This is a genomic window from Gilliamella sp. W8123 (assembly GCF_016101085.1).
In the GTDB taxonomy this organism is placed as follows: domain Bacteria; phylum Pseudomonadota; class Gammaproteobacteria; order Enterobacterales; family Orbaceae; genus Gilliamella; species Gilliamella apis.
Genome location: NZ_JACFRE010000007.1, coordinates 1 through 115,343 on the forward strand (window position 1 = coordinate 1; position 115,343 = coordinate 115,343).

Sequence of the window (115,343 nt, forward strand, 5' to 3'; positions counted from 1 at the left end):
GGAACATTAAGAACGCGTTATGGAATACCTAATAGTAGTGATTTTAACTCTAGTAATGTGACTTATTACATTAATCCGAAGGCCGCGCCTTCAGTTTTGTTTGCCACACCAAACCTTATTTTTAGTTCAAGCTTCGCAGGTCCTGAACCAATATGGGATATTAAGAAAGGATTTATTACTCAAACTGCTACCCCATCATCTTATCATCGCAACTTTCCTACTACAGGCGCTGATAATTTATATTTTGATTTAGACATCATTGGTAGTAATGAGGCTTTATTATGGAAGGAAGTTACTCATGATGGTATCACAGCTACAATGACAGATGTAACAAGTACCAGTGTTCGTGTTACCTTAACTGGTCCAGTCGCTACAGAAATGCAAAAAGGTTCAAATTACCCAAATAGTATAGGATATATACATAAACCGGTATTGCCTATTACATTTGAGTTAGTTGGTGTAGACCCTCAAAGTAATAAAGAAGTCGTCAAATATGGTTTCCAGTTAAAACAGTGGTTTGTTAATCGTGGGATAATCACTCAACTTGAAGATAAGAATATATCTTGGTGTGAGAAAATAGGTTACCGTGTTCCTAATTATCAAGAGCTAACTAATGCACCGGTTTCTGACATCGCCAGCTCTACATCGCCTTCACAAGATAATCATCTTACGCGTGCAATTGATAACGGCTTTTTTGCTGAGTGGGGTTTTATGTATGCTTACAAAAATGCTCAATTTACGCGTGTGTTACCTTATTTGGCTACCGATATCAAAATCAATAGTGGTACGAATAACGGTACTGATAGTGATAGCAATAATGGTACGGATACCAATAACCCTAAAATTGCTGTACTTACCAATAACGGTACTGATAGTGATACCAATAATGATGCTGATAACAGTACCGAAAATGATGCCAATAACTATCAAATTGCTGTATTACCTTATAATGGTTCCGTAATAGCACTTTATTCAAGTAACCAATCTTATCATGTAGCTTGTGTTACACCTTAGTGAGTAGTTTTTACTTGTTATCCTTTAGATTGAAGCTTCAATGTTGGAATATTAAATTCAATCTATTAAAGTGGTTGATTTGTCGCTTCAATCAAGCTGACAAAGTGGGTGATAAAAAGAGATTTGTGGTGAGTACTATCCGCCCCAATTGGGGCGGAGTTATTGTTGAGGAATAGAGACTTTCAGTAAATATTTTAATCAATAAATATCGGTTAATGGTATAGATAATAGCGATGGACTCTTATCAAAATGAGGGGGGTATGTACAATTAGATTAATGCTGACTTTAACAGTGTTTACTATTATTGGGCTTCCGTTTGTTCCAAAAACGAAAAGCTCTTTATAAACCTGTTTTATGGCGCTATCAATTGACATACTCAATAGACGTTTGGATTTATGTACCACTTCCTAGTGTCTAATTTTCATTTTCGGAATCGAAAAATAAAGTTAGGCTACTGGTGAATAGAATATTTGCCTCATTGAGGCAATCGATCTCACAAAGATTGTGAGATAAAGTAGTATGGTTGTTTTATCAACCAAATACGTTACACCCCTCTCCAAAAGGTACGGATCTAATTTTGGGGAAAATAGTATGTTACTCAAAAAATTGAGGGAAGTTATTTAAACTTTGAAACCTCATTTTAACACCCAATTCAGTAAAAGTTCTTATAGAAGTTAACAAGTTAAATTAAAAAGACTATTTCAGTTGCTACATTTTTAGTACGTTTTTTAGTTAAAACAATCGAATAAAGTTTAGTTAGTTAGATTTAAAAATACTGTAAATCATTAAATTAAATTAAAGGATTGATAAAATGTATTGTAATTATCACAAAAATACATGCTTTATACTTGTTCTAAGTTCGCTTAATAGGAGTAGTAAGAATTTAGTTTTTCACTACCGTTTTATTTATCTTAAAATCGTAAGTTCTTTACTCAAAGTGTTAAGTCTATTTTATTCATTTTGGCGGATTATTTTAACGATTTTGCTTATTCTTTTATTGATAACGCCTTTTTTTAGCCACGCATTAACATCTCAAACATCAAATACTATTCAGGGTCATGAACCTTACTTAACCTTTGACGGCGATCTTACTCGTGTTACAAATATCGACGATTTACTGTGGATTTCACTATCTGATGGGACAAAATTTACACCAATAACATATAACTCAAATGACCCTATTGAATTACCTAAAATTGGTGAAAGTTTTGCTGATATCGATATGGCCATACCAATTGATACTGATTTAATTGGATTAAATGCACTTATTGGTTCACCTTATAATTATTGGGGGGATGATGATGGGGATGATGATGTTACAGTAACTGGTGATCTAAGGTTATCTATCGTAGATAAAAATAATGAAAGTGTTGCGCGTAATGAAGTATTAATGGGAACTAAAGCGCCATATAAGTTAACATTAACTAGTACTAACGGAACATTAAGAACGCGTTATGGAATACCTAATAGTAGTGATTTTAACTCTAGTAATGTGACTTATTACATTAATCCGAAGGCCGGGCCTTCAGTTTTGTTTGCCACACCAAACCTTGTTTTTAGTTCAGGCGACTATGCAGGTCCTAAACCAATATGGGATATTAAGAAAGGATTTATTACTCAAACTGCTACCCCATCATCTTATCATCGCAACTTTCCTACTACAGGCGCTAATAATTTATATTTTGATTTAGACATCATTGGTAGTAACAAGGCTTTATTATGGGAGGATGTTACTCATGATGGTATCACAGCTACAATGACAGATGTAACAAGTACCAGTGTTCGTGTTACCTTAACTGGTCCAGTTGCTACAGAAAAACAACAGGACTCAGATGAACCAAGTAGTTTAAGATCTATACATAAACCGGTATTGCCTATTACATTTGAGTTAGTTGGTGTAGACCCTCAAAGTAATAAAGAAGTCGTCAAATATGGTTTCCAGTTAAAACAGTGGTTTGTTAATCGAGGAGGAACCTCTCAACCTAAATATAAGAATATATCTTGGTGTGAGAATATAGGTTACCGTGTTCCTAATTATCAAGAGCTAACTAACGCACCGGTTTCTGACATCGCCAGCACTACATCGCCTTCACAAGATAATCATCATACGCGTGCAATTGATAACGGCTTTTTTGCTGAGTGGGGTTATATGCATGGTTACAGAGGTGCTGAATTTGGGCGTGTGATACCTTATTTGGCTACCGACATCAAAATCAATAGTGGTACGAATAACGGTACTGATAGTGATAGCAATAATGGTGCTGATAACAGTACCGAAAATGATGCCAATAACTATCAAATTGCTGTATTATCTTATAATGGTTCCGTAATAGCACTTTATTCAAGTAACCAATCTTATCATGTAGCTTGTGTTACACCTTAGTGCGTAGTTTTTACTTGTTATCCTTTAGATTGAAGCATTAAATTCAATCTATTAAAGTGGTTGATTTGTAGCTTCAATCAAGCTGACAAAGTGGGTGATAAAAAGAGATTTTGTGGTGAGTACTATCCGCCCCAATTGGGACGGAGTTATTGTTGAGGAATAGAGACTTTCAGTAAATATTTTAATCAATAAATATCGGTTAATGGTATAGATAAGTATGCTGGTTCAGCTTGAATATGGAATTCTGGGAATTGATATTATTCAATCTTCAATTTAATCATCTTACGGCTAAAACTTTTCTACTATGAGGGATTTGGTATATTTTGATTTAAAGATAGTTAGTACTGTTTTTTTGAAATGACATCCTTCCGTTTCCCAAGCAGGTATTACTGTTACTATATTGGAAGTAACAAGTACAAGCTTTCAAGTCACTCTAACTGGTCCAGTCGCTCAAGTATCGTAACGGAGTTCAGACGATCCAAGTAATGTATCTAAATCCTCTTAGCTGCAAGTATTTGAGTTAGTTGGAAGTGATGAGAACGGTAATGCAATTGTTAAATATTATTTTGAATTATAATAATTTATGTACTATACCTTTACCTTAACTTTTTATTTTTACTAAATTGGTGAAGTAATGAAATCTGCATGGTTTTATCGTTTAGCTATGTGTAATGTAGAGATGGACGGATTAAATTAAGGAAAGCTATTTTTAAGCTTTAAAAAATTGAGGCAGTTTTTTAATAACCCATATCTTAACTATAACACTTAACATAGTATTTTTGTTAAAAAACAGATTAAAATCATTATTATTAATTACTAAATTATATGCTATTTATTAGGCAAAAGTGCCCCTAATTTATTTTAGGGGCAGTTTAATTATTCATTGGTTAAGAATAATTTAAGTGATGGATTTTCAGTTTCATTATTAAAACCATAATCCAACTCGGTTAAATGTTTTGTAAAGGTTATATGGCTAGCTTTATCTATTTCAAAAGCCGCTAATACTCGGCCATAATCGGTACCGTGACTACGATAATGGAACATTGATATATTCCAGTTAGTACCTAGCGTTTGTAAAAACTTAAGCAATGCGCCTTGTGATTCAGGAAACTCAAAACTATAAACTTGTTCGTTAAGAGGTTGACATGGTTTGCCACCAATCATATAACGAACATGTAGTTTTGCCATTTCGTCATCAGTGAGATCGACAACTTGATAACCAGCTGCGCTGAGTTCTTGCATGATTTCGTCTTTTTCATTGCTTTTGGCAATTTTAACGCCAACAAATATGCGAGCTGATTTGTCGTCATGATAGCGGTAGTTGAATTCTGTGACTGCTCGTCCACCTAATAATTGGCAAAATTTTAAAAAGCTTCCCTTTTGTTCAGGTATAGTTACCGCTAAGAGTACTTCACGTTTTTCACCCAATTCACAACGTTCAGATACATAACGTAGATTATGGAAGTTTAAGTTAGCTCCAGATAAAATGTGGGCTAAATTTTCACCACAAATGTTATTTTGTTCGACATACTTTTTAAGACCAGCTAATGCTACTGCACCCGATGGTTCTGCAATGGCACGTACATTATCAAATAGATCTTTAACTGCCGCACAGATTTCATCGCTATCAACAGTAATGATATCGTCAATATATTGCTGACAGAGTCTAAATGTTTCATCACCAATTCGTTTAACTGCAACACCTTCAGCAAATAAACCAACCCGATCAAGATCGACTGGATGTCCTGCAACTAAAGCCGCTTTCAAGCAGGCCGCATCTTCAGGTTCAACCGCAATCACTTTTATTGATGGCATGATTTGCTTAATTAATACGGCAATACCAGCAGCGAGTCCGCCACCACCGACAGGCACAAAAATGCGGTCAAGCTTGGCATTTTGTTGCAGCAGTTCCATAGCAATACTGCCTTGACCGGCGATAACTAGTGGATGATCAAAAGGTGGAATAAAAATCCGATTTTGTTGCTTGGCCAGCTCCATTGCTTTGGCTTTAGCTTCGTCAAAATTGGCTCCATAAAGTAATACTTCACCACCAAAGTCTTTTACGGCTTCGACTTTGATATCTGCCGTATTTAATGGCATGACAATTAGCGATTTAATCCCTAATTTAGTTGCTGAAAATGCAACACCTTGGGCATGATTACCGGCTGATGCGGCAACTACACCACATTTACGTTCTTCAGGGCTTAAGCTGGCTATCATGGCTTGGGCGCCACGAATTTTGAAACTATGGACTAATTGACGATCCTCTCGTTTAACAAAAATTTGATTTTTTAAACGAGAGGAGATTTTTTCCATATGTTCCAGTGGCGTCACTTGGGCAACATCATACACTGCACTGCATAGTGTAGCTTTTAAATAATCAGCGCCGGTTAGTTTGTTAGCTTGTTGATTCACATTAACCACCTAATTTGCTTTTATCACGTACCGCACCTTTGTCTGCACTAGTTGCTAAGCTAGCATAAGCTTTTAGTGCATATGAGACATAACGGTCACGATTATGAGGAGTAAAGGCTTTATCACCACGAGCAAGTTCTGCGACACGGCGACGTTCTAATTCATCTTCTGGTACGATGAGCTCTAATTTACGATTTGGGATGTCGATATCGATAATATCGCCATCACGAACAAGACCAATCACCCCACCATTAGCAGCTTCTGGTGAAATGTGACCAATAGATAACCCCGATGAACCACCAGAAAAACGACCATCAGTGATTAATGCACAGGCTTTACCAAGCCCCATTGATTTTAAGTAACTTGTCGGATAGAGCATCTCTTGCATACCTGGTCCACCTTTTGGTCCTTCGTAGACAATCACTACCACATCGCCTGCCACTACTTTGCCACCTAAAATTGCATCAACAGCATCTTCTTGGCTTTCATAAACTTTGGCCGGACCACGGAAGACTAGGTTTTCGGCAGCAACACTGGCGGTTTTTACAATAGCGCCATCTTGGGCGACATTACCGTAAAGGGTTGCTAATCCACCATCTTGGCTATAAGCATGTGCTTTATCACGAATACAGCCATTTTCACGATCATCATCTAAGCTATCCCAATAACAATCTTGAGAGAAGGCCTTGGTGGTGCGAATGCCTGCCGGACCACTGCGATACATTTTTTTGACGGCTTCGTCAGTTGTTTGCGTAATATCATATTTGGCAAAGGTTTCTTGTAAACTTAAACCAAGTACGTTATGTACGTTACGGTTTAGTAATCCGGCTTTGTCCAGTTCAGACATGATGGAGACCACACCACCAGCACGGTGGACATCTTCCATATGATAAATTGCGGTACTTGGCGCAACTTTACATAGATGAGGAACTTTGCGTGATAACCTGTCGATGTCAGACATGGTAAAGTCTATTTCACCTTCTTGTGCTGTGGCAAGTAAATGTAATACGGTATTTGTTGAGCCACCCATGGCGATATCAAGAGACATAGCATTTTCATAAGCAGCTTTAGTTGCAATTGATCGAGGTAAATAAGCTACATCATCATGTTCGTAATACTGTTTGGTTATTTCAACAATGCGCTTAGCTGCATTTAAGAAAAGTTGTTCACGTTGTTTGTGAGTGGCAACCAGTGAGCCATTCCCCGGTAAAGAGAGACCTAACGCTTCAGTTAAACAGTTCATTGAGTTAGCAGTAAACATCCCCGAGCATGATCCACAAGTCGGGCAGGCTGATTGTTCAATAGCCTCGCTGTCAGCATCGCTAACAGTAGGATTAGCACTTTGGATCATAGCATCAACTAAGTCGAGTTTGATGATTTGATCTGACAGTTTAGTTTTACCGGCTTCCATTGGACCACCCGAAACAAATACGGTTGGAATGTTTAAGCGCAGTGACGCCATTAACATCCCTGGGGTAATTTTGTCACAGTTTGAGATACAGATCATAGCATCAGCACAGTGTGCATTAACCATATATTCAACTGAATCGGCAATGAGTTCTCGAGATGGTAATGAATAAAGCATACCACCATGGCCCATAGCGATACCATCATCAACAGCAATAGTATTAAACTCTTTGGCAATACCACCACAAGCTTCAATTTCTTTTGCCACTAGTTGACCAATATCTTTTAAGTGGACATGGCCCGGTACGAATTGTGTGAATGAATTAACCACTGCAATGATGGGTTTACCAAAGTCTTCATTTTTTACGCCTGTTGCACGCCATAAGGCGCGGGCGCCTGCCATATTGCGACCTTCAACTGAGGTTGCCGAACGATATTTAGGCATTTGTTGCTCCCAATTTTTCCTAATGCAAGCGACCGATTTCTATCGGTACATTTTTGAGTTCTTAATAAATAGTAAAATGATGACACCGCCGAATTAATCTTAATCGGCGGTACTTATCAATGCTTATTTAATTAGATCTAACCAACCATATTTATCTTCAGTTTTTCCATCGAACAATCCGAAGAATGTTTGTTGGATTTGTTTAGTGATTGGGCCACAGCGACCAATACCCACTTGAATACGATCAACACTTCGTACAGGCGTGATTTCGGCCGCAGTACCGGTCATAAACACTTCGTCAGCAAGATATAGTGATTCACGAGATAGAGTCTGTTCACGTACTTCAATGCCTAAATCACGAGCAAGGGTAATGATGGCATCACGAGTGATCCCTGGAAGTGCAGATGATGATAGTAATGGGGTAAATAAGATACCGTCTTTAACGATAAATAGGTTTTCACCTGAACCTTCAGAAAGCTGACCGTTAACGTCTAATGCAATCCCTTCTTGGAAGCCATTAGCACGAGCTTCAGATCCGATAAGTAGTGATGATAAGTAGTTACCACCAGCTTTTGCTGCTGCTGGAATGGTATTTGGAGCAAAACGATTCCATGATGATACCATTGCATCAATACCTTGTTCTAAGGCGTCTTCACCAAGGTAGGCACCCCATGGGAATGCGGCAATCATAACATCTGTTTGATAACCTGCCGGTGGAATAACCCCCATACCAACATCGCCAATAAATGCTAATGGACGAATGTATGCGCTTTTTAAGTTGTTTTTCTTAATTACTTGGCGGGTTGCTTCCATGATCTCTTCAAGTGAATAAGGAACAGGAAAACGATAAATTTTAGCTGAATTCAATAGGCGCTGCGCATGTTCTTTATGACGAAAAATTGCTGGCCCTTTGTTTGTTTCATAACAACGGACACCTTCGAATACTGAAGTACCATAATGCAGGGCATGTGACATTACGTGAATTTTAGCATCTGCCCATGGAATCATTTCGCCATTTAACCAAATATAATCAGATTTTGCTGTAGTACCCATTTTTGTTTTCCTCTTAAATTTACTTTTGTTAAGCATGCATACTGCTTTTGTTCATTTAATGGTAAGCATTATACATCACTTTTTTGTTTGTTTAACTTCTATAAAAAATACTCTTTTTTATTTAACCTATTGTTTGAATAAGGTTTATTGTAAGCTTTATTCAATTGCTATAACATCTTCCAATTTGCCAATTTGGCTTTGTAATGATGATAGCGATCGTTCCGTAGTTAATGTTAGATTTAAGATAAATAAATGATTATCAATTGATTGCATTTGCATCTGTTGTATATGTCCGCCACGGTGGCGAACAACGCGTAAAATGCGTTCAAGAGAACCCAATTTATCATTGGCTTTTATAGTAAATTGATGTGTCGCTAATTGATTCATCACTTACTCCTTATTACTTTTATCTAACATATTTTCATTTGCTGCCCCTGGTGGTACTAGTGGCCATACGTTTTCTAGTTCATCAATACATACATGCAGTAAGTAAGCACTGGATGAATTAAATAGCTTGTCAAGTGCTGGTTCGATTTCCGCTTTTTTGCTGATCATTTGTCCCGGAATATCAAATGCTTTAGCTAACATTAGAAAGTCTGGGTTATCCGATAAATTGGTTTCGCTATATCTTTCATTAAAAAACAGTTCTTGCCATTGTCTGACCATACCTAAGCGTTGATTATCAATTAACACAATTTTTACTGGCAATTTTTTACGTTTTATTGTGGTTAATTCTTGTACATTCATCATAAAAGAACCATCACCAGATACACAAATTACCATATCTTCAGGTCTGGACATTTGTGCTCCTATAGCAGCGGGTAGACCGAAGCCCATTGTTCCTAATCCACTGGAAGTAATAAAGTTTTGTGGATGATTAAAGCTCATATGTTGTGCTGTCCACATTTGGTGTTGACCTACATCAGTAGTAATTATGCTGTTGGTAGGCCTTCTTTCTGAAATACGTTTTAGTAATGCCGGTGCATAGATGGCTTCCCCTGGATGATCGTAGCGGGTAGGGTGTTGCGCCTTTAATTGTTTAATTCTCTCGTGCCAATCTTTAATAGAGACAGTTTGATGAAGCATTGGTAAAACATGTTTGATATCACCTTGCAATCCTAAATGGCTTTGGCGTAATTTATTGATTTCAGACTGATCAATATCGATATGAATGACTTTAGCATGTTTAGCAAATTCATTGAGTTTGCCTGTTACTCGATCGTCAAATCTAACGCCTAAAGCAATCAATAAATCACATTCTTGCACTGCTAAATTAGCTGCTTTGGCGCCATGCATACCTATTAATCCTAAGTAATAAGGATTGTTAAGATCAGCAACGCCGAGTCCTTTTAATGTCGATACACTAGGTATTTGCGTTGAGTTCATAAACTCGCGCATTTCTGCAATTGCATTCGATAGTCCAACGCCACCACCAATATAAAGCATTGGTTTTTCGGCTTGGCAAATCATTTGTTTAGCAAGGGTAATCTCGTTAGATGAAATTGGATATAATTGACTATTATCAGAAGGAGTTTTTATGGTTGTCGGTGTTAAATAGGTTTGGTAATCATGTTCGGCAAGCTGGATATCTTTTGGGATGTCAATTAATATTGGTCCCGGCCTGCCCGAATTGGCTAAATTGAAAGCCTCTTGTAAGGTATTCGGCAACTGGGTGGCATCATCAATTAAATAGCTATGTTTGGTGCAAGCTAAGGATAAGCCTAAAACATCAACTTCTTGAAAGGCATCAGTGCCAATTAATGTAGTTGGAACTTGTCCGGTAATGGCTATAACGGGTACTGAATCAATTAATGCATCAGCAAGGCCTGTAATAATATTGGTTGCACCAGGGCCTGATGTTGCAATACAAACTCCAATTTTGCCGGTAGCGCGAGCATAACCAATGGCTGCCATTGCGGCACCTTGTTCATGACGGCATAGTACGTGTTCAATTCCACCATCATAAAGTGCATCGTATAGAGGCATAATTTGACCACCAGGATATCCAAAAACGGTGGTAATGCCTTTTTCTTTTAAGGTTTTTACTATCCACTGTGTTCCTAACATTTATTCCTCACTTGTTACTTTTGCTCATTTATTTTTAATGTCAAAATTGTTCATAAAAAAACCCCCGCTTTTTGGGGCGGGGGTTTTTGAAATATGGTAACCATATATTTAACTCAAAAGACGCCCCCGCGTTGGAATAATGACCACGCTGACAATAATGTTAATGAGGACGACGATGAGTGAAAAATTCATAATGTTTCTGTAATTCTTTTGTCATTTTTGAAAAAATATTTAATCAAAATACTCGTTTTAAAAAAAAGTGCAACTCTTTTTTATGCTTTTTTTAAAAGCAGTTTTAATTAGTATGTTTATTGTTTGAAAAAATTTTTGAGGAAAGGGGTTTTTTAATTCTTAAAAAAGATTAATTTTGGTTTTAGTTTGGCATTTTATGGCTGGTTAGTGTATAAATATCAATCATTGAGACTAAAAGTAAACTAACTTTTTAACCTTGTATTGCTAATCATTATTTATTACTTATTAAGAGATACCTATATGAAAATACTTAAATTGGTTACATTTTTGCTGGTAAGTGTTTTAATGTTTGGCTGTGAGAAAGCGAAAGAAAATACCGTAGATAATGTTAATGATGAATCACTTGTTGCGGTACAAAATGCAATGATTGAACCTATCAAGAAATCTTTACCCATTGCGATTGATGAGTTAACGACTTTAATTGGTATCGATAAAGATAAAGATCGTAATATCGTCAATTATCAATATGAGGTTAAAAATACCTCTGAACATACGTTATTATTGCCAAGTACGCTTGATACTATCCGTCAAGCCTTGTTTAAGGCTTATTGTGAAAATAATGAAGAAATGCAGCAGTTAAAAACAGCATTTCCTGATGGTGCAAACTATCATTATTTTATTGATAATAAAGAGATTATCGTGGTTGAATTAAGCCCTGCAGATTGTCATGGGAGTTAAGTAAAAGTAATTAGAAATAATCTTATATATAGATGGGTAAAGAGTGCTAACAGTAGTTGTGACTAATTGCCCAACTAATAAATAATTATTATTAAACTTGCATTGCTAGCTTAATGTTAATTTATTTGTTACACTATTTTTGTTGTTCAATTTATCATCAGTCATGGTTTTAGCATAAGTTTCTTCTGTCCTCGCTAGGTCATTCAAGGAAGTCACTGTTACTTTATTCTCAAATTTTTTTGGTTATCAATGGTTATTATTTTTTTCAGTGTGTTATCGGTTAATATAATTAATTGAATTAATTAAGTATTTTAAAGATATAAAATATGTCTGGCAATAGGATTTTGTGATTATTAATTGATTTTATTTAAGTTATATTGAATTTGTCTACAAATACATGTCTAACTTAGGAGAAAATTATGAGTAAGCAAACCTATAATCCCACAACCAAATATCATCATGACAAGTTTCCTAAACAAAAACAAACTCCTCCTGGCTTACAATATGAAATGGATCCAGTGCCTGATTGTGGCGAAAAAAGTTATCAAGGTCATCAACGGTTAGAAGGTCGAAAAATGTTGGTTACTGGTGGTGATTCAGGGATTGGTCGTGCAGCAGCTATTGCTTATGCAAAAGAAGGTGCTGATGTAGCAATTAACTATTTGCCGGCGGAACAAAAAGATGCTGAAGATGTAGCGAAAGTTATCGAATCTGTAGGGCGTAAAGCAGTGTTGATTCCAGGCGATTTAAGTGATGAGGTATTTTGCAAAAAATTAGTTGATGAAGCGCATAAAAAATTAGGTGGGCTTGATAATCTAACCTTAGTGGCTGGTAAACAAACAGCTGTAGAAGATATTATGCAATTGACTACGGAACAAATCATTAAAACCTTTGAAATCAATGTGTTTTCACTATTTTGGGTAACCAAAGCCGCATTGGGTTATTTAAAACCAGGTTCGACGATTATTACCACTTCTTCGGTGCAAGCTTACCAACCAAGTGGTAACTTATTGGATTATGCTTCAACCAAAACGGCGATTATCGCGTTCACTCGTGGCTTAGCTGCGCAATTAGGTAGTAAAGGTATTCGTGTTAATTGTGTAGCACCAGGTCCAGTATGGACACCATTACAAATTTGTGGTGGTCAACCAAGTGAAGTGATTCCAGAGTTTGGTAAACAAACACCATTAAAACGTGCGGGGCAACCGGTAGAACTAGCTGGCGTGTATGTGCATTTAGCATCAGAAGAATCAAGCTATACCACCGCCGAAGTATATGGTGTAACTGGTGGTATGCATATTAATTAATTTATAATAATTACAATATGTTAAAGGGCTATTGTAGCCCTTTTTATATATTGTATAAAAATGATTTTTTCTTTCTTCTTTACTATTAAAGTTGTGTATTTTTTTATAGTTATAATTTACAATTTAATAGTCTTCTTCATCTAATTAAGTGATTAATTAATTTTATAATAAGGAATTTATATGAAAGGTTTAAAATATTCAGCATTGATCTTTATAGCTGCTGCTCTATTTGGTTGTGATGATTCAAAATCTAAACCAGCTGATAATAGTACTAATAGTGAGCCAGCAAAAACTGCACCGGTTTCAAATGATACGCAGGCAACTAAGCCAGATCTAAGTAAAGCTCAGGATAAATATATTAGTGAAGCTAAACGTTTACTACCAGTAAAAGTGAATGAATATTCTAACCTAGTTGATCTTTATAAAGAGAATAATTCAATTAACTATAAATATGTAATGGATGTATCTAAAGATGATTTGGATATTGACCAAAGTAAAAAAGTTACTGCTGATGCATTAAAAACTCTTTATTGTTCAGATAATAGCGAAATGAAAGACTTTAAAAATGCTTTTCCCGATGGTGCGATTCACAATTATTATATTAAAGATGAAATGGTATTTAGTATACACTTAAAACCAGCTGATTGTGATGCAAAATAGTTAAAAATAATTAATATTTTTATTAGCAAAACAGGGCTTTAAGCCCTGTTTTTTTATGTAATTACTCTAATGCTTTGCCTTTGGTTTCTGGAATTAAGAAGATAAAGGCTATTGCTGATAACAAGTAAGCTCCAGAAAGTAGTGCTAATGCATAACTGATGGAGTAAACAGTCGCTAGATAGGCAATGAGTACTTGCGATACACCCGCAATACCACGACCAACGTTAAATATAATGTTTTCAGCACTTGAACGGGCATCCGTTGTATAATGTTCAGCCAACAAAGCCCCATATCCACCCATCATACCATTAACAAAAAAGCCGATAACTGAACCAAATAGTATTAAAACTAACATATCAGTTTGGTGAAAATAGAACCATATTGAAATAGCTGATATAAGTAAAAATATTATATAAGATGGGCGACGACCAAATTTATCACATAACCAACCGAAAATTAAGATTCCTAATGACATACCAATCGTGGTTGATATGGTCCAAAACATCGTATTTTTGAATGGTAGTTTTAATTCAGTCGCAATCATATTAGGCATCCAAACCATTAATCCATAAAACCCAAAGTTTTGTACTGCACAAGCAATAGTTAAACCAATAGTGGTAGCTGTGATTCTAGGGGTTTTAAATAGTTTTCCGATGGCTATTTTATTTTTATTTTGATCTTTTAAGTTTTGCCAAATTTCAGGCTCTTTTAAACCTTTACGCGTCCATGCAACAAATAGTGCAGGTAATACACCCATGGCAAATGCCCAGCGCCAACCATGCACTTCACCAATAAAATTAACGGTTAGGGCGGCAAGAATTATTCCCACTTGAAAGCCTAATGCCACAATTGAAGTTGCTCTGGAACGTTTGTGTTTAGGCCAACTTTCTGATACTAATGTCATGCCTATACCAAATTCACCTCCCAAACCAAGGCCACTAAGAAAGCGAAAAATTAAAAAGCTTTCATAATTTGGTGAAATAGCACAAAGGCCTGTAAATAATGAGAAGATTAAAATTGTCCATGAAAATACTCTAACACGGCCAAATTTATCAGCAAGTACGCCGAAAAGAATTCCACCTAATACAGCCCCTAATAATGTCGCCGAAGTTAATGTACCTAGATCGGATTTGGTTAGGTTAAAAGTAGTTGCAATTAGGCTAAAACAAACACCTAAAATCATCATATCTAAACCGTCTAATGCATATCCTACTGTTGATGCAAATAAAGTACGTTTTTGATAAGGAGTTGTTTGTGCGCTTTCACTCTCAGCTTGGTTGGTCATGCTTGCATTAATATTCATGTTTACCTCAAGTCAATAAAAAGATAGTGGTTCAATCTAAGCGTTATTTTGTTTAACTCATCATTAAACGATGGGGCTCAAAAAGCGGGGGCAAGTATATACTTAAAAATGGTAAAAAGCTAAATGAAAATCCAAAAATATCAGCTTTTATTTTATTTATTGTTGTTTTGGCAAAATTATCTGTTTAATATTGAAAAATATCTAATTTTTTAGACAAATTAGTCGATAATTTTGCCATTTTACGGATGTTAGCCGATAGCTTAGTAACCGATTTTGTTAAGATGAAAATTTTATTCTTCGGCAAAATACCAATAACCAAGATTAACAAATTTTAACATGACATCTAAGGTTACATCGTCTTGTATTTGCTCATAGCAAAGTACTTCAGTTTCACATAACAAATTAATTGTTGTCATTGGTAAAGGTATTTTTTTTCCGTTGATATAAGCGCTATCACCGATTTTTAAGATACGGATACTAGGAACTCGGTAGAGTTCAGCTCCAGCTTTGAGAATTGCTTCGAATTCATCTAAATCATAAGCTGGTTCAACAGGAATGATATTTAGTTCATGCATAGGCATTGTGATATGTTTACCAAACCAATCATTAAATAAAGCTGGATTATTTATTAAATCAATCATTTGACTTTTAAGCTTTTCAATTTCATATGGTTGAATTAAATAAGGATCTTTTGGTAATTTTAACCCTGGATCTTGATAAAAAATCCCATTAGGTAAATTATCGATAATATAATCGGCAAATCCACTTAATAAGTCTTGTGATGTTTGGGTTCTAAATCCTACCGAATAACTAAGTGATTCGCCAATCGATATCCCATTATGTGGAAAACCAATTGGAATATATAAGATATCTCCAGCAGTAATTTCCTCATCAATAATAGGTTGATAATCTTCAACATGTAATAAAGCTTTATGAACACTAAATTGTTTATAATTAGGATTACGATCACCAACTTGCCAACGACGGCGGCCTTTACCTTGAATGATAAATACATCATAATTATCAATATGAGGGCCAACGCCAGCACCTTGGGTTGCATAAGATATCATTAGGTCTTCAAATTGCCATTGTGGAATGCATTTAAACGGTTCAACTAAAGTAGCTGCTTGCTCATGCCAATGATCGACAGCTTGGACAAGTAGGCTCCAATGATCTTCACCTAAGTCACTAAAGTCAATAAATGGCCCATATTTTGCGTCCCATTTTCCATTTTTGTTAGTAACAATTCGACTTTCAATTTCTTCTTCCATGGCAAGACCAGCTAGTTCTTCAGGGGAGATAGGATCGATAAAATTACTAAAAGCATTACGTAAAATAACTGGTTTTTTTTGCCAATAATTAGTTAAAAAGTCATCCCAATTGATTGTTAATTTGTTACTCATTAATTACTCCTTTTAAATTGAATAATTGACAAAAGTTTGTTGTAGTTTGTTGTGCAATAGTATCAAGAGTTACACCTTTTAGTGCAGCTAAATAATTAGCTACCTCTTTAACATAAGCGGGCTGATTTTCTTTTCCTCGATAGGGAACAGGCGCTAAATAGGGTGAATCAGTCTCAATCAAAATGCGATCTAAAGGCACAAATTTTGCTACTTCTCGCAGAGATTCGGCATTTTTAAAGGTGATAATCCCTGAAAATGAAATATAAAAACCAATGTCTAATAATGCTTTGGCCGTATCAATGTCTTCGGTAAAGCAATGTAAGACACCGGAGTGAGCTTGCTCTTCTTTTAATATTTTTAGGGTATCTTGTTTAGCGTTACGGGTGTGGACAATTATTGGTTTTTTTAATTGTTTAGCTAAGTGAATGTGTTGTATAAAATTGTATTGCTGTAATTCAAGATTATCTTGTTGATAGTAATAATCAAGACCTGTTTCGCCAAGAGCGATAACATTATCTTCTTGTGCAAGACGAGCAAAACGCTCGGTGTCGTAAGGTTCATCATCTAAATTAAGTGGGTGAATACCACATGAAAACGAGCATTGTTTTTTATATGGCATTAGCATTGCTTTCATCGCTTCATAACCCGACAATGTTGTTGCAACACTTAGACAATGTTTGACATCATTATTTAATGCCTCTTGCAAAACGCTATCAAGCGTTTTATTTGTATAGTCCAAACTGTCTAAATGACAGTGCGAATCAATTAGAAACATATTAAACTCTTTTAATTATTTGAATGATGTTCGAAATCTCGAACTGGCTTTATGGTTGACCATGAACGGCAGCTTGGGCACAACCAGTAGAGGGTATTAACGGTAAATCCACATTTTTTGCACCGGTAATTGGGAACTGTTTTTATCTGTTCACCTACCATATTTCGAAGAAGTAATAGACTTTGTTTGGCTTTTCCTTGTTCAGCATCAGCCACATGATAATCCATTAATCGGTAAAAACCTTTAAGATTTGGGTGTTTTAATAATTCACGATATAGGTAATATTGGGCCGCATCTAATCCGTTATTCTTTTCAACAATATCGGCAAGCATCAGTTCGGCTACATTACCAGTGTCTTGTTTGACACAAATTTCTAAAAACTGTTTGAATAGTTGTGGCTGATTTATTTGTGTATAACATTCTTTTAATAGTGGTAAGGCTTCGCCAATAAAAGCTTTGTCTTGGTTTATTATTTGTTGAAAAGATTCAATTGCTTGTTCGATTTTGTCTTGAACCACTAATACTCGTCCAAGCATTAATGAAGTACGAGCACAATTAGCATCGGCAGTAGCCGACTTTTTTAATAGGTTGTATGCTTGTTCTAAATCATCATCAGCGATAGCGAGTGCAGCTAGTTCACAGTAAAATTGGGCGATTTCGATCTTATATTTTTCATTGCCAAGTTTTACCAGTCTGGTTGCGATATTAATCGCATTGTTCCATTCGCTTGTAGATTGATAAATGATAAGTAACTGTTGTAGAGCATGTTGCTGGAAGTCTTCTTCATCAATCAATTGTAAAAACATCTCTTCGGCACGGTCATAAAGCCCCGCAACCATATAGTCTCGTCCAAGTTGCTGAATTGCTAATAATCGTTGATCAAATGTTAATGATGAACTTTCCATTAATGCTTGGTGAATACGTATTGCGCGATCAACTTCGCCACGTGAACGGAATAGGTTTCCTAGTGTTAGATGCGCTTCGAGGGTACCATCATCTTCTTTAAGTAGATCAAGGAAAATATCAACAGCTTTATCTTTTTGATTAGACAAAAGAAAATTTAGACCATCTACGTATTCTCTAGATAATCGATTCGATTGATTTAAATATTTTTGTTTGGCATTTCTGTCACCCATATACCAGCCATAGGCAGCGGCTATTGGCAGTAACAGAAATAACAATTCAAACATAATTACCTATTTTAATTGGTATTGGTTAAATTCATTTTCTGATGATTAGATATGTCTTCATCATATCTTTTTTGCAATTTATTCAATTTACGTTTCGTCGATGAATGTTGGAATTTAGATTTTAAGAAATATATTCCAGTTAATATCCATCCAACTAAAAAACCTGAACCAAATAATATTGCCAGTAATACAGATAATCTGACTTCAGTTTTAGCAATTAAATAGTTAAAAGTTACTATTTGATTATTAGCTGAACCTATAGTTATCGAAATGGCGAAAATAAGAATTATCAATAAAATTGATATTACTAATTTCATAATGCTAACCTTATTATTTTTATTAAAAAATTGATATTACCTAATTCTTTTCTTTAAAACTATTCTTTTCTTTTGCTTTATTCCATTACTATATGCCATTTTTTAACATAAAAACAGCAGATAAGTGAAATTAACCAAGCTAGCAATATCCCCAATATTAAATCATAAGCTGAATGCATACCTAATAATAGTCGACTCGTTTCAATGAGCAATGACCAAATAGTAATGATTGATACAATAAAAAAATGTCGTTTAAAACTTAGTAGCGTTATGGCTAATAAAGCCCAAGTGGCTGCAAATAAAGTGTGCCCAGAAGGAAAAGCATAACCTGTTTCACTTTGCCAATGATTAGATAACCATGTAGGAATAATGGTTGAATTGGCTAATAATTTTTCAATATTAGCTTTACGTTCTGCTCTTGTTTGTGAATAAAATTGCTTTTCATCAAGATTAAACTCTTTATCTAACCATATAACATAAGGTCTGGATTCAGCAGTTTGTTGTTTGATGATACTCTTAACAACTTGACCACCTAACATTGCACTGACTAAAACTAACCATAATAGTAATAATGTTTTTTTATTTTTATTAACAAGTTTTAGGTAAAAGAGTAAAAAAAACAGCCCAGATGTTATTATTGCCCACGGAAAACTAGCTGTTTCAGTTACCCAAAATAAATATTTAGATATATTATTTATTGACGTTGGTTGCCACTGCCAATTTACGGTTATAACAGATAACGGTATAATCAGAAATAAGATCAATGGCACTATTGTTTTTTTTATTACTAACCCCATTTAAAACTCAATTAAGCATAAAATTTTATTTATTTTAACATGGAAACACGATTTTCTTTTAAAAAATCTTAATCATGTTGTGATGAAACTTGGAGATAATAATGCAATTAAAACATGTTGCACAAGCTAAACTACCAACCCCGTGGGGATGTTTTACTATTGTTGGTTTTGAAGAAATTGCAACAGGTAAGGATCATGTCGCATTAGTGTTTGGTGACATTAATGATCATTCATCCATATTAACACGTGTTCATTCTGAATGTTTGACGGGCGATGCATTATTTAGTTTACGATGTGATTGTGGTTTTCAATTAGAAGCTGCATTGAAGCAGATAGCTAAAGAGGGTAAAGGTGTCTTGATTTATCATCGTCAAGAAGGGCGTAATATTGGTTTGCTAAATAAAATTAGGGCTTATGCCCTACAAGATCAGGGCTTAGATACGGTTGAGGCCAATGAACAATTAGGCTTTGCTGCTGATGAACGTGATTTCACCTTATGTGCAGATATGCTTAGGTTACTAAATGTGTCTCAAGTTCGATTATTAACTAACAATCCGGAAAAGATAAAAGTTCTTGAACAAGCGGGAATTAACGTTACTGAACGAGTGCCTTTAGAAGTGGGAGAAAATCCAAGCAATGAACATTATTTAGCGACTAAAGCTAATAAATTAGGACATATACTACATTTACACCACTGTAATCATTAACTCTTTAAAAAGAGAATTTTACGGAGTTGCTATATTTTTAATTTAGTTGTTGTAATTATTTAATCGTTTAACCTCAAAATCTATTATCGATTTTGAGGTTAATTTTTATTTACAAATAAATTAATTTATTAATCTTTGTCGCATCTTAGTACGCCACCATTAGCAATTTGGTCTTTTGATACTTCATGCATAATAATTTGTACCGCCTCTGGTTTACAGTTAAGCGTTTCAACAATTGCATCAGTTACTCGTTTAGCCATTTCACGTTTTTGTTCAATGGTACGTCCTTCTAAAAAATCAATAACTACATTTGGCATAAATATTTCCTAATTATTAATGGTGGCAAGTTGCGCATCAGTTAATGCAATGTCTTGATTATGACATATTTCAATTCCAGTTTGGATAATTTTTTCAGCAATCACTTTGGCTTCATCTAAAGAGTGCATGGTATAAGTCCCGCATTGATATTTATTCAGCTCCGGGATTTGCGATTGAGATTTTACATTCATAACATCATGCATAGCCTTTAACCATGCATTAACAACTAAAGATTCTTCTGGTTTACCAATTAAACTCATATAAAAACCGGTTCGGCAGCCCATTGGTGAGATGTCAATAATTTCAACTTTATCACTATTTAAATGATCACGCATAAAGCCTGCAAATAAGTGCTCTAAAGTATGAATACCTTTTTCAGGTAGTAGTGCTTTATTAGGTATAGTAAAGCGAAGATCAAATACTGTAATATCGTCACCTTTTGGGGTTGCCATGGTTTTAGCGATTCGCACAAAAGGCGCTTTCATTTTAGTATGATCAACTTTAAAACTGTCTAATAAAGGCATAATTTTCTCCTTGAGTTTGGGATTAAGCCATTTTGCTTGATTAGCTTAATATATTCCACTATTTTATATTCATTGATTTAATAAATTTATCAATTCTTGTTCATCAATCACTTTTATTCCAAGTTCTTGAGCTTTGGCTAATTTTGAACCGGCTGACTCTCCAGCAATTACTAAGTCGGTTTTTTTTGAAACACTACCCGTTACTTTAGCGCCAAGTTGTTTTAATTTGGCTTTTGCTTCATCGCGCGTTAATAATGATAAAGTTCCTGTTAACACAATGGTTTTGTTAGAAAACGGAGAATCTGTTGTTAAAAGTTCTACTTCTACATCTGGCCAGTGTATACCAATTTCCTCACTAATTAATTGATCAATTACCGTGCGGTTATGAGGTTCTTGAAAGAAGTCGATAATACTTTCTGCAATTACAGCGCCAATATCATTTACCGATTGTAATTGTTCCAAAGATGCGTTTTCAATTGCTGTTAAATTTCCTAATTGATTAACTAAATTTTCTGCAGTTACTTCACCAACATTAGGAATACCAAGTGCAAAAATAAATCGATTTAAACTCGTATTTTTTGATTTATCTAATGCGTTCATTAAATTATTAGCTAATTTTTCACCAACTTTGTCTAATGAACATAAAATTGGTACTGTGAGTTTATAAAGATCTGCTGGTGTTTTGACATATTCTTTATCAACCAATTGTTCAATTATTTTATCGCCAAAACCTTCGACATTCATTGCTCGGCGAGAAACAAAATGTTTTAAGGCCTCTTTACGTTGTGCCTGACAAATTAATCCTCCGGCGCAACGAGATATCGCTTCTCCTTCATCACGGACAATGATTGAACCACAAATCGGGCAGTGAGTTGGAAAAATAATTTCTTTAGTATCAACAGGTCTTCGATCTTTAATTACTGCGACAATTTGAGGAATAACATCGCCAGCTCGACGAACGGTGACATAATCACCCTCACGAATACCTAAGCGGATGATTTCATCGCTGTTATGCAGTGTGGCATTACTTACAATTACACCTGCAACTGAAACTGGCTCTAATCTGGCCACAGGCGTTATCGCACCAGTACGCCCAACTTGAAAGTCGACTTTATTTAGCTTTGTTACTTCTTCTTGTGCTGGAAATTTGAATGCGGTAGCCCAACGAGGTGCACGAGCAACGAAACCAAGTTGTTCTTGTTCAGCAATGCTATTTACTTTAATTACAACACCATCAATATCAAAATCTAATGACATTCTTTGCTCACCAATTTGCTTAAAATAATCTAGTGCTTCTTCTGCACCATGGCGAATTTGAATTTTGTCACTTACTGGTAGACCCCAAGCTTTAAATTGCATTAGTCTTGCATAATGAGTATTCGGTAAGTCAGCTCCTTCATAAATACCAACGCCATAACAGAAAAAAGTAAGCGGTCTTTTGGCTGTGATTTTTGGATCTAACTGTCTTAATGAACCTGCCGCAGCATTCCTTGGATTCGCAAATATTTTTTCGTTGCGTTTTTCCGCCTCTGCATTCAATTTAGTAAAGCCTTTATGTGTCATAAACACTTCACCACGAACTTCTAGACGAGGTGGTATATTTTCACCTTGCAATACGAGAGGAATAGTTTTTATGGTTCGTACATTGGCGGTAATATCTTCGCCAGTTGTGCCATCACCTCGTGTAGCAGCTTGAATAAATTGGCCATTTTCATATATCAGACTTACAGCTAATCCATCAAGTTTTAGCTCGCAACAGTATTCAACGGCTTGATCTTCATCTAGCTCTAAGCGATCTTTTATTCTTTTATTAAAAGCGATAAAACTTGATTCATCAAAAACATTATCCAGAGATAACATAGGCAGTTGATGTTTGATCGAAGAAAATTGTGATAATGGGGCTCCCCCAACACGTTGAGTTGGTGAGTCAGGGGTAATGAGTTCGGGATGAGTGAGCTCTAGATTTTGTAGCTGTTTGATTAATTTATCATATTCCACATCTGGTATTTCAGGTGTATCCAGCACATAATAACAGTATTCATGATGTCTTATCAGGTTACGTAAAGTCGAGATCTGTTTTATTACATTTTGGTGAGATCCAGATTGCGATACTGAATGTTCAGTTATATTTGATTGTGGCATGATTTTAAACTCTTAAATTAACATGAAGGTTTTTAAATTTATTAATAAAATAGTATTTATAGGTATTTTAGAACAATAGATTTTAATAAAAATTGTCAATTAACTAATATAAGCCAGACTATTCCGCTAATTTTTTAGCGGAATAGTAGCAAAAATGAGGAATTTTAAACTGCTAGCTTAAATTTCATTACAAGCTTTTTTTATGCGTTCTTTATAACTATCGATTTTTTGTGGTGTCATCATGTGATGTTCATCATCTAAAACTACACCATTAACATCATCAGCGATACGTTGCGCAGTTTGTAGCATTAATTTGAAATTTTGTTGATTGTTTCCATGAGTTGGCGCAACCATAAAAATCGATACGCCAGGTGTTGTAAATTCGTGCATAGTTTCAGGATCTAGATGTCCTGGACTGATCATATTCGCCAAACTAAATAATATTGGTCCATTACCGGCAGGGTCAACATGGCGATGAAAAATACGCATATCACCAAATTGGAATCCTGATTGCATGATGCTAGCTAATAGCATATCACCTTGTAGTTCCTTGCCATTTAAGCCAGTAACATTTAATACAATAATTTCAGTTTTAGCTTCTTCACTATCGTCTATCGTAATTTTTTCTTGTTTTTCAAGTTTTTCATCCGATTGAGAATGCTCGGTTATGATATCCTCACCAACTTTTTTAGTTGGTTTTTCATTTTCAGTATTTTCTTTAACTGGTTGAGCAGTAAAGCTATTCGATTGAAAATCGCTAGTCGATTCATTAGAAACCTTAATATCGATTTTCGGTTGTTGGTCGTCATCATCTGAAAACAGGTCGACTTGACGAGGCAGTTGTTCTTCTTCTTTTACTAATCCTTCATTAACATGGACATTAGTATCATCCTGTTTTGTTTTGCTTTTTGGCGTTAGTAAAATCACATCATCTTCATCATCATTATAGATGTCTTCATATTGCTGAGTATGTGTTGTGAATTTATCTTTTTTGCCTAACTTAAATAAAGAAGAACGTTCTTTTTTATTGATCCAAAGCCCATGAATTAATAATGCAATAATGACCAAGGATGCAACCACAATTAGAACAGTACGTAAATTATCCATAATACCCACTCAGAATTAAATTAAATATAGATTCAAATTATTCAATAATATAATTGAAAAAAAAGGATTAAAAAATACCATAATGAAATTTTTTTACTTTTAAGTTAAATCCATACTTACTTATTACAGCGCGAAAAACTATTTGTATATATTACTTTATTTCTACAAATAATCATAATTATCAATAGAAATTTTTTATAAATTCGCTTTTAAATCCAATAAGTCAGTTAATTTTTAGAACTCTGTGCTATTAAGGCGTTAAGACTCTTACAATCTATGCATATTTTTTGTAAAATCTCCGATCACTTTTGAATAATATTCATTGTTTTTATTTAAAAAATAATTATTAAGTTACCGAGGTCTTTTTTATATGAGATTTAATAAGCTATTACTTACTCTGCCAGTGGCATTAACTAGTCTATTATTATTAGCCAGTTGTGATAATAATCAATCACAAGATGGTGCTGGCCAATTACCAAAGGTAACTGTTTTTAAAGTTGAACCTTTAAACTATACCCTAAAAATAAACTTACCTGGACGGGTTGTTGCTTCCCAGATCGCTGAAATCCGACCTCAGGTTAGTGGGATTGTATTAAATCGAGAATTTGAAGAAAGTTCAAACGTTAAAGCTGGTCAATCACTTTATCAAATTGATCCTGCTATTTATCAAGCTAATTATGATAGTGCAGTGGCCAGTGTAGCTAGCGCTAAAGCTAACGCTAATATAGCTCAACTAACCTTAAAACGTTATGCAGGACTTTTGAATACCAAATCAATCAGTCAACAAGAATATGATAAAGCTGCTGCTGATGCCAAACAAGCTGAGGCAAGTGTTTTAGTTGCTCAAGCTGCAGAGCACGCTGCCAAAGTTAATTTAGATTACACTAAAGTATACTCACCAATTGATGGTTATATTGGTAAATCAAGTGTGACAGAAGGGGCATTAGTATCAGCAGGACAACCTGCTCCATTAGCTTTGGTACAACAACTTGATCCTATCTATGTTGATATGACTGAAGCTGCAACTCGTTATAATAAATATCTTCAAGATGAAAATATTATTTATGAGCCAGCTCAAGGTGATAATGTTGAGTTATTTTTTAATGATGGTTCAAAATACGCTTTACCAGGAAATATTAAATTTTCAGATATGACGGTTAATGAAACGACAGGAACTGTTACCCTACGATCGCAATTTTCTAATGCTGAAGGAAAAATCTTACCGGGGATGTTTGTAAAACCACAATTGACATTAGGTACAATTAAAAATGCGGTGTTGGTTCCGCAACAAGGCATTACTAGTAACCAAAAAGGTCAGTATACTGCTAAGATTTTAAAACCAGATAATACTGTTGAATATCGTCAAGACATTAAAATTTATACAGGTATAAGTGGTTATTGGGTTGTTACCAGTGGTATTGATGTTGGTGAACAAGTGATTACTACAGGTTTACTTAATTTAACCGCAGTAGAAAGGGGGCAACCAATGAAGGCTCAAGCGGTAGATAAACCAGCTACGCTTTCTCAAGAGCAATTAGACAATATCATCAAAAGCAGCGTGAAATAAAACAGGGGTAGAGTTAATTATGGCTAAGTTTTTTATTGATAGACCTGTTTTTGCATGGGTAATTGCTATCATGATGATGCTGGGCGGTGCTTTATGTATTAAGCTACTCGCTGTTGAACAGTATCCTGATATCGCACCACCAGCTGTTACGGTTTCTGCTGTTTATCCAGGGGCTGATGCTCAAACTATTGAGAATACAGTTACCCAATTGATTGAGCAAAACTTGACTGGTTTGGATAATTTGATCTATATGAAATCAACCAGTAGTGCCCAGGGGGTTGTACAAACAACTTTGACCTTTGCACCGGGTACTAGCCCTGATTTTGCGCAAGTTCAAGTTTTGAATAAAGTAGAGAGTATAAAATCACGCCTGCCAGAAAGTGTGCAAAAAAATGGGGTGTCGGTTGCTAAAAATAATACCAACTTCCTAAAAGTTATTGGTTTCTATTCTACCAATCCTCAAAAAACACAAGCAGATATTGCTGACTTTATTTATTCAACGGTACAAGATCAGATACGCCGTGTACAAGGGGTAGGTGATACTCAGTTATTTGGTTCTGAATATGCAATGCGTATTTGGTTAGATCCAAACAAACTTAATTATTTTAATCTATCTATTGAGGAAATTATTGCTGCCATTCAGGCACAGAATGCACAGGTTACTGCTGGGCAACTTGGTGCTTTACCAGCTACTGAAGGACAAGAGCTTAATGCAACCATTACAGCTCAATCACGGTTAAAAACACCTGAGCAATTTCAAAATATTTTAGTTCGAGTTAACACAGATGGTTCAAACATCTTATTAAAAGATGTCGCCAAAGTTGAAATTGGTGCAGCTGATTATAACTTTCTTTCACGTTATGACGGTAAACCATCAGCTGGTTTAGGTATTTATTTGGCGACAGGTGCAAACCAACTCGATACATCAGCAAAAGTTGACCAAAAAATTCAAGAGTTATCACAGATTTTTCCTGAGGATATCAAATTTGCCTATCCTTATGATACAACTCCGTTCGTTAAGTTATCGATTAATAACGTAGTTCATACATTAATTGAAGCAATCATATTGGTTGTTATCGTTATGTATGTCTTTTTACAAAATCTGCGTTCTACACTTATTCCAACTATCACCGTACCAGTTGTGTTGTTAGGTACGTTTGCAGTTTTATATATATGTGGATTTACTATTAATACGTTATCCATGTTTGCTATGGTGCTTGCCATCGGTCTTCTGGTCGATGATGCCATCGTGGTAATTGAGAACGTTGAACGTATTATGCATGACGAAGGACTTTCGCCTTATGATGCTACTGTCAAATCGATGGAACAAATTACTTCGGCACTAGTAGGTATCGCCGTGGTACTATCAGCGGTATTTGTACCAATGGCATTTTATGGTGGTGCAGCAGGGGGGATCTATCGTCAATTTTCAATCACAATTGTAACATCGATGGCTTTATCAGTATTGATGGCAATTGTATTAACACCAGCTCTTTGTGCGCAAATTTTAAAAGCGCCATCGAAAAATAAAGTTAAGATAACTACGCTAGGCGAAAAATTAGAAAGCATACCTCCGTTTAGCTGGCTTTCAATCGGAACTAAATGGTTTTTTAATAAGTTTAATAATTTATATAACAAGAGTTTACATGCCTATGAAAAAGGTGTGATTAAATTTATTCGTTATCCGCTAATTTCATTTGTTTGCTATGTCTTGATAGTTGTTGGCTTAGTGTTTGGCTTTAACCGTTTACCAACTGGTTTCTTACCAAATGAAGATCAGGGGGTGTTGATTGTAATGGTTGAGTTACCACCTGGTGCGACACTAGAACAAACCATGGGTGTATTGAACAAAACCTCTCAATTTTATATGAATGAAAAAGCCGATTCAGTTAAGGAAATCTTTACCGTTGCTGGTTTTAGTATGGTTGGTCGTGGACAAAACATGGGACTAGGTTTTATTCGCTTAAAAGATTGGGATGAACGGAAACGCCCGGATCAAAAAGTGGATGCATTAGTTGGTAGTGGTTGGGGATTTGCTTCTACTATTACTGAAGGTCGTGTCATTATTACTAATGTACCGGCTGTACCATCACTTGGTATGGCAAATGGTTTTTCTTACATGTTAAAAGATACCGCTGGACTTGGCCATGAGGCACTGATGGGGGCATTTTTCCAATTATTGGGTCAAGCTGCACAGAATCCTAATCTACAACAAGTTCGTCCAGGTAGTATGCTAGATGTTCCACAATATAAGATTAATGTTGATTTTGAAACTGCTCAAGCACTTGGTGTTGCAGTAAGTAGCGTAAATACCGTACTTTCAACAGCATTGGGTTCTGCTTATATTGATGATTTTGTTTATAACAATCGGGTTAAAAAAGTCTATTTACAATCTGATTCAGCTTATCGAATGTTACCTGATGATTTCAGCTTTTGGCATGTTAAAAATCAAAAAGGTGAAATGGTTCCTTATGATGCATTTGCTACTACAACTAAGAGTTATGGTTCGCCATCTTTAGTTCGTTATGATGGAGTTGCAGCGATGGGCATCAGTGGATCAGCTGCACCAGGTATGAGTTCTGGACAAGCTATGGCAATAATGGAAAAATTATCTAAAAACTTACCGAAAGGTTTCTCGTATGATTGGACAGATATTTCTTACCAAGAACGTCAAACAGGTTCACAAACGACAACGCTTTATTTTATCTCAATTATTGTAGTGTTCTTATCATTAGCTGCATTATATGAAAGTTGGACTGTACCTATTTCTATCTTATTCGTTATCCCATTAGGTATTATTGGTACTGTATATGCAACTATGTTTAGAGGCCTTGATAATGATATCTACTTTATCGTTGGTCTATTAACAACAATGGGTCTATCAGCTAAGAATGCTATTTTGATCGTAGAATTTGCTAAAGATGCACTAGAAAAAGAAGGTAAGTCATTAATTGATGCAACATTAGAAGCTTGTCGCTTACGCTTACGCCCAATTTTAATGACTTCATTTGCCTTTATCCTCGGTGTTTATCCACTGGCTACCAGTAGCGGTGCCGGTTCTGTAAGTCAGAAGGCGGTAGGTACAGGGGTTATTGGTGGTATGTTAACGGCAACGTTCTTAGCGATATTCTATGTTCCGTTATTCTTCTTATTTATAACGAAATTATTCACTAAACATAAGAATAAAGTGGTGTTGCCAGCTAACTATACTGGTAAAACAGAGAAATAGTTAATGAATAATTAATATGAACTTAAAGCACCAATAATATTGGTGCTTTTTTTTATCTAACTTTTAATTGATTGTTTATTTGATATTTTAATTTAACGTTTTTATTCGGTTGAAATAAAAGTTGAGGAAAGGGGTTTTTAGGCTATAAAAGCAGGACATTAATAAATAATAGTTTCAGGTTATCTATGTGATTTGATTAATTGTTGACTCATATGGGCATGGGTAATTGCTATGGCTAGTGCATCTGCCGCATCCGCCTGAGGACTTGCTGGTAATTTCAATAGTAGTTTAACCATATGTTGAACTTGTTTTTTGTCGGCAGCCCCAGTGCCAACCACACTTTGCTTAACCAAGCGAGCAGCATATTCAAAAACAGGTAAATCATGATTGACTGCAGCAACAATTGCAGATCCTCGTGCTTGGCCTAATTTTAAAGCAGAATCGGCATTACGTGCCATAAAGACTTGTTCTATAGCAAACATGTCCGGTTGAAATTGAAGAATAATTTCACTTACACCTGCATAGACACGTTTTAATCGTGTGGGTAAATCATCGACAGCAGTGCGAATACAGCCACTGCCAAGATAGGTAAGTTGTCGTCCCGTCTGACGAATTACGCCATAACCCGTCAAACGAGAGCCTGGGTCAATACCCAGAATGATAGTCATTAGAGTGTTGCAGCAACTTCGTCTGACACTTCTCCGTTATGATAAACCTCTTGAACATCATCACAATCTTCAAGCATGTCGATAAGACGTAGTAGTTTTGGTGCAGACTCAATATCAAGATCAACTTTGGTTGCTGGAATCATTGAAACTTCAGCAGATTCAGCTACTAAACCGGCTGCATCAAGTGCATCTTTAACTTCACCGAATGATTCTGGTGTAGTAAATACATCAATTGCACCATCATCATAAGTAACCACATCATCCGCACCAGCTTCAAGCGCAGCATCCATTACTTGATCTTCATCAGTTCCAGCAGGATAAGAGATTACACCTTTTTTAGTAAATAAATAAGACACTGAACCATCAGTACCTAAGTTACCACCAGTTTTAGTAAAAGCGTGACGAACTTCAGATACAGTTCGGTTTCGGTTGTCACTTAAGCATTCAACCATTACTGCAGTACCTGCAGGTCCATAACCTTCATAGATGATAGTTTCCATATTTGTATCATCTTCACCACCGACACCACGAGCAATTGCTCTGTTCATGGTATCTCGAGTCATGTTGTTAGATAATGCTTTGTCCATAGCAGCACGTAGACGAGGGTTAGACGCTGGATCGCCACCACCAAGTTTTGCTGCGGTTACAAGTTCGCGAATAATTTTGGTAAAGATTTTACCGCGCTTAGCATCTTGAGCTGCTTTGCGATGTTTGGTATTGGCCCATTTACTATGACCTGCCATAAAATTCTCCAGATTAAATAATTTAAAAATCGTGCTATTTTAACAAACTTTTAACTAAAGTTCATTATCAATCTATTTATTGATTTTATACTTGAATATAATCAGAATTTTTCTTATTTACACTTAAAGTATGAAAATGAAATGAACTGATTTTCATCAAAAGGTAAATTTAATTTTTATTTCTTATCAACAAAGAGAAATATAGCATAGGAAAAAAATTAACAAACAAAAAGCGCCTTATTGATTAGGCGCTTTTAAATTATCTAACAATATATGTTTAAGTATCGACTAACTCATTCCATATTGTTTTAATTTTTTGCGTAAAGTACCACGGTTGATACCAAGCATATTTGCTGCTCGAGTTTGATTGCCACGAGTATATTGCATAACCATATCAAGGAATGGGTGTTCAACTTCAGCTAACACTAATTCGTATAGATCAGTAGGATCTTCACCATTTAATTGTGATAAATAGTTTTTTAAAGCTTGTTTTACCGAATCCCGCAAAGGTTTTTGTGTTATTTGGTCTTGTGAGTTTACAGTTGTAAATTTAAGTGCTGCAGCTGTAACGCGTTGTTCTGACATAGTATATTTAACTCTTTTATTTGTTTCTAATTTGACTAAAAAATGCTTTTAGTGTTTTTACTTGCTCACTTGTATTGCTAAGTACACTAAATAAGCGCCTGAATTGATCACTGCCAGCATAGTTCTTGGTATACCAATTTACATGCTTTCTGGCAATCCGTAATCCTTTGTATTCTCCATAGAATTGATAAAGTTCTTCAAGGTGTGTTAACACTATTTGCTCAACTTCATCAATTGACTTATTTTTCTTTAACTGTCCGTGTGCTAAATAGAATGCAATTTCTTCAAATATCCAAGGTCGCCCTTGTGCCGCTCGGCCGATCATTATACCATCAGCTTGCGTATATTTAAAAACATCTTTTGCTTGTTCTGGGGTACAAATATCACCATTGGCAATTACCGGAATAGTTACCTTTTCTTTAACTGCTTTAATGGATTCATATTCGGCCTTTCCATTGAATAAGCATGCACGACTTCGCCCATGAATAGTAATGGCCTTTATGCCACAATCTTGCGCAATTTGTGCGATTTCAATGCAATTTCTATTATTTTTATCCCATCCAGTCCGAGTTTTTAATGTTACTGGTACATCAACAGCACCAACAACTTTCTGCAAAATAGTTTTTATCAGTTCTGGATACTGCATTAAAGCAGAACCAGCTAATTTTTTATTCACTTTTTTAGCCGGACATCCCATATTGATGTCAATTAACTGAGCGCCATGCTTGACGTTAAATTCAGCAGCTCTTGCCATTTCATCCGGCTCTGAGCCAACGATTTGAACTGCACGTATACCGACATCATCACTTGAAATCATTCTTAATGCTGATTTATCAGTATGCCAAACGTCAGAATTTGCTAAAAACATTTCAGAGACAGTCATCCCTGCACCAAATTTGTGACATAAGTTGCGAAACGGTTTGTCACTTATTCCTGCCATGGGGGCTGCAATCAGATTGTTTTTTAAGTTGACCTTGCCGATACTAAGCGAATTAAGGCCGGCTATATTACGCATTTTTTCTCGAAGTTAAAAGGGGTAATGTTAATTTTTTATAATTTTTTACCAGTTATACGGCACCATTCATCTTGTTCAATAACAGGATCAAGTACAAACTCAGTTTGATATGCATCACATACGCTTTGTGATTGATTAGCTAAGATACCAGATAGTCCAAGTTCTCCTGATGGTTTTACTAATTTACTAATCTGTGGTTTAAGTTCTTTCAATGGTCCAGCCAATATGTTAGCTACTACCACATCCGCTTGTAAATTATCAGGAATATCTTTTGCTAAATAAAGCTCAATCTTTTCACTTACTTTGTTACGTTCAGCATTGTCACAACTTGCTTGGATTGCTTGAGGATCAATATCAATGCCTATAACTCTTGCTGCCCCTAATTTTAACGCCGCAATGGCTAAAATACCTGAACCACATCCATAATCGATCACAATTTTGTTATTAAGATCGAGACTGTCTAGCCAAGTTAAGCATAAAGCTGTCGTAGGGTGAGTCCCTGTACCAAAAGCTAAACCAGGATCTAACATTACATTAACCGCATTGGGATCGGGTATTTCATGCCAGCTAGGGCAGATCCATAATCGTTTACCAAATTGCATTGGATGGAAATTATCCATCCATTCTCGTTCCCAGTCTTTATCTTCCAATTGTTCGATTTTATAAGAGTATTGCTCAAGATTTAAGATTGCTTTTAACTCATCAATATCTGTTTCAGCATCATATAATCCGACAACATCGGTATTCCCCCAAAGTTTTGTTTCACCAGGTAAAGGTTCAAAAACAGGGTTATCAAAAGTATCTTGAAAAGTGACTGACACTGCCCCTGATTCTTCTAATTGTTCGCTAATACTTTCAGCTAAATCACTAGTTGTGTTAATTCTGAGTTGAATCCAAGGCATAATATTTTCCCGTCTGGCCAAAATGATTGGCAATAATAAATATAACTAATCCAATAAGTAATGATGGCACTATTGGATGGAAAGCATAAATTTTAATGTTATAAACAGCAAGTAGTGTGTAGCTTATAGCACCAGCAATCATCGAGCAAAATGCCCCTGTTGAATTAGCTTTTTTCCAATATAGTCCGAGTACTAGAGGCCATAAAAATACTGCTTCAACTCCACCAAAGGCTAACAAATTAAGCCATATAATCATTTCTGGTGGGTTCCATGCTGCGACAATTAATAAACCACCAAAAATAAAGGTTATGATAATTGATATGCGAGTAAGTATTTTATCACTAAATTTAGTATTTGGTCTCATCGTTAAGAATAGGTCTTTAATAATTACTGATGAAATTTGTAATAATTGAGCATTAATGGTGGACATAATCGCTGATAATGGTGCTGCTAAAAAGATTCCTGCGGCTAAAGGTGGTAAAACCTTTATAATTAATGTTGGCACAATTTGGTCTGGAATAGTTAAATCACTTATTATTGCTCTTCCAAGGGCGCCAGATAGATGCATAGTTAACATGATGATTGTCACAACTGCAGTACCAATGATAATGCCTTGATGAACAGCTTTACTATCTTTATAAGCCATGCAACGAACAGCGGTATGTGGTAAACCAACAACCCCAAAGCAGACTAGAACCCAGAACGAAGCCATAAAAGGGAAGTCCATAAAATTGTCAGGGCCTTGAGGTGTTAATAAAGCAGGATTGATCTGATTTAAACGATCCATAATATTTGTAATGCCACCACCAGCATAAATAATGGCAACTAATAGCAAAATAGCGCCAATTATCATTACCAACCCTTGAAATGCATCATTTAATATGCTGGCTCTAAACCCGCCAAAGGCAGTATAAATTACTGTACCGATACCAAAAATAAGTAATCCTATATCATAGGGAATACCTACAGATGATTGTAACAATCGGGCCCCACCGACAAATTGTACGGTCATTGCACCAATAAAAGCCGCAATAAGAGCTATACTGGCAAACCATACAATTAGCTTGCTTTTATAATGAGAATAGAGCATATCACTTAGCGTTATTGCATTATATTTACGCGCTAGAATTGCAAATTTTTTGCCAAGAATACCAAGTGATAATAATACGGTTGGAACTTGAATCATCGACAACAGAACCCAACCGAGACCATATTTATAAGCAGCCCCTGGTCCACCGATAAAAGAACTGGCACTGATATAAGTTGCAGCTAAAGTCATTGCCAGTAAAAAACCGCCCATAGTCCGATTACCAATAAAATAATCAGTAAATTGGTTCATTTTTTTTCGTTTTGCATATGCATAAATTGATAACGCAAATACAAATATAAGATAAATAACAAGAGGGAGAATAATATCTAGTTGCACGGTTTACTGGCCTATTCTAGTGGAATATTTTTAAATTGTTTTTTTACTATAGCAAAACACAGCAAGATAAAACCCAATGGTACAAATATACAGGATAGTTCAAACCATAATGGTAAACCCAAAAATCCGGTTTGATTTTTGACAGTATATGCAGTAATTACCCATGCAGCGAAGTAAATGATAGTCAGTAGCAATGAAAGTTTTGCTTCTTTATTAGCTTGCTTGTAACGAGTATCCATATTAAATAAATGGTTAAGTGATTTGGGGTGGCTTAGAGTAAAAGAAAGTAGTTAACTTAGCAAGTATGTTGCAATTTATGCAACATAATATTTTAAATATATCAATTTCCGCAATTATACTTTTACGGTATAGTTCTTACAACTTGATTATAAGTAACTCAACTCATGGAGAGAATAATGTCAAATTATTTTAATACACTAAATTTACGCGAAAAATTAGAACAATTAGGTCAATGTCGTTTTATGGCGCGTGATGAATTTGCATCAGAAGCTAATTTTTTAAAAGGCAAAAAAATTGTCATCGTAGGTTGTGGTGCACAAGGTCTTAACCAAGGACTAAATATGCGTGATTCTGGTTTAGATATCGCTTATGCATTACGTAAAGAAGCCATTGATGAAAAAAGAGCATCATGGAAAAAAGCTACTGAAAATGGTTTTAAAGTAGGAACTTATGAAGAATTAATTCCAACAGCTGATTTGGTTATCAACCTTACTCCTGATAAACAACATTCTGCTGTAGTACAAGCTGTACAACCATTAATGAAAAAAGATGCGGCATTAGGTTATTCACATGGTTTTAATATCGTTGAAGTTGGTGAAAAAATCCGTCCAGATATTACTGTTGTTATGGTTGCGCCAAAATGCCCAGGAACAGAAGTTCGTGAAGAATATAAACGTGGATTTGGCGTCCCAACCTTGATTGCTGTGCATCCAGAAAATGATCCGAAAGGCGAAGGTCTAGCAATTGCTAAAGCATGGGCGGCTGCAACAGGTGGTCATCGTGCCGGTGTTTTACAATCCTCTTTTGTTGCTGAAGTTAAATCAGATCTAATGGGTGAACAAACTATTTTATGTGGAATGTTACAAACTGGATCATTACTTTGTTTCGATAAATTGGTCGCTGATGGAGTAGATCCTGCATATGCGTGTAAATTATTGCAATTTGGTTGGGAAACGATCACTGAAGCATTAAAACAAGGTGGTATTACCTTAATGATGGATCGTTTATCAAATCCAGCTAAATTACGTGCTAATGCATTAGCTAAAGAATTAAAAGTGATCATGACTGATCTTTATCGTAAACATATGGATGACATCATTTCTGGTGAGTTTTCATCTACTATGATGAGAGATTGGGCTAATGATGATGTTAATTTATTGAAATGGCGTAAAGAAACTGGTGAAACTGCATTTGAAAAAGCGGCAGAATATCAAGGTAAGATTGATGAACAAGCTTATTTCGATCAAGGTGTTGTAATGGTTGCTATGGTTAAAGCTGGTGTTGAACTTGCCTTTGAAACAATGCTTGAATCTGGCATTTTACCTGAATCAGCTTATTATGAATCATTACATGAGTTACCACTTATTGCAAATACTATTGCCCGTAAACGACTATATGAAATGAATGTTGTTATTTCAGACACCGCTGAATATGGTAACTATTTATTTGCCAATGCTGCTGTACCATTATTAAAAGAGAAATTTATGCCAATGTTACAAGCAGGTGATTTAGGAAAAGCAATTCCTGAAGGCAGTGTTGATAATGCGCAATTACGTGATGTTAACGAGGCTATTCGTCATCATCCAATCGAAGTTATTGGACGTAAACTTCGTAGCTATATGACTGATATGAAACGTATTAATGTTGCAAGTTAATTTTATCAATCGATTATTAAAAGGTGCTAAATAGCACCTTTTTTTATGCTAAAAATTTGTTAATTACAATTATATGAACTTACTATTTCTGTGCAAATTAAATTTGATCCGAAAGGATCATTAAGATCTAAATTTGGATCCAACTTAGATCATTTGGATCTTTAGTGAATAGTAATAAAACTTTTAAAAATTAAATAATTAAAAATTTCTTATTTTAAATTTTTATTTATTTTTTATATAAATTATGGTATATTTTGTTCAAATTTAGTTCAATTTGAAAGGATGAAATATCAATGAAAATGGCTTTTCGACCAACAGATAGCTGGCGTTGGTATTTTGATAATGAATATGACAGTTTAATGCTCGAAATTTCATCAGAAATGCTATTTCGTTGTAATTATGCTAGCAAAATATTAATCCCAGATGTATTTAATGAGTTTTCTTTTTCAGTTGATGATGCAACGGCTTACTACCAGTTTTATGATAGCTGTCAATCATTGGCGTTAACTGACTCACAAAAAATTGAATTATCCATTAATGCAATTGTTGCCGCAAACTTTTTAAAGCCACAAATGCCTAAAAGCTGGTATTTTTCTCAACAGCCAATGCTTTACCAGCCTAAAGTGGCAGATGTTGTTACTGTAAATATGCAAGAAACTGGCCAACAAATATGTTTATTGGTGGTTGAAGCGGGTGAGAACGCCTCACTTTGTATTATTGCTCAACCAACGTTTATAGCGATGAACAAAACCTTTTACTTTTCAGAAGCAATCAAAGTGATGAATGACAGATTAGCTTTAGTTAACACACTAGTAGAAACAGAAAATTCAATAGGTTCTGAGCATGAACAATTAGAATTAAAAGCTATTTCTTAATTAACATAATTTTATTTTAAATGAGTAGCTACCTCTACTCATTTATTCATTTGTAACATGGTGTAGTCTTCGTATCAATTTAATATTATTGAAAAAAGCTTAAATCGCATTTTATAATGATTCAAACAAAGTACAGTTGTAGAGTGCGAACACAGAAATATAAATAAAAATAACTTTCTAAACATCCATAATAACCTTTTATCTATATTATAATTTTAATAAATTTCTCGTTCTGCAAGAAAAGTTATTCTCATTTTGCCAGTTCTATAGTGATATCACCTTTTGGTATACAACTACAAGCAAGAATACGTTTATTTTGTTTTACTGCTGATTGAGTTAATGATTCTACATTGCCTTTTTTTAATAATACTGAGCAGCGGCCACAAACTCCGGCTCGACAAGAATTAGGTAGTGAAATATGATGTTGTTCGAGTTGTTCTAAAATTGTTTGCTGATTATTACCAACAATTTTTTTATCTTCGAATGTAATTGTACACGGTTGAGAATCTTTTGTTGCTTGTTTAGGGAAGTTTTTTATGTAATTTTTAGCTGGTTGCCGCTCAAGTATCTCAATTTTATCACCAATAGATACAGTGCCATGATTGCGAGCAATCATATTCATGCCGAAATCGATTTTACCTTCTCGATCCGCTCTAAAGTAACTTAAAGTTCTCAATGGTTCATTATTAGGTAATGCTTTGGCTGAATTGATATTGAATGTGGTTAATACACAACGAGTACAAGGTTTAACGATATCAAAAATTACTTCGCCTATTTTAATCGTTTTCCAGCCATCTTCAGCAAACGGAATAGCTCCATCAATAATAATATTGCCACGAAATTGGCGAATATCTAATTTTTCGGAGCACTGTTGTTCCAGATAATTGAATGAAGCTTGATTTAATAATAAATAAGGATAACCATCAGCAAAGCTTACCGGTACATCAGGATAGCGTTTAGTTTTTCTGGTTAGATGTTTACCTATCCAGCGTATTTGTACATCTTTTTCGAGAATATGACTAAAAAATTGATTAACTTTTATTGGTGCAATATGGGAAGTGAAGTGATTTCCCCAGACCTCTGTGGCTTCATTGCTTAATGAAAACTCATCAAAATCAATAATTATTGATTCGTTAGTTGGCAGCGAAACCGCTATCTGATTATTGTGTAATGTGGTTTTTAGTTTCAACAGTTCTGGATATTGTCTAGCCGTAATAAAAGTGCCATCAGGTTCACTTAACATCAAAACGCGGTCATGTTCAAAACCACCATCAATACTATTGGCTACTGTTAATGCAATACCTTGCATTGATTTAATCGGATAGATAAATAGTTGGTTAACTTTGATCATTATGTTTAAAAATTTAAATTTATTATTAAATAAAATTATATAGCCAATTTCTCATAGTAGCAGAATAAATACGGTAAATTATTTTAATTTACTTAATCATCTAATTTTTGATAACTGATATCAACAATAACGTAATACGTTTTACCATTAGGTGTTACAACTGATATTTCATCATCAATTTTATGACCTATTAACGCTCTAGCAACAGGACTATTGATGGATATCCAATTTCTCTTCGGATCGAATTCATCGGTCCCCACGATTCGATAAATATGTAATTTTCCTGAATCATCTTCTAATTTTACCCATGCGCCAAAAAAAACCTTACCCTCTTGACGAGGATCTGGATCAACGATAGTTAGGATCTCTAAACGTTTAGTCAGAAAGCGAACTCGTCTATCAATCTCGCGTAACCTTCTTTTTCCATAAATATATTCGGCATTCTCACTACGATCACCGAGTGCTGCTGCATCAGATACTGCTTGGGTTACTCTAGGTCTTTCTTCTTTCCATAAATATTTCAGTTCACGATCGAGTGCCAAGTAGCCTTCTCTTGTTATATAATTAGCTTTTTGCATGATGAATTTAAATTCCGTTAATCGACAAGATATACAGAGATACCATGATAAATAATCAAATAAGCCATATTATAGCGGGTGAATTAACCGTAAAACCAGAACAAGTTTTAGCAGCCATTCAATTATTAGACGATGGAAGCACCGTGCCATTTATTGCTCGCTATCGTAAAGAGGTAACGGGAGGATTAGATGATACCCAGTTACGTACTTTGGATAGTCGTTTAAGTTATTTGCGAGAACTTGAAGATCGTAAACTAACGATTTTAAAATCAATTGAGGAACAAGGTAAATTAACCTCTGAATTAAGCCAAAAAATTACCAATACCCTTAGTAAGACCGAATTAGAAGATCTCTATCTCCCTTATAAGCCAAAACGTCGTACTCGTGGGCAAATTGCAATCGAAGCAGGTCTTGAACCACTTGCTGATGATTTATGGCAACGCCCAGATCTCAATCCAGAAGCAGAAGCTGAAAAATATATTGATCCAGAAAAAGGCGTAGCTGATACTAAATCAGCATTAGATGGTGCGCGTTATATCTTAATGGAGCGTTTTGCTGAAGATGCGACTTTACTCGCTAAAGTTCGTCATTATCTTTGGAATAATGCCCACCTTGTTTCTCAAGTTATTACCGGTAAAGAGGAAGAAGGCGCTAAATTTAGAGATTATTTTGCTCAAAGTGAACTTATTTCAAAAGTGCCTTCACATCGGGCCTTAGCCATGTTTCGTGGTCGAAATGAAGGATTTTTACAACTTTCTTTAAATGCAGATCCTCAATATGAAGAAGCACCTAAAGAAAGCTATTGTGAGCAGATTATCACCGAACATTTAGGCATTAGATTTAATGATCAATTAGCCGACAAATGGCGAAAAGCTGTGATCAATTGGACATGGCGCATTAAAATCTTAATGCACATGGAAACTGAACTTATGACTACGCTGCGAGAACGAGCCGAAGAAGAAGCTATTAATGTTTTCGCCGCTAATCTACACGATATGTTAATGGCGGCACCGGCGGGCATGAAAGTCACCATGGGGATGGATCCAGGTTTGCGAACTGGTGTTAAAATTGCCGTTGTTGATGCCACCGGAAAATTAGTCGCAACAGAAACTATCTATCCTCATACCGGTCAGGCGGATAAAGCGGCAATGGTTGTTGCTGCGTTATGTATAAAATATCAAGTTGAACTTGTCGCAATCGGTAATGGTACTGCTTCACGAGAGACTGAACGTTTTTATCTTGATGTTCAGAAAAAATATCCAGAAGTCAAAGGTCAAAAAGTAGTTGTAAGTGAAGCTGGTGCATCTGTTTATTCGGCTTCAGAACTTGCGGCACAAGAGTTTCCTGATTTAGATGTATCAATTCGGGGAGCAGTTTCAATTGCTCGACGCTTACAAGATCCATTAGCTGAATTAGTGAAAATTGATCCAAAATCGATAGGTGTTGGTCAATATCAACATGATGTAAGCCAAACTCAACTTGCGAAAAAACTTGATGCGGTGGTTGAAGATGGGGTTAATGCGGTAGGGGTTAACTTAAATACCGCTTCAATGATGCTACTTGCACGTATTGCCGGCCTTAATAAAGTAATTGCTCAAAATATTGTCGATTGGCGTAACGAAAACGGTAAATTTGCCGATAGAAAACAATTATTAAAAGTGCCACGATTAGGTCCCAAAGCTTTTGAACAATGTGCTGGCTTTTTAAGAATTATGGAAGGTGCAAATCCGCTTGATGCATCAGCCGTTCATCCGGAAGCCTATCCTGTTGTTGAAAGGATTTTAGAAAAAAATCATAAAGCCTTAAAAGACATTTTAGGTGATTCGAATTATCTTAAATCACTAAAAGCTATCGATTATGTGGATGACCATTTTGGTGTACCGACAGTAACGGATATTATTAAAGAATTAGATAAACCAGGGCGCGATCCTCGGCCAGAATTTAAAACCGCACAATTTGCCGATAATATTGAAACAATGGAAGATTTAAAAATTGGCATGATTATGGAAGGAGCGGTAACTAATGTAACTAATTTTGGCGCTTTTGTGGATATCGGTGTGCATCAAGATGGTCTAGTTCATATTTCAGCATTATCAGATCGATTTGTTGATGATCCGCGAAGCATAGTAAAAGCAGGCGATATTGTTAAAGTGAAAGTAATAGAAGTTGATATTGCCCGAAAACGTATTGCTTTATCAATGCGTTTAGATGATACAGCTACGCCGAAACTTGATAGTAGCAGATCGGCTAACAATAAGGTATCTAATAAAAATCAATCTGCTGCCACGCTGACTAACAGTGCTATGGGGAATGCATTTGCTGCGGCATTTAAAAAAGGCAAGTAATTATATATCAAAATAAAAAGAGGGGATTTATCCCCTTTTTGATTATTGAGATATAACTTAATTAGTATCTTTAATTTTAAATTCTTCAATGAATTAGTATTAATAAACGGAAAATAATTTTTTTTACTATTCCCTTATCAAAGTATAATCATATATAATAATGCTACTACTGAATTTGAATTAATTATTAACTGTTTTCAAATTCAGTTTCTTTATTGAGTCTTACCTTTTTAGCTTTTCCAAATTTTGTCTGATGTTCTTATTTTACAAGTTTTAAAATTTAGGATGTTACGATTTAAGTCTTAAACAACAATCAAATTGTTGTAGTCAAATTATTTTGTTCGAGCCGTGTATTAGATATGGATGAATTTCTGTTAGAAAAATAACGATTTTAATTGTCTTAGCTCTGATATTAACGGGTAACAATTTTTGAACAACTTATAAAAATTGTTAATTCACTAATGCTTCAAATCAATAATCTTATTCGGATAGGCGGAGAAGTTTATGAGTAGAGGAGTAGCGATGAATAATTGTACTGTTGTTTTAAAAAAAATTTCTTTGAAATTATTTTTCAAAAAGAGATTATTTCTATTAATGTTATTGATTTTTTCCAATAATCTATTTGCAATTTTATCATTCTCCGTGACTACGCAAATGTATATTCATGGTAATGCTCCTGAGATTCAAGTGTCAGGTGGTACAAAAGCGCTTAATGGTATTCAACTAAAATTGCAGGTACCAAACAGTGATCCTCTAGTTATTACTCCTGGTTCATCTAATCAAATATCAGTTGCCTTTGATACTTCACCAAGTATGTATTCGTTTGATGTTGATTTTTCGACTATGACTAATGATGATATTATTGATATTGACGGTGATTATTTGGGAAGTAGCAATAATTTTAAAGTGGATAGTGTAACAGCTGAATGGCGTGATAGTAATAATAATATAATTCCTTCTGATTCAACAGCTCCATTAGGTAGTAATATTTGTAATTCAGCTACTTATAAAGGTGATTCAACACTAAAACTTACTTTTAGTATTTCAGCTAAAACTCAGTATGGTAATCCCGCCGAATCTCAGCCTAAAGAAATTTCAAAAACATTTACCGTAAAAGCTAACGATGGTATTTGTTATATTAGACCAGGGGTATTAGCCATAATTGCAAAAGGTGGTTGGAGCGAAACGGATAATTGGTTGTCGTACGGTGCAGATACTATCAATCGTACAGATGCTTACAATCCAGATCAATTTGTTTTACATTCAGGATTTAAAGCTTCAGCTACTGATTCAACAGGTCATCATTTCCCTACTACTGCATTTCCTGAAGCAAGATTTAGAATTGTACCCGTAAATGCAATATCTAATTATACTTATACATTAGTTAAAAATCCTAATGGTGCTTTAATAAGTACTGCAAGGAGTTCAAATCCAAATTCAAAAAGTGAATTTAAATTTACTGACAATGCTCCCGCAAAAGATGATCAATTTATAATATTGGTAAAGAATAATCAGACTAAAGCTCAGTTTTATTATCGTTTTTCATTAAATCATTGGATGTATATATACCAACAACAGTTAAATTGGGTAGATTATAATACCGCTGAAAGGTTGTGCACTGCTAATAACGACCGATTACCATCTAGAGCCGAATTAACCAATTCATTTTTAGCTACTGGTGTAACAAATAATGAAAATTGGTATATACCTCAAAACGGTTATAAAAGAGCTATCGGTGAAGGATTAATATCCGAGTGGGGAAAACTGTATCCATATGCGCCTAATGGTATTGATAATTCAGGAAGAGATATGATGGCAGATATAACGGATTCTTTAAAACACTTTGTTGCTTATGACTTTTATTTCACTTACGAATTGTCGCAATTAAAAGATAACAATGGTTGGACAAGGCGTTATAGTATTGGCTCTGTTGAAGGTAATGTTATTGTAGAGCCAGATTCCGCTTTTACTATGTGTGTTAAGTACTGATAATTTTGCGATATTTTATGTTTCATTACAAAATTGCTAATATTTTGTAATGAAACTTCTTTTGATGCGTTTTAGTTAAATAAATTTATTACTCTAATATATTCTTAATATTATAGCCAAACGAAAAACTTCAATTTTTTGAGCTTGTAGACCTTTTAAGGTAGATAGCTATTGCCACTAGTCGCTTCGTTTATGATCTTGTTTTCAAAATATTACAAATATACACTCGGCAAAATAATATTCTGTAATCCATAATGTTTTAATTTAGCAGCAAAAGATTCGATTTGCTGTTGTGTTGCCGCTGGCCATGTTTTGGCTACGCCATGTACGCCGTGATTGTGGAATGCATTTATTCTGACTTTAATTTGTGGATTGAGTGTTATTAGAAAATTAGCAAGTTGTTTCGCGCTGGTTTGCAAATCAGTATGCTCAGGAATCACTAAAAATCGGACTTCATGCAGTTTTTCTATTTGGGCAAGATATTCAATAGTCTGTTTGACGCGATCATTATCCCGACCAGTAAGTTTTTTATGCACTTGAGTATCCCAAGCTTTCAGATCGATCATCGCACCGTCCATAACCTTTTCAACTTTTTGCCAACCAGTTTTAACTAAGTAACCATTGCTATCAATAAAACAGGTTAGGTGCTTTAAATCTTTTGCTTGTTTTATTGCTTGAAATAATTTTTCAATAAAAGGTAATTGTAATGTTGCTTCGCCACCGCTAATTGTAATGCCATTTAGAAAAGGTAAATACTTGCGAATTTCAAGCAAAATATCTTCAACATTGTAGTTATAGGTCATTGGTGTGGATTGATAACTACAAGTATTAATACAGGTATCACATTGCTGACAATTTGAAGATTGCCAAATCACTTTGTTATTGATAAATGTTAACGCTTGATGTGGACAGGTCGTAACGCAATCACCACAATCCTTACACCGTGAAATGGTATAAGGATTGTGGCAATTTAAACATTTGAAATTACAGCCTTGTAAAAAGATGACTAACCGGTTTCCCGGTCCATCAACACAAGAAAAGGGTAACAGTTTATTAACGATTGCCCATGACTTGTTCATGACTGATTACCCGAGGTGTTCGGCATAGGTAGCTGTTATTTTCAGTATCTTCGGCCGCTTCACTACCTAAAAAGGTGGTATTAATTCGCGATCCCTCTTGTTTGTATTTTTTGATATCTGATAATCTCACCATATAGCCAGTTACACGTACCAGATCATTACCACTGATATTAGCGGTAAATTCACGGAAACCAAATTTAAACGCGGCTTTACAAATTTGTACTAAGGCTAGAGGATTGTTTTTTATTGTTTCATCAACCGTTAAAATATCACTAATGCCAGAAGTATAATATTTATGGTGTTTGAATAATGCCATAATATGGGTTACTGGATCGGGTTCATGACCATAAGGAATACGTAAACCTGGCGTAGCGCCTCTATCTGAGCTGATACCTGATTGTGCATGTAACATTGCTTTACCTTGCCATGCATGCTTAATTGTATGGCTGTCAATAAAGTCGGCTAATTGTTGAGAAATAGTGGTGGCCAGTTGATTAGCATCTTCGTCGACACCATAACGGCCGGTTAAGTTGGATTTTTCTTGTAGAATATTGACTGCCTCAGCCATGGCATAAATACCGAACATTGGCGCGAATCGGTTTGCGTCAATTAATCCCTCTTTAACTAAAAAGCTATTTGCGAAGAAATTCGATTTCTCATAAAGAAATTCTGATCTTGCTTTGATTAAATTCAATTGCAATTGGCAATAATAAGGCAAGGTGTTTTGTAAAAAATCGGTAATGTTGTTACTTTTTAATGCGACTTCTTTCAAGTTGATTCTAGATAAAGTGCTACCACCACCGGCAAAAGGTAGTGAGTTATAACAGCTCACCACACCATAACCTTTGTCATCAAAATCTTTTTTAATCATCATATTATTAGCAATATGTGGTTTGGCTGTGTGGCAAATGTTCTCAATTGCGGTGTTAAGTAAAGATTCTGGTGTGATATTTTCGTCATAAATAAAGGTTAAATTAGGTGCAACTTGTTTAAGTTCACGATCGACACGTAATATCACTCGGCAGATCACATTATCGGTTGGCCCAATGTTGGCATGCATAAAGGCATCAGGAAGATTGCGATCTAACATAATCCAAAAACGTTTTAATCGTGGATAAAGTTCTTCTTCTGTCAAATTGCCAACATAAGGAAGTAACACTTGATCTAAACAGCCTAAATAAACCGGCATACCAGTGACCGAAGGTACGTGATGATAAGCAATGGTGAGCATATTTAGTGCATCATCAAAGTTTTTTGCTGGTTCAAGTTCTAAATATTCCGATCCTTGCTTAAGAAATTTTGCATAATCCGGTAATACATAACGAGGTTTATACGGTGCATGTCCTTCGTACATATCACAAATTATCCGTTCATTGAGCGCATTTTGCGTTTCACTATCTAAATCAACATAAGGTAAATTATTTTCTGCGGCTAATGCGAGAAGGTTCGCTTTTTGTTTAGGTGACAAATTGGCATCGGTCACTATATCGTAACAATTCTTTTGAAATTCTGTCATGTTCATAAATACCTCTATATTACCTATATGCTGAGAGCAAAAATTAAATCTTTATGACTAATCATTTAATTATTAGCACTGAGAATTATGATTATCAGTGCTATTAGTTTTTATATTTCTGTTTTAAACCGTAAAATTATTTTTCTAAAATAAAGTTAGACGGTTGATAATCGGCTGCATTAATTGGTGAATGTGCTTCAAAATATTGTTTTACTGCATCGGCATCTCGATAACCTGTATCTACATAAGTTGGCGAGTTGTTGACGATAGGGTAACCATCTCCACCAGCGGCTAAAAAGTCTAATGTTGCAATTCGATATGATTTTTGCAAATCAATTGGTTCATTATTAATTTTGATGTCGCTGATGGTATCGTCAGTTTTAGTTAGGCTAATATTTTTTAAATGAGTATAACCACCTGAACCCTGTTTTTTGCCTAATGCAACTTTAAGATAATCGATTAATTCACTGCCGGTTAATTCAAAGTAAACAACACTATTACCAAAAGGCTCAACTTTCAAAATATCACGATAAGTAATATCGCCTTCTATAAGTGAGTCACGAATCATACCACCAGACATAATACCAATATCGGCATTCGTCTTTTCAATAAAGGCACTAAGTAATAATTGCCCCATATTACTTTGTTGATATCTAACTACGTTACGGTCGCCCTCTAAACGGCCGGTTAACTCACCACTTTTAATGAGTAATTGTTGTTTACCTTGTTCTTGATAAGGTTTTAGTGTTTCCAACAGTTTTTTATCCTGTTCGATTTCACTGGTGTAATATTCAAGACGCTTGGTATCGTTACCGTTATCAACTTCTTTTTTCAAATTAATTGGAATTAACTGATAATTTTTGAGGGTAATTTTACCGTTTAAGAATACGAAGTCAGCACGACCAACATATTTTCCCCATTCATGAGCTTGAACAATCCAGGTACCATTTTGTTGATCTGGAGCGCAAGGTGTTCCTGGGACATATTCGGTAATACGTTTGTTAGGGCTAGCCATACATACTGGGTTTTGCGAGTGGCCACCGACAATCATATCTAGTTCACCAGCTTTTAATCCTCGGGCTAGTTCAACATCACCTGGAGCCATTGAACCATGCTCACCATTTTCATAATGCCCCATATGAGTAACCGCAATAATCATATCTGGACGTTCATTGCTTTTAATTTGGCTAATAACTTTTTCCGCTTCTGGTAGCGTTTTACGAAATTCAACACCATCGGTATTTTTAGGCGAAGCAAGGAAAATAGTGTCATCAGTAGTTAAACCAAATACTGCAACTTTAATACCATTTAAATCAAATATTTTATAGGCATCAAAAACACGATTATCGGTATTTTTGAAGTAAGTATTTGCTGATAAAAATGGGAAATGAGCCCATTTTTGTTGTTCACGAATAATCGCTAGTGGATGATCAAATTCGTGATTACCTACTGCCATTGCATCATAGCCAACCTCATTCATACCGACAAAATCTGGTTTTGCTTGTAATACATCAGATTCAGGAACACCAGTATTAATGTCACCGCCAGAAAGTAGCAGTAATTTTCCGCCTTTTTCTGCTACTTCTTTTCTTATTTGGTCAACAACAGTTTTTTGTGCTGCTAAACCATATTCACCAATATCATTTTGCCAAAAACGGCCATGATGATCGTTAGTATGTAAAATAGTAAAAGAGTAGGACTTGTCTTTTTCCCAAGCAGGTGCCGTAGACTGTTTGGTAGCAACAGCTGCGAATGAATTGACTGAAAACAGACTTAAAATAACCAGTAGTGACAGTTTTTTGTTTAATTTTAAACGATGCATGATGCCTCCTGAATCCGTATTTATTAAAGCTATTCCGTAATTACTTTAAAAATTAATTGTGGCTGTTCAGCGCTATCACTAATAGTAATATTGTCATACAGTTTTTGTTTTATTGTATCAATACGATCACTACTTGCGTGAATAGTTAACAGTGCTTCACCTATTTCAACTTTATCGCCGACTTTTTTATGTAGTACAATACCAACCGCAGGATCGATAACATCTTCTTTAGTTGCTCGACCTGCCCCCAGTTGCATCGCAGCAATACCAATTTGGTCTGCAATAATCCGTGATACATAACCTGCTTTTTGCGCTGGTAAATCAATTTGGTAAGGAGCATTAGCTAATTTTTCTGGATGATCAACCACCGAACTATCACCACCTTGAGCTTCAATTAGCGTTTTAAATTTTTCAATAGCCTTACCATTTTTAATCACTTCTTGTAGTTTTTCTCTTGCTTCATTTAATGTTTTAGCTTTATTGGCTAATACCACCATTTGACTGCCAAGCGTTAAAACGAGTTCAGTTAAATCAGCAGGGCCATGACCATTTAAAGTATCTATGGCTTCTTTAACTTCTAATGCATTACCAATAGCATAGCCTAACGGTTGAGACATATCAGAGATAATCGCCATAGTCCTACGACCAATTTGATTACCAATATTGACCATTTCATGAGCTAATTTTTCTGAGTCTTCCATGCTTTTCATTAAAGCACCGTCACCAGTTTTAACATCTAAAACAATAGCATCTGCACCAGCTGCAAGTTTTTTACTCATAATTGAGCTAGCAATAAGAGGAATAGAGTTAACCGTACCTGTTACGTCACGTAATGAATAAAGTTTTTTATCAGCAGGGGTTAAGTTGCCAGATTGACCAATGACAGCGACACCTTTTTGATTAACTTGATCGATAAATTCTTGTTTATCTAATTCAATTTTAAAACCAGGTACGCTTTCAAATTTATCTGTCGTTCCGCCTGTATGGCCTAATCCACGACCGGACATTTTAGCTACTGGAATATCTAATGCTGCAACTAATGGTGCTAATACTAAGGTAGTTGTATCGCCCACACCACCCGTTGAATGCTTATCGACTTTAATACCTTTAATTGAGGATAGGTCAACGGTATCACCTGAATACATCATCGCACTAGTTAAGTCAGCACACTCTTTTGAAGTCATACCTTGATAATAAATCGCCATCAGTAGGGCACTGACTTGATAATCAGGAATAGAACCATTGGTATAGTTGGTTATAAAAAATTGAATCTCTTCGGTTGTTAGAGCATTGCCATCACGTTTTTTTTCAATAATATCTACAAATCTCATTACACATCTCTCTTAATATCTATAAAGCAAATTAGGATTGTATTCTTCTCATCCAAAATTTGGATTGATGATTGTGCTAATCTTGGTTAATTATCATCAATCGCTTTTTTTATTTTTCAATATTGCTAAATTACATAGTTCAATAATAAATCTAATCTAATCTAAATCACTCGGTGAAAATGACCAAGGTAGCAATTCTCCAACAGTGGTTTCTTGGATTTTACCGTGCATATTGGTCAAAATAACTGGCATATCTTTAGCACAAAACTCACTGATTACTTGACGACAAGCACCACAAGGTGAAATAGGCCCCTCGGTATCACCAATAACCACTAATTTTTTGAATTTTGTTTTCCCTTCTGATACGGCTTTAAAAATCGCCGTTCGTTCAGCACAGTTAGCAAGTCCATAAGAGGCATTTTCAATATTGCATCCTAAAATAACTTCATCATCTTCGGTAATCAATACCGCACCGACTTGAAATTTAGAATAGGGCACATAAGCCTTTGAGCGAGCTGTTTTAGCGAGTTCGATTAGTTTATCAATTTTCATAATTATAATCCTTGTAGTCTTCAATCTCTTACTGGTTTTTAGGTTGTGATTTGCTTGCAGTTTGTAAATCAAGTTGATAGACACCAAAACCTAACTTATCTTTCTCAACAAACTTAGTTGGATATAATGAATGTGTTTCAATATAAGTTTTAGCTTCATCAGTTGGTGAAGATTCAAAACGAATATCCAAATTAGTTTGGCTGGTAATTGGTGCAATTCGCCAGTTATTATCAACAGTTACATTAACTTGTCCATGCTTTTTAGTGTGATTAGTTATGTAAGCTGAAAGAATAACTCTTAAATCATCAGGTGAATTAAATTTAACATTTTTTCCACCGGTACCAGGAAATGCGCCGGTATAAGCACGATAGTTATTGGTAGCAATTAAAAATGCTTGATTTGGATCAATTGGTTTTTGTTGATAGGTTAAATTTACAATACGTTCTGATTCAGGGTTAATTAATTGACAACTACCGTCGTAACGGGCTGGTTTAGTGATATCAATTTCATAACTTACGCCATCAATAGTATCAAAATTATAAGTTCTAAACTTATCCCAATTGATTAAATATTGTGGTGTTGATGAATTAATGTCAATTTGATTATAAACACCTGCTGAACATTCCAACCACTCTTTAACCTCTTTTCCAGTAATTTTTACGGCAGATAAAATATTTGGATAAAGATAGATATCGGCTGCATTCCTAAATGTCAAATCTCCTTTTTTTACCTCAACATAAGCTGTCGGATCATTTTTGCGACCGCCAGCTTTAAATGGTGCAATAGCCGATAAAATTGGTAATCCATCTAGATCAGGATCACCTTGCACAAATTGTTTTACATAATCAATTTGCGCATCGCTAATAATCTGTAAAGCTGAGGTATCTTCGACTAAGGCTAAATAACTATTGATATCGGTTGATACCTTACCAATTGGCTTACCGACAAACTCCCGCGTACCTTCATGATCATCTTTTAACACTTTAACAATGTTTTGATCGGCATCAACCAACGCTTTTTTGTTTTTCACATCAAAGATTGGGCGGGCTTGTGATTTACCAGAAACGACTTTCCAATTAGCCTTATCACCTTCAATAACTAAATCGACCACGCCTAAATGGCTACCCCATTGTCCTGGCATAACAGCAGGAATATGGTTAATATTTCCGGTATTAATATCGGTATTAGGTAGTGATTTAAAATCATCACTTGGGAATACGCCATGAGAATGGCCAAACATAATGGCATTAATACCTTCAACTTGACTTAAATAATAAACTGAGTTTTCAGCTAATGCCTTATAAGGTTCCGCAGAAACACCTGAATGAGGAATAGCAACAATGATATCCGCACCTTGCTTTTTCATTTCTGGTACTAATTTTTTGGCTGTTTCAGTGATATCTTTAACAATCACTTTACCTTCCAAATTAAGCTTATCCCATTGCATAATTTGTGGTGGTACAAAACCAATATAACCGATTTTAATAATGTGTTGTTTACCGTCTCTATCAACAACCGGTTTATCTAGAATAATATATTGTCTGAAGAAAGGTTTATTCGTTTTGGCATCATATACGTTGGCATTAACATAAGGAAAATTTGCCCCAGCCTGACTTTTTTGTAAAAAATCCAAACCAAAATTAAATTCATGATTACCAATATTACCAACAACATAATCAAGGGTATTCAGAGCTTTATAAACCGGATGGATATCACCTTTGTTTAGTCCCTTATTCAAGGCATAATCAGCCATAGGACTGCCTTGAATCAGATCACCATTATCAACTAATACGCTATTTTTTACCTCTTCCCTCGCTTGATGAATTAAATTGGCTGTTTTAGCTAAACCAAAGGTATCAATATACTGATCTTTAAAATAATCGTAATTCATCATATTACCGTGCAGATCAGTCGTTTCAATAATTCTTAAATCAATTGTTGCTGCTTGCAGTGTTCCAGAAATTAATAGGGTAAGTAGGCTTAGGGTTAGTCGAGTTTTATTCATATTCATTTCCTATTTTTCTGATACGGTTATCCATTAACATGTTGTAATAATAAATCTTGGTATTTTTTAAATCTGGTAATAATAGCCGGATGATACTGGTTAGTATTAATTGCTTGTTGTAAAGATCGTTTATCATTGTTGTTAAAACAAGATAAAACTTCGTTTAATAAACGTGTTTTTTCATTAGACTCAACGAATGCGGCATCAATTCCACAAAGGGTAATATCAAATAATTCCAAACGTGAAAAATGAAACGCTTGCTCGGCTAGCTGATACTCTTTTTCGATATCGGTACCAAAAATACCAGCATCGTCGGTATTAAGGGTAATTCTTACCCCTTTATCATAAAGTTGTCGAATTGGGTGATTATGAATATCACCATGTAAATTATTGACTAAAATACGATTACTGGTGAGAGCTATTTCTAAAGTGATTTCGTTATCAACTAATTGTTTAATCAAGCTATCATCTTCAATTGCTGCGATACCGTGCCCGATACGATTTGCACCATGTTTTAAAGCTTGAATAATACTTTCAGCCGAATCAATTTCACCTGCATGGTAGGATTTTTTTAAATTTAATTTTTCAGCAAGTTGATGAGCTTTTTCAAAATCATCAAAATGCCCAGCTTTTTCATTGCCGGCAATATTAAATCCAGTAATAAATGGATGCGGATTATTTTCGATAAAATGCAATGTATCGTATACTACTTCGGCGCCAAGATGGCGTACGCCAATAACATGATATCGTACCGTTATATTATGCTCTTTTTGGACATCGATAATCGCTTTATCCATTTGATTTAGTGTTTGTTGAAATCTTGCTTGATCCCAAACAACTTTACCTTGGTTTTCTGTTGCACAAATATGATAAGGTGACAGAAATAATTCGCAATAAATTAACCCTTGTTTAGCATTTCTACTTAAAAAATCGTAGGTAATTAAGTAATAATCGTCAGGATTTTTCACAAAATTAGAAACAGTATCATAAGTTTGGATAAATGAAACAAAGTCAGATTCATCATAATTATATCGACCATTTTTATACTCGATCTCATTATAATCGCCGATTTGATAACACAATGAATCAGGAAAAGGTAGATGATTTTTATCAGCTAGCTTTTTTGCCATAAAGGGAGTAATACTGCCTTCTATATGCTCATGAAGTATAACTTTTGGGATTATTTGCTTATTCATCTAATTCTAATCTGTTCAATTATGCTTATAGGGCACTTGTAATAGTCATATTTCAGCAATTGACTAGAGTAACAAAAGCCGAATTAACACTCTTCTTACAAGCATTTTATTCTACCTTGATAAGACACTTATTTTCCATACATTTTGTGTGACTTATCGAATTTATGTGAGGCTGGTAACATTTTAGCCTAATTAAGAATTAGGCAACAATTTAACGGTTGCCTAATTATTGATGTTATTAAGTTACTAGCTAATAACCTGATTCAACTATTTATTTTAATATTAATTGAATTTTATTTTAGTTAGTTTCTAACGGTTGCAGTTTTTTGCTCAGTAGTATCATTTTGGAAAATTAAAACAAAAATAATTGCAAGCACTAATGAATAACCTGCAAAGACAAGCCATACATTATGCCAATCAATACCCGCTTCTGAAGTATAGTGATCAACAACAATACCACTAATCATTGAACCTAAATAAGCACCAATACCGTTAGTCATTGTCATAAATAAACCTTGAGCACTGTTACGGATGTTAGGTGATACTGTTTTTTCAACATACATTGAGCCTGAAATATTATAGAAATCAAAGGCACAACCATAAACAATCATTGATAACAGTAACAGTACAAAGCCGAATGGTGATGGATCGCCGTAAGCAAAAAGACCAAAGCGAGCAACCCATGCCAACATACTTATTAACATCACGTATTTAATACCAAGTTTTTTCATAAAAAATGGTACAAATAAGATAAATACGACTTCTGAAATTTGTGAAATAGATAATAAAACTGATGGGAATTTAACCACTAAACTATCTGCATATTCTGGTACTTTATCGAAGTCATGTAGAAACGGATTACCAAAAGTATTAGTAATTTGTAAAATCCCACCTAATAACACAGCAAATAAAAAGAAGATAGCCAATCTAGGTTGTTTTAATAATATAAATGCATCTAAACCTAATGAACTTATAATAGACTTTTCTTTGCCATCATTTTTTGCAACTTCAATTAAAGGTAAGGTTAATGAATAAAGACTCAATAAAACTGAACTACCAGCTGCAATATAAAGTTGCATATTACTGAGTTCTAACTGCATAAAGCTAACCATCCACATTGCTACGATAAAACCGATAGTGCCGAAGATTCGAATTGCAGGGAACTGTTCGATAACGTCTAGTCCTTGTGATTCTAAGCAAGAGTAAGAAATTGAATTAGAAATTGCAATGGTTGGCATAAATGCAAGACAATGGATAAGCATCACACTCATCATTAAAAATGGCGATGTGATAGATGCAGCGATAAATAAGGTTACTGCACCAATCAAATGGCAAAGCACATATAAGCGGTTAGCAGGTATCCATCTATCAGCTACGATACCAAGCAGACTAGGCATAAATACTGAAGCAATACCCATGGTGCCATATACGGCGCCAACTTCAATACCAGTAAATTTTAATTTAATCATCATATAGGAGCCTAAGGTAATTAGCCAACTCCCCCAGATAAAAAATTGTAAAAATAATATAACTTTCAGTTGTAGCTTGGTATTCATTTTGATTCCTTATTAAATGAGATCTTTCTAACCTATTAGATAAAAATTAATGAATAAAGATAAAATTTTGTTATTACTATCAATAATCTAGTTATAACGCTCAACAACATTTATCGTTAATAATAACGTCAATGTTAAAATTCTTGGTTCCTCTTTTTTGAGTAACCAAAAAAAATGGCAGATATTCTGCCATTATTTATTATGAATTAACTAATACCGACTCTAAAGCGACTGTAATCATCTCTTTAAAACCCAGCTGGCGCTGTTCAGATGACATAGCTTCGCCTTTGCGAATATGATCTGAAACTGTACAGATCGCTAATGCTTTAGCTCCGTATTCTGCGGCTACACCATAAATACCAGCGGCTTCCATTTCGACACCTAGAATATTGTATTTTTCCATAATATCGAAAAGATCAGGCTCGACGCTATAAAATAGATCAGCAGAAAAAAGATTACCCACTTTAACATTCACATTTAATTGTTTCGCTGCATTAACAGCATTACAAATTAAACCGAAATCAGCAATGGCGGCAAAATCATGATCTTTAAAACGTAACCGATTGACTTTTGAATCAGTGCAGGCACCCATGCCAATAACCACATCACCAAGATTGACATCGGGGCTGATGGCGCCACATGAACCGATGCGAATGATGTTTTTAACACCATAAAATTTAATCAGTTCAGTTGTGTATATAGAACAAGATGGAATGCCCATACCATGCCCCATAACAGATATTTTCTTTCCTTTATAGTCACCGGTAAAACCTAGCATTCCTCTAACATTGGTAACTTCTTTAGCATTCTCTAAAAAAGTTTCGGCAATAAACTTAGCGCGTAATGGATCGCCCGGCATCAAAACCGTTTGAGCGAAAGCGTCATCGGCGGCGTTAATATGTGGGGTAGACATTTAAATCTCCTGATTTATTACTAAAAAAACGTTACTACACTAACAAAAAACAGCTTACTATTTGCGAATAAATGATTCACCATAATCCATTGGTGATAAATCAAAATAATCCGCAACACTTTGCCCGATATCAGCAAATGTTTTACGATGACCAAGTGATCCCACCGGAACGCTATCACCGTAAACTAAAACTGGAATATGTTCACGAGTATGATCCGTACCAGACCAAGTTGGATCACAACCATGATCGGCACTAATAATTAAAAGATCGCCCGGCTCAATAAGCGCTAACATCTCAGGCAAACGTTTATCAAAATATTCTAACGCTGCTGCGTAACCAGCAACGTCACGTCGATGACCATAAGATGAATCAAAATCAACAAAATTGGTAAACACAATCGTGTTATCTTTCGCTTGTTTGATTTCTTTTAGTGAAGCATCGAATAACGCTTCAATACCTGTTGCTTTAACTTTTTTGGTAATACCCACTTCGGCATAGATATCGGCAATTTTACCAATTGACACCACCGTACCTTGTTTTTCATCAACTAGTTTTTTAATCATTGTTGGTTCTGGTGGTTCGACAGCTAAATCGTGACGATTGCCGGTACGAACAAATTCACCCGGCTTATTACCTAAAAATGGTCGAGCAATAACGCGGCCGATATTATAATCGCCTTTATTAAGCTCATCACGCGCAATTTCACAAACTTCATAAAGCTTATCTAGACCAAAAGTCTCTTCGTGGCAGGCAATTTGAAACACTGAATCAGCAGAGGTATAAAAAATAGGTTTACCGGTAGCCATATGCTCAAGGCCAAGCTCATCAAGAATCACAGTCCCCGATGAATGGCAATCACCGAGATAGCCCGGCAAATTAGCACGTTTAACAATCTTATCTAATAATTCTTGCGGAAAGCTGTTAGTAGTATTAGTAAAATAACCCCAATCAAACAGCACAGGCACACCGGCGATCTCCCAGTGACCAGATGGGGTATCTTTACCTGATGAAATCTCACTGGCATAACCATAAGCGCCAATTACATTACCTTCGGTAGTCATTCCTTTCGGGTATGCACCTGTAGATTCATAAGCGGCCTCGATCAAACCTAATTTCCCTAAATTAGGTAATTTTAATGGGCCTTGTCGACCATGATCTGCTTTACCTAAAGCACAAGCTTCGGCAATATGACCTAAAGTATCCGAACCTTCATCGCCATACTTTTTGGCATCTTCAGCACCGCCGATCCCGAAGGAATCGAGGATCATAATAAAAACTCTTTTCATAATTTCCTCTAAATCTCAACTACCATAAAACAGAGCTACCATCTTGAAGCATAAATTCATTTAAAACCGTGATAGATAACTTATTTCTCGAATTTTATAAAATAATAATAACGTTTACCATAAGGCTGAGTAAAATAGATTATAACTAAATTTATAAAAAAGATCGTTTGGTTAGCTATAATACATGATAAAAAAAAACAAAAAAGGGATTAGCTCATATTCATTGATTATTTGGCTAATCTTTTGACATTTTTATCAATAAATAAAAAGTCAAGATAAGTAAAAAAATAGTTTAATCCATAAAAGATCGTTTTGCATTGTGTTAAGATAGCAAATAAATAAGCTTTAATTGAATAAAGTGTTTTATCAAAAATTGATAACGCATTGATTGATTAATTCTAAATACTGAATGTCTATCAAAAGCGTCAAATAAAATTGGTTTAATCGAATTTAAAAGTATTTTTTATAAAAGGTAGTCATTAATGAACCAAAAAATTCCTAATACATTTGCTCTAGATGTTTATGCCAACCGGGTCGAAACAGTCACAACTGTTGAACAACTAATGCAAGTTTGGAAAAACAATCTCGATAATCAACCTTTTATAATTATTGGACAAGGCAGTAATACATTATTTACTGAAAATTTTGCTGGTACAATCATAGTTAATCGAATTAAAGGATTAACCATAACCGAAACCGCGACTCACTGGCATTTAAAAGTGGGGGCCGGCGAATATTGGCATGATTTAGTTTCTAACACTATTAACCAGAACATCCCTGGCCTTGAAAACTTGGCTTTAATACCCGGTTGTGTTGGTTCTGCACCCATCCAAAATATTGGCGCATATGGGGTTGAATTTCAAAAAGTCGCGGATTATGTTGAATTACTTGAATTTGCAACCGGTAAAATTATTACTGTCACTGATGGTCAATATGGCTATCGTGAAAGCATCTTCAAACAAAAATATGCCAATGATTATGCCGTTGTCTATGTTGGTATCAAATTACCAAAACAGTGGAATCCAGTACTAACTTATGGTGAATTAAGAAATTTTGATGCAAATAGCGTCACCCCTAAAATGATCTTTGATAAAGTGTGTGAAATCCGTCGAAGCAAATTGCCTGATCCTAATGTACTAGGTAATGGTGGAAGCTTCTTTAAAAATCCGATAGTCGATAAAAAACTTGCGGATAAACTACTTGAAAAATATCCAACAATGCCTATATATCCACAAACAGCAGATCAAATAAAATTAGCTGCCGGTTGGTTAATTGATCAGTGTGGTCTAAAAGGATACCAAATTGGTGGTGCAGCAGTCCATCAACAACAAGCTCTGGTATTAGTCAATAAAGATAATGCGACCGCGCAAGATGTTGTCGCATTAGCGCGTTATATCATCAATGCAGTATTGCAAAAGTTTTCGGTGCACCTATCGCCTGAAATTCGATTTATGGGAGCGACAGGTGAAATTGACGTGGATAAATTTTTATAAATACGTCCTAAAAACAACAAAATTACTTACAAACTTATGAAACATTCGTATTCATTTCCTATTTTATTAACAAGTTTATTATTTGTTACCATTGCCTTATCGGCACTTAATACTCAAGTGCCACTTTGGCTTGTGCGTGAAGAATTTTCGCTAGGGCAGATAGGCTTAGTTGGCTCAAGCTACTTTACTGGTAACTTAGTAGGTACCATCATGGCAAATTGGTTTATTAGCCGATTTAATGCCAGATTTACTTACACCTACAGTTGCATAATTTTTGCGATTGCGACAATTGGTTTAAGTTTCTCTATGGATTTTTACAGCTGGGCTATCTGGCGATTTTTCATTGGGATCGCTTGTGCTGTTACTTGGGTGGTGATTGAAAGTTGTATCTTAGTTACCGGTACGGTGCGTACCCGCGGCAAAATGTTGGCGGTCTATCTCACTACCTACTATTTAGGCACCGTATTAGGGCAAGCTTTGCTGCAATATTTTCCGCAAGAGGTTCTCTATTTTGGTTTAGTGATTGCCGTATTAATGGGATTAGCCATCTTATTTATATTGTTAACCCATTACAAATTACCGAAGAAGAAAAAAAGCAGTTTCAACATTATGCCAATGATAATGTATAAACCTTCTCGCGTTGGCTTAATTGGTTGTGCCATTGCCGGTATGTTAATCGGTTCACTCTATTCGTTAATGCCTGCCTACTATTCACATCTGGGCTACAGTGATAACCAAGTCGCCAATTGGATGGTACTACTAATACTTTCTGGTGTGATTGCCCAAATGCCGGCTAACTGGTGTGCAGATAGGTTTGGTCGCCGTATTGTATTGTTAGTTGAATCAATTTTCATGATGATCGCCTGTGGCTTGCTGATATTTAACGTTTATGGTGTATTAGCCATTATTCTACTTGGTGCCACCATTTACACCATTTATCCAATCTCCATGGCGTGGGCTTGCTCATGTGTTCGCAAACAAGAAATTGTATCGATGAACCAAGCCATGCTATTAACCAATACACTCGGAAGTCTAGTTGCTCCGGCTGTGATAGCTTTTATAATGGACACATTAAGCAATACTTACTTATTTATTAGTTTTGCTATAATTTCACTCTATTTTGTTGTTTTATTATTGCTCAAAAAGTGAGGATTGAATGCGCAGTAACCAAAATCCATTGAAATTAATCAATATATTAGCTGATGGGCAGTTTCACTCAGGTGAGGAACTTGCCAACCAATTTGGCATTACCCGTGCTGGCATCAACAAATATATCAAAGTACTACGAGATTGGGGCATCACCTTATCATCCGTACAAGGTAAAGGTTACTGTTTAGCATCACCAATTGACTTACTCGATAAAGTCAAAATCGACGAAAATTATGGTGAGGATAGTCATGTAGAGGTGTTGCCGATCATCGACTCGACCAACCAATATTTATTAAATAATATTGAAAAATTACAAACAGGTGACAGTTGTGTAGCCGAGTTTCAATCTAAAGCTCGAGGCAGACGAGGGCGACAATGGTTCGCACCGTTTGGCAGTAATCTTTACTTTTCGATGTATTGGCGACTTGATCAAGGTATTGCAGCTGCTATGGGACTAAGTTTAGTGGTTGGTATTGTGATGGCTGATACATTACGGGAAATCTCTGGTCAAGATATCAAAGTTAAATGGCCTAATGATTTGTATCTTGATGATCAAAAACTTGCCGGTATATTAGTTGAACTAGCCGGTAAAACCGGTGATTGCGCGCATGTTGTTATTGGTGTGGGGGTCAACTTAATGATGACCAACCCCGATCCCAACATCGTCAACCAAAAATGGGCTAATTTAGGTAAAGTTGACCGCAATTTGCTGGTAGCAAAGGTAGCTAAAAACCTCAAAACCAAACTTCGTGACTTTGAACAACACGGTCTAACTCCATTCCTTAATGATTGGCAACGACTCGACAATTTTGTTAATCGCCCGGTTAAATTATTAATTGGTGACAATGTGATCCGAGGTGTTGCTAAAGGTATAAATGAGCAGGGTGCATTACTTTTAGAACAAAATGGCGAAACCAAGGCGTTTATCGGTGGCGAAGTTTCATTAAGGAGTGATGAATAAATAGTCAATAGTCGCTGTCACAAAATTGCCCCATTTAAGCATAAATGGGGCATGATAAAATTATTACCTATTTTTTAATTCTTAATAACCGCAAAGCATTAGCGGTAACGATTGCCGTGGTACCAGAATCAGCTAACACCGCTAACCAAAGCCCTGTCACGCCAAATAAACTAGTTATTAAAAATATCAACTTAATGCCTAAGGCAATGGTAATATTTTGCTTAATATTTCGATTAGCCAAGCGAGTTAAGCGAATCAACATTGGCAAACTTAACAAACTGTTTTTAGTCAGTGCGGCATCCGCCGTTTCGAGTGCAACATCAGTTCCACTGCCCATGGCAATTCCGACTGTGGCAGCTTTCATTGCTGGGGAATCATTAATGCCATCACCGATCATCGCAATCGGAGTATGGCGACCAATCTCTTCGATTTTGGCCAACTTATCTGCTGGTAATAGCTCCGCACGATACTCCATACCTAATTGACCTGCAATTGCTTTTGCGGCGCGTTGATTATCGCCAGTTAACATCAAGGTTTGCAAACCAAGTTGCTTAAGTTCAGTGATAGCCGGTAAAGCATCACTACGCAGTACATCTTGCAAAGCAATAATCCCCAGCAACTGTTGACTGGTGGTAACGACTACAACCGTCTTACCACTATCTTCAAGCTGAGTAATCGTATGAGCATCCTCGGCATTAAGCGCAGTTGACACTGTCTCGATCTTATTTGGTGACACAACAAAATAGGTTTGCTGATTTAATTCACCTTGTATCCCAACACCAGCAATTGCTTTACGATTATTTGCTTCAGCAAACTCGATCGGCTGTTGCTTAACATAATCGACTAATGCTTTAGCTAAAGGATGGTGTGAGCCACTTTCAACCGCCGCAACAATCGCTAGCAGCTCCTCGTTAGAACTGTGTCGATTAATGACATCCGTCACTTGTGGCTTACCTTCGGTTAATGTTCCTGTCTTATCAAATGCCAACATTTTAATCGAACCAATACGCTCAAGTGCCGCACCGCCCTTAATTAATACCCCATATTTAGCCGCGCTAGACAAGGCCGAGGTAATCACCGCTGGAGTTGATATTACTAACGCACAAGGACAACCAATTAACAACAACGTCAACCCTCGATATATCCAAGTATACCAATCAGCGCCGGTCAACAATGGTGGAATTAGGATCACTAAAAACGCAAATAATGTAATCGCCGGCGTATAATAACGGCTAAACTTATCGATAAACCGCTCTATTGGCGCTTTACGATCCTCGGCATCTTCAATCAGCTGTAAAATACGATCGACAGCATTTTGCCCCGATTCTGAAATCACCTTAAGTTGAATGGTATTATCGACCACTAACGACCCGGCTAAAATTTTATCGCCACTTAAATAATTAACCGGAATGGACTCACCGGTTAGCGCACTTTCATCAATGCTGGCTTGTTCGCTAACCAAAATAACATCAGCTGGTAATCGACCACCGGATGAAATTTCGATAATATCATCTGGTTTTAAGGTATGACTAGCAACTGTTTTCCTTTTACCATCAATAATAATCACCGTCTCATCAGGCATTAACTCGGCCAGTGAAGAGATGCCTTTTTTTGCCTTACTGGTTGCAAAGCCTTCCAGCATCTCGCCTATCATAAACAGAAAGATCACCATGGTGGCTTCTTCGGCTGCACCAATAAACAGTGCACCCATTGCCGAAATACTCATTAGTGTTTCAATCGCAAACGGCGTACCACTACGGGTTAAAACAATGGCCTCTTTCAAAATTGGGATAATCCCAACTACAGCTGTCACAATAAATGCATATTCACCTGCGGTTTTATTCACCAACAAAATGAGATAACTAACCACAATCAATGCACCTAAAACCGCTAATGGAATAAATGCCTTTTTATCAAAACTATGTGAATGTTCATGGTGATGAGCAGGGCTCGACTCAAAAATCGGTGTATAGCCTAGTTCTGTAACCTTATCTTCAATCATCTTGATTACTGCATCATCATGCTTAGGAACAAAAACGATTAATTTTTCGGTTGAGAATATGATTTTGGTTTGATTAATATTAGGCAGTGTTTTAACACCGTTTTCGATTTTGCTTGCGCAATGGGCGCAATCCATACCTTGAATTTTCCAAGTTAACTTAACGCCTTGGCTACTCCGCTCTGGGTCTTCGGGGGGATCTTCAATCTCACATTTTTGTGATGAGCTATTATCATGCCCATCACAGCATGCGGTGTGACTAGCTTCATGAGAATGGTGAGAATCATGTGCATGATTATGAGCAATATTATGACAATCGCCATGACAATGATCGTGATTATCATGGTGAGATTGGGTGGATTTGTTATTATATAACATAACGTTACCTCTTTTTGTGGATGATTTTGATTGTACACTCAAAAAAACAAAAAGAAATCTTTTTTAACTAAATAAGTAAAAAATAGTAATGAAAAGAAAATAGTGATCTTAGAATTTATTTACATATCTTAACAATTTTTTTTAAAACTTAAATTGTAAAAAAAAAATAAATTATTTATACTAATTATCGCAAAAAAATGTATTTTTTTGTTAATCAACAAGGATGTTTCCTAACCTAAGATTGGAATAATCATAAATTTTTGGCATTATCGAGATTTTTTCTGTTTTAGTTTAATATCAATTCATTTAGTGTTTATCTATCATATTGATTCAAATCAATTCACCAAGTTTATATATTATTTTAGTTTTACTAAACCATGTCACTTATCTATTTGCTTCTTCATTAATAACTAAGATATCAAAACTTTTTTGGCCCAAATTTTTGCATAAGAATGATGTTTAAAAATTTTGAGGAAAGGGGTTTTTGGATAATTAAAAATATTAAATTTTTGTCTTTTTTCGAATTAAAATTAAGAAATCTTCTTAAAAACTCATTTGTTATACTCAATTACTACTAATATTTAATTATCAAATAAAGAGTTCTTTCTATATTAGAAAAGAGATCTAAAACTACGTCACGAGGATTACAAGTTATTGGCAATCTTAACATAAATGTTTATTTAACTTGACGAAGCTTAATAGTACAAAATTCTAATACTATTGATAATTTACTTAAGCAATTTGATTTAGTTAATAAATTTTATCTTCCTTACGAACAATTTGCTTTTTTATTAATTCGGTAATCACCTAAGCAAGGTTTACCTAAAGATAACTAATTTATTACTGTATTAAGTTATTTCTTTAATAATATAGTATAAAAATCAAAGAAAGTTGGTTAAGTAATGAATTGGGAAAATCGATTAAAAGAATAACGTTGAAATAAGATTTTTGTTTCAAACTAGAATGATTAATTTAATGGTGAAAAAATGATTAGCACAAATTTATTTTATTATTAAAATTAACTATTGCTTGAATAATTAGCTAATGATCTAACTAAAGCCTATATTCGCACTACTTTTAGGAATATAATTGTTACACATTATCATATTGTTAAGTTCCTATTATGACTTCATCATCTCTTCGAAAATCGAGCGTAATTTTTGGCGCTTTTTTAGTAACTACATTTATTATTGGTGTCGCTGGTGCATTGCAATCACCTACCTTAAGTCGTTTCTTATCATTTGAAGTGGGTGCTGATCCTCGTTTAGTAGGTTTATTTTTCTCAATTAATGCATTAGCCAGTATTATTGGTAGTTATTTGCTAGCTAAATATTCAGACAACAAAGGTGACAGACGTAAGATTGTTATTTTTTGTTGCTTGATGGGGTTAGCAAATAGTCTGATTTTTGCTTATTCGCGTAACTATTATGTATTAATTACATTAGGCGTATTTTTTGCAGCGTTAGCTTCGGCTGCCATGCCACAAGTTTTTGCTATGGCGCGCGAATATGCTGAAAAAAGTGGCAGAAATGCCGTTGCCTTTAATTCATTGATTAGAGCACAATTATCATTGGCATGGGTTATTGGTCCGCCATTATCATTTGGTTTAGCTATCCATTATGGTTTTACCTCAATGTATTTATGTGCGATGTCGATGTTTATCATATCCATGTTTGTAGTAGCAGTTTTTTTACCACCAGTAGAAAAGAAGTCAATCAGCTCACTTAGTCCTAGTCAGTTAGCTACCGCTAATCAATCAATTTTTACTAATCGTAATGTTATGTGTTTGCTACTTTCTACTATTTTTATGTGGACTGCTAATATGATGTATATTATCGATATGCCAATTTATGTTGAAAAGGTATTGCATCTTTCTGATTCATTACCTGGTACGTTAATGGGGTTGGCAGCAGGGATTGAGATTCCAGTAATGATAATTGCTGGTTATATGGTACCAGCATTAGGTAAGCGTAATCTGTTTTTTATCGCTATCATTTGCGGAATTTTATTTTATGTTGGTATGATTTTATTTACTGACCCAATCATGTTATATGTATTGCAGCTTTTTAACGCACTATTTATTGGCATTGTTGCCAATATTGGTATTATCTATTTCCAAGATTTGTTACCAACTCGAATGGGGGTTGCTTCAACTTTATTTAATAATGGCATTATTTGTAGTGTTATTTTGGCAGGGATTATTCAAGGTTTTGCATCACAAGCATATGGTCATGAAATAATTTATTGGATTGGTTTAGTGATGGTTACTATTTCTTTTGTCTTTTGTGCATTGGTTAAGAAATAATTTCAAAAGCTTTATATTTTATGTCTCCCTGATTTTTTAGCTAATCAAGGAAGACGCATTAATTCCATCAAACAAAAAGTTAAACGTTAAATGTAGCTTTTATTTGTTGATAAAAGTCGTAATCAGTACGTTCATAATGTAATGGTGTAATCGCGATATAGCCATTATTGGCTGCATCGAGCTCTTTATCATCATCAAGCACATTTTGATTGCGTTGTGCTCTAAACCAAAAATATTCATGGCCTTCAGGATCTTGTGTTTCAGCAACCACAAATTTGCTAACATCAGCAGTCCCTTGTTTGGTGATTTTAATTCCTTTTATATGCTCAGCTCGGCAATTAGGAAAATTAATATTAAAACAAGTATTCTTTGGTGTCGTTAGGGATAGCAATTGTCTTATCACTGACTCAGCAAGATGAGTTGAACAATGCCAATCTGTTGGTATATTGTCCTCACTACTCACTTGACTCAATGCTATTGCTGGTACACCGAGTGTCATAGCCATCATTGCTGCGCCAACCGTTCCTGATAATACAGTTTCAAAGCCTAAATTTGAACCATTGTTAATCCCAGATAGAACCAAATCAGGCAATTGTTTCGCCATTAATGATTTGATGGCAAATAATGAACAGTCAGCTGGTGTACCATAAACTGCATATTCTGTTTGGTTACGCTTTTGTACGCGAAATGGTGATTTCAAACTAACTGAACAAGAAACACCACTTTGATCGACAACTGGTGCGACTATCCAAACTTCGTTGGCGATCTTTTCAGCAATACTTTTTAAAATTCGGATCCCAGGCGCATCAATTCCATCATCATTAACTAATAAAACTCGGTTGACTAATTTTTTCGACATACTTATTTCCTTTTTAATTTCCTTATTGAATAAATGTATTGCACTGATCAATTGCTCCACTATCAAAACCACGTTTAAACCAACTATAACGTTGTTTTGATGAACCATGAGTAAAACTATCAGGAATTATATAACCATTATTTTGCTGTTGTAAGCGATCATCACCAATTGCTTGTACGGTATTTAGGGCTTGTTCGATATCACCCATTTCTAAAATATTCTGTTTTTGCATGGCATTTCCCCATAATCCAGCATAACAATCAGCTTGTAATTCAAGTTTGACTGATAACTGGTTACTGGTCTCGTTAGATTGATTTAGCTTTAGTTGTTCAACCTTAGCCAAAATTCCAAGTAAGTTTTGTACATGATGTCCTACTTCGTGGGCAATCACATAGCCTTGAGCAAAATCACCACCGCCACCTAGGCGTTGTTTCATCTCTTGGTAAAATGATAGATCAAGGTAAACTGTTTGATCGAGATTACAATAAAATGGCCCCATCATTGCTTGACCTGTGCCACATGCAGTTCGAGTTGCACCACTATAAAGTACTAATTTAGGCGCAATATAGGTTTTACCTAATTGTTGAAACTCTTGACTCCAATAATCTTCAGTACTGGCCAAGATAGTTGAGGTAAATTTAGTTGCATTATTATTTATAGAACTATTATCAACAGGCGATGTTGATGATATGGATGTGGTATCGTCTAAATCAATCAGATTGCTATTCAGTAAGCCAGTTAAATCAACGCCGTAATAACCAGCAACTAACACGACAATAAATAAAACAATTTTACCTTTACCAACAATTGGAATCCTTGTTCCAATATCACTTCCTGATTGTGAGCGGCGATCTTCAATGTTATCACTCTCTCTTTGGTTTCTCCAACGCATAGGGAATACCTCATCAGTTTAAGTAATATCATTTTAAAGGATTATAGATAAGGTTACTAGCTATAGACCTCATTACATGATCAAAAAAAGGAGATGATAAAATGATGTGATAAAAGCGTTTTTTTTGCTGATTTTAGGTATATAATTTTGGTTATACTCTTTGGTGTATTATTCGTATAAACAAAACTAAATTTGCAATTATATGTGATTAAAGTTTTAACTTAATTCTTTATCTAGTCATTTAGATAACTCTAATTATTTGTTAGTGTTACTTTTTATACAGTTTTATAACTTTATGATTTTATCTTTTTACTATATCAATCATTGTGATATGACCTTCTATTAATAATAATTGTACACTTTCAACAGAAAAGTACATCAAGTCTGGTAATGATAATTACTTCTGTTTGGCATAGTAGCTGATTAAAGTTAATTATTTGGATTTAAATCTTAATATTGATTAATTTAAAAGGCGGTATTTAATGGCAAAAGTGAATAAAATTAAGAAAAAACCGTTAGATATTACTGATATTCCCATTATTGATGATAATCAATTAAAAAAAGCGACTTGGGCATCTGCTTTTAGTAATGCTATTGAATGGTATGATTTTGGAGTATACAGCTTTTTGGCTTATATTATCGGACAGATATTTTTTCCTCATATATCTCCTAGTGTGCAAATTATTGCTGCGCTATCAACTTTTTCGATTCCCTTTTTCATTCGTCCATTAGGTGGCATTATGTTTGGCTTAATTGGGGACAATATTGGCCGTCAAAAAGTGTTATCGATTAGTTTAGTAATTATGTCATTAAGCACGTTTTGTATTGGCCTTATCCCCACTTATGAAACGATTGGTGTTACCTCGCCAGTTCTGTTATTAATTGTTAAATTAGCTCAAGGTTTTTCAATCGGAGGCGAATATTCTGGTTCAGCAACGGTAGTTGCTGAATATTCACCTGATCGTAAACGCGGTTTTATTGGTGGCTGGCTTGATTTTGGTTCAATGGTTGGATTTATTTTAGGGGCAGGGCTAGTGGTATTTTTGTCTATGCTACTTAGTCAGTCGGCATTGTACAATTGGGGCTGGCGTATCCCATTTTTAATCGCTTTACCTTTAGGTATTATTAGCTTTATATTGCACCATATTTCAGAAGAAACCCCAACTTTTCAACAACACCTCGATGCCAGACAATCAGAGAACATAGCTGAAACTTCATCAACTACTGCACTAAAGCAAATTATTAGCCAATATTGGCGACATATTTTAATTTGTGCCGGATTGATAATTGTGACTAATGTATCTTTTTACCTATTATTAACTTATATGCCAAGCTATTTAGCACATAACCTCAATTATGATACTGAGCACGGCTTACTAATTATTATTGCTATTATGGTTGGGATGTTAATTATTCAACCCATAGTTGGCTTATTAAGTGACAAAATAGGTCGAAAGCCCTTTATATTGATTGGTAGTATAGGCTTACTGCTTTTGTCTTATCCAGCATTTGTGTTAATTAATAGCCAGCATATTCCTCTCGTCTTTTTAGGGGTGTTTATTTTAGCGTTATTCATAAACTGTTTCACTGGAATTATTACTTCAATATTGCCGGCAATGTTTCCAACTAATATTCGTTATAGTGCCATTGCCAGTATTTTTAATATTGTGATTATCGTTGCTGGGTTAACACCAACACTAGTGGCATGGTTAGTTGAAGCAACCGGCAATTTATTTATGCCAGCTTATTACTTAATGATGATAGGTTTTATTGGTGTTATTACTGGTCTTGCAATGCACGAAACAGCTAAAAAACCATTGCACAATACGACTCCAACTGCGGCTAATCGCCATGAGGCCAAAGCACTCTTATCTGAACATTTTGATTCTATCGAGGGTGAAGTTGAAGATATTGATCAACAAATCGAAGAACTACAAAATAAAAGGCAAGAATTGGTTGATCAGCATCCTAAATTGGATTAAAGAATGCTATTTCAAATAGATAATAAAATTATTAATATAGTCGCGGGTAACTAAAAAATAGTTTGCTCAAATCGTTTTATTAAATTTTAGATAGTGTTGTTATTGGTGGCAAACTATTTTTAACAGATTAAAACAGCAGATCTTTATCCCAAATATAATGGTCTATAGGCAACCATTGCTCTTTTTGTAAATGATACCAAACTGTTAAATTTTATTTAGCATTAATTTGCCAAGTTATTTCGGTTATTTTAATTTTCCCCTGCTTAATTTCGTCTGGTTTGAAAATATTAAGCAGGCCTATCCTAAATTCTGTTATTAGACCTTCATTAGTTCCTAAAATATATGTTTCTTTTTTATAGGAAGGAAATTTCTTTAGCGCATCATCCATGGATAAATTTTTTATCAGGTCATAAGAAGTGTATTGAAACTGAGTATTTGTTTTTGTCACTATTGATGCTTCCTTAATAGGATTTACCTCAATAGCTTTTTGTTCGGCCATTGCAGAGTTACTACCATAAAATAGAAAAAAAATAATTAATAACTAATATTTATTCATCATATTGATTAATATACAATTTATATTGTATTTCCAATGCTTCTAATATTTGGTCTAAATTTTAAGATATTAAATAGTTTTGTGATATTTTTTTAATTACATATCTTAACAAATTGCAATACCCATAATATTGCTAATAAATAATAATTTCTTTATAATTTTTTAACTGAGGTTATATTTTTTCTATAAAACAAAGGGATATCTCGACAAAGGAATGAAAACATGTTAAAATACAATTGTCTACGGGCCAGCCAGCCAGCCAGCCAGCCAGCCAGCCAGCCAGCCAGCCAGCCAGCCAGCCAGCCAGCCAGCCAGCCAGCCAGCCAGCCAGCCAAAAGTTAGGGCTATTAAGTGGCTTAAGTAGTAAAAAAAAGTTAAATTATGTAACTCAGAATAGTCAGTTATTATCTTCATCTAAAGAGTTATTTGTCTATAACTCTCATTCAATGCGATTTGATTCAGAAATATCATTATTTTTCCTAAAATTGTTCTTTTTATATATGGTTAGTATAATTGGATTATTGGTAAATTTGCTTAATCCAGCATATGCTTTAAATGTAAATACAGTAAATGAAATTCATGGAAGTGCACCTTATTTAACTTATGATGATGGCATCACTAAAACCAATAGTACTGAAAGTTTATTGAGTATTAAGTTGTCAGATGGAAGGGTTATCAATACATTAAATGATGAGTCAGGTCCAACAAAACCAATAGAATTACCTAATGAAGATGACACGTTTGCTAGTATTCAAACTATTGTTCCATTACCGGACTTGGGTAATAATAATTATCCGAACGTGAATATAACTGATTTATTAAAATCGCCCTATAAATACTATGGTGATGATGATGGCGATGGTTATGATGAGACAACGGGAGAAGTGTTGGCCACGGCGAGTGGCTATATTAGTTTGAAATGGGAAATACGCAATCCTGCCGTATCGGATATTAATGCAGACAATGCTTTTACAGACATTACCTCTACTGTTAAAAATAATCTTAATGCCACACTTAATATATGCGATGGACCTTATAAGTTAACGATTAGTTCAACTAGTGGCGAATTGAATTCTCTATATGGAAATCCAAAAACCAGTGAATTTATCGGAAGTAGTCATACTTATTATTTGAACTCAAAATCACTACCTATAGTTTGCTATACTCAACCTAATTTAGTTTTTAATGATGGTATTCTAGGCAACAATGATTATGATGGTTTAAATTGGGATTCAGCATTTAATAGAGGAACGACGAGTAAAGGTTATAGGGTGGTGAATGCTACAAATAGTGGTAGTTATGAAGGGGAATCATCCATATTGAAAAATAATTTTCCAAGTACAGGTTCAAACGGATTATACTTTTATTTATTATTAAAAAATATTACTCCTTCAGAGGTTATTACAATAAATGGAGACACGGTATATTCCGTAGAAGGTGGTAATGTTAAATTGAAATTAAGTTCAGAAGATACTCATCCTTGGTTTTATTCTTTTAATGGTGAATCATATGGTTCAACCTATGGTACAAAAGAACTAGGCTTAAAAGTTAAGTTAGACGGTCCACGCTATAACTCAAAAGATAAAAGTTTTAAGCCTATGACATTTAGATTGTATGCAGATAGTGGTAAAAGTCACTTATTATATGAGTTTAGACTAATGCGTTGGTATATAGCTCAACCAAATGTTAATTATGGTGATGATAGGCTTAACCTCGAAGACGCAAAGGCCGAGCAAGAAAAAGCAAGGAAATATTGTAAAAGTATGGGTTATCGTATTCCTGATGCTAATGATTTTACTAATAGTAATAACGATTATTTTGGTTGGCGAGGGGGAATTACTAATAGATATCAAGGAAATTATCGTCGCCAATTAAGCTATATAGAAGGCGGTAGATGGATCGGAGGAATATTTAATGAATGGGGATGTATAGTAAATATAGCGAATTCAGCAGGTCATGGTCGAGCTGTTTGTATAGGTTATCCAGATAGTGATTGGGATTCATATAATTATTGGAGTGGAAATTTGTCCGTTAAGGCATCAAAAAAGCGATATAATAATTTACCACTAGGAGTATCCCCTTTTGAAGGAAAAGTATCAACTTATAATGCGATAGAGACGCAAAGAAGAATTGAGCGAGCTGCATGTGTGAGCCCTTAAAAGAAATATAAATATTTTATTAAGTAAACTTTACTTTTATTAAGCAGTATTTTGGGGATAAATTTAAAAAGGTTTTCGTTATATGAGGGGCCAACGCGAAGCGTCCGCACCTCATAATCGAAATATCCGGCGCAGTAGCGCTAGCGCTACCCCGCCGAAAGAATGAGTAAAAATTAGTCATGTTAATAGAAAATAAATTAGCAATAAGTTGTCGAGAGAATTATTTAAGCTTGTTTGATGAAGGTTTTTTTTTAAGAATGTATAATCAATCAGCTTATATTTTTAATGAGGAGTTTAATCAAAATCTTAAATTGAATTGTAATATGATTAAAAAATTGAATAATCAACCTATTATATATTGTGCTTTTCCTAAAAGTCAGATTAGCTATCGTATTAAAAATGCGGTTAAAACAGAATGGGGTTATCAGGTTGAAGGTCATTTTAATCTGTCATCTTATCTATTTTGGTTTAATAACATAGTTCAATCAGAGGGATTAGTAGTAAATCAAAATGTGAATATTAAACAACAGAAACAAGTGACATATTCAAATACTACTTGTAATTATAGCAATAATATTGAATTAAATTCAGAGCAACAGTTAGATTTAACTTCTATAGAAATAACAGATCTATTAACTAATCTTTCTCTAACCCCAAAACAAGTGAATTTTTTAAAAAATTGGCAACCAGGCCTGTATCAATCCACAATTAACGATCGCTTTATTGAAAGTTTAAAAAGAAAATTAATAAAAAGTTAATTGTGTTAGTAATTTTAAGATCTGTTTTCGTCATTGATATAACATTTTATTCCTTTTAGCTTTTTGTGTTAGTTTTTTTATTCAATACTATAAACCTTAAAGAACGCTTTTCAATGAATTGCATTGATTATAATATAATCAAAAAGAGTTGAATATTTGTCTAATTCCAATCTAAATAAGGGAACCAAAATGACTGTAAATCATGTTACATCAAGACTTGTTGAAAAGTTAAAAAGTATTGTTGGTGATAAATATACCTTAACTGAGCCTAGTCGTACTTTACTTTATCGCCAAGGTGCGCGTTTTGGAGTAGGGGATGCATTAGCGGTGGTTATACCTGGCTCACTATTAGAACAATGGCAAGTTTTAAAAGCTTGTATTGAAGCTGATGTTATTGTAATAACCCAATCCGCTAATACTGGTTTAACGGGTGGTTCCACGCCAGATGGTAATGATTATGATAGACCGATAGTTATTGTAAGTACTCGTCGATTAGATGGAATTCAAGTCATTGAAAATGGCGATCAGGTCGTTTGTTTGCCCGGTAGTACATTATTTCATTTAGAAAAAGAACTAAAAAAATATCATCGAGGACCACATTCTGTAATTGGTTCGTCATGTATTGGTGCTTCAGTGTTAGGTGGGATTTGTAATAATTCGGGTGGTGCGTTAATTCAAAGGGGGCCGGCTTATACTCAAATGGCAGTATTTGCTCAGTTGGATGAGCAAGGGCAGTTACATTTGATTAATCATTTAGGTATTGAGTTAGGCGATACGCCCGAGGAAATATTACAAAATCTACAAAATCGTGTTTATACCGATAAAGATGTTAACCCGAATGCTGGGTTAGGGCATGATCACCATTATTGCGATCATGTACGACAGATAGATGCTGATACACCGGCTCGATATAATGCCGATCCAGCTCGTCACTATGAGGCATCTGGTAGTGCTGGGCGTTTAATGGTATTTGCGGTAAGGTTAGATACGTTTCCATTAGAAGAAAACACTGCGGTGTTTTATATTGGCACGAATAATACCAATGAACTGGATGATATTCGTCGTCATATTTTAGGTAATTTTAAGAATCTACCAATTTCTGGTGAGTATATTCATCGTGATGCGTTTGATATTGCGGCGGTATATGGTAAGCATCTTTTCCTAGCAATTAAGAAGTTAGGGACAGATATGATTCCTCGTTTGTATGCGTTTAAGAATTTGGTTGATCGTATTGTGAAAAAAACACCTTTTTTTTCTGGCAGTTTTTCCGATTGGTTTGCGGTAAATGTGTGTAAGTTGTTACCCAACCATTTACCTAAATCAATGCGTGATTATCGTGATCGTTATGAACACCATTTAATTTTGAAAATGTCTGACGATGGTATCGCCGAAGCTGAGGCATTTTTAAAGGATTATTTTGCCAATAGTCCAACAAATAAGCGTAATGGAAGCTATTTTCGTTGTAATGATAAGGAAGCCGAAGCTGCAATGTTGCACCGTTTTGCCGTTGCTGGTGCTGCGACAGTTTATCGTAATGTGCATACTAAAACAGTTGAGGATTTAGTCGCGTTAGATATCGCTTTGCGACGCAATGATAAAGATTGGTTTGAAACCTTGCCAGAAAGTATTAGTCAGCATTTTATTCATAAATTATATTATGGTCATTTTTTCTGTTCGGTTTTCCATCAAGACTATTTAGCTAAAAAAGGTACTGACTGTTCAAAAGTGGAAGAAGAGATGTTGGTGATACTTGATCAGCGTGGAGCGCAATATCCAGCTGAACATAATGTTGGCCATTTGTATCATGCTAATTCAGATTTAAAAAACTTTTACCATGAGTTAGATCCAACTAATAGTTTCAATCCGGGTATTGGTAAAACCTCCAAAAAGAAATTTTGGAAATAATTCAAAGCAAAATTTTAAAATTAACACCGCCATTATTGATTTAATGGCGGTTTTTTTATTAATTTACTATTATTGTTGATTAGTTAAAGTAATTTTTTTAATTGGTAAATGGTTTCTAACGCTTGTTTTGGCGTTAGTGCATCAGGATCGATCTGTTGTAGGGCTAGTTCGACTTCTGATGGTTCTGCATCGCCAATAAAGGTAAGTTGTGAGCTTTCAATATGGCTATTAGCTGATTGTTTAGAGATGACTTCTAGCTCTTTTAGTTTTTGTTTGGCGCGTTTTAAGATGGTTTTCGGTACACCTGCAAGTCCTGCTACCGCTATACCAAAACTCTTACTAGCTGCACCTTCTGAGACTTCATGGATAAAAGCGACGGTATTGTCGTGTTCTATGGCATCAAAATGGATGTTATAAACACCTAGCATTTGTTCTGGCAATTGAGTTAGTTCAAAATAGTGGGTAGCAAATAGAGTCATCGCTTTGATTTGGTTAGCCAAATTTTCAGCACATGCCCATGCTAGCGATAGACCATCATAAGTTGACGTTCCACGCCCAATTTCGTCCATTAAAACTAAACTATTTGGTGTCGCATTATGCATAATATTAGCGGTTTCAGTCATTTCCACCATAAAGGTTGAACGACCAGAAGCTAAGTCATCTGATGCCCCTATTCGAGTAAATATACGATCAACAGGGCCAATTGTCGCTTTAGACGCTGGAACAAAGCTACCAATGTAAGCGAGTAAGACGATCAATGCTGCTTGACGCATATAAGTACTTTTTCCGCCCATATTTGGGCCAGTAATAATCAGCATTCGTCTATCTGATGAGAGAGATAGTGAATTGGCGATAAATGGTTTTTGTAATACTTGTTCTATCACAATGTGTCGCCCATCTTTGATTTCAATGCCTGTTTGATTGGTTAATGTTGGGCAATGATAGTTGAGCGTGAAAGCTCGTTCAGCTAGATTAGTTAGAACATCAAGTTCGGCAATCGCATCTGCACTGGTTTGCATATTGGCTAATTCTGGTATCAGTTGATCGAACAGTTGTTCATAAAGCTGTTTTTCAAGTGCCAATGCACGGCCTTTTGAGGTTAAGACCTTATCTTCATACTCTTTTAACTCAGGAATAATATAGCGTTCGACATTTTTTAGTGTTTGTCTTCGGGTATAATGGATTGGTGCTAAATGACTTTGGCCACGGCTAATTTGGATATAATAACCATGAACCGCATTAAAACCAACTTTCAATGTATCAATGCCTAAAGTTTCACGCTCGCGAATTTCGAGCTGTTCTAAATAGTTGGTTGCACCATCTGCTAAATTACGCAGTTCGTCCAGCTCTTGATTATAACCGTTAGCAATGACACCTCCATCACGAATAATTACCGGAGGTGCTTCAATAATTGCTCGATTTAACAGATCGGCAATTTGATCAAATTGATTAATTTTGGCGCGTAATGCAATAAGTGATGGTGCGTTAAATTGCGCTAACTGTTGTTGGAGTTGTGGTAATAGGTTATAGGCATCACGTAACCGAGCAAAATCGCGTGGCCGAGCACTTCGTAGTGCTAATCTTGCCAAAATTCTTTCAAGATCACCAATTTGCTTTAATAGCGGTTGAAGGTCGGTGACATCATTTTGTAACTCTTTAATGGCTTGTTGTCGATTTTCTAAAATGGCCAAATTACGAATTGGCGAGTGTAACCAACGTTTAAGCATTCGACTACCCATAGCGGTTTGGGTTTTATCTAAAATGTCGGCCACAGTATGTTCAGTACCACCAGATAGGTTTTCGGTGATCTCTAAGTTTCTACGAGTGGCGGCATCTAACACCACAAAATCAACTGAAGATTCTTTAACTATTGAGCGAATATGTGGCATGGCTGTGCGTTGGGTATCTTTGACATATTGCAATAAACAGCCAGCTGCACATAAGGCATAATGGCAATCTTCCACCCCATAACCGACTAAATCATTGGTACCAAATTGTAAATTAAGTTGCTGTTTGGCGGTTTCCAGATCAAAGTCCCAAATTGGGCGTCGTCTTAATCCGTGACGATTTTCGATTAAATACATTGATGGAAAGTCTTCAGGGTAGAGTAACTCAACTGGGCTGGTTCGCTGTAATTCAGCTTGCATTGCTTCCGGATTATCACATTCAAATACAAAAAAGCGACCTGAACTCATGTCTAAAGTGGCATAGCCAAAGTGCTGTTTTTGTTGCCATATGCAGGCAAGTAAGTTGTCTTTACGATCTTCTAATAATAATTCATCGCTTACAGTGCCGGGAGTAACAATACGAACAATTTTACGTTCAACCGGCCCTTTACTTGTAGCGGGATCGCCGATTTGTTCACAAATTGCGACTGATTCACCAAGTGAAATGAGTTTAGCTAAGTAACTTTCAACCGCATGATAAGGTACTCCTGCCATCGGGATAGGTTGACCATTAGACGAGCCTCGTTTGGTTAGCGAAATATCTAAGAGTTGTGAAGCACGTTTGGCATCTTCATAAAACATCTCATAAAAATCACCCATACGATAAAACAATAAAATATCTGGGTTTTCAGCTTTCAACTTTAGATACTGGCGCATCATTGGTGTGTGGTCGGTAAAATCTTGGTTATCTGTCATAGTGTGTTAGTTCTTTAATCTTTTAAATTCAATGTATCAAATCTATCGCAGATTCTCATAGTCGGACTGCCAACAAATAGCTTATGATAGTAAAAATTTGTAACTAAAATAAGCTAGCATATATTATTGCTAGGATAATATATATTAGGTTTATGGTCGATAAAATCTTCGCTATATAATTGTTACTTAATTTAATGATGTACCATGCTAATAATCTATTATTATAACGAATTATTTTTACTTAATGCAGTGGTTATTTTTATGCTGAGAGTAAAATTTTTAATTACATTAACCAATTGATTTTATTGATTATTGTTTGTGATTTCTTTTATGGTTAAAAACTATTTGATTAATTCGTGCCTAATTATGTGTAATGGTCTTGAATAAGACCCCAAAATTTGATAGTTTACTGTAAGTTATTTTTATCATTTAAAACAAAAAGAAGGTAATTGTTATGACAATCAAAGTAGGTATTAATGGTTTTGGCCGTATCGGTCGTATTGTTTTCCGTGCTGCACAAAAACGCTCTGACATTGAAATCGTTGCTATCAATGATTTATTAGACGTTGATTATATGGCTTATATGCTTAAATATGATTCAACTCACGGTCGTTTTGACGGTACTGTTGAAGTTAAAGACGGTAAATTAATCGTTAATGGTAAAACAATCCGCGTTACTGCTGAAAGAGATCCTGCGAACTTAAAATGGAATGAAGTAGGTGTTGATGTTGTAGCTGAAGCAACAGGTTTATTCTTAACTGATGAAACTGCTCGTAAACACATCCAAGCTGGTGCTAAAAAAGTTGTTTTAACTGGCCCATCTAAAGACAATACTCCAATGTTTGTTATGGGTGTTAATGATAAAGAATATGCAGGTCAAGATATCGTTTCTAATGCTTCTTGTACTACTAACTGTTTAGCTCCTTTAGCTAAAGTAGTTAATGATAACTTCGGTATCGTTGAAGCGTTAATGACTACTGTTCACGCAACTACAGCAACTCAAAAAACTGTTGATGGTCCATCTCACAAAGATTGGCGTGGTGGTCGTGGTGCTGCTCAAAACATCATCCCTTCATCAACTGGTGCTGCTAAAGCTGTAGGTAAAGTTATTCCTGAATTAAATGGTAAATTAACTGGTATGGCTTTCCGTGTTCCAACTCCAGACGTTTCTGTTGTTGACTTAACTGCACGTTTAGCAAAACCAGCTAAATACGAAGACATCTGTAAAGCTATCAAAGCAGCTGCTGAAGGCCCAATGAAAGGCGTTCTTGGTTATACTGAAGATGACGTTGTGTCTACAGATTTCTTAGGTGAAGTTTGTACTTCTGTATTTGATGCTAAAGCTGGTATCCAATTAAGTGATAACTTTGTTAAATTAGTTTCTTGGTACGATAACGAAGTTGGTTACTCTAACAAAGTATTAGACTTAATCGCAGTTGTTGCTAAATAATTAGAAGCAGTTGTAATTACAAAAAAAGCGGCCTTAGGTCGCTTTTTTAGTTCTAGTAAAGGGATTAAAATACTACCCTTATAAAAAAACGCCTATTTCGAGAAATAGGCGTTTTGCTTTTATTATTTAATTAAATTTTAATTAGATAACAACTACTTCAGCCGCTGCTGGTCCACGAGGGCTATCTTGGATAGCAAATTCGACTTGTTGTCCTTCAGCTAAGGTTTTAAATCCATCACCTGAGATTGCAGAGAAATGTACGAATACATCTTTGCTGCCATCGGCTGGAGTTATAAAACCGAAACCTTTACTTTCGTTGAACCATTTTACTTGGCCTGTTTTTTTATTCATTTACTAGACATCCTAACAATAATTAATAATTTGCCTTATCGGCTGTTTAGGCATTAACTAACATTAATACACCAACTCATAAACTAATCTAACTAGTCTGGAACTAAATTAAAAAGTTAATCGTTTTCATAAAAATGCTTCTTGTTGTTAGCCCATTACTATTACCTCACAATTTAAAATCGAAAGCAAGATTTTAATGACAATTTTTTCATCTTAGTGTACGGTTTTATATAAAATTTTTATATTAATTTGTTTAATTTGATAAATGACAAATTGTTACAACGCTAAGTCATTGAAGTTATTTCGAAAGTAAAAAAAAGTTTAAAGATTGAGTCATAAAAATTATTTTTTATGACTCAGTAGAAATGATTACTTTTTTGAATAATTTAGGTAGGATTACTTCTGTTTTGCTCTTTCAAAAGATTCAATAATTTCTTTACGAGCAGCTTCGGCATTATCCCAACCATCAACTTTTACCCATTTGCCTTTTTCAAGTGCTTTGTATTGCTCAAAGAAGTGCTTGATTTGAGATTTTAATAACTCAGGTAAATCGTCTACATCTTTTATATGGTCATATTCTTTTGATAATTTAGTATGCGGTACAGCAACTAGTTTAGCATCAGAACCTGCTTCATCAGTCATTTTTAAGACACCAACTGGACGACAACGAATTACAGAACCAGGTTGTAATGGATATGGAGTTGGAACTAATACGTCAACCGGATCTCCATCAAGTGATAAAGTGTGATTAATATAACCGTAATTACATGGATAAAACATTGCAGTTGCCATAAATCTATCAACAAATACTGCACCAGTATCTTTATCGACTTCATATTTAATTGGGTCAGCATTCGCTGGAATTTCAATCACGACATAGATGTCATCAGGTAATTCTTTACCGGCTGGTACGTTTAATAGTCCCATTTTTGTATCCTCTATCTTTTATTAGTAAGTAGTGTTTAATCATAAATATAAAACGAACATTATAAAAATTTACTCTGTTTCGCTCAATTCTTTTAAATATTGAAAAATTTGTCTGGCTGTTTTTGGCGGTTTATTTGCAGTCAGTTCTTTTCTAGCTGAACGTGCAAGTGTACGTAATTGCTGTCTATCTGCGGTAGGAAATAGCTCCATAATTGATTCTGCATCGCCAGTTTCAATTAACTCATCACGTAATTTCTCTAAACGATGAAACATGGCAACTTGCTGGTTATGGCGATTTTTGAGTTTATCCAATGCTTGTGTAATCGGTTCAATATCACGATTTCTAAGCAATTTACCTATGTATTGAATTTGTCTGCGATAGCCTTCTTTTTTTATTTTTTGAGCTAATTCAATAGCATATAATAAATCTTCATCAAGTGGAATTTTACTTATTTCATTTTTGCTTAAATTGACAAGTTCGACACCTAATTTTTTAAGCACCTCGGCATCTCTTTTGATTTCACTTTTACTAACGTAAATAATTTCATCATCTTCTTGATTTATATTGAAGTCGGGTTCTAGATTTGGCTCTTGATTGTTATTCATGCTATTTCTTTTGTTAACTAAAATTAAATTCTGGCATATTATAACGTATCACTAGCAGAATTGTAGAAAATAATAAAATGAGTATTGAACAAATTAAAAAAGATGCGATAAGCCAACAACAACATCTATCCGCTATTGTTGCCGATGCTATTAAACAAGCACAAGCTCGGGTCGATTCAGTAGAGGTGTCGATTAATCAATCTACTGGTATTAGTGTCAGTACAAGAGAAGGTGATACTGAAAATGTTGAATTTAATAGTGATGGAGCATTAGGTATAACCGTTTATCAAAATCAACGTAAAGGTAGCGCATCTACCAGTGACTTATCTCCACAGGCGATCAGCCAAACTGTGGATATGGCAATTAATATTATGCAATATACTTCGCCTGATTCATGTTCAGGTTTAGGCGATCGTGAGTTAATGGCATTTGATAATGCCGATTTAGATCTTTTTCATCCAAGTGATTTAAATGTTGATAATGCAATAGAACAAGCAAAACAGGCGGAACTAACAGCGCTTGCTGAATCTTCATTAATAAGTTGTGATGGTGGTTACTTTAATAGCCGTTATGGTGTTTATGTCTATGGTAATAGTTTAGGAATGTTACAAGGCTACTGTGCCAGTTCACATTCACTTTCTTGCTCGGTGATTGCTGAGCAAAATGGACAAATGGAGCGAAATTACGCCTATACTTCTTCTCGGGATATTAATGAACTGCAATCACCAGTTTGGGTCGGAAAACAAGCTGCTGAGAGGGCTGTTGCCCATTTAGGTGCTAAACAAATTCCAACCATGCAAGTACCTGTCCTTTTTTGTTCGGAAGTAGCTGTCGGCTTAATAAGGCATTTAGTTTCTGCAATTAGTGGTGGTTCGATTTATCGAAAGTCTTCTTTTTTGTTGGATAGTGTAGGAAAAGCAGTTTTCCCTGCTTGGCTGACAATTTTGGAAGATCCATATATTTTAAAAGGAGTAGGTTCTTCACCATTTGACAGTGAAGGGACGAGAACTGTTAAGCGCAATATTATTGAACAAGGTATTTTGCAAACTTATTTATTAAGTAATTATTCAGCCAAAAAATTAGGTTTGAAATCTACCGGACATGCAGGTGGTATATATAATTGGTTAGTCTCACCAAGCCAAACTGATGCTGATTTCACTGCAATGTTAAGAAAACTCGATAAAGGTGTGGTTATAACGTCATTAATGGGACAAGGTGTTAACAATGTAACCGGTGATTATTCGCGTGGAGCTACGGGTTTTTGGGTTGAAAATGGTAAAATCCAATACCCTATTAATGAAATTACAGTAGCTGGTAATCTTAAAGAAATGTATCAAAATATTGTAGCAATAGGTAATGATATTGAAACAAGAAGTAATATTCAATGTGGTTCAATATTGATTGAGAAAATGAGTATAGCAGGAAAGTAATTATACATGGGAAAGTTTACCAATAGTGCATTATTCCAAAAAATCATTTTTTGGATGCCAGGGCTGACGAGTTTATTGCATTATAAGCGAGAGTATCTTGGTTTTGATATTAAAGCTGGATTGTCAGTAGCAGCTGTATCGTTACCTGTTTCAATAGCATATGCTGAACTCACTGGCGTAGGAGCAATTGCTGGTTTATATTCGACAATCTTGCCACTGATTGTGTATGCACTATTTGGTTCTTCTAAGCAATTAATCGTTGGGCCAGATACAGCAACTTGCGCAGTTGTAGCCGCTGTAGTTTTCCCTTTAGCGGCTAATGATCCCGTTTTACGTTGGCAATTAGTTGTATTATTAACCATTATGATTGGTATTTGGTGTCTAATTGCCGGTAAACTTCACCTAGGGGCTTTAGCTGATTTATTAAGCCAACCGATTCTAATTGGTCTTTTAAATGGTATTTCAATTACGATTATGGTTGATCAGCTAGCCAAAACATTGGGATTTAAGTATGACTACTCTTATTTGATTGAGCGCATTGTTTATTTTCCTTTAAAGATATCGCAGATTCATGTATTAACTGCGTTAGTGTCATTTTTTACTTTAGTGATATTGGTGGCTTTAAAAAAATTCAAACCTCGTTATCCGGCACCGCTGTTCGCCGTCATAATTATGACTTTTTTTTCATGGCTGTTTAATTTTGAACAATATAACGTACGGATTATTGGTAGTGTGACCAGTGATTTCATCCCAGCAGAGTCATGGTTAGATTTTGATAAAGGCTTAATGCGAAATTTAGTCGTTCCTTCTCTTAATATTGCCGTTATCTGTTTTGTTAGTATGATGATAACGGTACGTAGTTTTGCTTCTAAAAATAATTATGAAACCAATGCCGATATAGAATTTAAAGCATTGGGTATGGCCAACATAGTTGCCGGGTTATCTCAAGGATTTGTTGTTAGTGGTACCTCATCTCGAACAGCTGTTAATGATGCTAATGGCGGTAAAACCCAATTAGTGTCAATCATAGCAGCTGTTTTAATTGGTTTTGTAGTGTTGTTCTTTTTATCTCCATTACAATACATTCCTACCTGCGTATTAGGCGTGATTCTCATCTATTCTTCGTTGTCACTTATTAATTTTCAAACCATTATTCGGTTTTTTAAATTTGATCGCGATGCATTCTATTTAAGTTTAACTACACTTATTTCAGTTTTAGTTATTGGTATTATTCCGGGGATGGCGCTGGCGGTTTTATTAGGATTATTTTTATTTTTACGTCGTGTTTTTAGACCGAATGATCAACTATTAGGTGTTGATGATGGTGGTCGAATTCATTCAATTGGTTCAGATGTCAAACCATTGAGTAATACTATGATTTATCGATTTAATTCGCCACTTACTTATTTTAATATTGCCTATTTTAAGCGTAGAATCATCAATTATATTGATGATTCTGCTGATCCGATCAATTATGTCATTGTCGATGCGATACCTTGTTTTACTTATAAAGATGTTAGTGTGTTGACGGGTATTGATGAATTGATAAATTCATTAAAAGTTAGAAATGTTGTGCTAATTTTGGCTGGTCGACGCAAAACATTAAAAAATTGGTTTAAACAGATGAATCTTAAATTAGATAGTGATTATATCGAATTTGCTTATGACCTCTATTTTGCTGTGCGATTAGTGCAAAGTAAGGAGCATATGGATAGTAAAGAGGATGAAGAAGTTATTAACTAAACATTGAATAATCATTTTTAATTAACTAAGGGTAATTATGGCTAACATCAAAGATCGTATTAAAATTGAAATGCTTAGTACCGGTGATGAAGTTTTATATGGTCAAATTATTGATACTAATGCTGCATGGTTATCTGATTTTCTGTTTCAAGAGGGTATTATCATTACTTCTCGTCATACAGTAGGGGATAATTTATCAACGCTGATTGATACTTTGCAAGAGCGTAGTTTGCAAAATGACATTTTAATTGTCAATGGTGGATTAGGGCCGACTAGTGATGATCTTAGTGCTCAAGCAGCCGCACTGACTAATAATGAATCGTTAGTTTTACACGAAGAATGGCTTAAGTCACTTGAGCGTTATTTTCTTAATCGTGGTAGGGCGATGCCTGCAAGTAATATTAAACAAGCCATGTTACCTCAAAGTGCGACGTTAATTGATAATCCTATTGGTACCGCATGCGGTTTTAAAATGAAGCTGAATAATTGTCTATTATTCTTTACTCCTGGTGTACCTTCTGAATTTAAACAAATGATTCAAAATGAGATTCTCCCCGAGATCAAGTTCAACTATCCACTGACTGAGAGCCAACTTTGTTATCGATTAACAACAATGGGCCGAACTGAAAGCGATTTAGCACAAGAAATTGACGCTACACTGGAAATTCCAGAAAATATCACGATAGGTTATCGTGCTGCAATGCCTATTATTGAATTAAAATTAACGGGTCCTGAAAGCCAAAAAAATGAAATGGATAAGCTATGGCAACAAATTAAATCGATTGTTAATGCTAATTTGCTTTATGAAGGTGTATTAAATGAATCAGATGAGTCAGGATTGGCTCATGTGGTATCAAAATTATTGCACGATAAAAATCAATCTGTCGTTATTATTGAACAGCAATCAGCGGGGATTATTAGTTATCAATTGCTCGAAGCTGATGCGCCTGTCATAAAATCAGAGATTGTACCTTTATTATTGGATGATCCGAGCAGTTATTTCACAAAATTATTAAAAGAACATGGTGCTAATATTGCGATCGGTATTATCAATTTTCAAGAAAAGAATAGTCAATTTACTTTAATTATTGCAACATTAAAAAAAGTATTGCATTTCAACTTAAAGTATATTGGTCGAAGTCAAAGCAAAAGAACGCAGCAACAAGTTTTGGCAGCAATTGCGTTGGATGGCTTACGACGTTACCTTTTAGATATGCCTATAATAGGTGCTAATGTTTGGCTAGAGGTAATGGAATAGATATTTATTATTTTAATTTATCTAAAATAGTGAATTTTGCATAACATAGTAATATTAGTTATGGACAATTCGCTACAAAATTAAGTAGAATAGCGGATCTTTCAATTGAAGCATATAAGTTAAAATATTAGAGGTAAAAATGGCTCGTGTAACTGTCCAAGATGCAGTAGAAAAAATTGGTAATCGCTTTGATCTCGTTTTAGTTGCCGCAAGACGTGCTCGTCAATTACAAGTCGAAAATAAATCGCCACTAATTCCAGAAGAAAACGATAAAGAAACTGTGGTTGCTTTACGCGAAATTGAAGATGGACTTGTCAATAAACAAATTCTTGATACTGCTGAATTCCAAGCTCGTCAAGATGAAGAATCAGAAGTGCGTACAGCCCTTCATGAAACGGTACTTTTAGAAAATACTCCTTCATACGAATAAACATTGCTGAGAATTGCCCATGCAATATTTTGAGAGCTTAAAAGAGGTAGTTGCATCTTATCTTCCTGTCAAGCAAGTTGAATTGATCCAAGCTGCATATCTCTTTGCTAAACAAGCACATGAAGGGCAATTCCGATGTAGCGGTGAACCATATGTAACCCATCCGGTTGCTGTTGCAGCCATTTTAGCTGATATGCGGCTAGATTATGAAACCATTATCGCTGCACTTTTGCATGATACTATCGAAGATACACCGGTAACCTTCCAAGATATTACGCAAAAATTTGGTAAGCATGTAGCAGTTTTAGTGGAAGGGGTTTCAAAACTTGATAAGTTAAAATTTAGAAATCGACAAGAAGCTCAAGCTGAAAATTTTCGGAAAATGGTTTTAGCCATGACCGAAGATGTGCGAGTGATTTTAATTAAATTAGCTGATAGAACGCATAACATGCGTACTCTTGGTGCTTTAAGACCAGATAAACGTCGCCGTATTGCTAAAGAAACTTTAGAGATTTATGCGCCATTGGCTCATCGTTTAGGCATTCATCATATTAAAACTGAGCTTGAAATACTTGGTTTTACTGCTATGCATCCTAATCGAGCTAAGGTTCTTAAAAAAGTGGTTAAAATTGCTCGAGGAACCAGAAAAGAACTGATCCAGCAAATTCTCTCTGAAATACGAGGTCGTCTAGCAGATGCAGGTATTGATGCTCAAGTAGAAGCGCTTGAAAAAAATATCTATGCGATTTATCAGAAGATGCAACTGCGTGAACAACATTTTCATTCAATTATGGATATTTATATTTTCCGAATTGTAGTGGAAGATGTTGATGCTTGTTATCGTGCACTTGGTTTAGTGCATAATTTATATAAACCACGCCTTAATCGTTTTAAAGATTATATTGCTATTCCTAAAGCTAATGGTTACCAATCATTGCATTCATCATTAATTGGTCCGCATGGTACCCCGGTAGAGGTTCAAATACGAACTGAAGACATGGAACAAATGGCGGAAATGGGCGTTGCTGCGCATTGGATTTATAATGAAAATGATGAGTTAAACAATACCACCACTCAGATTAAAGCCCAACGTTGGATGCAAAGTTTGCTAGAACTTCAGCAAAGTGTTGGTAATTCATTCGAATTTATTGAAAATGTTAAATCAGACCTTTTTCCAAAAGAGATTTATGTTTTTACTCCAAAAGGTCGTATTGTCCAATTACCTGAAGGCTCAACAGCAGTTGATTTAGCTTATGCAGTGCATTCTGATATTGGTTTCCAATGTATTGGTGCGTTAGTTGATCGTAAACCTTATCCGCTTTCTCAACCTTTAAGTAATGGCCAAACTGTCGAAATTATAACTTCGCCAGAAAGTCGTCCTAATGCTAGCTGGCTAAATTTTGTCGTTAGTGCTAAAGCACGATCTCGTATTCGCCAAGCACTAAAAACGTTAAAAAGAGAAGATGCAATTGAGTTAGGGCGTCGTCTACTTAATTTAGCGTTAATTAAATCAGGTGGTATTGAATCATTAACACTCAAACAGAAAGATCGTATTGTTGAGTTAACCAAGTTAACATGCTTTGATGATGTATTAGCCGAAATTGGTCTTGGTAACATCATGTCCCATTTTATTGTTAAAGGTTTAGAACATAAAGCGCTTTTATCTAATCAATCTGATACCAATAAAACCCTAGTTATTACCGGTAGTGAAGGAGTTTTGGTGACCTTTTCAAAATGTTGTCATCCTATTCCTAATGATCCGATTGTTGGCCATGTTAGCCCTGAAAAAGGTTTAACCGTTCATCATGAATCATGTCGCAATATTAGTGGTTATCAAAATAACCCAGAAAAATATATTGCACTTAAGTGGGCACCAAATATTGAACAACTATTTGTTGCTGAGATTTGGATAGATATTATTAATAGTCAAGGCACTTTAGGTCATATTCTTTCGATTATTAATGACGAAAAAGCTCATATTCAGTGGTTGAATACCGAAGAAAAAGATAGGCAAATTTATACAATTATTTTGCAGCTTGAAGTTAAAAACTCACAACAATTAAATGATTTAATTAGAAAGTTATCACTACAACAAGATGTAGTGAGTGTGATGCGTAATATTAATTAATTATCATGTCTGATCGTTTACTAAACCATATACCACTAATCAAATTAGCTGGTATTGGTGCTAGTTTAGAAAATAAATTCCATGCACTAGGCATTAAAACCATTCAAGATTTATTATTACATTTTCCTCTACGTTATGAAGACCGAAGTTCTTCTTGCGCTATAGGTGATGCTACAATTGGCGAATATACCACTATTGAAGGGCGCATAATTAAAACAGAGATTATTTTTAAGCGTCGCCAAATGCTGTTATGTTATATTCAAGATGATTCTGGAATCGCTATTTTACGTTTTATGCATTTTAATGCAGGTATGAAAGCGTCGATGATAGTAGGAAAATGGATAAGTGCATATGGTGAAATAAAAAGCGGTAAAACTAATTTAGAAATTATTCATCCGCAATTTAACATCAAAGCGAATAAAGATGAACGAGCATCGCTAAGCGATTTAAATGAAGAGCGATTTACACCTATTTATCCTTCTACATATGGATTGACACAAAATGTAATCCGTAAAATGATAAAATCGGCATTAATTTTACTGAAAAACAATTTACCAAATGAAATATTACCTGATTCATTAAGTCAAAATTATTTACCTGTTTTAGATGCATTGAATATCATTCATAATCCTTCTATTACGACTGATATTGATCAGTTATTAGTTGGTGAACACCCAGCTATAAAACGTTTTGTATTTGAAGAGTTACTTGCCTATCATTTAAGCATGTTAATGATTAAAAGAGATAATCAAAAGCAACATGCTTATTCAATGCACAGTAATCAGCGATTGACTCTACCTTTTCTAGGTTCATTACCATTTAATCCAACTCACGCTCAACAAAGAGTTGTACAAGATATCTATCAGGATATGACAAAGCATATTCCAATGATGCGACTAGTGCAAGGTGATGTAGGCTCAGGTAAAACTTTAGTTGCAGCTATGGCCGCCCTAAATGCGATAGAGAATGGTCATCAAGTTGTTTTAATGGCGCCAACCGAAATATTGGCAGAACAACATTTTAATAATTTTAAACAATGGTTTGAACCATTAGACATTACTGTAGATTGGTTATCTGGTCGATTAACAGCTAAAAATAAGCAGCAGCGATATGAAGCTTTAAAGCAAGGTGAAATCACGATGTTAGTTGGTACCCATGCGGTGTTTGTTGATAAAGTTGAATTTTCCAATTTGGGGCTAGTTATTATTGACGAACAACATCGATTTGGTGTGAATCAACGGTTAAGTTTGTGGGAAAAGGGTATTAAAAATGCCATACACCCACATCAATTAATCATGACAGCAACACCAATACCAAGAACGTTGGCAATGACAGTTTATGCAGATTTGGATGTCTCAATAATTGATGAATTACCTCCAGGACGAACCCCAGTTACCACTGTTGTTATTCCTAATTCCCGTCGAGAAGAAATTATCGACAAGGTTAATCAAGCTTGTTTAAGTCATCGTCAGGTTTATTGGGTTTGTACTTTAGTGGAAGAATCAGAAACTCTAGATGCTCAAGCCGCTGAAATGTTAGTTGAGGAATTGAAAGAAAGGTTACCACACTTAAATATAGCACTTGTCCATGGCAAAATGAAATCTGATGAAAAGCAATCTGTTATGCAGGCTTTCAAAGCGGGAGAGGTTCAACTTTTAGTTGCGACAACGGTTATTGAAGTTGGGGTCGATGTGCCCAATGCAAGCTTAATGATCATTGAAAATGCTGAACGTTTAGGACTTGCTCAACTACATCAATTACGAGGTAGGGTAGGACGAGGCAGTGCAATTTCACATTGTGTGTTAATGTATCAAGCTCCATTAAGTAAAATTGCTCAGGCTCGCATGAAAGTAATGCGTGAAAGCAATGATGGTTTTGTTATTGCCCAAAAAGATCTTGAAATTAGAGGTAGTGGTGAAATTTTAGGGACTAGGCAAATGGGGGAAGCAAATTTTAAAATTGTTGATTTAATCCGTGATCAGCATTTAATTAGCGAGGTGCAAAAAGCATCATATCTTATCTTAAGCGAGTCTCCGGAGTGTGCTAAACAACTTGTTGATTGTTGGCTTCCTGAACGGCAAAAATATATCAATGCTTAATCTTGTTCTTATTGATAAATTGCTTTTAGTTTTGAATATTAGTGATTATTGTTTTGTTGAAATCTCTTTTCTCACTAGAATATAACAAAATAGAAAAAACAATAAAAAAGTGGACTTAGAAAGTTGTTCTAGTCCACATTAGTTAGCTTTTTAATTATAAAAATGAACGGTATGGCAGTTCAGGTTCATCGGTAAAGATATCTCTAAATCCACGATAGTGTTGATAGTGCATTTTGTTTTTATCGGTTGGATAAGTATATTTACCACCAACTTGCCAAAAGAATGGTGTAAATTGATATTCAAGACGATCTTTTTTCATTCGCCAAAGTACTTCAATTTCACGCGGGTCACTTTGGAAATTCGCCCATATATCGTGGTGAAATGGAATCACTACTTTAGTATTTAATGATTCCGCCGCCCGTAAAATGTCTGATGAGGTCATTTTATCGGTTACGCCGCGCGGGTTCTCTCCATAAGATAACAAAGCAACATCAATTTTATGATCATTACCATGTTTGGCATAATAATTAGAGTAGTGAGAATCGCCAGAATGATAAAGTGATCCGCCTGAGGTTTCGAATAAATAGTTAACGGCACGATCATCCATACCATCTAATATGGATTTATCGGTGGATGAAACACCTTTCGGTAGAGTGACTAATGAAGTTCTATCAAAAGAGTCTAAAACGCGAATAGTAATATCACCAACTTGGATAGTTTCACCTACTTTGGCAACGATACAGCGATCTTCAGGAACCCCCCAACTTTTCCATAATTCAACACATGCTTTAGGACCAATAAATTTGACTTTTGGTGAGCAGTTTTGAATGACTGCTGCTGCAACATTGACATCAATATGATCAGCATGGTCATGGGTTGCCATTACCGCATCAATCTCTTTGATTGCAAAAGGATCAAGAACAAATGGGCTAGTTCTAAGATTTGGTTGTAATTCACGTACTCCACCCATTCGCATCATTTGATGTTGTTTGTTCATTAATGGATTTGCGTGAGTTTTTTTACCTGTACCACACCAAAAATCGACAGAGATATTAGTATTACCTGCTGATTTCAACCAAATCCCTGTACAAGCAAGCCACCACATCGTAAACGTATTAGGTTTAACTTCTGTTGTTTCTATTTCTTCATTAAGCCAAGTTCCCCATTCAGGAAAGGTGTTTAATATCCAAGATTCTCTGGTAATTTCGTTTACTTTACTCATACTTTGTTCCTTTTACAATTTAATTATTAAACTAAAATCACTTCTGTGCCCTGTTCCTTTATGCTTTCAATTACTTCCTTATTTGCTTGTTTGCCAGTTATTAAAATATCAATTTTAGTAACCGGGCAAAAAAGCATGCCAGAATTTGCTTTGGTATTTATTTTAGAACTATCAACAACGACTACTAATTTTTCAATTTTTTCAAGTATTTGTTGTTCAGCTACCGCTCCCAGTATTTCATTCTTATACAGCCCATTTGGTGTTAATGTTTTACCACTTGTAAACATCCATTTTCCTGCATAAGAATCAGTTATATTTGCTATAGGATTTAGAATAATGTTTTGTGTTTTATTATATAATCCTCCCATAATGATGACGTTTTCGTGATCATGTTCAATCAAGTAACAAGCTAAAGGAAAATAGTTGGTAATGATCGAAACATTTTTACCACATAATTCACGACCTAATAAAAATGCCGTTGAGCCACAGTTAATAACTATATTTTCATCACTTCCACACAACTTCGCCGCTCTTATGGCAATACGTGCTTTTTCATGATAATGATCGGTATTATTATTTCCTATCGGTGCCCAAATTGGTTTTTGTACTTCTATTCGCATAATGCCATTACGAACTTTTTTTACTTTTCCGTCCTGATCGAGTTTTGTAATATCTCGACGGGCTGTCGCTGGTGATATTGCAAAATAAGAAACCAATTCAGTAACTCTTACCATCCCTTTTTCATTAACCATTGCCACTATTTGGGTGTGGCGTGATATTTCGTTCATTGTACCCTCTTATTAATTTAATATGATTAAACTTGATTAAAAATGATGTTAGTTATCATTTTGTATTTTGTCAATTATTTAAATATTAATATCAATAATCATAAGTTCAATTTATTGATAATAATAGTTATATTTTTAATTTTTGCTTCTGTTTTTTAAAGATAATGTGATGGATATCACAATTGCTAAGTCAATAAATTTAGAAAAGTGATCAACATCAAAATAATCACAAACAATCATTGAATGATTGTTTGTGATTGTAGAATATAACAAATGTTATTCAGCGAACTGAATAATATTAAATAGGTTGAAGTTCCATCTATGAGTTTTGCGATAGGTAATTATAAAAAAGACATTTGAAGGTTATAGATACCTAAACAATAACGTTAACGTTAGAAATGTCGATAACCAATGAGAGGGACATATGGAAGTAATTTATAACATTTTTTATATCTTTTATAGTCAAGTTATGACGAAGGCACCATTATTACTGGGCCTAGTTACCTTGCTAGGTTATTGTCTTTTAAAAAAAGATATCACCACAATTTTAAAAGGCACGATTAAAACCATTGTTGGTTTTATGCTGTTACAAGTTGGTTCAGGTGTTTTAGTTTCAACATTTAAACCCGTTATTGCTAAACTTTCCGAATATCATGGTATAACCGGATCGATTATCGATACTTATGCCTCAATGGTGGCTGTCGAAAAGGGGATGGGTGAACAATATTCATGGGTTGGTTATGCAGTATTACTTGCATTAGCGATTAATATTTTACTGGTCATCTTTAGACGTTTCACCGGAATTAGAACCATCATGTTGACCGGTCATATCATGTTCCAACAAGTTGGTTTAATTACACTTTTCTACTTCCTATTTGGTTATGGCATGTGGGAAACCATCACCTACTCAGCAATAATTACGGCATTATATTGGGGAATTTTTTCAAATATGATGTTTAAACCGACTGAAGCGGTAACTGGCGGCGCAGGTTTTTCTATTGGTCACCAACAGCAGCTTGGTTCATGGATTGCAGTGAAATTAGCGCCAAAATTGGGCGATAAAGATGATTCAGTAGATAATTTAAAATTACCAAAATGGTTACATATTTTCCACGATAGTATTGCTGCCACAACGATAGTGATGACAATCTTCTTCGGCATTATCCTTCTTTCATTTGGTTTGGATAATTTACAAACAATGGCAGGGTCAACTCATTGGACTATCTACATTTTCGAAACCGGACTTAAATTTGCCGTAGCCATCCAAGTTATTGTTGGTGGTGTAAGAATGTTTGTAGCTGAGTTATCTGAAGCATTTAAGGGAATTTCTGAAAAATTAATACCAAATGCAGTGTTGGCTATCGATTGTGCGGCTATCTATGCTTTTTCACCTAACGCCATGGTATTTGGTTTTATTTGGGGGGCATTAGGTCAATTTTTAGCAATAGCGCTTTTACTGGTATTTAAATCGCCAATCATGATTATTCCTGGTTTTATTCCTATGTTTTTCTCTAATGCCACCATTGGCGTATTTGCCAATCATTATGGTGGATGGAAAGCGGTAATGAAACTCTGTTTTGTTATGGGAATGGTTGAGGTTCTAGGCTCTGCTTGGGTAATTAATATTTTCGCCCAAAATGGTACGCCAATTGATTCTTGGATGGGAATGGCTGATTGGGCAATCTTATTCCCGCCGATTTTACAAGGTTTATCTTTCTCTCATCTATTTATCTATGTCTTGATTGCGTTATCTCTGGTCTATATGTTCTTTGCAGCTAAATCATTAAGAGCTGAAGAAGCCTTACAAAAACAACAACCGACCAATGATATTCATGATGATGTTAATGAAGCCGTAGTTGAAAAAATGGATGAAGTGGCAATTAGTGAAGGTCAACCGATTCGTATTCTTGCTGTTTGTGGTAGTGGTCAAGGATCATCAATGATGATGAAGATGAAAATTGCCAATTATTTAGATAAAAAAGGTATCGCAAATGTCATGGATTCATGCGCAGTTACGGATTACAAATCAAAACTACCTAATGTCGACATTATTGTTGCTTCTAAACATTTGATTCATGAAATCGAGGTTAATGAAGGACAACATGCGTTAGGTGTCCAAAACATGTTAAATCCTCAAACTTTCGGCGATGAACTTATTGAGCTTATCAATAAAGTGAATGGTAAATAGGCAGAATATTAAAGGAGTCCAACAATGGCTTTCAAAGAATCATTAATTGAAAATAACTCTATTTTACTTAAAGCAGAAGCTGCAAGTTGGCAAGACGCGGTTAAGTTAGGAACAGATATGCTAGTTGCGTCTAAAGCGATTGAGCCTCGTTATTATGATGCCATCATTCAATGCGTTAAAACCATGGGGCCTTATATCATTATTGCTCCTAATTTGGCCATGCCACATGCTCGACCAGAAGATGGCGTTAATCGTACGGCTTTTGCATTAGTAACTTTGAAAAAACCTGTTTATTTTGAGGGGGAAGCAGATCCTGTTGATGTCCTAGTTACCCTCGCCGGCAGTACTTCTGATCAGCATATGGAAGGATTAATGGAAGTGACTCAAATTTTAGATGATGAAAATAGTGAGACAGGTGTTGATCTGGATAAATTGAGACGTTGTAACAGCAAAGAAGATGTTTATGCGGTTATCGATCGCGCGCTAAATGGAGGCTAAATGATGTTTCAAGCATTAAAAGAACGCGTACTACAGGCTAATTTATTGCTACCACAATATAATTTAGTCACCTTTACATGGGGAAATGTATCAGAAGTGGATCGTGCAAAGGGAGTCATGGCCATCAAACCATCAGGGGTTGAGTACTGTGATATGACCATAGATGATATTGTTGTGGTTTCATTAACCGGCGAAATTGTCGAAGGCAAACTAAATCCCTCTAGTGATACCGCAACTCATCTCGAACTCTATAAGGCATTTGCAAATATTGGCGGAATTGTACATACCCATTCTCGCTATGCAACCGTTTGGGCACAGGCTGAATTGGATATTCCTGCATTAGGTACCACTCATGCTGACTATTTTTATGGTGATGTACCTTGTACCCGGCGACTAACTGATAGTGAAATTGCCACAGATTACGAAAAAAATACCGGATTAGTTATTATCGAGGAATTTAAACATCGCGGTATTGATCCTCTGGCGATGCCTGGGGTTATTGTCTCTGGTCATGCGCCATTTTGTTGGGGTAAAAATGCCTTAAATGCGGTGCACAATGCTGTGGTACTTGAAGAAGTCGCAATGATGGCAATTTCAACTCGACAACTTAATCAAACCATCAAAATTCAACAAACATTATCCGATAAGCACTATTTTCGCAAACATGGCGCTAATGCTTATTATGGCCAAAAATCAAATTAGATAAGGAAACCAACATGACAACACCAAAATTACAAATTGCTTTAGATCAAACAGAACTAACCTCAGCATTGGAGGTGGCAAAAAATGTTTCAGGATTTGTTGATATTATCGAAGTTGGCACTATTCTCGCCTTTGGTGCAGGAATAGAAAGCGTTAAAAATCTAAGAAAATTATATCCTAATCATATATTAGTCTGTGATTTAAAAACGACTGATGGTGGAGCGATATTAGCTAAAATGGCTTTCTCAGCTGGGGCTAACTGGTTAACGGTTTCGGCTGCAGCGCATATCGCTACCATTGAAGCATGTAAAAAAGTGGCTGACGAATTTAATGGCGAAATTCAGATCGAATTATATGGTCATTGGACACTAGAAGATGCCAAAGCATGGCGAAAATTGGGGATTAAACAGGCTATTTATCATCGTTCTCGTGATGCTGAATTAGCTGGTATTGGCTGGGGAGAGGATGATTTGGTTAGAATGCGACAATTGTCAGATTTAGGTCTTGAACTTTCCATAACGGGCGGAATTATTCCTGAGGATATTCACCTATTTGCAGGAATTAAAACCAAAGCCTTTATTGCTGGTCGAGCTCTTGCTAGTGAAAATGGTAAACAAACTGCTCAAGCTTTAAGAGAGCAAATTGCTAAATATTGGTAATAGATGCGATGCAGTCAGTAAAATGACTGCATATTTGATGTTCAAATAAATATTATTAGGTTTTATTATGGCAAAATTTGCAATTAATCCGACCAATCAATCTAATTATATTGGTATTTATGAAAAGGCATTACCTAATGAACTTACTTGGCAAGAAAAACTGCACGAAGCGAAAACATTAGGATTTAATTTTATCGAGATATCAATTGATGAATCAGAACAGCGAAGAGCAAGACTTAATTGGTCAGATGATGAGATTTATCGATTAAAGCGATTATGTGAACAATATGGACTACCATTGCATTCTATGTGTTTAAGTGCTCATCGTAAATTTCCATTTGGATCTGCCGATAAAAGTATACGTCAGCAAGCCAAAGTTATTATGAATAAAGCACTGATACTCGCCTATAAACTAGGAATAAGGGTAATTCAATTAGCTGGATATGATGTTTATTATGAACCAGCCAATTTACAGACTCACCAGCGATTTATTGCGGGAATGCAGTGGTCAGCGAAACAAGCTGAAAAAATGGGGATAATGCTTGCCGTTGAAATCATGGATACTAGTTATCTCAATTCACTCAGTAAGTTTGAAATTCTAAAAAAAGAGGTCAATTCTCCTTATTTTATGGCTTATCCAGATGTAGGGAATATTTCTGGTTGGAATTATGATGTCTGTACAGAGCTTATGTTAAGTCGAGAGCACATTGTTCAAATACATCTAAAAGATACTTATAAGGTTAAAGCTAATTATTCTGGTCAGTTTAGAGATTTAACTATTGGCGAAGGGGAGGTTGATTTTCTTGCTATATTTAAAATACTAAAACAGATAAATTATACTGCTCCGCTTGTTATTGAAATGTGGGCAAAAGATCATAAATGGAGAGAAAACATTATAACAGCTCAAAAACGACTCAAAACCATAGCCGAGAATGCCGAATTTGTTCTGTTTAATTGATTTCTATCTAATCATGAATTATCAATGTTCCATGTTTCATGAATTCTAAAAATGGAGCATTGATATACTTTATAAATCATTTGAAGATATATAGTTAATCCAATTATGGTAACTTTAGATTTATTAGTTGCTATTATAATTTTATTTTTAGACTCTCTGATTATCAATAATAAAATAATTATCATTAATTGAACTAAATTTCAGCAATACTATGATGTAAGCGTTGTAATTTATATTCAATTTTTATATAACTTTTTATTATCAATAGTATAAAATTATTCAAATTTTTTTGTATCTTGCTTAGAAAACTTAATGATTTGTTCTTTGCACGAATATGGCTATCGTGTAATATAGTCTGTATTATAAATCTGATTAAATTGCGAATATTTTATGAAATCCGCTCTAAAACTCTTTTCTCTTTTTTTAGTTATTTTCACATTATTAGGCTGTGGTTTAAAAGGTCCACTTTATTATCCTGCAGATCAGTCAAATGCAATTATTGAATCTAATGATACAAATAAATTGGCTTAAAGGAATAATATAATGGACTTTTTACATTATCAAAATGGCCATTTATTGGCGGATAACGTTGCTATTTGTGATTTGGCTAATCAATATGGTACCCCTTTATATGTTTATTCTGCTGATCATATAACTAAGCAATTTCATTCTTATCAAGATTCTCTAAAAAATAAGAAGCATTTGATTTGTTATGCTGCGAAAGCGAATAGCAATTTATCTGTTTTAAACTTATTAGCTAAACTTGGTGCAGGTTTTGATATTGTTTCACAAGGTGAATTAGAGAGAGCTTTAAAAGCTGGTGCTGATCCTAAAAAAATTGTTTTCTCAGGGGTTGCAAAATCAGTTGTTGAAATTAGACGTGCGCTTGAAGTAGGAATTAAATGTTTTAATGTTGAATCAGAACCTGAATTATATCGTATCAATGATATTGCTCATCAATTAGGGAAAATAGCTAGTATTTCTTTACGGATTAATCCTGATGTAGATGCAAAAACACATCCGTATATTTCAACAGGATTGCGTGAAAACAAATTTGGTATAAGTTATCAATTAGCTTTAGATACTTATCGTAAAGCAGCATCATTAAATAATATTAAAATAGTCGGTATTGATTGTCACATTGGCTCTCAATTAACCGAGTTATCGCCTTTTCTTGACGCGGCTGATCGTATATTGGCATTAGTTGACCAACTAGCAGCAGAAAATATTCATCTTGAGCATATTGATTTAGGTGGAGGGTTAGGTATTTGTTATCATGATGAACAGCCACCATCAGCGACATTACTGGTATCAAAACTAATTGAAAAGTTAAAAAATTATCCTGAACTTGAAATTGTTTTCGAACCAGGTAGATCAATCATTGCCAATGCTGGATTATTAATTACTAAAGTTGAATATACTAAGCATCAAGATGGTAATCACTTTGCGATTATTGATGCCGGGATGAATGATTTAATACGACCAGCTCTTTATCAAGCGTGGATGCAAGTTATACCAGCCAAAAAGTCAACAGATTCAAATACCCAAAAGATTTATAATGTTGTTGGGCCAATTTGCGAATCTAGTGATGTATTAGCTTATCAACGTGAACTCTCAGTTGAACAAGATGATCTGTTAGTTATTTGTAGTGCAGGTGCTTATGGTTTTAGTATGGCATCTAATTATAATAGTCATCCTCGACCGGCAGAAGTCATGCTTGAAAATGGTAATCAGCATAAATTGATTCGAGAGCGTGAAACTTTTGATGATTTATGGCGTGGTGAATTAGTATTATAATTCATTATAAAGCTGATAAATATGTTTTCTAAATTTTGCTTGATAAATCCATATAATCAAACAAATATGATGAAAAAGTAATAAATACTGATGATTTACAATAAAAGGTAACTAGAGATGAACTTTTCAAAAATGCATGGACTGGGTAATGATTTTATGGTTATTGATGCAGTAACGCAAAATGTTCATCTTTCAAGTGAAATGATTAAACGTATGTCAGACCGATATACAGGGATTGGGTTTGATCAGCTACTTATTGTTGAGCCACCTTATTCTCCTGAAAGTGATTTTCATTACCGTATATTTAATGCCGATGGTTCTGAGGTTGAGCAATGTGGTAATGGCGCTCGTTGCTTTGCTCGCTTTGTGCGATTAAAAGGATTGACTAAAAAAAGAGTGTTAAAAGTCAGCACTATGAAAGGTAATATTGTTTTGACGGTGAATGATGATGAAACCGTTCGGGTTAATATGGGAACACCAATTTTTGAGCCTAATAAAATTCCTTTCAAAGCCATTAAAGAAGAAAAAACTTATATTATTCGATCACAAGAACAAACAGTTTTATGTGGTGTCGCCTCTATGGGGAACCCGCATTGTATAATTCAAGTTGAAGATGTGCTAACTGCTCAAGTATTAACTTTAGGTCCGCTATTAGAGCAACATGAACGCTTTCCTGAAAAAGCGAATATTGGTTTTATGCATATTATTGATCGAGATAATATTAATTTGCGTGTTTATGAAAGAGGCGTGGGTGAAACTCAAGCTTGTGGAACAGGAGCTTGCGCCGCTGTTGCTGTTGGCATTAATCAAGGATTATTAAACCAGCGGGTGAATGTTAATCTACCCGGAGGAAAATTAATAATAGATTGGAAAGGTAATCAGTCGCCGCTTTATATGACTGGACCAGCTACACATGTATATGATGGTTATATTGCTATTTAATTGCGCTAAACTTTATGAATTTTATTAACTGATTACATAAAGACAATGAAATAAATTATGGTCGTAAAAAAAACACAAACATTGAAGTTAAAACAGCCGCGACGAAAAAAATCATTTGTTAAATTAAATGATGAAATGGTTAGCCAATATATTATTGATAACCCAGATTTTTTTATTCGAAATGCGACTCATATTGAACGCATGCGCGTACCACACCCTGTGCGAGGTATGATTTCACTACCTGAATGGCATATGGCAAGGCAACGTAATAAAATTAGTCAACTCGAGTCAGAAATCACATTACTGATGGAGCACGCAAGTGCTAACGAATTACTCTTTAATCAGTTAATAAAATTGCAATTTCAATTAATAAAAGCAAAAGATATAAACGAATTATTAGATTCTTTAAAAATTTGGGCCAAAGATTTAGGACTTAGTGGTGCCTATTTATATTTATTTGATGATAAATGGTTACTTAGTGCACCATCAAATTATCATTATTTAGCTTTAAACTCCTCGCAGTTTGATTTTATTCGTGTAAGACATTTACAGTATAGCCAATTTTATTTGGGGTCATTAAATACAACTGAATTAGATTTTTTATTACCTAAACATGGTTATGTTGGCTCTGTAGCTTTATCACTATTGGGGCAATTTGGTGATCTTGGTTTATTAATGTTTACGAGTACAGATCCTCAGCATTATCAGACTGGACAAGGAACCTTGTTGTTAGAAAAGATCAGTGAAATATTGCCAATTCTTATTGAAAAATGGATTATGCGAAAAAAGTAAGGAAATATGATGGTTAAAATTAATCCTAATTACTCTTCTTTTTTAACCGGGCCTGTTGAGCATTTTTTAAATTATTTGAAATCTGAAAAACAACTTAGTATAAATACTCAAATTAACTATCGTCGTCAACTTTATGCGCTTATTGATTTAACTGAAGGCTTAGATATTACTAAATGGCAGGATATTGATTCATCTGCTGTGAGGTTACTTATTAGTCGCAGTCGACAAACCGGCCTACAAGCTCGTAGTTTATCATTAAGATTATCTGCATTACGCAGTTTTTTTGATTGGATGGTTAAAAACGATCAAATCTCAGCCAATCCAGCCCGTGGTGTATTAAACCCTAAATTGGGTCAACATCTTCCAAAAAATATTGATATCGATGAGATCAATCAACTACTTGATATTGAGTATAGTGATCCGCTTTCTGTACGTGATAGAGCAATGTTAGAAGTAATGTATGGCTCAGGATTACGACTTTCTGAATTAGTGAGTCTCAATTGCCGAGAATTAAATTTAACTGAAGGTGAAGTCCGAGTAACAGGAAAGGGTAATAAAGAGCGAAAATTACCTTTAGGCCGAGAGTCAATTAAATGGATTGAGCACTGGTTAACTATGCGAAATGATTTAAATCCACAAGATGATGCCGTTTTTATCTCTAAACTGGGTAAGCGTATATCACCACGAAATGTTGAAAAACGGTTTGCACAATGGGGTGTAAAGCAGGGATTAAGTTCACATATTCATCCGCATAAACTGCGCCATTCATTTGCTACTCATATGCTTGAATCGAGCGGTGATTTACGCGCAGTACAAGAATTACTAGGTCATGCGGATTTATCCACCACCCAAGTTTATACCCATTTGGATTTTTCACATTTATCAGAAGTTTATGATTCGGCTCATCCAAGAGCTAAAAGAGGAAGAAAATAATGCACTTTTATCGTTCAATTAACTGCATTAAAGCAATCACATTCGATCTTGACGACACTTTATATGACAATAGTACGATTGTTGATAAAGCTGAAGAGGAAGTGATAAAAAACTTACAACAATATGAGCCATTACAGTATCTAACCTTGGATTTATATTATCAAGAAAAAAAGTTGGTCCTTGCTGTAAATCCAGAAATATATCATGATGTTATAGATTGGCGAGTTGAGACAATCAAATCGTTATTAAATAAAACCAATATCCCTTTAAATGAATATAGCAAGATTATTGATGAGGCTATTGATTGTTTTAATTTTTGGCGTCATAAAATGGTTGTTCCTAAATCAACACATATATTACTAACTAAATTAGCCAATAAATACCCATTAGGTGTGATTACTAATGGTAATGTTGATATAAACAGAATCGGTTTAGGTGACTATTTTAAATTTTCGCTAAGAGGTGGTCCTGATGGTCGCTCAAAACCATTTCCCGAAATTTTTGCTTTAGCCGCTCAGAAATTAGCTATTCCTAATAATTATATTTTGCATGTTGGTGATAATTTGGAGACAGACGTCAATGGTGCGATCAATAATGGTTTTTTAGCTTGTTGGATTAATATTTTTGGTAAGGATATTTATCATCTTTCAGATGCTAGATGTTTACCACATATTGAAATAACACAATTGCCAGAATTAGATAATCTGTTATAATTCAGTGCATATATGTATAAAAAGACAGGCATTAAATGTTTATTACATTTAATGCCTGTCTTTGTTCTTTTTTATACCTACTTATAATAATTATAAATACAATGAAAAAATTAAAAACGTTTACAACATTTACAACATTAATACTAATTAATGTTTGCTATAATTGCGATGGGTTAACACATCATGGAAAATAAACAGTCATTATTAATCGACCTAAACACTGAACAAAAAAATGCTGTTACAACTGATAGCCAATACACCATTGTTCTTGCTGGTGCGGGAAGTGGTAAAACACGTGTATTAGTTCATAGAATTACTTGGTTGTGTGTTGAAAAAAATTATTCACCAAACTCAATTTTTGCCGTTACCTTTACCAATAAAGCGGCGGCTGAAATGCAAGAGCGTATACAAGCTTTAGTTGGTGAAGGATACTTAAATGGTATGTGGGTAGGAACTTTTCATGGTTTAACCCACCGTTTGTTGCGTATGTTTTCTCAACAAGCTAAATTACCTGAGAATTTTCAACTTATTGATAGTGAAGATCAGATCCGCCTTATCAAACGAATTTTTCGTGAACTTAAAATTGATGAAAAGGAATGGTCACCAAAAGAGTGTGCTAACTTTATCTCCACGCAAAAAGAAAAAGGACTTAGGGCAGATAATCTAAAACCAGAAGATTCGAAACAAGCAATGTGGCAAACAATTTATCGTGATTATCAAGCAATTTGTGATAGAGTTGGTTATGTTGATTTCTCAGAGTTAATTTTGAGAGCATATGAATTGCTTTGTAGTAATGAAACTGTTTTAAATTATTGTCGCCATCGTTTTTCAAATATATTAATAGATGAATTTCAAGATACTAATAAAATTCAATATTGGTTGGTGAAAAAATTAGCTGGTGACACAGCAAACGTAATGATTGTTGGTGATGATGACCAGTCAATTTATAGTTGGCGTGGAGCTAATGCTGATAATTTACAAATGTTCATCGATGATTATCCAGAAACTGAAATCATTCGTTTAGAGCAAAATTATCGATCGACAGGCATTATTTTAGACTCTGCAAATAAGTTGATTGCTAATAACCGCAATCGTTTGGGTAAAAATTTATGGACCGACAGTGGTGACGGAGAAAAGATTTCACTATATATTGGTTTCAATGATATTGATGAAGCACGATTTGTTGTAGGTCAAATAAAAAAATATCATGCTGATAATCATAATTATGCTAGCTGTGCCATTTTATATCGTAATAATGTGCAATCACGTATTTTTGAAGATACCTTATTACAAGCCGGTATACCTTATCAAATTTATGGTTCAATAAGATTCTATGAAAGGCAAGAGGTTAAATTAGCTTTAGCTTATTTACGATTATTGCATGACCATGATAATGATATGGCATTTGAAACTACGGTAAATACCCCAACTCGTGGCATAGGCAGTGTCACTTTAGATAAAGTTAGATTATGTGCTAAGCAGAATAATATTTCGTTATGGGATGCATGTTTAATGCTGATCGAAAAAAATGCTTTAGCTGAAAGACAACGCTCAGGTATTAGTCGTTTTTTAGAATTAATGGAATCTATTCATGTCGAAGTTAATGAATTACCATTTTATAAACAATTAGATGCAATTATTAAATTATCTGGCGTATTGCAAATGTATGAACAAGAACCTGGTATTAAAGGACAAGCTAGATTAGATAATCTAGAGGAACTTGTTTCATCTGCAGAGCAATTTTTTAGAGTTAACCAAGACAATGTAATTCAAGACAATGAAACTGGCAAAACCTTGACTGTTTTAGAATCATTTTTAGCATTTACCTCTCTTGAAAGCCGTGACGTAGTAAATCAACAAGATTCGGTGCAATTAATGACGTTACATTCAGCGAAAGGTTTAGAGTTTGACAATGTCTTTATTGTTGGTTTAGAGGAAGGTCTTTTTCCTGCACTACGCTCTCAAGAACGAGAAAAAATGGAAGAAGAAAGACGCTTAGCTTATGTTGGTATTACCCGAGCTCGTAAGTTTTTAACTCTCTCTTTGTCTGAATCAAGGCGACTTTATGGCCGTGAGGAGCGTAATTTGCCATCACGTTTTTTAGCTGAATTACCAACTGAAAATTTGCAAGAAATCAATTCTCGAGCTAATTTAACATCATATAATAATGATTCTTCCAATAAAAATGAGCAGTTCTACCAAGATCGTAAAAAGTCATATATTAAGAAGAAAAAAGAAAGCGATGGATACACATTAGGTAGGAAAGTTAAGCATAATCGTTTTGGTGAAGGTACCATTGTTAATTTAGATGGTGAAGGTGAGCATAGACGAGTGCAAATTGCTTTCATTCATGAAGGGGTTAAATGGCTAGTAGTGAAGCTGGCAAATCTTACCTTAATGTAAATGATAGATTCTAAATAATTAAAGGATGCTAAGTTTTAGCTTAGTATCCTTTTTGGATTATTATTGCTCTGATTGCTCTTGTACTGATAAAGCAAATATCTCTTCAAATGGTTGATCTGTTCGATTACATATCCATTTGTCATCAATCAAATCAAAATGATAACCTTGCTTTTGTGTTGCTAACCAAACTTGAAAAAGTGGTTCTTGAGTATTAACGATAATTTTACTATTGTTTGGAAAACTAATGGTAATAACGTTGCCGTTAGTTTCATAATCGAGGTCTATATCATGTTCGTCAGCGTATTTATCTAGATATAATTCAATTTGATAAAAAAGTTGATCCGTTAAGGCATGGAATTGCGTGATATTCATATTGATGTGATTACAATTTTGTAGTTAATAAATTGATATTAGCATAAAAAAAAATACTCTGCCACCGCTAGGTGGCGAGTGTAAAAACGAATGAAAATGGAACTAACTGTTTAATGGTAAGGAACAAGCAATAACCATTAATTTATGCTTTTCATCGCCTTTTTCTGCTCTCATCCATCGACTAGGAATATCAATAGTGTTTATCAATTTACCTTCGGCAAAATAGTTTTCGATAAGTTCAATTTTACCTTTTGCAATTTCTTTTTTATCACAATTAGCATAATAATTAATAACTACAGTGTGATATGGTGTTTTTACATTATCAATATTTTGAACTAATGCTGGAACATAATTAGAAACTTCTTTAAAAATACGAATTTTATTGTTATAAGGATGTAACTTTATAGAATTTTTATCAAGATAAGAATAACCAATAGTGTTGTCCTCATCAGTTTTAGATAGAGGTGTAAATTGAGCACCAATTTTAGGATTACTTAGCATTACCTGTACCTCTTTAGCTTGAGAGGCTAATTCAGCTTCAGTAAGTGGTTTCTTTTCTTCTGCATGAGTGATAGCGGTAAAAGAAAAGAGCATTAAAAATAAACATAATTTTTTCATTTAAATTTTATCTCCCTCTTTTGAGCTATTTTCAATTGGTTTATTTTGTTGAGTTTGAGACTGTTTTTCTTGAGCTTCTTTTTGTTCTTTTTCTTGTTGTTTTTTCAATTTATAAGCTTTGATCTTTTCTTGACGCACTTTATCCATCTGTTCATCAAGTGGTTTCATATCAGGGCGATCTTTATAAAGAATGTCTTTCTTAATATCTCCTTGAATAGAACAGAGTATACGGTTTTGATTATCAGTAAAAGTTTCTAAATAAAGAGATTTTTCAATGGTACCAAGTTTGGGGACAACACCATCAATCGAGTAGGGATTATCTTGCCATACTGGTGATTTTGCATTTCGATCATAAATTTTGGCATTGGCAATATAAACATTGTTATTATATTGTAACCATTTTAAATTATTAAGTGTTTTAGTAATTTCCTCTTGGCTATTATCGAAGATAAAGCCCCAATAGTAATATTGTCCCGATAAATTGGTTGGAATATAGATATTTTGATAGCCAGTTATCGTTAATCCGTGGTATTTAAGAGGTTTTTTGAAATTAACTTTATCTTTATTTTGTTGATAAATTGATTCTACAGGAATATAAGTAACATTATCTGTTGTTGTTAAATCAACATATTCGCTGAATAATTGTTTATTTTCAGCCAATTGTTCAAAAAAATGGTTATCACAAGCGAGAAAACTATCTACTATCTTATCTGTAATGCTTACGGTATCGTTCTGCGCCAGAGCCATGCAAGAAACGAAAGAAGAACAAACAAGCACAGTAAGTTTTTTTATTATCATAAAGCGGTTCCTTTCACCAAAATCACGCTAATTGTTTGTAATAGTATTGTAAAGTAATGTAAATATTTGTGTCAATCTAATTCAAATTATTTTGAACTAAAATTAGTAAGTCCCCGTTTTTAAAAGAGATTTCTACTTTATCATTAATGGCTTTGTTACGTAAACTAATGCAGCCGCCAAGAACTAATGTTTGATCTTTTAAGGGGTATTCAAAGCCAGTTATAGTCAAATTAGTTACCGTCGACAATGGCATTAACGAAATAATATGATTTTTTACGTGGTCAATAATCTGATGATGATCAGCAAAGAAAAAATAGCAATAATTATCATAAAACAACATTTTGAACTGGTGATAGTATTGCATAGCTGTAGACAAGTTACCTAAGAAATGATCACTAGCTCCGCCTGATGCACCATATATTGTAAATTTTGTAACACCTTTACTATTTAAAAATAGTAATGCTTTTTCGAAATCAGGCTTAGATTGATCTGGAGTATGAATAATTTGTGTTTTTGACGGAATTGCCCTAGTTGAGTCAATGCTATCTAAATCTCCGATAATAAAATCAGGTTCAACGGCTGATTTAAATAAATAGCTATGATATGCACCATCAGTACAGGCAATATAAGTATAATCTTTTATATTACTAGGAATATCTTTTGGAGGTTCACCATTGACAAATAGTAATGCTGTTTTTTGGGGCATGATTATTCCCATTAAATTAATTTATAGTGTTAATGTATAAGCCATAATAATTGCATCTTCTTGATGACCATCAACAGTTGGATAATAATTTTTTCTGACTGTTATTTGATTAAAGCCAATTGAATGATATAACTCAATTGCTGGCGTGTTAGATTCTCTAACTTCTAACCATAGAGTTGAAATAACCTGTGGTGAGTTTATGGCTGTTAAATTATCAATTAAATGATTTAATAATGCTTTAGCTAATCCCTGTTGTCTATAGGCAGGATGTATTGCAATATTAAATAAAGTTGCTTCATCGGCAACTTGTTGGCAAATACAAAAGCCGACCAGTTTATTATCAACGGTTATTTTAAGATTAATATAACGTTCACCTTGATTTGAAAAAAAAGTTTCTTTAGACCAAGGGATAGGGTGGCATATGAGCTCTAACTCATAAGCTGCCGTTAAATCATGTTCATTCAGGATGGAAATTGTTTTCATATTCACATAACTGCTGCCAAAGTTTACGTTTTTGTTGTGGATCTTTCGCTAACGAATCTAAATCACTGGTGTTTATGGTTAAATTATTTTGCCATGGTTCATTGCTAAGCACATCTATAAACCATGTCACTATTTTCACTTCATCCGCCGAAATAATTAATTGCGAAGGGGTAAGAAATAACACTTGTTCTTCTGTTAAACGGATGGCTTTTAAAATATCGTAATATATTTTTTGTGTTGGTTTTTGTTTAGCAACGACAATTAAACGAATTTTTTCGTCTATATGAGTCGCAAGTTCTCCCTGGAATACGGTCGAATTGCGTAAAACATATTGAGTAATATTACATTGCTTAAGATACCAATCAGTTTGTGTCATTGTCAGATTACGGTTTTACTAGGGATTAAAGAAAGTTAATTGTATAATCTTCGCTTCAATTTATAAAGGTTTTTCATTGAGGCATTATGGCAACATCTGTTTTTACTCCAGCTAGCCAAGTACTTGAACGTCATCAGTCATTTTTTGATGATAAAAATATTCTTATTGCTGGCGATATTCAAGACAATTATCCTGCGATTATTGCAGCAAATATCGTCAAGATTCATTGTTCCCAATATCATACTTTTTTAAGCTTTAAAAATAGTAAACGAGCTAATAACACTATATTTTCGCTCTATCCTGATACATCTTTTTATAGTGATATAAATACCCTCATTTATTATTGGCCTAAAACCAAGAGTGAAGCACAATTTCAGTTATCATATTTATTGAACAATATGCCTAAAGATAGTGATATTTTTATCATTGGTGAAAATCGTTCTGGGGTAAAAAGTGTTGAAGGGCTGTTAAGTGACTTTGGTTCTATCCAAAAAATAGATAGTGCAAGACGATGTGGTTTATATCATTTTCGAGCTGATAGTCGTTTGGCTTTTGAAGTAAAAGACTGGTGGTTGAGTTATCACTTAACGATTGAAAATCAGGATATCGAAATTAAAAGCTTACCAGGTGTCTTCAGCCAGAAAGCCTTAGATGCAGGAAGTGAGCTGTTATTAAATGCACTTATGGATCATAGTGATATTATCAAAGGAAATATCCTTGATGTCGGTTGCGGCTCGGGCATATTATCAACAGTAATAGGTAAACTAAATCAAGATATAAGCTTAACATTAACTGATGTAAGTAGTGCTGCATTAGAATCAAGTAAAGAGACTTTAGCTGCTAATAACATTGTTGCACGTGTTATTGCTAGTGACGTGTTTTCAGATATAAGCGATAAATATCATTTAATTATCTCTAATCCACCTTTTCACGATGGCAAAGAAACAAGTTATACCGCAGTTAATAAGTTGATTAAGGAAGCAAAAAAACACTTAAAACTAAATGGTTATCTTTGTATTGTGGCAAATTCATTTTTACCATATCAATCGATCTTGGATGAAACATTTAAAAGTGTTGAAATTATTGCTCAAACGACTAAATTTAAGGTTTATTTAGCCAGTCATTAACATTTAAATCAGTATCATTAAATAGTCATGCGTGAATTTATTTAATTAAATCACGCGTGAAAACTGTTGTTGTCGCACCAATCGACGCATATAAATATCAAAACACATGCAAATATTACGAATTAAAAGCTGGCCTTTAGATTGAACATTGATGCTATCTTGATTAACGACAACTAATCCATCTTGTTCTAGTGGTGCAAGTAGTTTTAAATCTTCAGCAAAATAGTCATCAAATTGGATATGGTAATGTTGTTCAATCTGTTTTTTATCAAGCTGAAAATGGCAAATAAGTTGTTTAATAACATCTCGACGTATTTTATCATCACGATTTAAGGTAAATCCTTTCCATAAACCATGTCCTTTTTGTTCGACTTGATCTTGGTAACTTCTTAAATCTTTTTGGTTTTGGGCATAACTGTCTCCCAACATACTTATTGCTGATACACCAAGACCAAGTAAATCGGCATCTCCCTTAGTGGTATAACCTTGAAAGTTGCGATGTAACTTGTTTTGTTGTTGTGCGATAGCTAACTCATCAGTAGGTTTTGCAAAATGATCCATACCTATAAATTGGTAACCAGCGAGAGTCAATTTTTCAATACTGGTTTGTAAGATTTTCAATTTCTGACTCGCATTAGGTAAATCATTATCTTTGATCTTACGTTGTGCAGCAAATCGACTAGGTAAATGTGCGTAATTAAAAACACTTAATCTATCAGGCGAAATATCAATCACTTTATTTAATGTTTCGGTGAAACTTTCAACAGTTTGCTTAGGCAATCCGTAAATTAAATCTAGACTAATAGAACGAAAGTTATTTTTTCTTGCTTGGGTAATTAGTGAACGGATCAAATTTTCATCTTGCTCGCGATTAATTAAATTTTGAATTTCATGATTGAAATCTTGGATCCCCATACTTAACCGATTAAAGCCAACATTAGCTAGATGATCAATCGTTTGTGGACTTATTTCTCTTGGATCTATTTCAATGGATAGTTCGGCATCTTGAGCAAAGTTAAAGTGTTTTTTGATCGATGAGAGCAAGCGGCTAATTTCAGCATCAGTTAAAAAAGTAGGGGTGCCGCCGCCCCAATGCATTTGTGTTACAGTCCGGTTTTTAAATAATCTGGACTGTTTAGCGATCTCGATATCTAATACATCAAGGTATTTAGTGACTTTGTGGGTTTGTCGTGTAATCAGTTTGTTACAACCACAAAAGTAACAAAGTTTATGGCAAAACGGAATATGTACATACAGCGATAATGGTCGTTCAGGATAAAGGTTGGTCGCTAAAATAAAATCTTGTTCAGTAAACTGTTCGTTAAATTCAAGTGCTGTTGGATAAGAGGTATATCTTGGGCCTGAATAGTTATATTTTTCAATTAACGCTTGATCCCATAACTGGGTTTGAATCACATTTTTATTTAATCCTGCGTTTGACATTGTCATTTCCATAACGTTTTGCTGTATTACGTTGTTTTGCTCTTATTTGTGTTTTTAATTTAATGTAATTAGTTTTTTTTAAATATAATAATGTGCAAATAAATAATCCTAAATATAAACCTAGCATAATCAATAGTAGCATGGTGGTATATGACTCTTTATCGTGGTTATTTTGTATATAAGATTATTGATGGTTTATAATGCATATTTAACTAAAACTAACTTAATTACGTTTAAGTAAACTGACGATATCTTCTTTGGTTTCTTCTTGCTCATCCTCGAAATCTTCATCTTCATAACCTAATATTTGCATAAGTTTGTCTATACGGTTTAGTTTATTATCAAGATAAGTTTGTTGCTCGTCAGTTAAGATTTTACCTTGCTCTACTAAATCTAGTAATTGATCCAGTTTAGTATCATTTTCAAGTTGTTCTAATTCTTGTTGTGGTGTTAACTTGGCTTTAGTTATTTTGGGTTGATTAATTTTATCTATATTTTTAATAGATGAATTATCATCTATTACCAATGAAATTGGTTTTTTACTGCCAACACGAGGATCTTTTATTGTTTTAGTTGCTTTGTTATTTTGATTGTTATCTTGACCATTAAAACGTGAACCACTCGGTAAACCTTTATGTTTACGTTTGCGCTTTAACTCACGAGATTCTTCATTAATCTCTTGGCGGGTTTTTTTAGGTTTTTGTTTTGATTTATTTTTTAACATACAATCTCAATTTAATATCTGATAATTAACTCACTAAACGTATTTTACCAGTAAGTCATCAATATAGCTATGAGCATGAGATAATACCAATTTATGATTGTAAAAAAATAGATTTAGTATAATCTGAGCCAAATTATTTATATCAGCTAGCAATAGAGAATAAAATATGACAAATCATTTGAGCCCTTACATGCAATTTACCCGACAAGAATGGGCGAGCTTGCGTAATGCGGTACCAATGACTTTAACGCCAGAAGAATTGACTTCATTACAAGGTATTAATGAAGATTTATCCATGGATGAGGTAAGTGAAATTTACTTGCCTTTATCTCGATTACTCAATTATTATATAAGCAACAGTTTTAGCCGCCAGGCAGTGTTATCAAAATTTTTAGGGAAAAGTCAAAAAATACCTTATATTATTGGTATTGCAGGTAGTGTAGCTGTTGGTAAAAGCACTACCGCCCGTGTCCTACAAGCATTGTTGACTCGTTGGCCAGAGCATCGGAAAGTTGCATTGGTAACAACCGATGGTTTTTTATACCCTAACCGTTATCTTGAAGAACGTGGTATCATGAATAAAAAAGGATTTCCACAATCCTATGATATCAAAAAATTACTTAATTTTGTTGCTGATGTAAAGTCAGGACAAGCAGAAGTTAAGGCGCCCGTTTATTCTCATTTAGTTTACGATATTGTTGAAGATGAACATATTGTTGTTGATAGTCCAGATATTTTAATTCTTGAAGGATTAAATGTTTTACAAGGCACCATAAACTATACTCAAGCTAATAATCGTGTATTTGTTTCTGATTATGTCGATTTTTCGATCTATGTCGACGCACAATTACCGCTATTACACGATTGGTATGTTAACCGATTTTTAAAATTTAGAGCTGGGGCATTTAGTGATCCTAACTCTTACTTTAACCATTATTCAAAGCTTCCAGAGGAAGAGGCCGTGAATATTGCTAACCGCCTTTGGCGAGATATCAATGAATTAAATTTGATTGAAAATATCCTACCAACACGGGAACGAGCAAGTTTAATTTTAACCAAAGGTAAAGATCATAAAGTAGATTGTGTTCAATTAAGAAAATAAACTTAAGGGGAATCAATATGAAATCAGCAATAAGGTTATTAAGTAAGTTAAGCATTATCACTTTAGTTACTGCATTTTCGGTAAATAGTTATGCATCAAGCAATGACGAAAACCAAGGATTAAATTGTGATGCTAAAAAGCAAGCAATTGAAACGAAAATAGAACAAGCCAAAAAAGCGAATAATACCAATGAAGTGACAGGTCTTGAAAAAGCGTTGCAAGAAGTTAATACCAATTGTACTGATGAAACCTTAGAACAAAAATATAAAAGATTAGTAGTTGAAAAAACTAAAGATGTTACAGATAAAACCAAAGAATTAGCTGAAAAAACTAAAGAGTATGCAAAAGATAAAGTTAATGCTCATCAAGATACAATCGATGCATTAAAAGCGAAATTAAATGATGCCGAAAAAGAATTAGCTGATGCTAAAGATAAACTTGCTGATTATTACAAACAATTGACCAGCAAATAAGTTATATTTGACTTAAAAAAGTGCTTTCCTCACACTTTTTACCTAAGTTCTCAATAAATAAGCACCATTGATCTAGTATTAATGGTGCTTTTTGTTAAGACACGCAACGTTGCTTAAACTGGACTTTTTTATTTAAAAAGAGTATGGTGGGCGCCTAATTACGTGGTTCGTGAACCTCCCACGCTAAAAAACTAAGGAAAAAAATGAGTAATATAACACTACTTGGCGATCAATCCGTTCGCTATCCTACTGACTATTGTCCAGAAATTTTAGAAACATTCGATAATACACATCCAGAAAATGATTATTTTGTAAAATTTAATTGTCCTGAATTTACCAGTCTTTGTCCGATAACAGGACAACCTGATTTTGCCACTATTTATATTTCGTATGTGCCAAATATTAAAATGGTTGAAAGTAAATCGCTTAAGCTTTACCTATTCAGCTTCCGCAATCATGGTGATTATCATGAAGATTGCATTAATATCATCATGAAAGATCTAATTAAATTGATGGATCCGAAATATATAGAAGTGTGGGGTAAATTTACTCCCCGAGGTGGAATATCTATCGATCCTTATGCCAATTATGGTAAAGCCGGTACGAATTGGCAACAAATAGCTTTGAATCGCTTGGCTAATCATGACCTTTATCCTGAAAAAATCGATAATCGTTAATTTTTCTACTGGATTCGTTAAAAATGCAAAATCGTAAAGCTCTTGTTATCTTTTCAGGTGGCCAAGATTCTACAACTTGTTTATTGCAGGCCATTGCTGATTATGGTCGTGAAAATGTCGAAACCATTAGTTTTCAATATGGTCAGCGTCATGCAATTGAACTGGAAAAAGCTAAATGGATTGCTGAAGATCTTGGTGTCAAACAAACTGTTATTGATACTTCGGTGATTAAACAGACCACTAATAATGCTTTGATTGATGACTCGCAAGAAATCAAAGTGGCCAAAGAAGGGGATTACCCGAATACTTTTGTTGACGGTCGTAATATGCTGTTTTTACTTCTAGCTGGATGTTATGCCAAACAACAAGATATTTGCGACATTATTATTGGTGTTTGTGAAACTGATTTTAGTGGCTATCCTGATTGTCGTGATATTTTTATTAAATCAATGAATGTATCGATGAATCTGGCTATGGATTATAACTTTAATCTTATTACACCGCTAATGTATCTCACTAAAGCTCAAACATGGGAGATGGCCGATAAACTTGGTTATTTGGCTTATGTCCGAAAGCATACACATACTTGTTATTATGGCGTTGATGGTGGTTGTGGTAAATGTCCTAGCTGTATTCTTCGCGAAAAAGGTTTAAACGAATATCTTAATCATTCAAATTAATTGTAACACTGGGTTCACTTACCCCATTAAAAAAGGAAAAATTTATGTATCTGAACACTAATTCAGAACAAACTAGCCAATTTACTCACGCACAACAAATGAAAGCCCTTGGTTGGCTTTCGTTTTTTCATATTTTGGTTATTGCTTCAAGCAATTATCTGGTACAAATCCCTTTTGATATTTTTGGTTTCCATACCACTTGGGGAGCGTTTACCTTTCCATTTATCTTTTTGACTACCGATTTAACTATTCGGGTCTTTGGCGCGAGTTTAGCGAGGAAGATTATTTTTGTGGTGATGATTCCCGCTTTACTATTTTCTTATTCTATCTCAGTACTGTTTTTTGAAACCCATTGGATGGGATTTTCCGCGTTAGCCGAGTTTAATAGCTTTGTTTTCCGGATTGCTTTAGCGAGTTTTGCCGCTTACTTAGTAGGTCAATTGATGGATATTACCGTGTTTAATTATTTACGTAAAAATAGAGCATGGTGGGTAGCGCCTTCAGCATCGGCAATATTAGGTAATGGTATTGATACCATCGTCTTTTTTGCGATCGCCTTTTATAAAACTAATGATGAATTTATGGCTACGCATTGGGTTGAAATTGCTACTATCGATTATAGCTTTAAAATTATTATCTGTGGATTATTCTTTTTACCGTTATACGGAATTATTTTAAACTTTATCTTAAAAAAATTGCTTATCAAATCTCAGTAACTTGACTTTAAGTTTACCTACAAGTTATTACTTATTCGCTAGTTAGAGTTTATTGACAATATAGTAAATTCTAACTGCCTATTTTTCTTTCTCAAAAAGGCCGTTCCTCAAAATTTTTAACAAAATTCATAACTTAATTATAAAAAAAATTATAAATCTGATTAAAGAAGTTTTGCTAAACTTTGTCTGAAAGTGCATAATATCGATAAAAAAACAGTACATTCATTGTAACAGTAAGGGATTAGGTGAAATAATGAGATTGATAAAACACTTAGCGGTGTTAAGTTTATTTTTGATGCTATGCGCTTGTGATAATCAGAAAGATAAAACAGTAGATTCACTACAGGCTGATAAAACTGAGGTAGCAACAGATGTCATTGACAATAAAACCAATGCTGTTGCAACAGAAACTTTAACTGAAGCTGAGGCTGGATCTCATAATGCCTTTAATCCAACACCAGAATTAATTGAAAAGTACAAAGGTAAACAATTAACTGTCATTGATAGTTCTGAAGTTATTATTGATGGTTCAAGTACTTTAGTAGTGACTTTTTCGGTACCTCTTAATCCTAAGTTGAATTTTTCTAATTTACTCAGATTAGTTGATAGAAAAACAGGTAATGTTGATGGAGCATGGGAATTATCTGATAATGGTTTAGAGCTAAAACATCGTTATCTTCAACCAAATCGACAACTGGTTTTAACCATTGATAAATTATTATCAGCTATCAACGACAGTCATTTAGAATCTGTTTACCAAAAAGAAATTACGACTCAAGACCGCCAACCTACAGTAGGTTTTGCAAGCTCGGGTATATTACTACCAAGTAAATCTATGAGCGGATTACCTGTCACAACGCTGAATGTAAATAAAATTGATATTAACTTTTTTAAAATTAAACCAGAAAAATTATCTAAATTAGTGGATGATTTTGGTTTTATTGATTTGCTTTCGATTTGGCGTTCAAAAGAATTGACTAAATATGCTGATTTAGTTTATTCATCAAGATTCGATCTTCATCCAAAACCTAATGCACAAGAAACAGTTTTAGTAAACCTTGCTAATATTGCTGAACTTAATCAAGAAGGTGTTTATATTGCTGTGATGAATGAAGCAGGTATTTATAACGAATCGAATCCAGCAACTTTGTTTTCAATTAGTAATATTGGTGTGTCAGTTCATCGTTATAAAAATGCTAAGATAGCAGTAATGACTCATGGTTTAGATAATGGTAAACCATTAGCAAATATTGATTTATCATTAATGTGTCGTAAAGATGAAAATAGAAAAAAATGTCATACAA

General features: G+C 34.8%; 96 protein-coding genes, 2 pseudogenes and 1 riboswitch (1 of these 99 running past the window's edge). Of the genes and pseudogenes, 46 read left to right on the forward strand and 52 right to left on the reverse strand.

Features of this window, described 5'->3' with window-relative positions; genetic code table 11:
* Both H3T56_RS09275 and H3T56_RS09280 read left to right on the forward strand, forming a co-directional pair.
* Positions 1-1,014: pseudogene (locus H3T56_RS09275) on the forward strand (hypothetical protein); the annotation flags it as partial.
* 982 nt (positions 1,015-1,996) lie between these two features.
* Entirely contained in the window at positions 1,997-3,397 is a 1,401-nt protein-coding gene (locus tag H3T56_RS09280) for a hypothetical protein (RefSeq protein WP_198192783.1), read from the forward strand.
* An 876-nt stretch (positions 3,398-4,273) separates the two neighbouring features.
* On the opposite strand, the gene ilvA is transcribed toward H3T56_RS09280, so the two are convergent.
* From ilvA to ilvG, 5 genes are all read right to left on the reverse strand, one after another.
* Positions 4,274-5,812 (reverse strand): threonine ammonia-lyase, biosynthetic, encoded by a 1,539-nt coding sequence (gene ilvA, locus H3T56_RS09285; protein ID WP_370545547.1) that lies wholly within the window; start codon positions 5,810-5,812, stop codon positions 4,274-4,276.
* 1 nt (position 5,813) lies between these two features.
* Positions 5,814-7,664 (reverse strand): dihydroxy-acid dehydratase, encoded by a 1,851-nt coding sequence (ilvD, locus tag H3T56_RS09290; protein ID WP_065578434.1) that lies wholly within the window; start codon positions 7,662-7,664, stop codon positions 5,814-5,816.
* 123 nt (positions 7,665-7,787) lie between these two features.
* Entirely contained in the window at positions 7,788-8,717 is a 930-nt protein-coding gene (locus H3T56_RS09295; RefSeq protein WP_065650940.1) for a branched-chain amino acid transaminase, read from the reverse strand.
* A 156-nt stretch (positions 8,718-8,873) separates the two neighbouring features.
* A complete protein-coding gene (gene ilvM / locus H3T56_RS09300; RefSeq protein WP_065578432.1) occupies positions 8,874-9,104 on the reverse strand; it encodes an acetolactate synthase 2 small subunit in 231 nt (76 codons plus the stop codon).
* 3 nt (positions 9,105-9,107) lie between these two features.
* Positions 9,108-10,784, reverse strand: coding sequence for an acetolactate synthase 2 catalytic subunit (gene ilvG, locus H3T56_RS09305; protein ID WP_086356799.1), 1,677 nt, complete (start codon positions 10,782-10,784; stop codon positions 9,108-9,110).
* A gap of 492 nt (positions 10,785-11,276) precedes the next feature.
* On the opposite strand from ilvG, the gene H3T56_RS09310 reads away from it, so the two are divergent.
* From H3T56_RS09310 to H3T56_RS09320, 3 genes are all read left to right on the forward strand, one after another.
* The gene (locus tag H3T56_RS09310) at positions 11,277-11,714 is read left to right on the forward strand and encodes a hypothetical protein (RefSeq protein ID WP_086357304.1); all 438 of its coding nucleotides are present in this window, start codon (positions 11,277-11,279) and stop codon (positions 11,712-11,714) included.
* Between the two features lie 419 nt (positions 11,715-12,133).
* The gene (locus H3T56_RS09315) at positions 12,134-13,021 is read left to right on the forward strand and encodes an SDR family oxidoreductase (protein WP_086321015.1); all 888 of its coding nucleotides are present in this window, start codon (positions 12,134-12,136) and stop codon (positions 13,019-13,021) included.
* A gap of 180 nt (positions 13,022-13,201) precedes the next feature.
* Entirely contained in the window at positions 13,202-13,681 is a 480-nt protein-coding gene (locus tag H3T56_RS09320; protein ID WP_034901625.1) for a hypothetical protein, read from the forward strand.
* Positions 13,682-13,742: 61 nt separating this feature from the next.
* Here the strand turns inward: H3T56_RS09320 and H3T56_RS09325 are convergent, their stop codons facing one another.
* From H3T56_RS09325 to H3T56_RS09350, 6 genes are all read right to left on the reverse strand, one after another.
* On the reverse strand, positions 13,743-14,984 hold the full coding sequence (locus tag H3T56_RS09325; RefSeq protein WP_065614104.1) for an MFS transporter: 1,242 nt from the start codon (positions 14,982-14,984) through the stop codon (positions 13,743-13,745).
* A 290-nt stretch (positions 14,985-15,274) separates the two neighbouring features.
* Positions 15,275-16,387 carry a cupin domain-containing protein gene (locus H3T56_RS09330; protein WP_086357302.1) on the reverse strand — a complete coding sequence of 371 codons (1,113 nt, stop codon included), beginning with the start codon at positions 16,385-16,387 and terminating at the stop codon, positions 15,275-15,277.
* On the reverse strand, positions 16,380-17,162 hold the full coding sequence (locus H3T56_RS09335) for a YchF/TatD family DNA exonuclease (RefSeq protein ID WP_198192791.1): 783 nt from the start codon (positions 17,160-17,162) through the stop codon (positions 16,380-16,382). The genes H3T56_RS09330 and H3T56_RS09335 overlap by 8 nt, the downstream gene beginning before the upstream one ends.
* Before the next feature lie 11 nt (positions 17,163-17,173).
* The gene (gene lapB / locus H3T56_RS09340; RefSeq protein ID WP_198192793.1) at positions 17,174-18,352 is read right to left on the reverse strand and encodes a lipopolysaccharide assembly protein LapB; all 1,179 of its coding nucleotides are present in this window, start codon (positions 18,350-18,352) and stop codon (positions 17,174-17,176) included.
* A gap of 11 nt (positions 18,353-18,363) precedes the next feature.
* The gene (locus H3T56_RS09345) at positions 18,364-18,669 is read right to left on the reverse strand and encodes a LapA family protein (RefSeq protein WP_034901614.1); all 306 of its coding nucleotides are present in this window, start codon (positions 18,667-18,669) and stop codon (positions 18,364-18,366) included.
* Positions 18,670-18,746: 77 nt separating this feature from the next.
* Positions 18,747-19,466, reverse strand: a complete 720-nt coding sequence (locus H3T56_RS09350; protein WP_065578424.1) for a phosphatase PAP2 family protein — start codon at positions 19,464-19,466, stop codon at positions 18,747-18,749.
* 101 nt (positions 19,467-19,567) lie between these two features.
* Here H3T56_RS09350 and ribA point away from each other — a divergent pair, with 101 nt between their 5' ends.
* Positions 19,568-20,173, forward strand: a complete 606-nt coding sequence (gene ribA, locus H3T56_RS09355) for a GTP cyclohydrolase II (protein ID WP_034901611.1) — start codon at positions 19,568-19,570, stop codon at positions 20,171-20,173.
* 128 nt (positions 20,174-20,301) lie between these two features.
* Here the strand turns inward: ribA and H3T56_RS09360 are convergent, their stop codons facing one another.
* The 4 genes from H3T56_RS09360 to zipA form a co-directional block, all read right to left on the reverse strand.
* Positions 20,302-20,490: a 2-hydroxymuconate tautomerase gene (locus H3T56_RS09360; protein WP_034901609.1), complete on the reverse strand. Its 189-nt coding sequence runs from the start codon at positions 20,488-20,490 to the stop codon at positions 20,302-20,304.
* A gap of 9 nt (positions 20,491-20,499) precedes the next feature.
* The gene (luxS, locus tag H3T56_RS09365; RefSeq protein WP_086357300.1) at positions 20,500-21,015 is read right to left on the reverse strand and encodes an S-ribosylhomocysteine lyase; all 516 of its coding nucleotides are present in this window, start codon (positions 21,013-21,015) and stop codon (positions 20,500-20,502) included.
* 69 nt (positions 21,016-21,084) lie between these two features.
* Positions 21,085-23,157 carry an NAD-dependent DNA ligase LigA gene (gene ligA / locus H3T56_RS09370; protein WP_198192795.1) on the reverse strand — a complete coding sequence of 691 codons (2,073 nt, stop codon included), beginning with the start codon at positions 23,155-23,157 and terminating at the stop codon, positions 21,085-21,087.
* A 177-nt stretch (positions 23,158-23,334) separates the two neighbouring features.
* A complete protein-coding gene (gene zipA / locus H3T56_RS09375; protein WP_065650995.1) occupies positions 23,335-24,267 on the reverse strand; it encodes a cell division protein ZipA in 933 nt (310 codons plus the stop codon).
* A gap of 367 nt (positions 24,268-24,634) precedes the next feature.
* On the opposite strand from zipA, the gene H3T56_RS09380 reads away from it, so the two are divergent.
* Together H3T56_RS09380 and H3T56_RS09385 are read left to right on the forward strand one after the other, a co-directional pair.
* Positions 24,635-25,831: an efflux RND transporter periplasmic adaptor subunit gene (locus H3T56_RS09380; protein WP_065650931.1), complete on the forward strand. Its 1,197-nt coding sequence runs from the start codon at positions 24,635-24,637 to the stop codon at positions 25,829-25,831.
* Positions 25,832-25,850: 19 nt separating this feature from the next.
* Positions 25,851-29,060 (forward strand): efflux RND transporter permease subunit, encoded by a 3,210-nt coding sequence (locus H3T56_RS09385; RefSeq protein WP_086361191.1) that lies wholly within the window; start codon positions 25,851-25,853, stop codon positions 29,058-29,060.
* Positions 29,061-29,239: 179 nt separating this feature from the next.
* On the opposite strand, the gene ruvC is transcribed toward H3T56_RS09385, so the two are convergent.
* The 7 genes from ruvC to H3T56_RS09420 all read right to left on the reverse strand — a co-directional run bounded on the left by ruvC (position 29,240) and on the right by H3T56_RS09420 (position 34,638).
* The gene (gene ruvC, locus H3T56_RS09390; protein WP_034901596.1) at positions 29,240-29,728 is read right to left on the reverse strand and encodes a crossover junction endodeoxyribonuclease RuvC; all 489 of its coding nucleotides are present in this window, start codon (positions 29,726-29,728) and stop codon (positions 29,240-29,242) included.
* Entirely contained in the window at positions 29,728-30,471 is a 744-nt protein-coding gene (locus tag H3T56_RS09395; RefSeq protein ID WP_034901594.1) for a YebC/PmpR family DNA-binding transcriptional regulator, read from the reverse strand. Before H3T56_RS09395 ends, ruvC begins: the two co-directional genes overlap by 1 nt.
* A 288-nt stretch (positions 30,472-30,759) precedes the next feature.
* Positions 30,760-31,056, reverse strand: coding sequence for a DNA-binding transcriptional regulator Fis (fis, locus tag H3T56_RS09400; protein WP_034883623.1), 297 nt, complete (start codon positions 31,054-31,056; stop codon positions 30,760-30,762).
* A 16-nt stretch (positions 31,057-31,072) separates the two neighbouring features.
* Positions 31,073-32,071, reverse strand: a complete 999-nt coding sequence (gene dusB / locus H3T56_RS09405) for a tRNA dihydrouridine synthase DusB (protein WP_034901591.1) — start codon at positions 32,069-32,071, stop codon at positions 31,073-31,075.
* A 35-nt stretch (positions 32,072-32,106) separates the two neighbouring features.
* Positions 32,107-32,973, reverse strand: coding sequence for a 50S ribosomal protein L11 methyltransferase (prmA, locus tag H3T56_RS09410; RefSeq protein ID WP_198192797.1), 867 nt, complete (start codon positions 32,971-32,973; stop codon positions 32,107-32,109).
* Positions 32,948-34,399 (reverse strand): sodium/pantothenate symporter, encoded by a 1,452-nt coding sequence (gene panF / locus H3T56_RS09415; protein WP_198192798.1) that lies wholly within the window; start codon positions 34,397-34,399, stop codon positions 32,948-32,950. Before panF ends, prmA begins: the two co-directional genes overlap by 26 nt.
* A gap of 11 nt (positions 34,400-34,410) precedes the next feature.
* Positions 34,411-34,638 (reverse strand): YhdT family protein, encoded by a 228-nt coding sequence (locus tag H3T56_RS09420; RefSeq protein ID WP_034901581.1) that lies wholly within the window; start codon positions 34,636-34,638, stop codon positions 34,411-34,413.
* Positions 34,639-34,815: 177 nt separating this feature from the next.
* Here H3T56_RS09420 and ilvC point away from each other — a divergent pair, with 177 nt between their 5' ends.
* Positions 34,816-36,294: a ketol-acid reductoisomerase gene (gene ilvC / locus H3T56_RS09425; RefSeq protein ID WP_065650927.1), complete on the forward strand. Its 1,479-nt coding sequence runs from the start codon at positions 34,816-34,818 to the stop codon at positions 36,292-36,294.
* 293 nt (positions 36,295-36,587) lie between these two features.
* The gene (locus H3T56_RS09430) at positions 36,588-37,169 is read left to right on the forward strand and encodes a cell division protein ZapC (protein ID WP_082205054.1); all 582 of its coding nucleotides are present in this window, start codon (positions 36,588-36,590) and stop codon (positions 37,167-37,169) included.
* Between the two features lie 250 nt (positions 37,170-37,419).
* Here H3T56_RS09430 and H3T56_RS09435 read toward each other — a convergent pair whose 3' ends face one another.
* Both H3T56_RS09435 and greB read right to left on the reverse strand, forming a co-directional pair.
* The gene (locus H3T56_RS09435; protein WP_198192800.1) at positions 37,420-38,520 is read right to left on the reverse strand and encodes a YcbX family protein; all 1,101 of its coding nucleotides are present in this window, start codon (positions 38,518-38,520) and stop codon (positions 37,420-37,422) included.
* Between the two features lie 92 nt (positions 38,521-38,612).
* Positions 38,613-39,098, reverse strand: coding sequence for a transcription elongation factor GreB (gene greB, locus H3T56_RS09440; RefSeq protein ID WP_065650925.1), 486 nt, complete (start codon positions 39,096-39,098; stop codon positions 38,613-38,615).
* 44 nt (positions 39,099-39,142) lie between these two features.
* Between greB and H3T56_RS09445 the strand changes: the two are divergent.
* Both H3T56_RS09445 and H3T56_RS09450 read left to right on the forward strand, forming a co-directional pair.
* Positions 39,143-41,308: pseudogene (locus tag H3T56_RS09445) on the forward strand (Tex family protein); the annotation flags it as partial.
* 639 nt (positions 41,309-41,947) lie between these two features.
* Positions 41,948-43,432, forward strand: coding sequence for a hypothetical protein (locus tag H3T56_RS09450; RefSeq protein WP_198192802.1), 1,485 nt, complete (start codon positions 41,948-41,950; stop codon positions 43,430-43,432).
* 212 nt (positions 43,433-43,644) lie between these two features.
* Here the strand turns inward: H3T56_RS09450 and H3T56_RS09455 are convergent, their stop codons facing one another.
* From H3T56_RS09455 to H3T56_RS09500, 10 genes are all read right to left on the reverse strand, one after another.
* Positions 43,645-44,511 carry a YjjW family glycine radical enzyme activase gene (locus tag H3T56_RS09455; RefSeq protein WP_198192804.1) on the reverse strand — a complete coding sequence of 289 codons (867 nt, stop codon included), beginning with the start codon at positions 44,509-44,511 and terminating at the stop codon, positions 43,645-43,647.
* Positions 44,486-46,033 carry a YjjI family glycine radical enzyme gene (locus H3T56_RS09460; RefSeq protein WP_198192805.1) on the reverse strand — a complete coding sequence of 516 codons (1,548 nt, stop codon included), beginning with the start codon at positions 46,031-46,033 and terminating at the stop codon, positions 44,486-44,488. Before H3T56_RS09460 ends, H3T56_RS09455 begins: the two co-directional genes overlap by 26 nt.
* Before the next feature lie 130 nt (positions 46,034-46,163).
* Complete coding sequence (ushA, locus tag H3T56_RS09465) at positions 46,164-47,849, reverse strand: bifunctional UDP-sugar hydrolase/5'-nucleotidase UshA (protein ID WP_198192806.1); 1,686 nt, start codon at positions 47,847-47,849, stop codon at positions 46,164-46,166.
* 29 nt (positions 47,850-47,878) lie between these two features.
* The gene (locus H3T56_RS09470) at positions 47,879-49,180 is read right to left on the reverse strand and encodes a pyrimidine-nucleoside phosphorylase (RefSeq protein WP_198192807.1); all 1,302 of its coding nucleotides are present in this window, start codon (positions 49,178-49,180) and stop codon (positions 47,879-47,881) included.
* 156 nt (positions 49,181-49,336) lie between these two features.
* Positions 49,337-49,732, reverse strand: coding sequence for a cytidine deaminase (locus H3T56_RS09475; protein ID WP_232351428.1), 396 nt, complete (start codon positions 49,730-49,732; stop codon positions 49,337-49,339).
* Between the two features lie 28 nt (positions 49,733-49,760).
* Positions 49,761-51,737, reverse strand: coding sequence for a bifunctional 2',3'-cyclic-nucleotide 2'-phosphodiesterase/3'-nucleotidase (locus H3T56_RS09480; protein WP_198192808.1), 1,977 nt, complete (start codon positions 51,735-51,737; stop codon positions 49,761-49,763).
* Positions 51,738-51,763: 26 nt separating this feature from the next.
* Entirely contained in the window at positions 51,764-52,933 is a 1,170-nt protein-coding gene (gene add, locus H3T56_RS09485) for an adenosine deaminase (RefSeq protein ID WP_198192809.1), read from the reverse strand.
* Between the two features lie 302 nt (positions 52,934-53,235).
* Complete coding sequence (locus H3T56_RS09490) at positions 53,236-54,489, reverse strand: nucleoside permease (RefSeq protein WP_065578321.1); 1,254 nt, start codon at positions 54,487-54,489, stop codon at positions 53,236-53,238.
* Between the two features lie 199 nt (positions 54,490-54,688).
* On the reverse strand, positions 54,689-55,402 hold the full coding sequence (deoD, locus tag H3T56_RS09495) for a purine-nucleoside phosphorylase (RefSeq protein ID WP_198192810.1): 714 nt from the start codon (positions 55,400-55,402) through the stop codon (positions 54,689-54,691).
* Between the two features lie 57 nt (positions 55,403-55,459).
* A complete protein-coding gene (locus H3T56_RS09500; protein WP_198192812.1) occupies positions 55,460-56,689 on the reverse strand; it encodes a phosphopentomutase in 1,230 nt (409 codons plus the stop codon).
* 482 nt (positions 56,690-57,171) lie between these two features.
* On the opposite strand from H3T56_RS09500, the gene murB reads away from it, so the two are divergent.
* From murB to birA, 3 genes are read left to right on the forward strand one after another with little or no spacing between them, the layout of a single operon-like run.
* Positions 57,172-58,182: a UDP-N-acetylmuramate dehydrogenase gene (murB, locus tag H3T56_RS09505; RefSeq protein ID WP_065578324.1), complete on the forward strand. Its 1,011-nt coding sequence runs from the start codon at positions 57,172-57,174 to the stop codon at positions 58,180-58,182.
* Positions 58,183-58,218: 36 nt separating this feature from the next.
* Positions 58,219-59,331, forward strand: a complete 1,113-nt coding sequence (locus H3T56_RS09510) for an MFS transporter (RefSeq protein WP_065578325.1) — start codon at positions 58,219-58,221, stop codon at positions 59,329-59,331.
* Positions 59,332-59,338: 7 nt separating this feature from the next.
* Positions 59,339-60,292, forward strand: a complete 954-nt coding sequence (gene birA / locus H3T56_RS09515) for a bifunctional biotin--[acetyl-CoA-carboxylase] ligase/biotin operon repressor BirA (RefSeq protein WP_198192814.1) — start codon at positions 59,339-59,341, stop codon at positions 60,290-60,292.
* A gap of 67 nt (positions 60,293-60,359) precedes the next feature.
* On the opposite strand, the gene H3T56_RS09520 is transcribed toward birA, so the two are convergent.
* Positions 60,360-62,669: a zinc/cadmium/mercury/lead-transporting ATPase gene (locus tag H3T56_RS09520; RefSeq protein WP_065578327.1), complete on the reverse strand. Its 2,310-nt coding sequence runs from the start codon at positions 62,667-62,669 to the stop codon at positions 60,360-60,362.
* 1,123 nt (positions 62,670-63,792) lie between these two features.
* Here H3T56_RS09520 and H3T56_RS09525 point away from each other — a divergent pair.
* Positions 63,793-64,974: a sugar efflux transporter gene (locus tag H3T56_RS09525; protein WP_198192815.1), complete on the forward strand. Its 1,182-nt coding sequence runs from the start codon at positions 63,793-63,795 to the stop codon at positions 64,972-64,974.
* Positions 64,975-65,053: 79 nt separating this feature from the next.
* Here H3T56_RS09525 and surE read toward each other — a convergent pair whose 3' ends face one another.
* Together surE and H3T56_RS09535 are read right to left on the reverse strand one after the other, a co-directional pair.
* Positions 65,054-65,833 carry a 5'/3'-nucleotidase SurE gene (surE, locus tag H3T56_RS09530; protein WP_065578329.1) on the reverse strand — a complete coding sequence of 260 codons (780 nt, stop codon included), beginning with the start codon at positions 65,831-65,833 and terminating at the stop codon, positions 65,054-65,056.
* 22 nt (positions 65,834-65,855) lie between these two features.
* Positions 65,856-66,725, reverse strand: a complete 870-nt coding sequence (locus H3T56_RS09535) for a neutral zinc metallopeptidase (protein ID WP_065578330.1) — start codon at positions 66,723-66,725, stop codon at positions 65,856-65,858.
* A 482-nt stretch (positions 66,726-67,207) separates the two neighbouring features.
* Between H3T56_RS09535 and proP the strand changes: the two genes are divergently transcribed.
* Positions 67,208-68,707 (forward strand): glycine betaine/L-proline transporter ProP, encoded by a 1,500-nt coding sequence (proP, locus tag H3T56_RS09540; RefSeq protein ID WP_086361271.1) that lies wholly within the window; start codon positions 67,208-67,210, stop codon positions 68,705-68,707.
* A gap of 211 nt (positions 68,708-68,918) precedes the next feature.
* On the opposite strand, the gene H3T56_RS09545 is transcribed toward proP, so the two are convergent.
* Entirely contained in the window at positions 68,919-69,206 is a 288-nt protein-coding gene (locus H3T56_RS09545) for a hypothetical protein (RefSeq protein ID WP_198192817.1), read from the reverse strand.
* A gap of 293 nt (positions 69,207-69,499) precedes the next feature.
* Between H3T56_RS09545 and H3T56_RS09550 the strand changes: the two genes are divergently transcribed.
* The 3 genes from H3T56_RS09550 (at position 69,500) to dld (ending at position 74,085) form a co-directional block, all read left to right on the forward strand.
* On the forward strand, positions 69,500-71,422 hold the full coding sequence (locus H3T56_RS09550; RefSeq protein WP_198192818.1) for a PT domain-containing protein: 1,923 nt from the start codon (positions 69,500-69,502) through the stop codon (positions 71,420-71,422).
* A 179-nt stretch (positions 71,423-71,601) separates the two neighbouring features.
* Complete coding sequence (locus H3T56_RS09555) at positions 71,602-72,180, forward strand: hypothetical protein (RefSeq protein ID WP_065578334.1); 579 nt, start codon at positions 71,602-71,604, stop codon at positions 72,178-72,180.
* 189 nt (positions 72,181-72,369) lie between these two features.
* The gene (dld, locus tag H3T56_RS09560; protein WP_065578335.1) at positions 72,370-74,085 is read left to right on the forward strand and encodes a D-lactate dehydrogenase; all 1,716 of its coding nucleotides are present in this window, start codon (positions 72,370-72,372) and stop codon (positions 74,083-74,085) included.
* Between the two features lie 83 nt (positions 74,086-74,168).
* On the opposite strand, the gene mutS is transcribed toward dld, so the two are convergent.
* Complete coding sequence (mutS, locus tag H3T56_RS09565; RefSeq protein WP_198192819.1) at positions 74,169-76,727, reverse strand: DNA mismatch repair protein MutS; 2,559 nt, start codon at positions 76,725-76,727, stop codon at positions 74,169-74,171.
* Between the two features lie 454 nt (positions 76,728-77,181).
* On the opposite strand from mutS, the gene gapA reads away from it, so the two are divergent.
* Positions 77,182-78,177: a glyceraldehyde-3-phosphate dehydrogenase gene (gapA, locus tag H3T56_RS09570; protein WP_034903096.1), complete on the forward strand. Its 996-nt coding sequence runs from the start codon at positions 77,182-77,184 to the stop codon at positions 78,175-78,177.
* A gap of 141 nt (positions 78,178-78,318) precedes the next feature.
* On the opposite strand, the gene H3T56_RS09575 is transcribed toward gapA, so the two are convergent.
* The 3 genes from H3T56_RS09575 to yjgA all read right to left on the reverse strand — a co-directional run bounded on the left by H3T56_RS09575 (position 78,319) and on the right by yjgA (position 80,061).
* Positions 78,319-78,528: a cold shock domain-containing protein gene (locus H3T56_RS09575; RefSeq protein ID WP_025315032.1), complete on the reverse strand. Its 210-nt coding sequence runs from the start codon at positions 78,526-78,528 to the stop codon at positions 78,319-78,321.
* Positions 78,529-78,924: 396 nt separating this feature from the next.
* A complete protein-coding gene (ppa, locus tag H3T56_RS09580) occupies positions 78,925-79,455 on the reverse strand; it encodes an inorganic diphosphatase (protein WP_065578025.1) in 531 nt (176 codons plus the stop codon).
* Between the two features lie 69 nt (positions 79,456-79,524).
* A complete protein-coding gene (gene yjgA, locus H3T56_RS09585; RefSeq protein ID WP_065578024.1) occupies positions 79,525-80,061 on the reverse strand; it encodes a ribosome biogenesis factor YjgA in 537 nt (178 codons plus the stop codon).
* A gap of 77 nt (positions 80,062-80,138) precedes the next feature.
* On the opposite strand from yjgA, the gene pmbA reads away from it, so the two are divergent.
* The 6 genes from pmbA (at position 80,139) to recG (ending at position 89,149) form a co-directional block, all read left to right on the forward strand.
* The gene (gene pmbA, locus H3T56_RS09590) at positions 80,139-81,491 is read left to right on the forward strand and encodes a metalloprotease PmbA (protein WP_086362156.1); all 1,353 of its coding nucleotides are present in this window, start codon (positions 80,139-80,141) and stop codon (positions 81,489-81,491) included.
* 6 nt (positions 81,492-81,497) lie between these two features.
* Positions 81,498-83,234 (forward strand): SulP family inorganic anion transporter, encoded by a 1,737-nt coding sequence (locus H3T56_RS09595; protein ID WP_198192822.1) that lies wholly within the window; start codon positions 81,498-81,500, stop codon positions 83,232-83,234.
* A gap of 37 nt (positions 83,235-83,271) precedes the next feature.
* Positions 83,272-84,492, forward strand: a complete 1,221-nt coding sequence (locus tag H3T56_RS09600) for a CinA family nicotinamide mononucleotide deamidase-related protein (protein ID WP_198192824.1) — start codon at positions 83,272-83,274, stop codon at positions 84,490-84,492.
* Positions 84,493-84,631: 139 nt separating this feature from the next.
* Positions 84,632-84,922, forward strand: a complete 291-nt coding sequence (gene rpoZ, locus H3T56_RS09605) for a DNA-directed RNA polymerase subunit omega (protein ID WP_034903119.1) — start codon at positions 84,632-84,634, stop codon at positions 84,920-84,922.
* Between the two features lie 19 nt (positions 84,923-84,941).
* Entirely contained in the window at positions 84,942-87,050 is a 2,109-nt protein-coding gene (gene spoT / locus H3T56_RS09610) for a bifunctional GTP diphosphokinase/guanosine-3',5'-bis pyrophosphate 3'-pyrophosphohydrolase (protein ID WP_198192826.1), read from the forward strand.
* A gap of 5 nt (positions 87,051-87,055) precedes the next feature.
* On the forward strand, positions 87,056-89,149 hold the full coding sequence (recG, locus tag H3T56_RS09615; RefSeq protein ID WP_198192828.1) for an ATP-dependent DNA helicase RecG: 2,094 nt from the start codon (positions 87,056-87,058) through the stop codon (positions 89,147-89,149).
* A gap of 154 nt (positions 89,150-89,303) precedes the next feature.
* On the opposite strand, the gene ulaG is transcribed toward recG, so the two are convergent.
* Both ulaG and ulaR read right to left on the reverse strand, forming a co-directional pair.
* Positions 89,304-90,371 (reverse strand): L-ascorbate 6-phosphate lactonase, encoded by a 1,068-nt coding sequence (gene ulaG / locus H3T56_RS09620; RefSeq protein WP_198192829.1) that lies wholly within the window; start codon positions 90,369-90,371, stop codon positions 89,304-89,306.
* Between the two features lie 26 nt (positions 90,372-90,397).
* Positions 90,398-91,159, reverse strand: coding sequence for an HTH-type transcriptional regulator UlaR (ulaR, locus tag H3T56_RS09625; RefSeq protein WP_034901429.1), 762 nt, complete (start codon positions 91,157-91,159; stop codon positions 90,398-90,400).
* A gap of 469 nt (positions 91,160-91,628) precedes the next feature.
* On the opposite strand from ulaR, the gene H3T56_RS09630 reads away from it, so the two are divergent.
* The 12 genes from H3T56_RS09630 (at position 91,629) to uvrD (ending at position 103,744) form a co-directional block, all read left to right on the forward strand.
* The gene (locus H3T56_RS09630; protein ID WP_233336039.1) at positions 91,629-93,347 is read left to right on the forward strand and encodes a PTS ascorbate-specific subunit IIBC; all 1,719 of its coding nucleotides are present in this window, start codon (positions 91,629-91,631) and stop codon (positions 93,345-93,347) included.
* Positions 93,348-93,371: 24 nt separating this feature from the next.
* Entirely contained in the window at positions 93,372-93,845 is a 474-nt protein-coding gene (locus tag H3T56_RS09635; RefSeq protein WP_086320379.1) for a PTS sugar transporter subunit IIA, read from the forward strand.
* A 3-nt stretch (positions 93,846-93,848) separates the two neighbouring features.
* A complete protein-coding gene (locus H3T56_RS09640; RefSeq protein ID WP_034901458.1) occupies positions 93,849-94,547 on the forward strand; it encodes an L-ribulose-5-phosphate 4-epimerase in 699 nt (232 codons plus the stop codon).
* A 14-nt stretch (positions 94,548-94,561) separates the two neighbouring features.
* Positions 94,562-95,206, forward strand: coding sequence for a 3-keto-L-gulonate-6-phosphate decarboxylase UlaD (locus tag H3T56_RS09645; protein ID WP_034901424.1), 645 nt, complete (start codon positions 94,562-94,564; stop codon positions 95,204-95,206).
* A gap of 67 nt (positions 95,207-95,273) precedes the next feature.
* Positions 95,274-96,164 carry an L-ribulose-5-phosphate 3-epimerase gene (locus H3T56_RS09650; RefSeq protein ID WP_065578015.1) on the forward strand — a complete coding sequence of 297 codons (891 nt, stop codon included), beginning with the start codon at positions 95,274-95,276 and terminating at the stop codon, positions 96,162-96,164.
* 390 nt (positions 96,165-96,554) lie between these two features.
* Positions 96,555-96,695: a lipoprotein gene (locus tag H3T56_RS09655; protein ID WP_108720888.1), complete on the forward strand. Its 141-nt coding sequence runs from the start codon at positions 96,555-96,557 to the stop codon at positions 96,693-96,695.
* A 12-nt stretch (positions 96,696-96,707) separates the two neighbouring features.
* The gene (gene lysA / locus H3T56_RS09660) at positions 96,708-97,961 is read left to right on the forward strand and encodes a diaminopimelate decarboxylase (RefSeq protein WP_198192831.1); all 1,254 of its coding nucleotides are present in this window, start codon (positions 96,708-96,710) and stop codon (positions 97,959-97,961) included.
* Positions 97,962-98,078: 117 nt separating this feature from the next.
* Positions 98,079-98,903 carry a diaminopimelate epimerase gene (gene dapF, locus H3T56_RS09665; protein ID WP_198192832.1) on the forward strand — a complete coding sequence of 275 codons (825 nt, stop codon included), beginning with the start codon at positions 98,079-98,081 and terminating at the stop codon, positions 98,901-98,903.
* 57 nt (positions 98,904-98,960) lie between these two features.
* Entirely contained in the window at positions 98,961-99,695 is a 735-nt protein-coding gene (locus tag H3T56_RS09670; RefSeq protein WP_086320380.1) for a DUF484 family protein, read from the forward strand.
* Between the two features lie 9 nt (positions 99,696-99,704).
* A complete protein-coding gene (gene xerC / locus H3T56_RS09675; RefSeq protein WP_034901417.1) occupies positions 99,705-100,628 on the forward strand; it encodes a tyrosine recombinase XerC in 924 nt (307 codons plus the stop codon).
* Complete coding sequence (yigB, locus tag H3T56_RS09680) at positions 100,628-101,341, forward strand: 5-amino-6-(5-phospho-D-ribitylamino)uracil phosphatase YigB (RefSeq protein WP_065578012.1); 714 nt, start codon at positions 100,628-100,630, stop codon at positions 101,339-101,341. Before xerC ends, yigB begins: the two co-directional genes overlap by 1 nt.
* A 183-nt stretch (positions 101,342-101,524) precedes the next feature.
* Positions 101,525-103,744 (forward strand): DNA helicase II, encoded by a 2,220-nt coding sequence (gene uvrD, locus H3T56_RS09685; protein ID WP_065578011.1) that lies wholly within the window; start codon positions 101,525-101,527, stop codon positions 103,742-103,744.
* Positions 103,745-103,804: 60 nt separating this feature from the next.
* Here uvrD and cyaY read toward each other — a convergent pair whose 3' ends face one another.
* The 6 genes from cyaY to H3T56_RS09715 all read right to left on the reverse strand — a co-directional run bounded on the left by cyaY (position 103,805) and on the right by H3T56_RS09715 (position 107,097).
* Entirely contained in the window at positions 103,805-104,116 is a 312-nt protein-coding gene (gene cyaY, locus H3T56_RS09690; protein ID WP_065578010.1) for an iron donor protein CyaY, read from the reverse strand.
* Between the two features lie 102 nt (positions 104,117-104,218).
* A complete protein-coding gene (locus H3T56_RS09695; RefSeq protein WP_086357035.1) occupies positions 104,219-104,734 on the reverse strand; it encodes a surface-adhesin E family protein in 516 nt (171 codons plus the stop codon).
* Complete coding sequence (locus H3T56_RS09700; RefSeq protein WP_065614304.1) at positions 104,735-105,532, reverse strand: hypothetical protein; 798 nt, start codon at positions 105,530-105,532, stop codon at positions 104,735-104,737.
* 76 nt (positions 105,533-105,608) lie between these two features.
* The gene (locus tag H3T56_RS09705) at positions 105,609-106,238 is read right to left on the reverse strand and encodes a thiamine diphosphokinase (RefSeq protein ID WP_165755214.1); all 630 of its coding nucleotides are present in this window, start codon (positions 106,236-106,238) and stop codon (positions 105,609-105,611) included.
* A 21-nt stretch (positions 106,239-106,259) separates the two neighbouring features.
* The gene (rimI, locus tag H3T56_RS09710; RefSeq protein WP_086354204.1) at positions 106,260-106,721 is read right to left on the reverse strand and encodes a ribosomal protein S18-alanine N-acetyltransferase; all 462 of its coding nucleotides are present in this window, start codon (positions 106,719-106,721) and stop codon (positions 106,260-106,262) included.
* The gene (locus H3T56_RS09715) at positions 106,696-107,097 is read right to left on the reverse strand and encodes a DNA polymerase III subunit psi (RefSeq protein ID WP_034901402.1); all 402 of its coding nucleotides are present in this window, start codon (positions 107,095-107,097) and stop codon (positions 106,696-106,698) included. The genes rimI and H3T56_RS09715 overlap by 26 nt, the downstream gene beginning before the upstream one ends.
* An 86-nt stretch (positions 107,098-107,183) precedes the next feature.
* Between H3T56_RS09715 and rsmC the strand changes: the two genes are divergently transcribed.
* The gene (gene rsmC / locus H3T56_RS09720) at positions 107,184-108,224 is read left to right on the forward strand and encodes a 16S rRNA (guanine(1207)-N(2))-methyltransferase RsmC (RefSeq protein WP_065614300.1); all 1,041 of its coding nucleotides are present in this window, start codon (positions 107,184-107,186) and stop codon (positions 108,222-108,224) included.
* Between the two features lie 45 nt (positions 108,225-108,269).
* Here the strand turns inward: rsmC and hemN are convergent, their stop codons facing one another.
* Complete coding sequence (hemN, locus tag H3T56_RS09725; RefSeq protein WP_086354206.1) at positions 108,270-109,667, reverse strand: oxygen-independent coproporphyrinogen III oxidase; 1,398 nt, start codon at positions 109,665-109,667, stop codon at positions 108,270-108,272.
* A 223-nt stretch (positions 109,668-109,890) separates the two neighbouring features.
* Positions 109,891-110,391: a Der GTPase-activating protein YihI gene (yihI, locus tag H3T56_RS09730; protein WP_065614299.1), complete on the reverse strand. Its 501-nt coding sequence runs from the start codon at positions 110,389-110,391 to the stop codon at positions 109,891-109,893.
* Positions 110,392-110,557: 166 nt separating this feature from the next.
* Between yihI and coaA the strand changes: the two genes are divergently transcribed.
* The 6 genes from coaA to H3T56_RS09760 all read left to right on the forward strand — a co-directional run.
* Positions 110,558-111,493, forward strand: coding sequence for a type I pantothenate kinase (coaA, locus tag H3T56_RS09735; protein WP_034901396.1), 936 nt, complete (start codon positions 110,558-110,560; stop codon positions 111,491-111,493).
* Positions 111,494-111,510: 17 nt separating this feature from the next.
* Positions 111,511-111,966, forward strand: a complete 456-nt coding sequence (locus tag H3T56_RS09740; protein WP_034901394.1) for a DUF1090 domain-containing protein — start codon at positions 111,511-111,513, stop codon at positions 111,964-111,966.
* A 156-nt stretch (positions 111,967-112,122) separates the two neighbouring features.
* A riboswitch (PreQ1 riboswitch) is annotated at positions 112,123-112,167 on the forward strand.
* Positions 112,168-112,169: 2 nt separating this feature from the next.
* A complete protein-coding gene (gene queF / locus H3T56_RS09745) occupies positions 112,170-112,643 on the forward strand; it encodes a preQ(1) synthase (RefSeq protein ID WP_198192833.1) in 474 nt (157 codons plus the stop codon).
* Positions 112,644-112,666: 23 nt separating this feature from the next.
* Positions 112,667-113,323 carry a 7-cyano-7-deazaguanine synthase QueC gene (queC, locus tag H3T56_RS09750; RefSeq protein ID WP_198192839.1) on the forward strand — a complete coding sequence of 219 codons (657 nt, stop codon included), beginning with the start codon at positions 112,667-112,669 and terminating at the stop codon, positions 113,321-113,323.
* Between the two features lie 44 nt (positions 113,324-113,367).
* Positions 113,368-114,039 (forward strand): 7-cyano-7-deazaguanine/7-aminomethyl-7-deazaguanine transporter, encoded by a 672-nt coding sequence (locus H3T56_RS09755; protein WP_065578001.1) that lies wholly within the window; start codon positions 113,368-113,370, stop codon positions 114,037-114,039.
* A gap of 253 nt (positions 114,040-114,292) precedes the next feature.
* Positions 114,293-115,343, forward strand: the beginning of a protein-coding gene (locus H3T56_RS09760) for an alpha-2-macroglobulin (RefSeq protein WP_198192841.1). 4,076 nt of this gene lie beyond the right edge of the window; the window shows 1,051 of its 5,127 coding nt (coding positions 1-1,051); its start codon is at positions 114,293-114,295; its stop codon lies beyond the right edge, outside the window.

Bases quoted from the DNA above. Each gene is read 5' to 3' on its own strand.
- yihI (WP_065614299.1), bottom strand. From the start codon at position 110,391: ATGTTAAAAAATAAATCAAAACAAAAACCTAAAAAAACCCGCCAAGAG.
- H3T56_RS09335 (WP_198192791.1), bottom strand. From the start codon at position 17,162: ATGTTTCTAATTGATTCGCACTGTCATTTAGACAGTTTGGACTATACA.
- rsmC (WP_065614300.1), top strand. From the start codon at position 107,184: ATGGCAACATCTGTTTTTACTCCAGCTAGCCAAGTACTTGAACGTCAT.
- H3T56_RS09320 (WP_034901625.1), top strand. From the start codon at position 13,202: ATGAAAGGTTTAAAATATTCAGCATTGATCTTTATAGCTGCTGCTCTA.
- ilvM (WP_065578432.1), bottom strand. From the start codon at position 9,104: ATGAATCAATTAGCGACACATCAATTTACTATAAAAGCCAATGATAAA.
- ilvD (WP_065578434.1), bottom strand. From the start codon at position 7,664: ATGCCTAAATATCGTTCGGCAACCTCAGTTGAAGGTCGCAATATGGCA.
- H3T56_RS09670 (WP_086320380.1), top strand. From the start codon at position 98,961: ATGGTCGTAAAAAAAACACAAACATTGAAGTTAAAACAGCCGCGACGA.
- spoT (WP_198192826.1), top strand. From the start codon at position 84,942: ATGCAATATTTTGAGAGCTTAAAAGAGGTAGTTGCATCTTATCTTCCT.
- proP (WP_086361271.1), top strand. From the start codon at position 67,208: ATGGCAAAAGTGAATAAAATTAAGAAAAAACCGTTAGATATTACTGAT.
- H3T56_RS09755 (WP_065578001.1), top strand. From the start codon at position 113,368: ATGTATCTGAACACTAATTCAGAACAAACTAGCCAATTTACTCACGCA.
- H3T56_RS09500 (WP_198192812.1), bottom strand. From the start codon at position 56,689: ATGAAAAGAGTTTTTATTATGATCCTCGATTCCTTCGGGATCGGCGGT.
- H3T56_RS09480 (WP_198192808.1), bottom strand. From the start codon at position 51,737: ATGAATAAAACTCGACTAACCCTAAGCCTACTTACCCTATTAATTTCT.
- queC (WP_198192839.1), top strand. From the start codon at position 112,667: ATGCAAAATCGTAAAGCTCTTGTTATCTTTTCAGGTGGCCAAGATTCT.
- rimI (WP_086354204.1), bottom strand. From the start codon at position 106,721: ATGAAAACAATTTCCATCCTGAATGAACATGATTTAACGGCAGCTTAT.
- yjgA (WP_065578024.1), bottom strand. From the start codon at position 80,061: ATGAATAACAATCAAGAGCCAAATCTAGAACCCGACTTCAATATAAAT.
- ilvC (WP_065650927.1), top strand. From the start codon at position 34,816: ATGTCAAATTATTTTAATACACTAAATTTACGCGAAAAATTAGAACAA.
- lysA (WP_198192831.1), top strand. From the start codon at position 96,708: ATGGACTTTTTACATTATCAAAATGGCCATTTATTGGCGGATAACGTT.
- ligA (WP_198192795.1), bottom strand. From the start codon at position 23,157: ATGCCACAATCAAATATAACTGAACATTCAGTATCGCAATCTGGATCT.
- H3T56_RS09345 (WP_034901614.1), bottom strand. From the start codon at position 18,669: ATGAAATTAGTAATATCAATTTTATTGATAATTCTTATTTTCGCCATT.
- uvrD (WP_065578011.1), top strand. From the start codon at position 101,525: ATGGAAAATAAACAGTCATTATTAATCGACCTAAACACTGAACAAAAA.
- H3T56_RS09315 (WP_086321015.1), top strand. From the start codon at position 12,134: ATGAGTAAGCAAACCTATAATCCCACAACCAAATATCATCATGACAAG.
- greB (WP_065650925.1), bottom strand. From the start codon at position 39,098: ATGCAAAAAGCTAATTATATAACAAGAGAAGGCTACTTGGCACTCGAT.
- H3T56_RS09700 (WP_065614304.1), bottom strand. From the start codon at position 105,532: ATGATAATAAAAAAACTTACTGTGCTTGTTTGTTCTTCTTTCGTTTCT.
- H3T56_RS09330 (WP_086357302.1), bottom strand. From the start codon at position 16,387: ATGAGTAACAAATTAACAATCAATTGGGATGACTTTTTAACTAATTAT.
- ulaG (WP_198192829.1), bottom strand. From the start codon at position 90,371: ATGAGTAAAGTAAACGAAATTACCAGAGAATCTTGGATATTAAACACC.
- H3T56_RS09325 (WP_065614104.1), bottom strand. From the start codon at position 14,984: ATGAATATTAATGCAAGCATGACCAACCAAGCTGAGAGTGAAAGCGCA.
- ilvG (WP_086356799.1), bottom strand. From the start codon at position 10,784: ATGTTAGGAACACAGTGGATAGTAAAAACCTTAAAAGAAAAAGGCATT.
- prmA (WP_198192797.1), bottom strand. From the start codon at position 32,973: ATGCCTTGGATTCAACTCAGAATTAACACAACTAGTGATTTAGCTGAA.
- gapA (WP_034903096.1), top strand. From the start codon at position 77,182: ATGACAATCAAAGTAGGTATTAATGGTTTTGGCCGTATCGGTCGTATT.
- H3T56_RS09310 (WP_086357304.1), top strand. From the start codon at position 11,277: ATGAAAATACTTAAATTGGTTACATTTTTGCTGGTAAGTGTTTTAATG.
- yigB (WP_065578012.1), top strand. From the start codon at position 100,628: ATGCACTTTTATCGTTCAATTAACTGCATTAAAGCAATCACATTCGAT.
- dld (WP_065578335.1), top strand. From the start codon at position 72,370: ATGACTGTAAATCATGTTACATCAAGACTTGTTGAAAAGTTAAAAAGT.
- ppa (WP_065578025.1), bottom strand. From the start codon at position 79,455: ATGGGACTATTAAACGTACCAGCCGGTAAAGAATTACCTGATGACATC.
- coaA (WP_034901396.1), top strand. From the start codon at position 110,558: ATGACAAATCATTTGAGCCCTTACATGCAATTTACCCGACAAGAATGG.
- recG (WP_198192828.1), top strand. From the start codon at position 87,056: ATGTCTGATCGTTTACTAAACCATATACCACTAATCAAATTAGCTGGT.
- ruvC (WP_034901596.1), bottom strand. From the start codon at position 29,728: ATGACTATCATTCTGGGTATTGACCCAGGCTCTCGTTTGACGGGTTAT.
- rpoZ (WP_034903119.1), top strand. From the start codon at position 84,632: ATGGCTCGTGTAACTGTCCAAGATGCAGTAGAAAAAATTGGTAATCGC.
- H3T56_RS09635 (WP_086320379.1), top strand. From the start codon at position 93,372: ATGGCTTTCAAAGAATCATTAATTGAAAATAACTCTATTTTACTTAAA.
- H3T56_RS09525 (WP_198192815.1), top strand. From the start codon at position 63,793: ATGACTTCATCATCTCTTCGAAAATCGAGCGTAATTTTTGGCGCTTTT.
- murB (WP_065578324.1), top strand. From the start codon at position 57,172: ATGAACCAAAAAATTCCTAATACATTTGCTCTAGATGTTTATGCCAAC.
- pmbA (WP_086362156.1), top strand. From the start codon at position 80,139: ATGAGTATTGAACAAATTAAAAAAGATGCGATAAGCCAACAACAACAT.
- H3T56_RS09520 (WP_065578327.1), bottom strand. From the start codon at position 62,669: ATGTTATATAATAACAAATCCACCCAATCTCACCATGATAATCACGAT.
- H3T56_RS09535 (WP_065578330.1), bottom strand. From the start codon at position 66,725: ATGCGTTGGAGAAACCAAAGAGAGAGTGATAACATTGAAGATCGCCGC.
- add (WP_198192809.1), bottom strand. From the start codon at position 52,933: ATGAATAAGCAAATAATCCCAAAAGTTATACTTCATGAGCATATAGAA.
- H3T56_RS09455 (WP_198192804.1), bottom strand. From the start codon at position 44,511: ATGAACAAGTCATGGGCAATCGTTAATAAACTGTTACCCTTTTCTTGT.
- ushA (WP_198192806.1), bottom strand. From the start codon at position 47,849: ATGCATCGTTTAAAATTAAACAAAAAACTGTCACTACTGGTTATTTTA.
- H3T56_RS09420 (WP_034901581.1), bottom strand. From the start codon at position 34,638: ATGGATACTCGTTACAAGCAAGCTAATAAAGAAGCAAAACTTTCATTG.
- xerC (WP_034901417.1), top strand. From the start codon at position 99,705: ATGGTTAAAATTAATCCTAATTACTCTTCTTTTTTAACCGGGCCTGTT.
- ribA (WP_034901611.1), top strand. From the start codon at position 19,568: ATGCAATTAAAACATGTTGCACAAGCTAAACTACCAACCCCGTGGGGA.
- H3T56_RS09470 (WP_198192807.1), bottom strand. From the start codon at position 49,180: ATGAGATTTGTAGATATTATTGAAAAAAAACGTGATGGCAATGCTCTA.
- H3T56_RS09430 (WP_082205054.1), top strand. From the start codon at position 36,588: ATGAAAATGGCTTTTCGACCAACAGATAGCTGGCGTTGGTATTTTGAT.
- H3T56_RS09595 (WP_198192822.1), top strand. From the start codon at position 81,498: ATGGGAAAGTTTACCAATAGTGCATTATTCCAAAAAATCATTTTTTGG.
- H3T56_RS09575 (WP_025315032.1), bottom strand. From the start codon at position 78,528: ATGAATAAAAAAACAGGCCAAGTAAAATGGTTCAACGAAAGTAAAGGT.
- H3T56_RS09350 (WP_065578424.1), bottom strand. From the start codon at position 19,466: ATGGGGTTAGTAATAAAAAAAACAATAGTGCCATTGATCTTATTTCTG.
- H3T56_RS09490 (WP_065578321.1), bottom strand. From the start codon at position 54,489: ATGAATACCAAGCTACAACTGAAAGTTATATTATTTTTACAATTTTTT.
- H3T56_RS09640 (WP_034901458.1), top strand. From the start codon at position 93,849: ATGTTTCAAGCATTAAAAGAACGCGTACTACAGGCTAATTTATTGCTA.
- hemN (WP_086354206.1), bottom strand. From the start codon at position 109,667: ATGTCAAACGCAGGATTAAATAAAAATGTGATTCAAACCCAGTTATGG.
- H3T56_RS09380 (WP_065650931.1), top strand. From the start codon at position 24,635: ATGAGATTTAATAAGCTATTACTTACTCTGCCAGTGGCATTAACTAGT.
- H3T56_RS09360 (WP_034901609.1), bottom strand. From the start codon at position 20,490: ATGCCAAATGTAGTTATTGATTTTTTAGAAGGACGTACCATTGAACAA.
- H3T56_RS09655 (WP_108720888.1), top strand. From the start codon at position 96,555: ATGAAATCCGCTCTAAAACTCTTTTCTCTTTTTTTAGTTATTTTCACA.
- mutS (WP_198192819.1), bottom strand. From the start codon at position 76,727: ATGACAGATAACCAAGATTTTACCGACCACACACCAATGATGCGCCAG.
- surE (WP_065578329.1), bottom strand. From the start codon at position 65,833: ATGTCGAAAAAATTAGTCAACCGAGTTTTATTAGTTAATGATGATGGA.
- dusB (WP_034901591.1), bottom strand. From the start codon at position 32,071: ATGCGTAATATAGCCGGCCTTAATTCGCTTAGTATCGGCAAGGTCAAC.
- H3T56_RS09695 (WP_086357035.1), bottom strand. From the start codon at position 104,734: ATGAAAAAATTATGTTTATTTTTAATGCTCTTTTCTTTTACCGCTATC.
- H3T56_RS09475 (WP_232351428.1), bottom strand. From the start codon at position 49,732: ATGAAAATTGATAAACTAATCGAACTCGCTAAAACAGCTCGCTCAAAG.
- birA (WP_198192814.1), top strand. From the start codon at position 59,339: ATGCGCAGTAACCAAAATCCATTGAAATTAATCAATATATTAGCTGAT.
- H3T56_RS09435 (WP_198192800.1), bottom strand. From the start codon at position 38,520: ATGATCAAAGTTAACCAACTATTTATCTATCCGATTAAATCAATGCAA.
- cyaY (WP_065578010.1), bottom strand. From the start codon at position 104,116: ATGAATATCACGCAATTCCATGCCTTAACGGATCAACTTTTTTATCAA.
- H3T56_RS09545 (WP_198192817.1), bottom strand. From the start codon at position 69,206: ATGGCCGAACAAAAAGCTATTGAGGTAAATCCTATTAAGGAAGCATCA.
- H3T56_RS09510 (WP_065578325.1), top strand. From the start codon at position 58,219: ATGAAACATTCGTATTCATTTCCTATTTTATTAACAAGTTTATTATTT.
- lapB (WP_198192793.1), bottom strand. From the start codon at position 18,352: ATGTTTGAATTGTTATTTCTGTTACTGCCAATAGCCGCTGCCTATGGC.
- H3T56_RS09450 (WP_198192802.1), top strand. From the start codon at position 41,948: ATGAGTAGAGGAGTAGCGATGAATAATTGTACTGTTGTTTTAAAAAAA.
- H3T56_RS09555 (WP_065578334.1), top strand. From the start codon at position 71,602: ATGTTAATAGAAAATAAATTAGCAATAAGTTGTCGAGAGAATTATTTA.
- H3T56_RS09715 (WP_034901402.1), bottom strand. From the start codon at position 107,097: ATGACACAAACTGATTGGTATCTTAAGCAATGTAATATTACTCAATAT.
- H3T56_RS09600 (WP_198192824.1), top strand. From the start codon at position 83,272: ATGGCTAACATCAAAGATCGTATTAAAATTGAAATGCTTAGTACCGGT.
- luxS (WP_086357300.1), bottom strand. From the start codon at position 21,015: ATGCCTTTATTAGACAGTTTTAAAGTTGATCATACTAAAATGAAAGCG.
- queF (WP_198192833.1), top strand. From the start codon at position 112,170: ATGAGTAATATAACACTACTTGGCGATCAATCCGTTCGCTATCCTACT.
- H3T56_RS09645 (WP_034901424.1), top strand. From the start codon at position 94,562: ATGACAACACCAAAATTACAAATTGCTTTAGATCAAACAGAACTAACC.
- H3T56_RS09460 (WP_198192805.1), bottom strand. From the start codon at position 46,033: ATGAACATGACAGAATTTCAAAAGAATTGTTACGATATAGTGACCGAT.
- H3T56_RS09650 (WP_065578015.1), top strand. From the start codon at position 95,274: ATGGCAAAATTTGCAATTAATCCGACCAATCAATCTAATTATATTGGT.
- H3T56_RS09705 (WP_165755214.1), bottom strand. From the start codon at position 106,238: ATGCCCCAAAAAACAGCATTACTATTTGTCAATGGTGAACCTCCAAAA.
- H3T56_RS09385 (WP_086361191.1), top strand. From the start codon at position 25,851: ATGGCTAAGTTTTTTATTGATAGACCTGTTTTTGCATGGGTAATTGCT.
- H3T56_RS09740 (WP_034901394.1), top strand. From the start codon at position 111,511: ATGAAATCAGCAATAAGGTTATTAAGTAAGTTAAGCATTATCACTTTA.
- H3T56_RS09295 (WP_065650940.1), bottom strand. From the start codon at position 8,717: ATGGGTACTACAGCAAAATCTGATTATATTTGGTTAAATGGCGAAATG.
- deoD (WP_198192810.1), bottom strand. From the start codon at position 55,402: ATGTCTACCCCACATATTAACGCCGCCGATGACGCTTTCGCTCAAACG.
- H3T56_RS09630 (WP_233336039.1), top strand. From the start codon at position 91,629: ATGACGAAGGCACCATTATTACTGGGCCTAGTTACCTTGCTAGGTTAT.
- dapF (WP_198192832.1), top strand. From the start codon at position 98,079: ATGAACTTTTCAAAAATGCATGGACTGGGTAATGATTTTATGGTTATT.
- H3T56_RS09395 (WP_034901594.1), bottom strand. From the start codon at position 30,471: ATGGCAGGTCATAGTAAATGGGCCAATACCAAACATCGCAAAGCAGCT.
- ulaR (WP_034901429.1), bottom strand. From the start codon at position 91,159: ATGAACGAAATATCACGCCACACCCAAATAGTGGCAATGGTTAATGAA.
- fis (WP_034883623.1), bottom strand. From the start codon at position 31,056: ATGTCAGAACAACGCGTTACAGCTGCAGCACTTAAATTTACAACTGTA.